This window comes from Streptomyces sp. NPDC038213 (assembly GCF_055600495.1).
Genome location: NZ_JBVJYM010000007.1, coordinates 1 through 111881, shown reverse-complemented (window position 1 = coordinate 111881; position 111881 = coordinate 1). Strand labels below are relative to the sequence as shown.

At 74.8% G+C, this 111881-nt stretch carries 102 protein-coding genes, 3 pseudogenes and 1 riboswitch (1 of these 106 running past the window's edge); of the genes and pseudogenes, 47 read left to right on the top strand and 58 right to left on the bottom strand.

The genetic code is table 11. The features are described from left to right. Positions 1-3833 carry the 5' portion of an amino acid adenylation domain-containing protein gene (locus ACZ7JZ_RS13885; RefSeq protein WP_470937769.1) on the bottom strand. 1492 nt of this gene lie to the left of the window's left edge, so the window shows 3833 of its 5325 coding nt (coding positions 1-3833); it begins with the start codon at positions 3831-3833; its stop codon lies beyond the left edge, outside the window. Between the two features lie 697 nt (positions 3834-4530). Here ACZ7JZ_RS13885 and ACZ7JZ_RS13880 point away from each other — a divergent pair. Both ACZ7JZ_RS13880 and ACZ7JZ_RS13875 read left to right on the top strand, forming a co-directional pair. After that, complete coding sequence (locus ACZ7JZ_RS13880) at positions 4531-4737, top strand: glycine zipper domain-containing protein (RefSeq protein ID WP_470937767.1); 207 nt, start codon at positions 4531-4533, stop codon at positions 4735-4737. 205 nt (positions 4738-4942) lie between these two features. Continuing rightward, the gene (locus ACZ7JZ_RS13875) at positions 4943-5479 is read left to right on the top strand and encodes a pyridoxamine 5'-phosphate oxidase family protein (RefSeq protein ID WP_470937764.1); all 537 of its coding nucleotides are present in this window, start codon (positions 4943-4945) and stop codon (positions 5477-5479) included. Between the two features lie 90 nt (positions 5480-5569). On the opposite strand, the gene ACZ7JZ_RS13870 is transcribed toward ACZ7JZ_RS13875, so the two are convergent. Continuing rightward, entirely contained in the window at positions 5570-6340 is a 771-nt protein-coding gene (locus ACZ7JZ_RS13870; protein ID WP_470937761.1) for a TetR/AcrR family transcriptional regulator, read from the bottom strand. A 182-nt stretch (positions 6341-6522) separates the two neighbouring features. Here ACZ7JZ_RS13870 and ACZ7JZ_RS13865 point away from each other — a divergent pair, with 182 nt between their 5' ends. Then, positions 6523-8265: an amidase gene (locus ACZ7JZ_RS13865; RefSeq protein WP_470937759.1), complete on the top strand. Its 1743-nt coding sequence runs from the start codon at positions 6523-6525 to the stop codon at positions 8263-8265. 41 nt (positions 8266-8306) lie between these two features. Here ACZ7JZ_RS13865 and ACZ7JZ_RS13860 read toward each other — a convergent pair whose 3' ends face one another. Both ACZ7JZ_RS13860 and ACZ7JZ_RS13855 read right to left on the bottom strand, forming a co-directional pair. Further along, complete coding sequence (locus ACZ7JZ_RS13860; protein ID WP_470937756.1) at positions 8307-8810, bottom strand: DinB family protein; 504 nt, start codon at positions 8808-8810, stop codon at positions 8307-8309. A 92-nt stretch (positions 8811-8902) separates the two neighbouring features. Then, positions 8903-9259: an STAS domain-containing protein gene (locus ACZ7JZ_RS13855; protein ID WP_470937753.1), complete on the bottom strand. Its 357-nt coding sequence runs from the start codon at positions 9257-9259 to the stop codon at positions 8903-8905. A 529-nt stretch (positions 9260-9788) separates the two neighbouring features. Between ACZ7JZ_RS13855 and ACZ7JZ_RS13850 the strand changes: the two genes are divergently transcribed. After that, positions 9789-10271 (top strand): peroxiredoxin, encoded by a 483-nt coding sequence (locus tag ACZ7JZ_RS13850; RefSeq protein ID WP_470937750.1) that lies wholly within the window; start codon positions 9789-9791, stop codon positions 10269-10271. A gap of 637 nt (positions 10272-10908) precedes the next feature. On the opposite strand, the gene ACZ7JZ_RS13845 is transcribed toward ACZ7JZ_RS13850, so the two are convergent. Beyond that, positions 10909-11838 carry a CehA/McbA family metallohydrolase gene (locus ACZ7JZ_RS13845; RefSeq protein WP_470937747.1) on the bottom strand — a complete coding sequence of 310 codons (930 nt, stop codon included), beginning with the start codon at positions 11836-11838 and terminating at the stop codon, positions 10909-10911. A 301-nt stretch (positions 11839-12139) separates the two neighbouring features. Here ACZ7JZ_RS13845 and ACZ7JZ_RS13840 point away from each other — a divergent pair, with 301 nt between their 5' ends. Next, positions 12140-13324: a CinY protein gene (locus ACZ7JZ_RS13840; RefSeq protein WP_470937744.1), complete on the top strand. Its 1185-nt coding sequence runs from the start codon at positions 12140-12142 to the stop codon at positions 13322-13324. Positions 13325-13610: 286 nt separating this feature from the next. Beyond that, a complete protein-coding gene (locus ACZ7JZ_RS13835) occupies positions 13611-13835 on the top strand; it encodes a hypothetical protein (RefSeq protein WP_470937742.1) in 225 nt (74 codons plus the stop codon). A 59-nt stretch (positions 13836-13894) separates the two neighbouring features. Here the strand turns inward: ACZ7JZ_RS13835 and ACZ7JZ_RS13830 are convergent, their stop codons facing one another. Beyond that, positions 13895-14863 carry a hypothetical protein gene (locus ACZ7JZ_RS13830; RefSeq protein ID WP_470937740.1) on the bottom strand — a complete coding sequence of 323 codons (969 nt, stop codon included), beginning with the start codon at positions 14861-14863 and terminating at the stop codon, positions 13895-13897. Between the two features lie 247 nt (positions 14864-15110). Between ACZ7JZ_RS13830 and ACZ7JZ_RS13825 the strand changes: the two genes are divergently transcribed. The 3 genes from ACZ7JZ_RS13825 to ACZ7JZ_RS13815 are packed head-to-tail and all read left to right on the top strand — an operon-like array spanning position 15111 to position 16931. After that, a complete protein-coding gene (locus tag ACZ7JZ_RS13825) occupies positions 15111-16292 on the top strand; it encodes an amidase family protein (RefSeq protein WP_470937736.1) in 1182 nt (393 codons plus the stop codon). A gap of 13 nt (positions 16293-16305) precedes the next feature. Further along, a complete protein-coding gene (locus ACZ7JZ_RS13820; RefSeq protein WP_470937733.1) occupies positions 16306-16569 on the top strand; it encodes a hypothetical protein in 264 nt (87 codons plus the stop codon). Beyond that, positions 16566-16931 (top strand): hypothetical protein, encoded by a 366-nt coding sequence (locus ACZ7JZ_RS13815; protein WP_470937730.1) that lies wholly within the window; start codon positions 16566-16568, stop codon positions 16929-16931. The genes ACZ7JZ_RS13820 and ACZ7JZ_RS13815 overlap by 4 nt, the downstream gene beginning before the upstream one ends. A 97-nt stretch (positions 16932-17028) precedes the next feature. On the opposite strand, the gene ACZ7JZ_RS13810 is transcribed toward ACZ7JZ_RS13815, so the two are convergent. Further along, a complete protein-coding gene (locus ACZ7JZ_RS13810; protein ID WP_470937727.1) occupies positions 17029-17802 on the bottom strand; it encodes a glycosyltransferase family 2 protein in 774 nt (257 codons plus the stop codon). Positions 17803-18071: 269 nt separating this feature from the next. On the opposite strand from ACZ7JZ_RS13810, the gene ACZ7JZ_RS13805 reads away from it, so the two are divergent. Next, positions 18072-18698 (top strand): hypothetical protein, encoded by a 627-nt coding sequence (locus tag ACZ7JZ_RS13805; RefSeq protein WP_470937724.1) that lies wholly within the window; start codon positions 18072-18074, stop codon positions 18696-18698. A 47-nt stretch (positions 18699-18745) separates the two neighbouring features. Here ACZ7JZ_RS13805 and ACZ7JZ_RS13800 read toward each other — a convergent pair whose 3' ends face one another. From ACZ7JZ_RS13800 to ACZ7JZ_RS13785, 4 genes are all read right to left on the bottom strand, one after another. Beyond that, the gene (locus ACZ7JZ_RS13800; RefSeq protein ID WP_470937721.1) at positions 18746-18916 is read right to left on the bottom strand and encodes a hypothetical protein; all 171 of its coding nucleotides are present in this window, start codon (positions 18914-18916) and stop codon (positions 18746-18748) included. 104 nt (positions 18917-19020) lie between these two features. Further along, entirely contained in the window at positions 19021-19356 is a 336-nt protein-coding gene (locus ACZ7JZ_RS13795) for an STAS domain-containing protein (protein WP_470937718.1), read from the bottom strand. Positions 19357-19523: 167 nt separating this feature from the next. Beyond that, positions 19524-20621: a MerR family transcriptional regulator gene (locus ACZ7JZ_RS13790; protein WP_470938089.1), complete on the bottom strand. Its 1098-nt coding sequence runs from the start codon at positions 20619-20621 to the stop codon at positions 19524-19526. Between the two features lie 610 nt (positions 20622-21231). Continuing rightward, positions 21232-21735, bottom strand: a complete 504-nt coding sequence (locus ACZ7JZ_RS13785) for a hypothetical protein (RefSeq protein WP_470937715.1) — start codon at positions 21733-21735, stop codon at positions 21232-21234. A 115-nt stretch (positions 21736-21850) separates the two neighbouring features. Between ACZ7JZ_RS13785 and ACZ7JZ_RS13780 the strand changes: the two genes are divergently transcribed. Continuing rightward, a complete protein-coding gene (locus tag ACZ7JZ_RS13780; RefSeq protein WP_470937712.1) occupies positions 21851-22438 on the top strand; it encodes a TetR/AcrR family transcriptional regulator in 588 nt (195 codons plus the stop codon). Next, the gene (locus ACZ7JZ_RS13775; RefSeq protein WP_470937709.1) at positions 22435-22809 is read left to right on the top strand and encodes a hypothetical protein; all 375 of its coding nucleotides are present in this window, start codon (positions 22435-22437) and stop codon (positions 22807-22809) included. Before ACZ7JZ_RS13780 ends, ACZ7JZ_RS13775 begins: the two co-directional genes overlap by 4 nt. Before the next feature lie 165 nt (positions 22810-22974). On the opposite strand, the gene ACZ7JZ_RS13770 is transcribed toward ACZ7JZ_RS13775, so the two are convergent. Beyond that, entirely contained in the window at positions 22975-23772 is a 798-nt protein-coding gene (locus ACZ7JZ_RS13770; RefSeq protein ID WP_470938086.1) for a VOC family protein, read from the bottom strand. Positions 23773-23951: 179 nt separating this feature from the next. Between ACZ7JZ_RS13770 and ACZ7JZ_RS13765 the strand changes: the two genes are divergently transcribed. From ACZ7JZ_RS13765 to ACZ7JZ_RS13755, 3 genes are all read left to right on the top strand, one after another. Then, a complete protein-coding gene (locus tag ACZ7JZ_RS13765; protein ID WP_470937706.1) occupies positions 23952-24278 on the top strand; it encodes a hypothetical protein in 327 nt (108 codons plus the stop codon). 48 nt (positions 24279-24326) lie between these two features. Further along, positions 24327-26111, top strand: coding sequence for an N-acetylglutaminylglutamine amidotransferase (locus ACZ7JZ_RS13760; RefSeq protein ID WP_470937703.1), 1785 nt, complete (start codon positions 24327-24329; stop codon positions 26109-26111). Between the two features lie 335 nt (positions 26112-26446). Then, positions 26447-28627: a S9 family peptidase gene (locus ACZ7JZ_RS13755; RefSeq protein WP_470937700.1), complete on the top strand. Its 2181-nt coding sequence runs from the start codon at positions 26447-26449 to the stop codon at positions 28625-28627. Between the two features lie 64 nt (positions 28628-28691). Here ACZ7JZ_RS13755 and ACZ7JZ_RS13750 read toward each other — a convergent pair whose 3' ends face one another. Then, the gene (locus ACZ7JZ_RS13750) at positions 28692-29114 is read right to left on the bottom strand and encodes a hypothetical protein (protein ID WP_470937697.1); all 423 of its coding nucleotides are present in this window, start codon (positions 29112-29114) and stop codon (positions 28692-28694) included. A gap of 199 nt (positions 29115-29313) precedes the next feature. Then, positions 29314-29550: pseudogene (locus tag ACZ7JZ_RS13745) on the bottom strand (STAS domain-containing protein); the annotation flags it as partial. A 568-nt stretch (positions 29551-30118) separates the two neighbouring features. On the opposite strand from ACZ7JZ_RS13745, the gene ACZ7JZ_RS13740 reads away from it, so the two are divergent. Then, the gene (locus ACZ7JZ_RS13740; protein ID WP_470937694.1) at positions 30119-30526 is read left to right on the top strand and encodes a hypothetical protein; all 408 of its coding nucleotides are present in this window, start codon (positions 30119-30121) and stop codon (positions 30524-30526) included. A gap of 24 nt (positions 30527-30550) precedes the next feature. On the opposite strand, the gene ACZ7JZ_RS13735 is transcribed toward ACZ7JZ_RS13740, so the two are convergent. Next, complete coding sequence (locus ACZ7JZ_RS13735; protein ID WP_470937691.1) at positions 30551-31381, bottom strand: alpha/beta fold hydrolase; 831 nt, start codon at positions 31379-31381, stop codon at positions 30551-30553. A 217-nt stretch (positions 31382-31598) separates the two neighbouring features. Here ACZ7JZ_RS13735 and ACZ7JZ_RS13730 point away from each other — a divergent pair, with 217 nt between their 5' ends. After that, positions 31599-32567, top strand: coding sequence for an aminoglycoside phosphotransferase family protein (locus ACZ7JZ_RS13730; RefSeq protein WP_470937689.1), 969 nt, complete (start codon positions 31599-31601; stop codon positions 32565-32567). 200 nt (positions 32568-32767) lie between these two features. Here ACZ7JZ_RS13730 and ACZ7JZ_RS13725 read toward each other — a convergent pair whose 3' ends face one another. Then, the gene (locus ACZ7JZ_RS13725) at positions 32768-33733 is read right to left on the bottom strand and encodes an N-acetylglucosamine kinase (protein ID WP_470937686.1); all 966 of its coding nucleotides are present in this window, start codon (positions 33731-33733) and stop codon (positions 32768-32770) included. A 748-nt stretch (positions 33734-34481) separates the two neighbouring features. Next, positions 34482-34709, top strand: a riboswitch (cobalamin riboswitch). 144 nt (positions 34710-34853) lie between these two features. Here ACZ7JZ_RS13725 and ACZ7JZ_RS13720 point away from each other — a divergent pair. The 4 genes and pseudogenes from ACZ7JZ_RS13720 to ACZ7JZ_RS13705 all read left to right on the top strand — a co-directional run. Beyond that, positions 34854-35186: pseudogene (locus ACZ7JZ_RS13720) on the top strand (acyl-CoA thioesterase); the annotation flags it as partial. A gap of 370 nt (positions 35187-35556) precedes the next feature. Beyond that, on the top strand, positions 35557-36561 hold the full coding sequence (locus tag ACZ7JZ_RS13715; protein ID WP_470937683.1) for an ABC transporter substrate-binding protein: 1005 nt from the start codon (positions 35557-35559) through the stop codon (positions 36559-36561). Then, positions 36558-37724 (top strand): FecCD family ABC transporter permease, encoded by a 1167-nt coding sequence (locus ACZ7JZ_RS13710; RefSeq protein WP_470937680.1) that lies wholly within the window; start codon positions 36558-36560, stop codon positions 37722-37724. Before ACZ7JZ_RS13715 ends, ACZ7JZ_RS13710 begins: the two co-directional genes overlap by 4 nt. Beyond that, positions 37721-38599, top strand: a complete 879-nt coding sequence (locus ACZ7JZ_RS13705) for an ABC transporter ATP-binding protein (RefSeq protein WP_470937677.1) — start codon at positions 37721-37723, stop codon at positions 38597-38599. The genes ACZ7JZ_RS13710 and ACZ7JZ_RS13705 overlap by 4 nt, the downstream gene beginning before the upstream one ends. A gap of 51 nt (positions 38600-38650) precedes the next feature. On the opposite strand, the gene ACZ7JZ_RS13700 is transcribed toward ACZ7JZ_RS13705, so the two are convergent. Further along, positions 38651-40159 carry a DUF4246 domain-containing protein gene (locus tag ACZ7JZ_RS13700; RefSeq protein ID WP_470937674.1) on the bottom strand — a complete coding sequence of 503 codons (1509 nt, stop codon included), beginning with the start codon at positions 40157-40159 and terminating at the stop codon, positions 38651-38653. 188 nt (positions 40160-40347) lie between these two features. Then, on the bottom strand, positions 40348-40635 hold the full coding sequence (locus tag ACZ7JZ_RS13695; protein ID WP_470937672.1) for a hypothetical protein: 288 nt from the start codon (positions 40633-40635) through the stop codon (positions 40348-40350). Between the two features lie 218 nt (positions 40636-40853). On the opposite strand from ACZ7JZ_RS13695, the gene ACZ7JZ_RS13690 reads away from it, so the two are divergent. Further along, complete coding sequence (locus ACZ7JZ_RS13690; protein WP_470937669.1) at positions 40854-41231, top strand: hypothetical protein; 378 nt, start codon at positions 40854-40856, stop codon at positions 41229-41231. Here the strand turns inward: ACZ7JZ_RS13690 and ACZ7JZ_RS13685 are convergent. The 4 genes from ACZ7JZ_RS13685 to ACZ7JZ_RS13670 all read right to left on the bottom strand — a co-directional run bounded on the left by ACZ7JZ_RS13685 (position 41209) and on the right by ACZ7JZ_RS13670 (position 45585). Beyond that, positions 41209-42231 (bottom strand): META domain-containing protein, encoded by a 1023-nt coding sequence (locus ACZ7JZ_RS13685; protein ID WP_470937666.1) that lies wholly within the window; start codon positions 42229-42231, stop codon positions 41209-41211. The genes ACZ7JZ_RS13690 and ACZ7JZ_RS13685 overlap by 23 nt on opposite strands. 42 nt (positions 42232-42273) lie before the next feature. Then, positions 42274-43083 carry an alpha/beta fold hydrolase gene (locus ACZ7JZ_RS13680; RefSeq protein ID WP_470937663.1) on the bottom strand — a complete coding sequence of 270 codons (810 nt, stop codon included), beginning with the start codon at positions 43081-43083 and terminating at the stop codon, positions 42274-42276. Between the two features lie 2 nt (positions 43084-43085). Next, the gene (locus ACZ7JZ_RS13675; RefSeq protein WP_470937660.1) at positions 43086-43721 is read right to left on the bottom strand and encodes a VOC family protein; all 636 of its coding nucleotides are present in this window, start codon (positions 43719-43721) and stop codon (positions 43086-43088) included. Between the two features lie 124 nt (positions 43722-43845). Beyond that, the gene (locus tag ACZ7JZ_RS13670; RefSeq protein WP_470937657.1) at positions 43846-45585 is read right to left on the bottom strand and encodes an IPT/TIG domain-containing protein; all 1740 of its coding nucleotides are present in this window, start codon (positions 45583-45585) and stop codon (positions 43846-43848) included. Between the two features lie 435 nt (positions 45586-46020). On the opposite strand from ACZ7JZ_RS13670, the gene ACZ7JZ_RS13665 reads away from it, so the two are divergent. Beyond that, on the top strand, positions 46021-46563 hold the full coding sequence (locus ACZ7JZ_RS13665; RefSeq protein WP_470937655.1) for an NUDIX domain-containing protein: 543 nt from the start codon (positions 46021-46023) through the stop codon (positions 46561-46563). Positions 46564-46625: 62 nt separating this feature from the next. Next, positions 46626-46781 (top strand): hypothetical protein, encoded by a 156-nt coding sequence (locus tag ACZ7JZ_RS13660; RefSeq protein WP_470937652.1) that lies wholly within the window; start codon positions 46626-46628, stop codon positions 46779-46781. A gap of 21 nt (positions 46782-46802) precedes the next feature. Here the strand turns inward: ACZ7JZ_RS13660 and ACZ7JZ_RS13655 are convergent, their stop codons facing one another. Beyond that, on the bottom strand, positions 46803-47396 hold the full coding sequence (locus ACZ7JZ_RS13655; protein WP_470937648.1) for a SixA phosphatase family protein: 594 nt from the start codon (positions 47394-47396) through the stop codon (positions 46803-46805). Positions 47397-47734: 338 nt separating this feature from the next. Here ACZ7JZ_RS13655 and ACZ7JZ_RS13650 point away from each other — a divergent pair, with 338 nt between their 5' ends. Continuing rightward, entirely contained in the window at positions 47735-49423 is a 1689-nt protein-coding gene (locus ACZ7JZ_RS13650) for a sensor histidine kinase (RefSeq protein ID WP_470938083.1), read from the top strand. Positions 49424-49478: 55 nt separating this feature from the next. Here ACZ7JZ_RS13650 and ACZ7JZ_RS13645 read toward each other — a convergent pair whose 3' ends face one another. Further along, positions 49479-49790 (bottom strand): STAS domain-containing protein, encoded by a 312-nt coding sequence (locus ACZ7JZ_RS13645; protein ID WP_470937645.1) that lies wholly within the window; start codon positions 49788-49790, stop codon positions 49479-49481. Positions 49791-50171: 381 nt separating this feature from the next. On the opposite strand from ACZ7JZ_RS13645, the gene ACZ7JZ_RS13640 reads away from it, so the two are divergent. Together ACZ7JZ_RS13640 and ACZ7JZ_RS13635 are read left to right on the top strand one after the other, a co-directional pair. Beyond that, positions 50172-50861 carry a response regulator gene (locus ACZ7JZ_RS13640; protein ID WP_470937642.1) on the top strand — a complete coding sequence of 230 codons (690 nt, stop codon included), beginning with the start codon at positions 50172-50174 and terminating at the stop codon, positions 50859-50861. Positions 50862-51060: 199 nt separating this feature from the next. Beyond that, a complete protein-coding gene (locus tag ACZ7JZ_RS13635) occupies positions 51061-51546 on the top strand; it encodes an iron chaperone (protein ID WP_470937639.1) in 486 nt (161 codons plus the stop codon). Here ACZ7JZ_RS13635 and ACZ7JZ_RS13630 read toward each other — a convergent pair. Beyond that, positions 51530-54463, bottom strand: coding sequence for a LuxR C-terminal-related transcriptional regulator (locus ACZ7JZ_RS13630; protein ID WP_470937636.1), 2934 nt, complete (start codon positions 54461-54463; stop codon positions 51530-51532). The two genes, ACZ7JZ_RS13635 and ACZ7JZ_RS13630, sit on opposite strands and share 17 nt — an antisense overlap. A gap of 146 nt (positions 54464-54609) precedes the next feature. On the opposite strand from ACZ7JZ_RS13630, the gene ACZ7JZ_RS13625 reads away from it, so the two are divergent. Further along, positions 54610-55536 carry a pyridoxamine 5'-phosphate oxidase family protein gene (locus ACZ7JZ_RS13625; protein ID WP_470937632.1) on the top strand — a complete coding sequence of 309 codons (927 nt, stop codon included), beginning with the start codon at positions 54610-54612 and terminating at the stop codon, positions 55534-55536. A gap of 40 nt (positions 55537-55576) precedes the next feature. Here the strand turns inward: ACZ7JZ_RS13625 and ACZ7JZ_RS13620 are convergent, their stop codons facing one another. From ACZ7JZ_RS13620 to ACZ7JZ_RS13610, 3 genes are all read right to left on the bottom strand, one after another. Continuing rightward, on the bottom strand, positions 55577-56248 hold the full coding sequence (locus ACZ7JZ_RS13620) for an SDR family NAD(P)-dependent oxidoreductase (protein ID WP_470938080.1): 672 nt from the start codon (positions 56246-56248) through the stop codon (positions 55577-55579). A gap of 17 nt (positions 56249-56265) precedes the next feature. Further along, positions 56266-56406 (bottom strand): hypothetical protein, encoded by a 141-nt coding sequence (locus tag ACZ7JZ_RS13615; protein ID WP_470938108.1) that lies wholly within the window; start codon positions 56404-56406, stop codon positions 56266-56268. A 114-nt stretch (positions 56407-56520) separates the two neighbouring features. Continuing rightward, entirely contained in the window at positions 56521-57336 is an 816-nt protein-coding gene (locus ACZ7JZ_RS13610) for a VOC family protein (protein ID WP_470937628.1), read from the bottom strand. Between the two features lie 234 nt (positions 57337-57570). Between ACZ7JZ_RS13610 and ACZ7JZ_RS13605 the strand changes: the two genes are divergently transcribed. The 3 genes from ACZ7JZ_RS13605 to ACZ7JZ_RS13595 all read left to right on the top strand — a co-directional run bounded on the left by ACZ7JZ_RS13605 (position 57571) and on the right by ACZ7JZ_RS13595 (position 59606). Then, a complete protein-coding gene (locus tag ACZ7JZ_RS13605) occupies positions 57571-58176 on the top strand; it encodes a dihydrofolate reductase family protein (RefSeq protein WP_470937625.1) in 606 nt (201 codons plus the stop codon). Between the two features lie 346 nt (positions 58177-58522). Then, positions 58523-58774, top strand: a complete 252-nt coding sequence (locus tag ACZ7JZ_RS13600) for a hypothetical protein (protein ID WP_470937623.1) — start codon at positions 58523-58525, stop codon at positions 58772-58774. A 469-nt stretch (positions 58775-59243) separates the two neighbouring features. After that, positions 59244-59606: a DUF3140 domain-containing protein gene (locus ACZ7JZ_RS13595; protein ID WP_470937620.1), complete on the top strand. Its 363-nt coding sequence runs from the start codon at positions 59244-59246 to the stop codon at positions 59604-59606. A gap of 30 nt (positions 59607-59636) precedes the next feature. Here the strand turns inward: ACZ7JZ_RS13595 and ACZ7JZ_RS13590 are convergent, their stop codons facing one another. The 6 genes from ACZ7JZ_RS13590 to ACZ7JZ_RS13565 form a co-directional block, all read right to left on the bottom strand. After that, positions 59637-60206 (bottom strand): YbaK/EbsC family protein, encoded by a 570-nt coding sequence (locus ACZ7JZ_RS13590; RefSeq protein WP_470937617.1) that lies wholly within the window; start codon positions 60204-60206, stop codon positions 59637-59639. A 62-nt stretch (positions 60207-60268) separates the two neighbouring features. Next, positions 60269-60940: a hypothetical protein gene (locus tag ACZ7JZ_RS13585; RefSeq protein WP_470937614.1), complete on the bottom strand. Its 672-nt coding sequence runs from the start codon at positions 60938-60940 to the stop codon at positions 60269-60271. Beyond that, positions 60937-61803: an alpha/beta fold hydrolase gene (locus tag ACZ7JZ_RS13580; protein ID WP_470937611.1), complete on the bottom strand. Its 867-nt coding sequence runs from the start codon at positions 61801-61803 to the stop codon at positions 60937-60939. Before ACZ7JZ_RS13580 ends, ACZ7JZ_RS13585 begins: the two co-directional genes overlap by 4 nt. A 109-nt stretch (positions 61804-61912) precedes the next feature. Further along, positions 61913-62728 (bottom strand): hypothetical protein, encoded by an 816-nt coding sequence (locus ACZ7JZ_RS13575; protein ID WP_470937608.1) that lies wholly within the window; start codon positions 62726-62728, stop codon positions 61913-61915. 215 nt (positions 62729-62943) lie between these two features. Next, positions 62944-63606, bottom strand: a complete 663-nt coding sequence (gene leuE, locus ACZ7JZ_RS13570) for a leucine efflux protein LeuE (RefSeq protein WP_470937605.1) — start codon at positions 63604-63606, stop codon at positions 62944-62946. Positions 63607-63675: 69 nt separating this feature from the next. Continuing rightward, positions 63676-65163 carry a B12-binding domain-containing radical SAM protein gene (locus ACZ7JZ_RS13565; protein WP_470937602.1) on the bottom strand — a complete coding sequence of 496 codons (1488 nt, stop codon included), beginning with the start codon at positions 65161-65163 and terminating at the stop codon, positions 63676-63678. A 282-nt stretch (positions 65164-65445) separates the two neighbouring features. Between ACZ7JZ_RS13565 and ACZ7JZ_RS13560 the strand changes: the two genes are divergently transcribed. From ACZ7JZ_RS13560 to ACZ7JZ_RS13520, 9 genes are all read left to right on the top strand, one after another. After that, complete coding sequence (locus tag ACZ7JZ_RS13560; RefSeq protein WP_470937599.1) at positions 65446-66045, top strand: hypothetical protein; 600 nt, start codon at positions 65446-65448, stop codon at positions 66043-66045. Between the two features lie 552 nt (positions 66046-66597). Continuing rightward, positions 66598-70620: a GTPase gene (locus ACZ7JZ_RS13555; RefSeq protein WP_470937596.1), complete on the top strand. Its 4023-nt coding sequence runs from the start codon at positions 66598-66600 to the stop codon at positions 70618-70620. Then, positions 70620-72794, top strand: coding sequence for a GTPase (locus tag ACZ7JZ_RS13550; RefSeq protein WP_470937593.1), 2175 nt, complete (start codon positions 70620-70622; stop codon positions 72792-72794). The genes ACZ7JZ_RS13555 and ACZ7JZ_RS13550 overlap by 1 nt, the downstream gene beginning before the upstream one ends. Continuing rightward, positions 72791-73891: a toll/interleukin-1 receptor domain-containing protein gene (locus ACZ7JZ_RS13545; protein ID WP_470937590.1), complete on the top strand. Its 1101-nt coding sequence runs from the start codon at positions 72791-72793 to the stop codon at positions 73889-73891. The genes ACZ7JZ_RS13550 and ACZ7JZ_RS13545 overlap by 4 nt, the downstream gene beginning before the upstream one ends. Positions 73892-73958: 67 nt before the next feature. Beyond that, complete coding sequence (locus tag ACZ7JZ_RS13540; protein WP_470937587.1) at positions 73959-76211, top strand: TIR domain-containing protein; 2253 nt, start codon at positions 73959-73961, stop codon at positions 76209-76211. Positions 76212-76326: 115 nt separating this feature from the next. Next, positions 76327-77340 carry an SPFH domain-containing protein gene (locus ACZ7JZ_RS13535; protein WP_470937584.1) on the top strand — a complete coding sequence of 338 codons (1014 nt, stop codon included), beginning with the start codon at positions 76327-76329 and terminating at the stop codon, positions 77338-77340. After that, positions 77337-78299, top strand: coding sequence for a hypothetical protein (locus ACZ7JZ_RS13530; RefSeq protein WP_470937582.1), 963 nt, complete (start codon positions 77337-77339; stop codon positions 78297-78299). Before ACZ7JZ_RS13535 ends, ACZ7JZ_RS13530 begins: the two co-directional genes overlap by 4 nt. A 275-nt stretch (positions 78300-78574) precedes the next feature. Beyond that, the gene (locus ACZ7JZ_RS13525; protein ID WP_470937579.1) at positions 78575-79120 is read left to right on the top strand and encodes an RICIN domain-containing protein; all 546 of its coding nucleotides are present in this window, start codon (positions 78575-78577) and stop codon (positions 79118-79120) included. Between the two features lie 177 nt (positions 79121-79297). Continuing rightward, complete coding sequence (locus ACZ7JZ_RS13520) at positions 79298-80017, top strand: amphi-Trp domain-containing protein (protein WP_470937576.1); 720 nt, start codon at positions 79298-79300, stop codon at positions 80015-80017. Positions 80018-80050: 33 nt separating this feature from the next. Here the strand turns inward: ACZ7JZ_RS13520 and ACZ7JZ_RS13515 are convergent, their stop codons facing one another. Beyond that, entirely contained in the window at positions 80051-80929 is an 879-nt protein-coding gene (locus ACZ7JZ_RS13515; RefSeq protein ID WP_470937573.1) for a polysaccharide deacetylase family protein, read from the bottom strand. Between the two features lie 169 nt (positions 80930-81098). Here ACZ7JZ_RS13515 and ACZ7JZ_RS13510 point away from each other — a divergent pair, with 169 nt between their 5' ends. Beyond that, entirely contained in the window at positions 81099-82448 is a 1350-nt protein-coding gene (locus tag ACZ7JZ_RS13510) for a sensor histidine kinase (RefSeq protein ID WP_470937570.1), read from the top strand. Next, the gene (locus ACZ7JZ_RS13505; protein WP_470937567.1) at positions 82445-83140 is read left to right on the top strand and encodes a response regulator; all 696 of its coding nucleotides are present in this window, start codon (positions 82445-82447) and stop codon (positions 83138-83140) included. Before ACZ7JZ_RS13510 ends, ACZ7JZ_RS13505 begins: the two co-directional genes overlap by 4 nt. Here the strand turns inward: ACZ7JZ_RS13505 and ACZ7JZ_RS13500 are convergent. The 14 genes from ACZ7JZ_RS13500 to ACZ7JZ_RS13435 all read right to left on the bottom strand — a co-directional run bounded on the left by ACZ7JZ_RS13500 (position 83137) and on the right by ACZ7JZ_RS13435 (position 96835). After that, complete coding sequence (locus ACZ7JZ_RS13500; RefSeq protein ID WP_470937564.1) at positions 83137-83946, bottom strand: ABC transporter ATP-binding protein; 810 nt, start codon at positions 83944-83946, stop codon at positions 83137-83139. The genes ACZ7JZ_RS13505 and ACZ7JZ_RS13500 overlap by 4 nt on opposite strands. Position 83947: 1 nt before the next feature. Further along, positions 83948-84976: a FecCD family ABC transporter permease gene (locus ACZ7JZ_RS13495; protein ID WP_470938077.1), complete on the bottom strand. Its 1029-nt coding sequence runs from the start codon at positions 84974-84976 to the stop codon at positions 83948-83950. 88 nt (positions 84977-85064) lie between these two features. Beyond that, positions 85065-86105: an ABC transporter substrate-binding protein gene (locus ACZ7JZ_RS13490; protein WP_470937561.1), complete on the bottom strand. Its 1041-nt coding sequence runs from the start codon at positions 86103-86105 to the stop codon at positions 85065-85067. A gap of 87 nt (positions 86106-86192) precedes the next feature. After that, entirely contained in the window at positions 86193-87176 is a 984-nt protein-coding gene (locus ACZ7JZ_RS13485) for a PLP-dependent cysteine synthase family protein (RefSeq protein ID WP_470937559.1), read from the bottom strand. Further along, entirely contained in the window at positions 87173-88333 is a 1161-nt protein-coding gene (gene hisC / locus ACZ7JZ_RS13480; RefSeq protein WP_470937556.1) for a histidinol-phosphate transaminase, read from the bottom strand. Before hisC ends, ACZ7JZ_RS13485 begins: the two co-directional genes overlap by 4 nt. Next, positions 88330-89826, bottom strand: coding sequence for an MATE family efflux transporter (locus tag ACZ7JZ_RS13475; RefSeq protein ID WP_470937553.1), 1497 nt, complete (start codon positions 89824-89826; stop codon positions 88330-88332). The genes hisC and ACZ7JZ_RS13475 overlap by 4 nt, the downstream gene beginning before the upstream one ends. Beyond that, positions 89823-90803: an ornithine cyclodeaminase gene (locus ACZ7JZ_RS13470; protein WP_470937550.1), complete on the bottom strand. Its 981-nt coding sequence runs from the start codon at positions 90801-90803 to the stop codon at positions 89823-89825. The genes ACZ7JZ_RS13475 and ACZ7JZ_RS13470 overlap by 4 nt, the downstream gene beginning before the upstream one ends. A gap of 56 nt (positions 90804-90859) precedes the next feature. After that, entirely contained in the window at positions 90860-92296 is a 1437-nt protein-coding gene (locus ACZ7JZ_RS13465; RefSeq protein WP_470937547.1) for an alanine racemase, read from the bottom strand. A 129-nt stretch (positions 92297-92425) separates the two neighbouring features. Further along, positions 92426-93595: a methyltransferase domain-containing protein gene (locus ACZ7JZ_RS13460; protein ID WP_470937544.1), complete on the bottom strand. Its 1170-nt coding sequence runs from the start codon at positions 93593-93595 to the stop codon at positions 92426-92428. Positions 93596-93601: 6 nt separating this feature from the next. Next, on the bottom strand, positions 93602-93742 hold the full coding sequence (locus tag ACZ7JZ_RS13455) for a hypothetical protein (RefSeq protein WP_470937541.1): 141 nt from the start codon (positions 93740-93742) through the stop codon (positions 93602-93604). 120 nt (positions 93743-93862) lie between these two features. Beyond that, positions 93863-94711, bottom strand: a complete 849-nt coding sequence (locus tag ACZ7JZ_RS13450; protein ID WP_470937538.1) for a helix-turn-helix domain-containing protein — start codon at positions 94709-94711, stop codon at positions 93863-93865. Between the two features lie 10 nt (positions 94712-94721). Next, positions 94722-95240 (bottom strand): DUF6879 family protein, encoded by a 519-nt coding sequence (locus ACZ7JZ_RS13445; RefSeq protein WP_470937535.1) that lies wholly within the window; start codon positions 95238-95240, stop codon positions 94722-94724. Next, positions 95221-95487: a hypothetical protein gene (locus ACZ7JZ_RS13440; RefSeq protein ID WP_470937533.1), complete on the bottom strand. Its 267-nt coding sequence runs from the start codon at positions 95485-95487 to the stop codon at positions 95221-95223. Before ACZ7JZ_RS13440 ends, ACZ7JZ_RS13445 begins: the two co-directional genes overlap by 20 nt. Before the next feature lie 85 nt (positions 95488-95572). Further along, a complete protein-coding gene (locus tag ACZ7JZ_RS13435) occupies positions 95573-96835 on the bottom strand; it encodes a putative peptide maturation dehydrogenase (protein WP_470937530.1) in 1263 nt (420 codons plus the stop codon). 44 nt (positions 96836-96879) lie between these two features. Between ACZ7JZ_RS13435 and ACZ7JZ_RS13430 the strand changes: the two are divergent. Together ACZ7JZ_RS13430 and ACZ7JZ_RS13425 are read left to right on the top strand one after the other, a co-directional pair. Next, a pseudogene (locus tag ACZ7JZ_RS13430) lies at positions 96880-97131 on the top strand (NHLP-related RiPP peptide); the annotation flags it as partial. 182 nt (positions 97132-97313) lie between these two features. Further along, positions 97314-97676 carry an NHLP-related RiPP peptide gene (locus ACZ7JZ_RS13425; RefSeq protein ID WP_470937527.1) on the top strand — a complete coding sequence of 121 codons (363 nt, stop codon included), beginning with the start codon at positions 97314-97316 and terminating at the stop codon, positions 97674-97676. 149 nt (positions 97677-97825) lie between these two features. On the opposite strand, the gene ACZ7JZ_RS13420 is transcribed toward ACZ7JZ_RS13425, so the two are convergent. Next, positions 97826-102166 carry a S8 family serine peptidase gene (locus ACZ7JZ_RS13420; RefSeq protein ID WP_470937524.1) on the bottom strand — a complete coding sequence of 1447 codons (4341 nt, stop codon included), beginning with the start codon at positions 102164-102166 and terminating at the stop codon, positions 97826-97828. A 91-nt stretch (positions 102167-102257) separates the two neighbouring features. On the opposite strand from ACZ7JZ_RS13420, the gene ACZ7JZ_RS13415 reads away from it, so the two are divergent. Beyond that, positions 102258-103211 (top strand): helix-turn-helix domain-containing protein, encoded by a 954-nt coding sequence (locus tag ACZ7JZ_RS13415; protein ID WP_470937521.1) that lies wholly within the window; start codon positions 102258-102260, stop codon positions 103209-103211. Between the two features lie 68 nt (positions 103212-103279). Here ACZ7JZ_RS13415 and ACZ7JZ_RS13410 read toward each other — a convergent pair whose 3' ends face one another. From ACZ7JZ_RS13410 to ACZ7JZ_RS13395, 4 genes are all read right to left on the bottom strand, one after another. Beyond that, complete coding sequence (locus ACZ7JZ_RS13410; RefSeq protein WP_470937518.1) at positions 103280-103939, bottom strand: NADPH-dependent F420 reductase; 660 nt, start codon at positions 103937-103939, stop codon at positions 103280-103282. A 47-nt stretch (positions 103940-103986) separates the two neighbouring features. Continuing rightward, positions 103987-104469 (bottom strand): Imm21 family immunity protein, encoded by a 483-nt coding sequence (locus ACZ7JZ_RS13405; protein WP_470937515.1) that lies wholly within the window; start codon positions 104467-104469, stop codon positions 103987-103989. A 363-nt stretch (positions 104470-104832) separates the two neighbouring features. Next, positions 104833-105864, bottom strand: a complete 1032-nt coding sequence (locus tag ACZ7JZ_RS13400; protein ID WP_470937512.1) for a phosphotransferase — start codon at positions 105862-105864, stop codon at positions 104833-104835. Between the two features lie 60 nt (positions 105865-105924). Further along, positions 105925-106590, bottom strand: a complete 666-nt coding sequence (locus tag ACZ7JZ_RS13395; RefSeq protein ID WP_470937510.1) for a response regulator transcription factor — start codon at positions 106588-106590, stop codon at positions 105925-105927. A 335-nt stretch (positions 106591-106925) separates the two neighbouring features. Between ACZ7JZ_RS13395 and ACZ7JZ_RS13390 the strand changes: the two genes are divergently transcribed. Continuing rightward, positions 106926-107198 (top strand): DUF3040 domain-containing protein, encoded by a 273-nt coding sequence (locus ACZ7JZ_RS13390; RefSeq protein ID WP_470937507.1) that lies wholly within the window; start codon positions 106926-106928, stop codon positions 107196-107198. A 179-nt stretch (positions 107199-107377) separates the two neighbouring features. After that, entirely contained in the window at positions 107378-108700 is a 1323-nt protein-coding gene (locus ACZ7JZ_RS13385; protein ID WP_470937504.1) for a cation:proton antiporter, read from the top strand. A 112-nt stretch (positions 108701-108812) separates the two neighbouring features. Here the strand turns inward: ACZ7JZ_RS13385 and ACZ7JZ_RS13380 are convergent, their stop codons facing one another. From ACZ7JZ_RS13380 to ACZ7JZ_RS13365, 4 genes are all read right to left on the bottom strand, one after another. Further along, on the bottom strand, positions 108813-109832 hold the full coding sequence (locus tag ACZ7JZ_RS13380; RefSeq protein WP_470937501.1) for an SPFH domain-containing protein: 1020 nt from the start codon (positions 109830-109832) through the stop codon (positions 108813-108815). Positions 109833-109834: 2 nt separating this feature from the next. Further along, positions 109835-110266, bottom strand: coding sequence for an NfeD family protein (locus ACZ7JZ_RS13375; protein WP_470937498.1), 432 nt, complete (start codon positions 110264-110266; stop codon positions 109835-109837). 284 nt (positions 110267-110550) lie between these two features. Continuing rightward, positions 110551-111432, bottom strand: a complete 882-nt coding sequence (locus ACZ7JZ_RS13370; protein ID WP_470937495.1) for a carbon-nitrogen hydrolase family protein — start codon at positions 111430-111432, stop codon at positions 110551-110553. Between the two features lie 9 nt (positions 111433-111441). Then, positions 111442-111681, bottom strand: a complete 240-nt coding sequence (locus ACZ7JZ_RS13365) for a hypothetical protein (RefSeq protein WP_470937493.1) — start codon at positions 111679-111681, stop codon at positions 111442-111444. Positions 111682-111881 lie beyond the last annotated feature (200 nt).

Sequence of the window (111881 nt, the reverse complement as noted above, 5' to 3'; positions counted from 1 at the left end):
GAGCCGGAGGTGAACAGGACGTAGGCCAGGCTCCCCGCGTCGCGGCCGCCCGGCGGCGGGGTGGCGGGCTCGCGGGCGGTGAGCGGCGCCTCCTCGTCCAGGCACAGCACCCGGTGACCGCCCTCGGGCAGGGGCGGCTGCTCCGGGCGGCGCGTCAGGACGAGGCGGGCCGCGGATCCGGACAGGGTGGCGGCGAGCCGCGCCGGGGGGTAGCCGGGGTCCAGCGGTACGTACGCGGCCCCCGCCTTGAGGACGGCCAGCACGGCCACCGGAAGGTGGAGGGAGCGCTCCAGGCAGAGCGCGACCGGTGCGCCGGGACCGGCGCCGTGGTGCCTGAGCCGGTGCGCGAGGCGGTTGGCCCGCTCGTCCAGCTCCCGGTAGGTGAGCACGGCCCCGCCGTACTCGGCGGCTGCGGCCTCCGGGGTCGCGGCCGCCTGGCGCTCGAACAGCGTGTGCAGGGACTCCGGTTCGGTGGTGGCGCCGGGTCCGCTTGTCTGCGCGGCGCCGTCCCCGGGTGCCAGGAGGGGGAGCCGCGAGACCGGGCTGCCCGGCTCCGCGGTGATCGACTCCAGCAGGGTCCCGTAGTGGTCCAGCAGGCGTTCGGCGGTCACCGCGTCGAAGAGGTCGGTGGCGTACTCGACGACGAGGGCCGGACCCGGGGGGCCGGACCCATCGGAGGATCCGAGGGGGTCAACGCCCTGGGCGGACTCTGCGGCCTCCACGTAGAAGGAGAGGTCGAACTTGGCACAGGAGTTGTCCAGTTCGCCTTCGAAGGCGATCCCCGGCCCGGCGCCCGTGGCCACGGCCGGTACGGGCTCCTGGTAGACGAAGAGGGTCTGGAACAGCGGGTTGACGGCGGCGTCCCGCTCCACGTCCACGGCGCCCACGATCCGCTCCAGCGGTACGTCGCCGTGGTCGGCGGCCGCCAGGACGGTGCGCTGCACCTGGGCGAGCAGTTCGGCGGCGGAGGGGTCCCCGGCCAGGTCCACGCGCAGCGGCAGGGTGTTGGTCATCATGCCGACGAGGGGGTGGGACGCCCGCGCCGACCGGTGGGCCAGCGGGACTCCGGTGGTGATGTCGGTCTGCCCGGTGTAGCGGTGCAGCAGGACCTGGTAGGCGGCGAAGAACACCGCGAAGGGCGTGGTGCCCGCTGCGGCGCCCAGGGCCCGGACCGCGGAGCCGAGGCGGGCGGGCAGCTGCCGCCGTACGCGGGCGCCCGGGCGGGTGGCGGGACCGGAAGCGGGGCGGGTGCCGGCGCTGCGGCGCGGGCGGTCGGCGGGCAGGGCGAGCGGAGCCGGAGGTGAGTCGAACACCTCGCGCCAGTAGCAGAGTTGGGCCTCGTGGAGCGCTTCGCGTGCGGGGGTGCGGCTCCACAGGGTGATATCGCTGTGGCGGACGGGCAGTTCCGGCAGCTCCGCTGGGCGGCCGGCGGCCAAGGCCGCGTACAGCTCGGCGAGTTCGTCCATCAGCACCCGTACGGACCAGCCGTCGAAGGCGATGTGGTGGACGGACAGCAGCAGGCGGTGGGCGGAGTCCGCAAGCCGGACCAGGGCGCAGCGCAGCAGCGGTCCGGAGCGCAGGTCGAAGGGGCGGGCCGCCTCCCGGCGGAGGGCGTCGAGGCGGGCGGCGCGCTCGGGCCCGGGGCAGTCGCGCAGGTCGGCCCGCTGGAGGGGTACCGGGTGGCGGGCGTCGCGCCGGGACTGCGGGCCGCGGGCGGTGCCTTCGAAGCGGCTGTGGAGGGGTTCGTGCCGGCGTACGACTTCGTTGACCGCCTGCTCCAGGAGCTCGGGGCGCACGGGCCCGGTGAGGGCGAACGCCATGGCCACGACGTACTGCGGGCTGTCCGGAGCCAGCTGCTCCACGAACCAGATGCGCTGCTGGGCGTCGGACAGCGGCAGCGGGTCCGCATCGGCGGCGGTGAGCCGGACGGGCGCGGCGGGGACGGGCTGTGCGCAGGGCGCCGGGTCCGTCAGGTCGAGGACCCGGGCGAGCGCGGCGACGGTCGGGTTCTCGAAGACGGTGCGGGGGGCCACGGGGACTGCGAGCGCGGATTCCAGTTCGGCGGCGATGCGCATGGCGAGCAGCGACTGCCCTCCCAGTGCGAGGAAATCGTCGTGGACTCCGAAGTCCTGCCGCCCGAAGAGGCGCCTCCAGACCTCCAGCACGTCCTTCTCCCGGCCGGTGCGCGGGGCGGCGGCAACGGAGCCGTCGCCCTGGCCGGGGCCGGATGGCAGGCGGCCCGCTGCGGGCAGCGGCAGGGCGCGGCGGTCCACCTTGCCCTGGGGGGTGAGGGGGAAGGAGGCCAGCACCACGAGCGCGCGGGGGACCATGTAGGCGGGCAGGCGGCTGCGCAGGTGCCCGGTCAGCACGGCCTCAGTCGACTCGGTCCCGGGCTCCGCGCTCCCGGACGCCACGCCCCCGGGCTCCGCGCTCCCGGGCGGGCCCTCGGACCCGCCGGCGCCCGCCCGAACCGCGACGTGGGCGACGAGCTCCCCGCTCAGCGGGCCGCTCTGCGCCACCTGCACCACGGCCGAGTCCACCAGTGGATGGCCCGCGAGGCAGGCCTCGATCTCGCCGGGCTCGATGCGGAACCCGCGGACCTTGACCTGGTGGTCCGTGCGGCCCAGGAAGACGAGTGCGCCGTCCTCGCCCCGGCGGACGCGGTCGCCCGTCCGGTAGAGGCGGGAGCCGGGCACGGGGCTGAACGGATCGGGTACGAAGCGCTCGGCCGTGAGGCCGGGCCGGCCCAGGTACCCCCTGGCCAGGCCCGGACCGCCGATCCACAGCTCACCGGCCCCGCCCTCGGGGACGGGCGCCATCTGCGCGTCGAGCACGTGCAGTTCGGCCCCGGCGACGGCGTGTCCGATCGCGGGCAGGGAGTCGGACCGGGCGCCGTCCGGCGGCTCGGCGGCCCCGTCCGGCACGGTCCCGGAGGTGGCCACGACCGTGCACTCGGAGGGGCCGTAGTTGTTGACCAGCCGGAAGGGCAGTCCGGCCGGGGGGAAGCGGTTGAGGCGGTCGCCGCCGGTGAGCAGGTACCGCAGGGCCGTGTGCGCGGGCCACTGCAGTCCGAGCAGCCCTTCGGCCATGGGGGTGGGGGCGAACGCCACCGTGACGCCGCGGCCCACGATCCAGTCGCGGAGCCGGATCAGCGAGTCGCGGGTGTCGGGGTCGGGCACCGCCAGGACGGCGCCCGCGCACAGGGCCGGCCAGATCTCCCAGATTCCGGCGTCGAAGGCGGGCGAGGCGACCAGCGGGGTGCGGTCCCCCGGGGAGAGCCCGAAGGCCCGTACGTGCCAGTCGACGAGCCCGGCCAGTCCGCGGTGGGTGATCTGGACGCCCTTGGGCTCGCCCGTGGAGCCCGAGGTGAAGACGGCGTACGCGGCCTGTTCGGGCCGGGTGTCCCCGGACAGCCCCTCCCCCTCTTCTTCGGGGAGGGCGCCCGTCGGGGCGTCGTCGATCCGGCACTCCAGCACCCCAGGATGGCCGAGGTCCGCAGGCGCCCCCGGCGCGGTCACGACGGCCACGGCCCCCGACTGCCCGATCAGCGACGTGAGCCGCTGCCTGGGCGCGGAGGCGTCCAGCACCACGAAGCAGCCCCCCGCCCGCCAGACGGCCAACTGGGCCACGACCAGGTGGGGCGAGCGCTCCAGCACCAGCGCCACCGGACTCTCCGCCCGCACTCCCGCCCGGCGCAGCCGACGCGCAAGCCGGTCCGCGGCGGCGAGCAGCGCACCGTACGTCAGCGCCCCGCCCGACCACTCGACGGCCGTGGCCCCCGGGGCCGTGTACGCCCGGCTGACGACACGACGAACGACGCCGACGGCTGCCATTCCTGCTGCCTCTCTCCCCCGTGCGCGACAGCGCTCGGCCATAAAAGGAACCACAACCGCCGATTTGCTGTTGCGGATAGGCCGCTCCCCCACGGCCTTCCCTGACACCACGGAAATCGAATCACAGCCGGGGCCGCCTGTCACCTGTTGTGGATAAACGCTGACTGTACGTCAGAAACGGATCTGATAATCAAATGCCCGTGCACCCCGCGGCCGCCAACGGAATCCCCAGCTCCGGAAATACCCGGGCCCGCCGTACCGGCACCACAAGGCCGCCACAGGCGGCCGCGGGGCGGAACTCAGCTGGCAGGCACCACCCTCCGCGGCGAGCCCGCGGGCCCGCGACCGGCACCGCAGGCACCGCAGCAGCCCCGGCCGGACGGCAATGCCGGAGCACCCCTTTGGTATGCACCTGCACTGCCCTCCGCACGAAACGGAGAACAATGCACCTGCGGCCGGGCAGCGCACCGGACGCTCTCCAAAAGCCCGCACACTGACGCCTATCGGGACACCCGCCTTCGAATATCCCGACCGCGGACAGCCCGGCGAAGCCGGGAGCCATTGCCGCCACCGGACTTCTCCCGCACTGCTCAGCACCGGAGTTCCGGTCGATCCGGACTTCGACATTCCCCTCTCGGCGCGCCCTTAAGGCCGACCCGGTGTCCGTTCAGCGATCACCCCCGCACACAATGTCCGCATGACGAACAACTCGGAGCGCAAGGCTCCCCAGCTGGGCTTCCCTGCCGGCATACCCCTCGGCCTGCTGCTGGGGCTCGTCCTCGGCCTCGCCGCCCTCGACAACCTCGCGATCGGCATCGGCGTAGGACTCCCGCTCGGCGCCGCCCTCAGCGTCATGCCCGTGCCCCGGAAGGACGCGGAAGCGGGCGGGCCGGAAGGCACCTGACCGGCCCGCGGAGCGCCCGGATCCGCCGGAAGATCACACGTGCGAACCCGGCGGTGTGAGCACCGCGGACCTGCGCGGCCCCGGCGGGTGCCCGCGCCGCCGGGCCGACCGGGTGCGCCCACCGGTGTCGGCGCCCCGGACCGCCGGGGCCGTCCGGGGCCGGAACCTACGGTGGCCGCCATGACCCGCCACCGCGTCCGGCCCGGTGGTCATCCCGACCCTGCACATGCGGGTCGGCGACCGGCTGCTGCTGCACGGCTCGGCCTTCGGCCGCTTCATCACGACCGCCGCCGCCGGGGCGCCGCTGTGCGTGACGGCGACGCTGATCGACGGGGTGCTCCTGGGCCGGGCGTCCTCCCACCACTCGGCCGCCTACCGCTCCGTCATGGTCTTCGGGAAGGCGACCGCGATCGAGGACGAGCAGGAGCGGGCCGACGCCCTGGCCGAGGTGGTGGAGAGCGTGGTGCCGGGGCGGCTGTCCGGCCCGTACGCCGCGCGCCGCCCCAGCGTCGAGGAGGCCCGGCACACCGCCTGCCTGACGATGCCCATCGAGGAGTTCCCGATGAAGGTGCGGGCCGGGTTCGCGCGCGACGAGCCGAAGGACGACGGGGTCGGGGCCTGGGCCGGGTGGATCCCGCTGACCACCGTCCCCGGCACGCCCGCGCCGGACGCGATCACCGGCGGGCGCTTCCCGGCGCCGGAGCACGACCCCTCGGTCCACCGCTTCCGCCAGGACCGCTGACCGGGGGCCGGGGCCGCTGACCAGGTCTGGTGCCTCACGCCTGGGGCCCGGGGCGTGGCCGTCGAACAGCCGCAGCCGCGCCGGACGCCGTCAGCCCCCGTCCGCCGCCGGGCGCAGTTCGCGCGTGAGGGCGGCGAGGGCGAAGGCATGCGCGGAGGCCTGCTGCCAGCGGGAGCGGCCGAACATCACGTCCTCGGAGAGCCCGCTGAGCATGGCCACGGCCCGGATGGTGAACTCGGGGACGTCGACCTCGGCGAACTGCCCGAGTTCCCGCCCCTCGCGGACGATGGCTTCGAGTCGCTCGTCCCAGCCGTCCAGCAGCCCGGTGAGGATGCGGCGGCCCGCGTCGTCGTGGCGCTGGAGCAGCACCTGCGTCCAGAGCGCGTACCGCTCGTCGCCCTGGTCGCGCGGCAGGTAGAAGCGGACGAACAGGTCCAGCTTCTCGGCGGGGGACGCGGCCTGGTCGGCGGCCTGCTGGAACCGGTCCCAGAGGTCCGCCTGGCTCCAGGCGAGGACCTCGAGCAGGAGCCGGTCCTTCTTGCCGAAGTGGTAGAGGATGTGGCCGGTGCTCATGCCGGCCCGCTCGGCGATGTCCGACATCCGCAGGGCCGCGGTGCCCTTCTCGGCGATGACGCTGATGGCGGCCCTCATCGCGCGGCCCCGGGCCTCGTCCCCGCTGGGCTGGCGCTTGCGGTCGGCCGGGGTCCGGGCCGCGGACCGCGGGGCGGCTGCGGCCCCTGCGCCTGCACCAGCACCTGCGGAGCCGCCCGCACCGGCGCCCGCACCCGCCGCCGCACCCTCCGACGGCGGGAGGGGGTCGGACGGGGAGGGCGGCCGGGGCGCGGTCTCTGACGTCGGCATGGGCTCGCTTTCGGTTCCGGAAGTCCAGGCTCCGAGTTTAGGTTCCCAGCTTCCCCAAATCTAGATTCCTAGTCTAGACTGAAAATCTAGTCAGTGCGATGGGGTGTGTGACGGCCGGTGTGCGCGGCCGCCCCGACGGCCAGCGGCCCGCCTGCCCTACTCACCACCCGGGAGCCACCCTCATGACGCGCGGATTCGATGTCGTGGAGACCTGTATCGCCGACCTGCGCGAGGCGCTGGAGAAAGGCGAGGCCACTGCGGTCGGCCTGCTCGACGCCTACCTCGCGCGGATCGAGGCGTACGACCGGCCGGGCACGGCCACCGCCCTGAACGCGATGGTGGTCATGAACCCGCACGCCCGCGCGGACGCGGAGGCCTCCGACGCCCGCCGCGCCCGCGGCGAGACCCTCGGCCCGCTGGACGGCATCCCCTACACCGCGAAGGACAGCTACCTCGCCCAGGGGCTGACGGCCGCCTCCGGGTCCCCGGCCTTCGAGCACCTCGTCGCCCAGCGCGACGCCTTCGCCATCGAGCGGCTGCGCGCGGGCGGCGCCGTCCTGATCGGCCTCACCAACATGCCGCCCATGGCGAACGGCGGGATGCAGCGCGGCCTGTACGGGCGCGCGGAGAGCCCGTACAGCGCCGACTGGCTCACCAGCGCGTACGGCTCCGGCTCCTCGAACGGCTCCGGGACGGCGACGGCGGCCTCCTTCGGGGCGTTCGGCCTAGGCGAGGAGACCTGGTCCTCAGGTCGGGCCCCCGCCTCGAACAACGCGCTGTGCGCCTACACCCCCAGCCGCGGCGTGATCTCGGTGCGCGGCAACTGGCCGCTCGTACCGACCATGGACGTCGTCGTCCCCCACACCCGCACCATGGCCGACCTGCTCGAACTGCTCGACGTCATCGTCGCCGACGACCACGAGACGCGCGGCGACCTGTGGCGCGCCCAGCCGTGGCTGCCCCTCCCCGCCGCCTCGCAGGTGCGGCCCGCCTCCTACCCGGCACTCGCCCCCGCCGACGCCCCGGCCGCGGCGCGCGCCCTCGCGGGCCGGCGCGTGGGCGTGCCCCGCATGTACATCAACGCCGACCCGGACGCCGGTACGAACCCCGACGGGGGCATCGGCGGCCAGACCGGCCAGCGCATCGACACCCGCGCCTCGGTGATCGCGCTGTGGGAGGCCGCGCGCCGCGACCTGGAGGCCGCCGGCGCCGAGGTGGTCGAGGTCGACTTCCCCGTCGTGACGAACTACGAGGCCGACCGCCCCGGCGCGCCCTCGCTGTTCACCCGTGGGCTGGTCACCCGCGACTACCTCACCTTCGAGATCGAGGACCTGTCCGCCTGGTCCTGGGACGACTTCCTGCGCGCGAACGGCGACCCGGCGCTGCCCTCGCTGGCCGAGGTCGACGGGTCCCGCATCTGGCCGAAGCAGGAGGGCGAGCTTCCCGACCGGTACGAGGGCTTCGAGGACACGATCGGCGAGTACCCCCGGATCGTGCGCGAGCGCCCGTACGCCTCCCTCGCCGACATGCCGCACCTGGAGCAGGGGCTGCGCGGGCTGGAGGAGACGCGCCGCGTCGACCTGGAGCTGTGGATGGACGGGCTGGGCCTGGACGCGGTGGTCTTCCCCGCGGTCGCGGACGTCGGCCCCGCGGACATGGACGTCTCCGAGGCCTCCGCGGACCTCGGCTGGCGCAACGGCGTCTGGGTCGCCAACGGCAACCTGGTCCCCCGCCACCTCGGCATCCCGACCGTGACCGTGCCCATGGGCACCATGGCGGACACCGGGATGCCCGTCGGCCTGACCTTCGCGGGCCGCGCCTACGACGACAACGCCCTGCTGACCCTCGCCGCGGCCTTCGAGCGCACGGGCGACGGCAGCCGCCGCACCACTCCGCCGCGCACCCCGCGACTGCCGGCGCAGTGAGCCGGGACCCGGGCCCCTTCGACCGAGGGGGCCCGGGGCGGTCACCGCCCCACTGAACCGTCGATCTGCTCGCGCAGGATGTCCGCGTGGCCGGCGTGGCGGGCGGTTTCCTCGATCATGTGGACCAGTACCCAGCGCATCGAGGGCGGCGGGGTCTCGCGCAGGGAGCGGGCGCCGGGGCGGTCGAGGTCGGGGCAGGCCAGGGCGACTTCGTTGGCCCGGGCGATGGCCCGGCGGTAGGCCTCCGCCAGGCCGGCCGCCGTGTCGTCGGCGGTCACGGCGGCCTCGTCGTCCCAGAGTTCGCGGTCGGCGCCCGCATAGGCCCAGACGAACCAGTTGAGTTCGACGGCCGCCAGGTGCTTGAGCAGGAGCAGCAGGCTGGTGCCGGAAGGGACCCCGGCCGTACGGGCAGCCGGCTCCGGGACCCCGGCCGCCTTCGCCAGGACGGACTCGCGCAGGTAGTCCAGGAAGGTCAGCAGGGTGGTCTTCTCGTCGGCGTTCACACCGGGCGGCCGAAGGTCGGGGCGGGGCTCCGTGGTCGTCATGCCGGAACCGTAGTTGATGGGTGCACACCATCCCGGGGTGGAGGGGGCGGCGGGTACGTGGTCATCCGGATGCTTCCGGTCGGGTGCGCAGCTCAGGGCAGCAGGGGGTCGGCGGGCCGGGCGCCCGCGGTGACCTCGAAGGCGGCGTCGGCGCCGGTGAGCCGGAGCAGCCGGAGCACCTGGGCGGAGGGGGCGGCCAGCCGGAACGCGATCCCGGCCGCGACGGCGCGCTGCCGGGCCTTCAGGAGCTCGTTGAGGCCGGCGGAGGCGCAGAGGTCCAGCCCCGCGCAGTCGACGGTCAGCACCCGCGGCACGGGCGGACCTTCGAGGGCCGCCGTCAGGGCTCGGGCCAGGACGGCCGCGGTGCCCAGGTCGGCCTGACCGGTCAGGACCAGCACGCAGGTGCCCGCGGGGGCCCGGCGCCGGGATGTCCTCAAGCCTTCGTCCATGAACGGCTCCTTCGGATGACTGCTCACGTCTGCTCGGGCTGCTCGGCTGTCCTGTTGTGCAACGGCTGGAATGTTCGACGCCCGGCTGCCCGGATCGGTTGCCGGCCGCCCGGCCCACGCCGATCCGCTGCACCGCTTGCCGTCCTACGACCGTCGCCCCGGACGAAGGCTGCCCGCAGCCCGTGGAACGAACTGCCGACCGGCAAACCGGCCCCGAAACGAAACCGGGCGGCACGAGCGGGCGGGATCGCGCGCAGCACGACCCCGCGGGCAGGCGTCCCGGCAGCCGCGCCGCCCCGGCCTCCCGGCCAGAGCCGCGACCGCGGCTCCACCGGCCGTTCGCGGCCGGACAGCGGCGCGGGATGAGCCATCCCGCCCTCCGGACCGGTGCGCGGCGGCGGTACGGTCGTGCCGGGCGGCGGCCCTCGCGGCGCCGGTACCGGTGCCGTACCCCCACCGCCGACCCCTGCTCCTGACCACCCTGCCCGCCCGGCCGGGCGACCGCGCCGATCGACAGACGAGGACCTCCATGGCCAGCACCCCCAAGATCGGGGACACCGTCGCAGACTTCAGCCTGCCCGGCGGACACCTGGACGGCGACACCTTCCACCGGCGCGACTACACCCTGGGCGAACAGCGCGGCAAGCCCCTCGTCCTCGCCTTCTACCCCGGCGACGACACCCCGGTGTGCACCGCGCAGCTGTGCTCGTACTCCGACGGCCTCGCCGAACTCCAGGCCGCCGGGGCCGCCGTGTGGGGCATCAGCCCCCAAGGCGTCGACAGCCACGAGCAGTTCGCCCGCGGCCGCGGGCTGCGCATGCCGCTGCTCTCCGACCAGGGGCGTACGGTGGCGAAGTCGTTCGGGATCACCGCTCCCCTGATCGGGCTGCGCCGGGCCGTGTTCATCCTCACCCCCACCGGCCGCCTGCACTGGAAGCACGTCACCGCGGTCGGCGCCACCTACCCGTCCGCCGCCACCCTGAACACACAGCTCGCCCGCATCACGGCCTGAGCGCGGGGCCGGGGCCGGTGCCCGGGCCCGTCGGGCGGCGGCGTACACCCTCCGCGGTGAGCTGTACGAGCTCACCGCGCACGGTGTCGTGGTGGGTGGGGTGGAAGCCCGGGACGGAACCGGTGCGCGCGCCCGACACGGGGTCCCAGATCTCCAGCCCCGGGCCGCCCGCCGAGAACAGCAGCCCGTCCGCGGCGAAGAACGGCCCCTCCGGCCCGCCGAACGCCGCCGTCTCCTCGGCGCCCCTGTTCGGTGGGCGCGAGGTCCAGGACCGTCCCCGCCTCGGCGGGGAAGGGCACGAGGGGACCCGCGCCGGGCACCGGGCGGGAGGCGTCGACGACCTCCGCCCGTCCGACGGAGCCGACCAGGCTCCCGTACTGACCGTCCCAGCAGTCCTCGCAGATGCGGCCGGAGTCGACCGCCCGGCCCTGCTCGGCTGCCCGGCGGCAGGAGGCGCACACACGCTGGTGGTCGAGGCCGCGCCCGGTCTAGTGGACGGAGTAGTCCCGGGCACGGGGCGCGGTCCTGAGGTGCGGGCAGAGGGGAATCCCGTACGCGGGTGTGAGGTGGCCGCAGGCCAGAGCCATGGTGGCAGGTCTCCTCGTGGTGGCTGGTGGTGGTCCCGGCGTCCGGCCCCTCAGGCCGACGCGCTGCGGACCGCGGGCGGGCCGAGGTGGATCGGGTTGCTCCAGGCCCGGCGGCCGTACGCGTCCTCGACGGTGACCCGGCAGTACCCGCCGCCGAACATGCCGACCGGCAGGGAGCACTCCGTCAGTCCGCCCCCGTCGTCCTCCACCAGCCGCACGCCCGGAGCGCCGCCGGTGACCATCACCTTGCGGGCCGGGGAGCAGCGGACGCCGAGGGTGTCTCCCTCCACGCGTACGTCGTGGACTTCGGGGCCGGTACTGGCGTAGTAGTGGCCGGCCTTGAGGGCGGCGAGGAGTGCTGCCGGGTCGGGGGAGGCGGCGCGGACCTGGACCCAGGCGGCGCAGCCGGGCGGGTCCTGGGGCTGGAAGTGCGCGTCGTCGGCAGCGTAGGCGGTGAGGCGGCGGCCCCGGTTGAGGAGTACGTCGGTCAAGTGCCAGCTGTCACCGCGGTCCTCGCGCGCCGAGAGCGCGTTGTAGACCTCGACGGCGTGGGCGGCGTCCAGGCTCTCCGCATCGGTCTCGGTGAGGAGCGAGGCGGCGGGGTGGGCCATCCCGACGAACGCCCCCGCCGCGCGGGCCCGGCGCGCGAGCTGCGGGGCGCTCTCGCCGGGAGCGGGCGGCGCGAAGCCGAGGGGCAGTCCCACGGCGATGACGTGCCACTCGGAGGAGAACTCGGTGCGCGGAGCGTGCAGTTCGGCACCGATGAGCGTGGTGAATCCGGCGGTGCGGTAGGGGCGCGTGTCCGTCAGCGGGAACCCGTACTCGTCCTTGAAGTGGTCGGTGACGGCGAGGAAGTCGTAACCGGCGTCCCGGTAGACCCGGCAGACCTCCCCGGGCGACAGCGCGCCGTCGGAACGGTCGGAGTGGGTATGGAGGTTGCCCCGCCAGAATCGGCCGGGCAGCCCGAACGGACTGGTCATACGGTCCCCCTCGTCAACTCGGCTCCCCCGGGAGCAAGTCGCCGCAACTCTAAGCAATGCGCACGGCTGCCCGACAGGAGCGGCGCGTGGTGGGGTACCGGGGGCGCGGACTGAACCTCGGGGACGACGTACACCGTGACCCGTCATAGCCAGCGGCCCCGCCCACCGCGGCTGAATCCCGCCCTTGCGGCGCCCTCATCGGCCCCCGGGCCGGATGCGGCCCGGACATTACCCGCGGGTAGCTATATTTGTCCGGCCCGCCGCCCGAGGGAGGCGCGGGTTTCAACAAGGGGAACCCATCATGACGATGACACACCGTCGGAGCAGGCCAGTGCTCTCGACGCTCACGGCCACCGCCGCGGCCGGCGCCCTGCTGCTGGGGCCGGCCGGACCTGCCGGTGCCGCCGCGCAGCCGGGTACGACCGCCAAGTCCGCCGCCGCGGCGACGGCCACGGGGAAGAAGCCGGGCCTGCAGAGGCCCGGCCTGCAGAAGCCCGGCCCGCAGAAGCCGGGGCTCGTGAAGCCCGGCGCCAGGAAGCCCGGCCCCAAGAAGCCGCCGCCGATCCAGTACTTCGGCACCATCAACGCCTTCGGGCAGAGCGCCGAGCACGAGCGGATCACCCGCGCCGCCCTCGCCTGCGCGCCGGGCACGACCCCCGGCCCGACCGGTACGTGCTTCCAGCCGGACTCCATCCGCCAGCTCGCGGGCGCGAAGGGCACGATGGGGGCCATCGGAGCCCCCGACGTGGACCAGGTGCTCACCGCCGCCGCGCACTGCGACGGCGCCGACTACCTCAACGCACCCGGCTACCCGCGCACCCGCTCCCAGGCCACCTCCGCGCTGCTCGCGTGCATCGCGCACCTGAAGGGCGAGTTCGAGCGTGGGCTGGCGGGCGCCGACGGCCTCGTGGACGGCTCCGGCTCCGTCAGCGCCGCCGCCACCGACCTCTCCTCGGACTGCACCTTCGTGCTCGGCGTGGCGGGCCGCGGCAAGTGCAACGCCATCGAGGGGTTCGGGCGGGCCCTGCACGGCACCGAGGACTTCTACTCGCACAGCAACTGGGCGGACCGGGCGGACACCGCACGGGCCGTCGGAGTGGAGAACCCGCCGGGCCTGGCCCGTAGCGGCCCCGCCCCCTTCCTGCGCATGGCGGCCGCCGCCCCCACGCCCTCCGACATCCCCGCCGAGCTGACGACAGGCTGCTTCAGCCTCAACCCGTGGGGCTGCGGCAAGCGCATCACGCACAGCGTCCTCAACAAGGACAACGGAACCATCGACGCCCTCACCGGCGAGGCCACCTCCCCCACCACCGACCGCGGCCGGATCGCCGGCAACTTCAGCGCCGCCGTCCAGGCGGCCATCGCCGACACCCGCGCCCAGTGGGAGGGCTTCCGCACCTCCCTCACCACCCGCTACGGCACCGTCCGCGGCCAGCGGATGGCGTGCGCGATGACCCAGGACGACCCGGTGCGCAACTGCCGTTAGTACCGGTGGCGGCCGACAGCAGCAGTCCCACCCGGGATACCCGGTGACGCCCCGGCCGTCGAACCACACGACGAGCCGGACGTACTCGGGACCGTGCACGTCCGCGAGGGCCCTCATGACGGCCCGGGCGGTTCCCACCTCCCGGACGAGGAGGCCGGGGTAGGCCTCGCAGTCGCCCCTGGCCCCGGCGGTGACGTCCGCCGGCAGTCCCCGCCCCTCGGCAGGGGGGGTACCCGGGCGGCCCGTCCGCCGTGCGCCCGGGGGCCGGCTCGCCGAGGGTGGGGGCATGAATGCTCCTCCCCGGCTGGTCGTCTACCCGCCCGACGAAAACGGCTGGCGCAAGGTCCGCTACGACGGGACGGTCCTCGGCACCGCGTACCGGGTCTCCGACATCACCGAGTTCCTCCGCGGGGCCGGGATGGAGGACCCGGACTCCTTCGACCTCACCGATCCCGCCCTGGTGGACTGGCGGGGGACCGGTCCCGAGAGCTGGGCGGAGTCGCCCCCGTAGCGGCGCGCACTCCCCGGCGGAGGCGCCGAGGGGGGCCGCAGGCCCGGGGGCCCCTGGTCTCAGCGCTGCCCGCGGTCGGAGCGCCGTACCGCTCGCCGGGCCCGCTCGGCCCTCCCGCGAGCTCCGCGGACCGCGGCCTCTGCGGCCACCACCCCCGCCCCCGCCACGGCAGCAGCCTCCTCCGCCGCCTGCGCTTCCCTACGGGCCGACGCCAGCTCGTCTTCCAGCCGCCGTACCCGCGCCGCCGTCTCCCCGGCTCCCGTCTGCGCAGCGCGCCGGGCCTCGCGGGCCTCCCCGAGGGCCTCCTCGCACCGGGCGAGCGCGGCACCGGCCTCCCGCGCCTCCGTACGCGCCTGCTCGGCTGCCCTCAGCCTCCGCTCCTCCTCCGCCTTGGCCTCCACCGCCTCCGCCGCCTCGGCCTCCGCGTCCGCGTCCGCCTCCTTCCGATGCAGCCCTTGCCGCTTGCGCCCGTGCTGCGGCCGGGACGGCTTGTCCTGCGCAGGCGGCGCTTCGGCCGGGGCCGGACGGGCGGGGACGGCCGTCCCGGGGGTGAGGTCGGTGAAGCCGACCGCGGCCTCGGGGGCCCTGGCCAGGCGGCCCTTCGCCCACTGTGCGGCGGCGTCCGGATGGGCGAGCACCCCGTGGAGGACCTGCTCGACCTCGTAGCGGACGGTGTCGCTGACCGGCTGGCCGGCCTCGCGGGCCAGGGCGGCGGCCGCACGGGCGAGCGCGGTGACGAGCTGGTGCTGCTGGCCGCTCGCCGCGCGCAGCTGCCCGGCATCGAGCGTCCGGTGGGCCTCCCGCAGCCGCTCCCCCAGTGCGAGGAACCGTGCGGCGTCCGCCGGCTGCCGCCGGGCCAGCAGGTTCGCGGCCCACACCGCGATCGTGGGCCGGCGCAGCGCGGCGATCGCCTTCGCCGCCGCAGGGTCCTTGGCCTTGCGCGCCTCGGCGGCGTACGCGTCCCTGGCAGCGGTGAAGGCCGCGGGCTTGAGCCCGTACAGCTCCTCGGCGATCCCGTCGACGTCCACGACCCCACTGTGCGCCGCCCGCGGCGAACGGGCCCGGCCGTGCGGCCCGCCCCTGCACCGAATGCCCGCCCAGGTCACCCGGCCGGCCCGATGCCCCCTCCCTCTCCCGCCCCCCTGCCCGCCCCGCCGACGGATCGGCCGCAGGCACCCGGCACACTCGGAGCGGGCACTCCCGAGGGGCGGTGGCGCCCGCACACTGACGCGCTGCCCTGCGCACCCCCGGCCCCGCCCGGAAGAGGAGACCCGCGTGCCCCGCTCCGACGCCCACCCCCACCTCGGGCTGTCCGCCGTCGACATCGCCGCGCTCGTGAACGGCCGGCAGGTCACGGCCCTCGCGATGGTCGAATCCGCCCTCACCCTCGGTGCCGGGCGCGATGCCGGACTGCGCGCCTTCACCGCCTGGTGGGCGGACGAGGCCCGGGCGCGGGCGGCGGAGGTCGACGCGGCCGTGGCCCGCGGGGTGCACCTGCCCCTGGCCGGGGTCCCCTTCGCCGTCAAGGGCCGGGAGGGCGCCGGCTCCGTGCAGAACCGGCGCCTGGCCGAGGCGGGGTGCGTGCCCGTGGGAGCGACGTCCGTACCGCGGGGCGGCGCCGCCTGGCAGACGTACGGAATGACGGACCGGGGACCCACGCTCAACCCGCTGGACCCGGCCTGGTCGCCCGGCGGCTCCTCGGCCGGTGCCGCGGCGGCGGTCGCGGCGGGGATCGTACCGCTGGCCACCGGCTCCGACGGGGCGGGATCGGTCCGGATCCCGGCCGCCTGGTGCGCCGTGGTCGGCTTCAAGCCCACGAACGGCCTGCTGCCCGCCCGCGACCGCGCCGGCCTCAACAGCCCCGGGGTGCTCACGCGCACCGTGTCCGACGCCGCGGCCTACCTCAGGGCCGTCGCCCCCGCCGCCCCCCTCACCTCCCCCGGCTCTCCCTCCCCATCCCCTTCCCCGCGCGTGGCCTGGACCTCCACGCTCGGCTACGCCGACACCGACCCGGCGGTCGCCGCCACCGCGCGGCGCGCCCTCGACCGCATCGCCCGCGCGGGCCTGTGCACCCTCGTCGACCACCCGCCGGCGCTCCGCGACCCGGCCCCCGCCTGGACCGCCCTGCGCGCCGGGACCGCGGACTCTGACACCGAAGCCCTGATCCGGTACAACGCCCGGTCCCTGGACGAGGCCTTCCACGCATCCGACCTCCTCGCCACCCCCACCACGCCCCACGCGCCCCACGGCCACGAGGGCCCCGGAACCCGTATGAGCGTGGCGCTGACCTGGGCGTTCAACCTCTCGGGCCACCCCGCGATCACCCTCCCGGCGGGCCGCACACCGGCCGGAGAACCCGTGGGCCTGCAACTGATCACCCGGCACGGCGCCGACGCCCCGCTGCTCGCCGCGGCGGAGACCTTCGCCCGATTGCTATGCCCTGGTACCGCCGGCTAGCTACAGTGCCGGTATGGGAAAGCAGACGAACATCCGACTGGACGAAGCCGTCAAAGCGGCCGCCGAGGAGCGGGCCAAGCGTCGCGGACTCAGCTTGCAGGGGTACGTGGCCGACCTGATCGAGGCCGATGTGAACCAGTCCCGCGCGGCGTTCATGGCCGGTGCCTCGGCCTTCCTGGCCGGGTACGCGGACGCGTTCGAGGCGGAGGTGGGCGAGGACCGGTACCCCGGCCTCCCGGACGGCCCGGCGCAGAGCGCGCCGAGGAACGCGGCGTGAACCTCCGCATCGACCTCGCCTGGATCCTGGCCGTGGCCCAGCAGATCCCGGGGGACCCCCAGGTCGTCGACTACGGGGTCCCGGTCGCGGCGGAGGCCCGCCACCGGGCGGAGATCCTCGACCACGAGGTCTACCCCGAGCCCCACCACAAGGCGGCGGCGCTGCTGTGCGAGCTGGCGAGGAACCCCGCCCTGGAGGCCAGGAACCTGCTGTTCGCCGCCACCGTCACCGCGGCCTACCTGTCCGCGTGCGGCCAGCCGGTACGCCCCGGCCTGGACACCGTCCTCCCCCTGGCCCGCGCCGCCCGCGACGGCCTTCCCGTACGGGAGGTCGCCGCCCGCCTCAGGACCTGGACGGGCTGAGCCCCTCCGGAGCGGACCGGGCCGAGTGCCGCCGCCGCTGTCCCCAACTCTCTCCGCCGGTCGGGCGGAGGCGGCGGACGCCGCTCCCGGCGGGGCGTCAGATGCGGGAGTTGCGCAGGGACTGCCACACGGCGCCGGCCAGGGCCTTCGTCGCGCGGGGGACCGAGAGGTGCTCGTGCTCGCGGTACAGGTCCCAGTTGTACTGGACGAGGGAGAGCTTGTTGGAGGAGAGGGATCCGGCCTGGTGCGCGCGGTACACCGCCAGCGGCTCCATCAGGCCGCGGGCGTCGGCGCCGTCCCGCATGATCGACAGCCACAGGGCGTAGTCCTGGCGCTTGCGCATCTCCGGCATGAGGCGGGTGCCGAGCGCGTTGCGGTCGTACATGGCGGTGAGGGCGCCGATGTAGTCGCGGACCAGCATCGCGCGGTAGTCCACGTGCTCGCGCGCCTTGATCACCCGGCCGTTGGGCACCCACTCGGTGCTCTCACCGGTGTGCTCGGCGTCCATCTTGTAGTACGAGGTGAACGTCAGGGGCGCCGTGCCGGCCGCGGCGAAGGCGAGCTGCTTCTCGGTCTTCTCCGGCAGCCACATGTCGTCGCTGTCGAGGAAGGCGACGTAGTCGCCGCGGGCCCGCTCGATGGCCAGGTTGCGGGCCCGGCCCGCGCCGCCCTGCTCGGGTGCCGTCTGCACCAGGACGCGCTCGTCCTGCGCGGCGAACTCGCGCAGCAGGTCCATCGAGGCGTCGGTCGACTGGTCGTCGGTGATGAGGAGTTCCAGGTCGGTGTGGGTCTGCGTGAGCACGGACCGGACGGCTGCGCCGAGGGTGGCTGCCGAGTTGTAGACGGGCATCACGACAGACACCAGGGGCACAGCGGTTCTCCTTGCAGAATCAGGTACGACGGTCCATTCAAGCACCGCTTGCGCCGGCCGCGCGCACCGAGGTCGTCCCGGCGGCGCGGCCTCCGGGCCGGATCGTCCGGGGAGGCCGGTTCGCAGGGGGTGGCGGGCCGCCTCTCTGGGGCGGTGCGGCGGCCTGCGCATCCGTGTACGCCTCTTCAGCCGCCCTCGGCCGGCCCCCGTGCAGTGGGCTTGTCCACAGGGCACAGGGGCCCTGCGGCGGGCGCGGCTAGCCTGTGATCATGGCCTTGCGACCTGAAGAGTTCTACGAGCACGCGCGGGCGGCCGCGGACGACGAGCTGCGGCTTCCGCTGGCGCGCATGACCGGCTGGGACGTCAGTCCCTTCGAGGCGGACGGGCTGCGCGTGTCCGTCCTCCGCCCGCCCGTGGTGCCCGAGGCGCCGCGGCACGGCGAGGACCCGGCGGACTGCGGCGAGTGCCGCGCCCGCGACGAGGGGATCTGGTGCGACGAGCGGTGGCGGCTCGCCCGGATACCGGGCGTCGGCGTGCCGCTGGTCCTGATGCTGTTCCCCCGCGACCACTACGACATGGCCGACCTGCCCGACGAGCTGGCCGGCGAGCTGGGCGTGCTGACGGCGCACATAGTGCGCCACGTGCAGGCGCTGCCCCACGTCAGCCGCGCCCACGTCTACCGGATCGGGGACGGCTCGGCGCACCTGCACGTGTGGTTCTTCGCCCGCCCGGAGGGGCAGACCCAGCTGTACGGGTCGTGGCTGCCGGTCTGGGACGACCTCCTGCCGGAGTACCCGGCGGACATAGCCGACGCGGACGCGGCCGCCGTGGCGCGGGCGCTGGCGGCCTCGTACGGGGGACGGCTCCCGCCCTCGGACGGTACCGGCGGGGCCTGAGGCCTCCGCCGGACCCGGTCCCGGTCCGGCCTCGGCCCCGCCGCGGATCAGCGGCGGCGCGAGGCCAGGCCGGAAACGGCGCCTCCCACGTGGAGGGCGAGGGCGGTCAGCCCCAGCAGCATGATGTTGGTCGAGGTGAACGTGTCGTTGGTGGCGATGTCCGCCGCGTTGATGAAGAAGGCGACGAAGAACAGCACCGCTGCAACTATGCCGAGCATGGACGGGCTCCTTTCGTTGGCTGCTTCCGCGCATGCCCCCGAATCGGCGCGGCACACACCCAACTCGGCCTGCATGCACCGCTGATGGGGTCCGGATCCGGTCCTCAGCGCCCGGGGACGGGGGCTCCGGGGAGGACGTCGAAGACGGTGTCCGTGCCCGTGATCTGGAGCAGCCGGACGACCTGGCGGGTGGGCGCGGCCAGCCGGAAGGCGATGCCGGCGTCCACCGCCCGCCGACGGGCGTACAGGAGCTCGTTCAGACCGGAGGAGGAGCAGAAGACCAGGCCGGCGCAGTCCACCACCAGCGATCCGGGCACGGGCGAGCCCGTGAGGGCCTCGTCCAGCGCGCGGGAAAGGACGGGAGCGGTGTCCAGGTCGGCGTGGCCGGCGAGGGCCAGCACGTACACGCCCGGCGGTCCCGGGCGGGGACTGGCGCTCAAGCCTGTGGCCGTCAACGGATCCTCCACAAGATCGCCCGCCGTTCGTTTCGTTCTGGTGGTACGACCGTGCCCTGCCCCACCGCTCCCCGCAGCACCGCGAACGAACGAGGAGGCGCGATACAGCCGCAGAACGAAACGAACGGCGGTCCCGCGGGCCCGCGCTCCGTTCAGGCGACGAGGAGGCGGAGGCCGAGGTCTGCCGCGGGGAGGGTGGCGAGGTGACCGTTGCGTGCGGACCAGCGGCCGGAGGCGAGGTCGGTGCGCAGGGCGCCTACCGCACGGGCTTCGGCCTGCGGGCCGGCCTTCGTCCACACCGACACCGCGCGGCGCACGCGGTCTTCGAGGTAGGCCTCGGGCCGGCGCCAGTAGGCCTCGAACAGGCCGTCGGCGCAGTCCCAGGGGACGGGGACCGGTTCGGTACGGGCGCCGAGCACCCCGGCCATCGCCGCCAGCGGGGGGAACCCTTCGAGGACGGCGGCGAACTCGGGCAGGTAGTCGCGGGTGAGCCAGAACCGGTCCTGCCAGTCCGGCTCGTCGGTGTCGAAGGTCAGGACCACCACGCGGCGGGCGACGCGGCGCAGCTCGTGCAGACCGGCGAGCGGGTCGCCCCAGTGGTGCACGGTGGAGACGGCCATCGCGGCGTCGAAGGAGCCGTCCGCGAAGGGCAGGCTCTCCGCGGCGGCCGCCACACACGGGGCCGCCCCGGCCGGCCGCCGCCCCCGCATGACCGCCGACGGCTCGACGGCGGTGACACGGCGGTCGGCCGGTTCGTAGGAGCCGGTGCCGGCCCCGACGTTCAGGACGGTCCGCGCGTCGCCGAGGGCGTTCCAGATCTGGGCGGCGAACCGCGGGTCGGTGCGCCGGGTCGCGGTGTAAACGCCGCCGATCGCGTCGTACAGGCGTGCTCCGAGTACGTCCAGCTGTTCTTCCGGTGTCACCCTCAGCCCCTTCGCCCGTGTTTCGAGTTCCCTGTCGATGGCCGCCACCATGGCGTCGGCCCGTGCGCGCCGGTCCAGGAGCAGACCGCGCAGGCGGTGCAGGTGCGCGACCGCGTCCACGGACGGGTCGCCGACCAGTTCGGCGACCTCGCCCAGTCCGAAGCCGAGCCTCCGGTAGGCGAGCACCTCGCGCAGTCGCTCCACGTCGCCGGCCGCGTAGGACCGGTAGCCGGCTTCGGTGCGCGCGGAGGGCCGTACGAGCCCGATCGCGTCGTAGTGGTGCAGCGTGCGGACGCTCACGCCGGCGAGCTCGGCGACGCGTCCCACGGTCCAGTGGTCTTCCACGGCACGACTATCGGGCCTCACGCCGCGTGAGGGTCAAGGGGGAGAGCGGGGCAGGGCGGGTTGCCCCTGCGGACGGGGTGGCGGCGTCAACGGGCGGGGCGGTGTACTCCCCCGCCGCCGTGCCCGGTGGCCGGTCGCTTCGGTCGCTCCGGTCGCTGGGGTGGGGTCAGGCGGCGGCCAGGTCGTGTGCGTACCGGGCGAGCTCGTGCTCCTGGTCCGCGGGGCAGGTGGCGGACCTCCCAGATCAGGGCGGCCGTGGCGCGGGTCTCGGAGGCGGGTGCGCGCTGGTCGGCGGGCGCGGGGAGGCCGGTGACGGCCGCCGGTACGGATGCCGGTACGCCGAGGACGGCGGCGGAGGCGCCGAGGAGTTCCGCCGGGCAGGGGGCGCCCCTGCGGCGGCGCGGCGGACCGGCCCGCCCCGACCGCACGGCACGAGGCCCCGGCGGACGGGCGCCGGAACGCGCGGCAGCGCGGAGACTTCCCTCGTGACGGGCTCCCCCGAACCCGCTGTTGCGTCAGTACACCCGGCGGAGGCCGAGCCCGAACCGGCAACCCCGGCCGCACCCCACCTGCCGGACCGGAGTCCCGCAGCTCAGCCCCCGCCGCGCCCGGCGAGGAACCGCGCCGCCACGTCCACCGCCTCCCGGTTGAGCTCCTCGACGGAGGCCCCCCGCCCCTCGTCCCACCCGTCGAGGTCGAACAGCACGCGGACGAAGGGCTCCAGCTCCGCGGGGCGGCCGAGGGCGTCGGCGATCTCCACCGCGATGAGGTGGGTGCCGGCGGCGGGGTCCATCGAGCCGTCGACGATCCGGCCGGCGACCCAGCGGGCCGCCGCCCAGTCCGCCGCCCGGGGGTCGGCGGGCGGCCGGAAGAACAGCCCCAGCTCCTCCAGCACCCGGTCGAAGAGTTCGGGCGCCTGCGGCTCCTCGCTCCGCAGGAGACCGGCCAGCTGGGCGAGGGAGGGGCTCTCGACACCGGCGAGCAGGGCGTCCAGCCCCGCGCGGATCAGCCGGTCGGACCCGGCGTCCATACCGAACGCCCGCGCGTGCGCCAGGTGGTCGAGCTGCTGGAGGGCCTCGTCGCAGGTGGGCGTCATCAGGTCTTCTCGTTCGGCGTCCGGGAACACGAGGCTCGCACACCCGGTGGCGGCATTGCCGCAGCACCCCGCCCCTTTATTCCATACGGGTCGACCCGTATGGTAAACAGGGGCCATGGATACCTCTCCTGCCGGGCGGGGCCGGCCCCGGGATGCGCGCTCCAGTGCCGCGATCGTCGCAGCCGTCACCCAGCTCCTCCTCGAAGGCGGCTACGCCGCACTGTCCATCGGAGCCGTCGCCGCACGTGCGGGGGTCGGCAAGGACACCGTCTACCGGCGGTGGTCCGGAAAGCCGGAGCTGGTCTACGAGGCGGTGTTCACCGCCTCCGACTCCGCCGCGCTCCCCGATACGGGCACCCTGCAAGGGGACTTGACCGCCCTCGTCCGCTCGCTGGTGGAGGAGTTCTCGGCGCCCGCCGCCGCGGCGGCCCTGCCCGGGCTGCTCGCCGACTTCGCCGCCGTACCCGAGCTGCGCTCCACGATCCGGGCCCGGTTCCTCGCCCCCGCCAGGGAACGGCTCGTGACCGTCTTCGACCGCGCCGCGCAGCGCGGCGAGACGGTCGCGGACGTACCCGTCGAGCTGGTGCTGGACACCCTGGCAGGAGCCGTCTTCTTCCACCTCGGCATCATGGGCGAGCAGCCGGACCCGGACCTGGCCGCCCGCATCGCGACCACGATGAGCAAGGGAATCGAGGCCCGGTGAACGGCTGGTTCCTGGCGGCCGGCGCCCTCGCCGCGGCGACGACGGCCGTCCACGCCACGGCAGGCGGCCGCAGCATCGTCCGCCCCCTGCTGGCCGGCTCCCTGCCCGACGAACCCCGCCGCACCCTCCACGTCGTCTGGCACCTGGTCACCGCCGACCTGCTGCTCAGCTCCGCCGCCCTGCTGTTCCTGGCCTGGACGCACGCGCCCAGTACGGCACTCGCCCTCTTCATCGGCGCCCAGTACCTCGCCTACACCGCGGTCTTCCTCGCCGTCACCCTCACTGCGGGCTGGCCGCGCCCGCTCCTCCAACTCCCGCAGTGGACGCTCCTGTTGCCGGTCTCCCTGTGCACCTTCGCCGGCGCTGGGTGAGGCGCCCCCGGTACGGGTGGGCGGACGCACTGCTCAGTTGCGGCCGGAGGTGGTGCCGTACGGGGCGGTCATCAACTCGATCACGACGGCGAGGTACAGGCCGCGGCCGCCGTAGAGGGTGTTGACCCCTCCGGACGGCCGGCGGCCCGCGAGGGACCGGATCCCTCAGGAGGGGTCCTCCTGCACCGTGGACGTGATGATCGAGAACGCCGCGCCCTGGGGGTCGGCCAGGACCGCCATGCGGCCCGCGACCATGTCGAAGGCGGGGGCCAGGACGGTGGCCCCGGCCCGGACGGCGGCCGCCTGGACCTCGTCCACGCTGTCCACGTGGAAGTACGGCTGCCAGTGCGGCGGGACGCCCGGCGGCATGTTGGCCATGTCCATCATCCCGCCCACCGCCCGCCCGGCGACCTGGAACTCGACGTAGTTCCCGGCGCCCTCCATCTCGGAGTGCGCCGTCGTCACCGGCAGGACGGACGAGTAGAACGCCGACGCGCCGGGCAGGTCGGGCGTGACGAGCTCGTTCCAGATCAACGCGCCGTGCTCGTTGACGATGCCCGCGCCGTCGAAGGTGCCGGGCTGCCACAGGCCGAAGACGGCGCCGGCCGGGTCGGCGACGACGGCCATCCGGCCGAGGTCCATGACGTCCATGGCGGGCACCATGACCGAACCGCCCGCGTCCGTGACGGACTTGAGGGTGGGGTCGATGGCGTCCGTCGACAGGTATGTCGTCCAGACGGTCGGCGGCAGCGGGTCCGGGACCGTGCCGTCCGGGTTCATCGCCTTCATGATCCCGGCGACCGGCCTGCCCTTGAGGGTGCAGACGGAGTACCCGCCCTGCTCCGCCGGGCCCACCTCGCCCTGCCAGCCGAACAGGTCGCAGTAGAAGTCGAGGGCCGCCTGCTGGTCGGGGACCATCAGGTCGATCCAGCAGGGGGTACCGGGCTTGTAGGGGCCGCTCATGTCGGGCACGGGTGCCTCCGGGACGCTTTCGGGAGTGGGACGGGCCGTCCCCTACCCGGGCCCGGCCCACGGAATCGGGCCGTACGGGTGACCCCTGCGACCGGTCGGCACCGCCCCGGCCCGCGCCCGCCGCGCCCGGCCCCGGTTCGCCGGGCGCCGCCGCCGGGCATACGCGGTGCGTGGAGCACCAGCAGGGGCCGCCCCTCACGCCCGACGGACGGTACGTCGTCATCAACGGCCGCCGGTGGCGGGCCACCGACCCCGCCGTCCCGGAGACCGCCGGTGCGCGGCTCCGGGCGCACCTCATGGACGCCCGGCGGGCCGTCGCCGCGGCCCGGAGGTCCGGCGACCCGGTGGCCGAGCGCGCGGCAAGGCGGCGCGTCCACGCTGCGAAGGTCGCCCTCGGCGAACGCGGCACCCCCTGGTGGGACATGAGCGCGGCGGCGCGGGAAACCCGCTGGCGGGAGGGGCTCGACGCACTCGACGGTGACACTCCGTCCGCTTGAGGAGCCCCTCGGTGGGCAGACGCCGGTCATGACCAAGGATGGTGTGACATGTGCGGCGTGAGCGGGGAGATACGTTTCGACGGGCGGCGGCCCGACCTGGCCGCCGTCGAGCGGATGACCGACCGGATGGCGGACCGCGGGCCCGACGGCAGGGGGCTGTGGTCGCAGGGCGCGGTGGCGCTGGGGCACCGCAGACTGAAGATCATCGACCTGTCGGAGAGCGGCGCCCAGCCGATGACGGACCCGCACACGGGCCTCACCTGCGTGTTCAACGGCTGCGTGTACAACTACCGGGAGCTGCGCCGCCGCCTGGAGGGCCACGGGCACCGCTTCTTCTCGGAGTCCGACACCGAGGTGTTCCTGAAGGCGTACGCGCAGTGGGGCGCGGCCTGCGTGGAGCAGCTCGCGGGGATGTTCGCGTTCGCGGTGGCGGAGCACCGTACCGGGCGCGTGGTGCTGGGCCGCGACCGGCTCGGGATCAAGCCGCTCTACCTCGCCCGCGACGGCGACCGCCTCCGCTTCGCCTCCTCGCTGCCCGCCCTGCTGGCCGGCGGCGGCATCGACACCTCGTTCGACCCGGTGGCCCTCCACCAGTACCTCAGCTGGCACGGCACGGTCGCGGCCCCCCGCACCGTCCTGGCCGGGGTCCGCAAACTGCCGCAGGCAACCGTACGGGTGGTCGAGCCCGACGGCACGGAGAGCGACCACTGCTACTGGCAGCCGACCTACGACCGCAGCCGCCCCGAGCTCGGCGAGGACCCGGTGCTGTGGCAGGAGGCCCTGGGCGACGCGCTCCGCACGGCCGTGCGCCGCCGCACGGTCGCCGACGTGCCGGTGGGCGTCCTGCTCTCCGGGGGTCTCGACTCCAGCCTCATCACCGCCCTGCTGGCCGAGGAGGGGTACGAGGGCCTCCAGACGTACGCGATGGGCTTCGACGCGGAGAGCGGCGAGGAGGGCAACGAGTTCCACTACTCCGACCTGGTGGCCCGGCGGTTCGCCACCGACCACCACCAGTTCATGATCCCCACCGACCGGCTGCCCGCCGCGCTGGAGGGGGCCATCGGCTGCATGAGCGAGCCGATGGTCAGCCACGACGCCGTCGCCTTCCACCTGCTGTCCGAGCAGGTGGCCAAGGAGGTCTCGGTGGTGCTCTGCGGGCAGGGCGCGGACGAGGTGTTCGCGGGGTACCACTGGTACCCCGGCATCGCCGAAGCGCCGCGCGCCGCGGCCCCCGAGGCGTACGCCGACGCCTACTTCGACCGCAGCCACCACGATGTCGGCACCCTCCTGCACCCCGACGTGACCCCCTCCCGCGACGCCTCCGGGGAGTTCGTGCACACCCACATGGCGGCCCCGGGCGCCCGGACCTCGCTCGACGCGGCGCTGCGCCTGGACGTCCACGCGCTGATGGCCGACGACCCGGTCAAGCGGGTCGACAACATGACGATGGCCTGGGGCCTGGAGGCGCGCGTGCCCTTCCTCGACCACGAGCTCGTCGAACTGGCCGCGGCCTGCCCGCCGGGGCTGAAACTGGCGGACGGCGGCAAGGGGGTCCTCAAGGGCATCGGCCGCCGGGTGCTCCCCCGCGAGGTGGTCGACCGGCCCAAGGGGTACTTCCCGGTACCGGCCGTCCGGCACCTGGCCGGTCCGGTGCTCGCCCGGGTGCGCGAGGCGCTCACCTCCCCGGAGGCCCGCCGCCGCGGCCTCTTCGACCAGGCGGCCGTGGCCGGACTCCTCGCGGATCCCGCAGGCCACCGCGCGAGACGCGGGGCCAGCACCCTCTGGCAGGTCGCCACACTGGAACTGTGGCTCCAGGCCCACGGCATCAGGTGAGCGGGGCGGCCGGTGCCGGCCGATGGGCCCGAGGTCCGCGCGGCCGGGGGCCGGCCCGGGTGCGGCGGTCCCGGGCGCGGTGGTCCTGGTTCCGGCGGTCCTGGTTCCGCTCGCCCGGCTCCGGCCATCCCGGCTCGGCCGCCCCAGTTCCGGCAGTCCTCATACCGGCCGCCCCAGAACCGGCCATCCCGGCTCAGGCCGCGACCGGCGGCCTGGACCGCCCGGTGAGACGGATCGACACTGGACCGGCGGGGGATCCTGCCGTCATCCGAGGGCAGGAGCCGCGAAAGACCCCTCTCCGCGCACCCCGCCCCCCACCACACTGAGAGGCCGGAATGCCCCTGGACCGCCCCGCACACCACCCGCCCGCCGCACCCGCCGAGCCCGCCCCGGCGGCGCAGCCGGGCCGCCCCGCCCGCGCCCTCCCGACCACCCCCGCCCCGGCCTCCCCGGCCCCGCTCCCGCTGCACGTGGGCGGGGCCGCGCCCCCGGACCCGCCGACGGTGCTCACCGCCCACGGCTGCTGGTACCCCTCGGCCGACCCCACCGGCGAGCGGGTCGCCTACATCTGCGACCGCGCCGGCGTTCCGCAGCTGTGGAGCGGGCCCGCAGGGGACGGCGGGGCGCACGTCCTGGACGCCGGCGCGGATCCGGTCACCGAGGTCTCCTGGTCGCCCGACGGCCGCTGGATCGCGTACACCACGGCGCCCGGCGGCGGCGAGCACACCCGGGTCCTGGCCGTCCGCCCCGACGGCACCGGCCGCCGGGTGCTCGCCGGAGCCGACCGGGGCGCCTCCGCCCACCTGGGCTGCTGGACCCGCGACGGCACCCTCCTCGCGGTCACCGTGGCGGGCCCCTCCCCCGACCCCTCCGCACACGGCGGTACGGGCCACCTGCCCCGGGCCCTGCCCGCAGGCGCCGACCGGGCCGGACCGCCCCCGACGGACCCCGGAGACGGGCAGTCCAGGCCGGGCCCGCCCGGCGCCCTGACCGCGTACCTCCTCGACCCCGACGGCACCCGGGCGCCCGTACTCCTCTACAGCGAGAACGGGGCCGCCTCCCTGCGCGTCTGCGACATCGGCGCGGAGGGCCGCTTCGCCCTGCTGCGGCGCGGCCCGCGCGGGCGCCGCGAGGCGCTCCTGCTGGACACCTCCCTGCCGGACGCCTCCCCGGACCGGATCACCTGCCGCCTGCCGGCCGCGGACGGCGACCCGTGGATCGGCCGCCTCTCACCCGACTCCCGCACCCTGTGGCTGCGCAGCGACGCGGACCGCGAGTTCGCCGCCCTCCTGCGCGCCCGCCTCGACGACCGGGGGGCCCTGGTCGGGCTGTCCACGGCCGCCGAGCGCGAGGGGAGCCCCCTCGACCTGCTGAGCCTTCCCGACCACGGCCGCTGGGCCCTGCTGGCCTGGAACACGCACGGCGCGAGCGAACTGGAGAGCCTCGACCTGCCCGGGTCCGAGGAGGAAGCCCCTCCCGACCCGCCCTCCCCTCCAGGTACGGACGTGGGCCACATCCCGCCCCACCCCCGCCCCCTCCCGCTCCCGCACGAGGTGGTCACCCGGATCTCCCCCGTCGGCCGGGGCGGACTCTTCGCCGCCCTGGCCGGCTCCCGCCGCAGGCCCGGCATCTGGGACCTGACCGGCGGCCCCGCCCCGGTCCGCACCCCGTGGTCGGCCGGCGACGCGGAGGCGGCCCCGCCCGGCCGGCCGCCGGTCCGCCCGGTGCCCCTGCGCTGCCGGGCGCGGGACGGACTGCTCCTGGGGGGCTGGTACTACGACGCCCCCGGCCGCGACCCCGGCCGCCCGGCCCCGTGCGTGATCCACCTCCACGGCGGCCCCGAGGAGCAGGAGCGGCCGGTCTTCAACCCGCTCTACCACGAGATCCTCGGGCGCGGAATCAGCGTCTTCGCCCCCGACGTGCGCGGCTCCTCCGGCTGGGGGCGCTCCTTCGTGGACGCCGACCTCGGGGCGGGCCGGTTCGCGGCCATCGACGACGTGGCCGACTGCGCCGCCCACCTGGTGGCCCGCGGGGACGCCGACCCGCTGCGGCTGGGCGTCATGGGCCGCTCGTACGGCGGCTACCTCACGATGGCCTCGCTGGTCCGGCACCCCCACCTCTTCCGCACCGGCGTCGCCGTGTGCGGCATGTCCGACCTGACCACCTTCTTCGCCGGCACCGAGCCGTGGATCGCGCAGTCGGCAGCCGCCAAGTACGGCCATCCCGAACGCGACCGGGACCTGCTGCGGGCCCTGTCCCCGATGAGCCGCATCGACCGGCTGCGGGCGCCCGTCCTGGCCGTGCACGGGGAGTACGACACGAACGTCCCGCCGACCGAGTCCGAGCAGTTCGTGCGCGCGGCCCGCGAGCGGGGCGTACCCGCCAGGCTCCTGACCCTGCGCAACGAGGGCCACGAGTTCCAGCGGGCCGACAACCGGCGGCTCTGCCGGCGGACCGCCGCCGACTGGCTCGAACGGCACCTCGGCGACGTACCGCCGGGGCCTCCCGGCTCCTGAACGGCGGGAAGGCCGCACCCTCTCCGCAGCCTGCGACCGGCCCCGCGGGCCGGAGCAGCCCCGCTCAACCGCGGAGGGCGAGGATCCGGGTGAGGGCCGCGTGCAGGAGCCGGACCGCCCGCTCGGCATCGGCCAGGTCCGCGTCCGAGGGCCGGACCGTGCCGGAGGAGAAGGGGTCGCCGGGATCGGCGGCAAGGGCCCGCCAGCGCAGTACCGGCGCCAGGGCAGTGCTGGCCCCGGCCAGGAACCAGGCCAGGTGCCCGTGTGTCCGGGCCGTCGCCAGGGCGAGGACCGCCAGGGCCTCCCGCAGGCGGGCCAGCCGCTCGATCGGCCGCAGGCCCTGCACCGACCCGGCCGGCCCGACTGCTGCGGCCAGTCCCTCCGCGGCCCGGCAGGCCAGGCGCTCGTCGTGCGGTCCCAGCCGCCACGTCGCGCGCCGCACCAGGCCCTCGTCCTGCCCGGCCAGCAGCGCCAGCTGCGCGCTCATCGCGCCGGGGCCGACGGAATCGGCCGAGGCGACGGAGGCAGCCCTGTCGACTGAGGGGCCCGTGTCGACTGAGTCGGCCGAGGCGCCCGAGTCGGCGCCCGCGCCCGCGCTCGGACGGAGTGCGGTCGCGCCCGTTCCGCCCGGCGCCCGGCGGCCCGTCCGGCGTCCGGGTGAACAGTCCCGCCGTACCGGTCAGCTCCAGCAGCCTGGCCAGCTGCCGCGGCAGCGGACCGGCCAGGAGCACCCTGTGGCGGGCGTCGAGCAGGACGTGCAGGAAAGCGGAATCGGCGAAGCCCACCTCGGACACGTCCACGACGACCCGGTGCCCGCCCGCACTGTCCAGGGCCTCCTGGAGGATGCGGGCGCAGTCGCGGTCGAAGTCGCCGTGCAGCCGCAGGACGACGGCGCCGCCCGGCCCCGGGAGCCGTTCGACCACCACGGACGGGGATCCCTGCGGGAACAGACGGATACGGGGGGTGTGGAAATCGCGGAGGGCCACGGCGCACTCCCGGCTAGGCACGGAGCCCTCCCCTTCCGCGAACGGGAAGGAAGTGCGCGGTCACTACCGGGGCCGCGCGATCGAGGAGGTCCGTACCCGAAACACCCCGCCACGCTCAGAGGGGGGATGCGACGGCGCGGGTCACACCAACGGCTGCTCGGCACCTACCCCCGATCCGGCCCTTCAGTCCTTCGGCCCCGGTATGCGAAACGGACCGCCCGCAAGGAGGCGGGGCTGCCGGCCCGCTGGCAGCCCCGCCTCGGCTGCGCCGGTGGCCAAAGGCAAAGGGGAAGCCACCGGGCGCAGCCCCACACGAAGGTCTTCAAGGTCGTTGCAGGTCTCCAAGCTCTTCGCTGCCCTGCGTCTGCCCAGCGGTACCGGGATCAGACATCGCTACCGGGATGGGACACCGGCCGCGCACCGGGCCGCACGGGGACCGGCCGCCGGGCCCGCTGCCCCGGCTCCCCGGTCGACACGCTCCCGGCCGCGGACGGAGGATGGGGGCGTGATGACCGTACTCGTGGCCGGTGTGGCGGAAGGCGAGGAGCTGGAGCGGCTGAGGTCCCGGATCCAGCGCAACACCCACTTCCAGGTGATCTCCCACGCCCACACCCCCGAACTCGCCCTGGCCCACGCCCGGGTCCTGCTCCCCGACATCACCGTCCTGACCCTGGCCGGCGGCCTCGGCGGGGACCCCGGCGCCCTCCGCGTCTTCCACGGCGTACGCGCCCTCGACCCGCCCGGCGCCGTGGTCCTGCGCGCCCGCAACCACGCGGCCCTCGACGGCCTCGGCCGCTTCGCCGTGGACGGCGCCGTCCACGTCGTCCGGGCCGACGACGCCGACACGCTCATGCGCGCCCTGCGCACCATCGGCCTGCGCCGGGCCAGCTGCGACCCCGACACCATGCCCTGACGGGGCAGTGACAGGAGCCGGACCTCAGGTGCGGGCCAGGAAGCCGAGCACCGCCTGCGCCGTGGGGCCGGGATGGGTGAGGACCCCGCCGTGTGCGGCGCCGGGCACCACGGCGAACTCGCCCCGGGGCAGCCGCCCGGCCGCCTCCCGGCCGGCGCGCGGCGGGAAGTACAGGTCGTACTCGAAGGCCAGGACCAGGGCGGGTACGCCGATCCCGGCGAGCGCGTCCATCCGGTGCGGATCCCGGATCCACGCCGCCGAGGCAGCGGACTGGCCCGCCGCCCCCTCGGGCGAGGCCCACACCTCCTCCTGCGCGGTCAGCAGCTCCCGCCACTGCCCCACCTGCTCCTCGTCCTCCAGCAGGACGGCCGGCGGCAGGCTGGTCAGCAGCGTCTGCAGCCGCATGAAGGCGCCGGGCAGTCCGCCAGTGGCGGCGATCAGCTCGCCCTCCGCGTCCAGCACCGCGTCCACGACCCCGCCCGCCGGCCCGGCCCCGCCCATCAGCACCAGGGAGCGCACCAGGTCGGGGCGGGAACGGGCCAGCGCCTCGGCGGTGAAACTCCCCAGCGAGTACCCCACCACGGCGGCCTGCGCCAGGCCCAGCGCGTCCAGCAGCCCGGCGAGGTCGCCGGCCAGCTGCTCGATCGAGTACGGGCCCGCCGGACCGTCGGAGGGAGCCACTCCGCGCGCGGCGTACGACACCGCCTCGAAGCCCGCACCCGCCACCGCGTCCCGCAGCCCGCACAGCTCCCACGCCACCGGCGGCATCCCGGTCCCGCCGACGAACACCACCGGCCTGCCGGCCCCGCTCCGCTCGTAGGCGATCCGCACGCCGCCCACCCGTACCGATTCCACCCTCAGCCCACCGTCCCCCCGCTCGACCCGGCAACCGGGCCATGGTCACCGGCCGGCGCCGCAAAGGCGAGGAGCGTGCAGAAACCCGCCGCCCGCCGCCCCGCGAGGACCGGTATCCCGTGGCGGGCCGGCGCACTGGTGGGGCAGGGTGGCCCCGGCGGATCGCGGCGGAACCCGGACAGAAACCGTAAAGCTAAGGGTGAGAGTGAGGATGGGGATGGAGGGACGAAACAGGACCCTGGAGGCGGGCGAGGTCCCGCGGCAGCTGGCGGAGTCGTACGCCTCCGGCTTCGGCGAGGCCGGGAGGGCCTGGCTCGCCGGGCTGCCCGCGCTCGCGGCGGGGATGCTGGAGCGGTGGGAGCTGGAGCGGGACGGACCGGCGCTGGCCGGGGAGGCCTCGCTCGTCCTGCCTGTGGTCCCCGCCCCCGGTGCGGCGGCGACGGCCCGTACCGGGGGCGGGGCTGCGGTGCTCAGGCTCCAGATGCCCCGGCCCGAGACCGCGGCCGCACTGATCGGCCTGCACACCTGGGACGGCCGCGGAACCGTACGCCTCCTCGACCACGACCCCGCGACCGGCACCATGCTCCTGGAGCGCCTGGACACGACCCGCACGCTGGCCTCCCTCGAAGACGACGACACGGCGATCGGCATCCTCGCCGCCCTCCACGCGCGGCTGGTCGCGGTCCCCGCTCCCGTGGGCCTGCGCAGCCTCGGCGACATCGCCGCCGAGATGCTGGACCAGGTCCCGCAGGCGGTCGCGCACCTGGCCGAACCGGCCGACCGCCGGCTGCTGCGGGGCTGGGCGGCAGCGGTGGCCGAACTGGCCCCCGAGCCCGGGGACCGGCTGCTGCACTGGGACCTGCACTACGGCAACGTGCTCGCCGCCCGGCGCGAGCCGTGGATCGCCATCGACCCGGAGCCGCTGGCCGGCGACCCCGGATTCGACCTGTGGCCCGCGCTGGACAGCAGGTGGGACGACGTGGTCGCGAAGGGCGACGCCCCGCGCATCGTGCGGCGCCGCTTCGACCTGCTCACCGAAACCCTCGGCCTGGACCGTGCCCGCGCGACCGGCTGGACCCTGGGCCGGCTGCTGCAGAACGCCCTCTGGGACGTGGAGGACGGAGAAACCCGCCTCGCCCCGGCAGCCGTAACCCTCGCGGAGGCACTGCACAGCCGCCGCCGGTGACCGGCCCACCGGGGCCCACAGGCTACGGCTACGGGCGGCGGGCTGCGACGCGTACAGGCCGGGGCGGTACGGCCCCATCCGGAGCGGTACAGCAGGCCAGGACCGTACGCCCCTGACATCGCCCTACCCGGCCCCCGCTACGCCCAGCCCGACCCGCGTCCAGTCGCAGTCACGCCGGCCCGCGCCGCACCCTCCCCTCCTCACGGCCGACTCCCCGCGCGGGCCAGGGCGACGGCGCCTCCGAGGCCGTCCGGGACCGGGTGCGGCACCAGGCCCCACGCGGCCGTGCGGGCGGCGAGGCGGGACAGCAGGGGGCCCTGCGGGCCCAGCAGTCCGCCCGCCGTCACCAGCGGTTCGCCCGCCGCGGGGCGCAGCGCGGCCGTGCTCTCGGCCAGCAGGTCCGCCGCCTCGTCCAGGATCCCGGCGGCCACCGGGTCGCCGTCCCGTGCCGCCTGCACGACCAGCGTGCAGTGCCGGGCCAGCCGGACGGGTTCGGCTTCGCCGCGGGCGCCGTCGATGAGCGCGTAGCGCACGGACGCGGTGTCGGCGGCCGGTGCCTGGAAGACCTCGGCCAGCCGACCGGTGAGCAGGGTCGCCGGGCCCCGCCCGTCCAGGGCCCGCAGGGCGCGGCGCACGCCTTCGCGGGCGATCCAGAAGCCGCTGCCGTCGTCCCCGGTGAGCCATCCGCAGCCGTCGGAGGCCGCGGCCAGGCGACGACCGCCGATCCGGGCGGCCGCAGCCCCCGTACCGGCGATCACCGCGAGCCCGTCCGCCGGCAGGCCCGGCGCGCCAGCGAACGCGATCTCGATGTCGGCGACGACGCTGACCCGGGCCCCCGCCACGCCGACCCGGGCCAGGGCGGTGTGCAGCGCCCGCCCGGCGAGCGCCCGTCCGCTGTCCCCCTGCCGCCCCGGGTTCCCGGCCCCGGCGAACCCGGCGACTACGGCGACCACGCTCCCGGCGCGCCCCGGGGCCAGTACGCCGCCGAGGACCTGCGCCAGCCTCTCCGCGAGCAGCGCCTCGGGCACCGTACGGGCGTTGCCCGCCCCGGCCGAAGCCGTGGCGAGGTACGGCCCGTCCGCGCCGGCGTCCCCCTCCGCGTCCGCGTCGGCGAGCGCCGCGCGCAGATGCGAACCGCCGCCGTCGATCCCCAGCACGAGCCCCATCGCACTCCCTCCCCGACCTGATCTGACCTGCCTGCCCTGCCTGCCCTGCCCAATGCGCGCCCGGCCGCCACCGCCTGACGGTCACCCAGATCGTAGGTGCACCGCACCGCAGTCGAGGAGGGGCACGGCGCCCGGCCCTCCGAGCCCCCGCCGCCGACCGCGCGCCATCGCCCTCCGGCCAGGCCCCCGCGTCCCCGCCCCCGGCTTCTGCCGGCCCGCGGGCGGCCGATGCGCCCGGCGGCCGGATGCCGCACCCGCACCACCGCCCGCGACCGCACCGCCGGTACCCGGCCGGAATGCCCCCCTTCCCCGGGTCCTGCTGGCGTGGGGGCCTCCGGCGCCCCGGCCGCCGCCGCGCCCGCCCCTGCCGTGCGGGTCGAAGGGGACGGGATGGTCTCGCAGGCGGCGCAGCACACCAGGGCGGTGGTGGAGGCCTACTGGACCCCGGCCCGCATGAGGTGGGCGCTGGCCCACCCCGTGGACGCGCGCCCCGCCCCCGCCGCGGCGGCGCCACCGCGCGGCGCAGCAGCGGCAGGCGGGTCTGCACCGGACGAGCGAACCGGTCGACCCCGCACGGGACTTCTTCTCCTCCGCGCACGGGACGTCGGCCAAGGTCCTCATCGGCCGGATCAACCGCTGACGGGGCGGGTGCAGACCCGGGGCGGTGCCGGGCGGGGGAGCAGGCCGGCCGCCGCGGGTGTGTCCGGGCCCTCACCACCGGGCCCTGCCGGGCCGCCGGTCCGTGCCGGTAGGCTGGGCGGGCAGCTGGTTCGCCCCGTCCGCCAGGCGGGATGCGTCGCAAGAGGGAACCCGGTGGGAATCCGGGACTGCCCCGCAGCGGTGAGTGGGAACGACCGCCGTCATACGCACTGGGACCGGACAACGGTCCTGGGAAGCGACGGCCAGTAGGAGCCCGCCGGGAGATCCGGCAGGCCCGCCCGCGAGTCCGAAGACCTGCCACTGCCTGTATGCCCAAGGCGCATACAGGGTCCGGGAGTCCACCCCCGGGCCTTTCTGCCGCGACTCGCGAAGGAGAGTTGACGTGGCCGGTACGACCGCAGGCACCGTGGGGTGCGCAGCCAAGGTCCCGGGCGATTCCCGGGTGACCCTCGCCCACATCATGAGCGAGCACGACACCAATCTGTACGGCACCATCCACGGCGGCGTCGTGATGAAGCTCATCGACGATGCGGCGGCCGCCGCGGCCGGACGGCACGCTGACGGCCCCGCCGTGACCGTGGCCGTGGACCGGATGGCGTTCCTCGCGCCGGTGCGGGCCGGTGACCTGCTCAGCGTCGACGCCGAACTGGAGCGGGCCGGGCGTACTTCGATGACCGTGGGCGTACGCGTCCGGGCGGAGCGCTGGAACGCCTCGGGTCCCGCGACCGAAGTGGCCACGGCGACGCTGGCGTTCGTCGCGATCGACGCCGAGGGCCGGCCGCGGCCCGTCCCCGCACTCGAAGCCCCCGCGCCGATTCCCGCGTAGCGGGGGACCTTTCGCGGGCGGCTGTACCGCGGGGCGAGCCCCGCTGCCGGATCGGCGAGAGCCGCACGCCCCTCCGCTCCCCCTTCTCCGACCTGCCCTCCCCTGCCCCTCCCCTGTCCCTCCGGACCTTCGCGACCGCGGGCCGACAGGGCGGTTTCTGCTGCCCGGGGCGCGGAGGGGCGCGCGCGATCCCCTGCACCCCCACGAGCCCTGCCGCCCCTCCGACCCTTGTTGCATGTTGTGTGCAACTGCCTCTAAGTTGCAGCAGCAGTCGCAGCAGGGCGCGTCGAACCGGGCGTCCAGACCATCCGATCCGACTGCGGTGAGAGGACCATCCATGCCCCGCAACCCCCTGAAATCCGTGCTGTCCGCATGCGCCCTGGCCGTGCTGGTGTCCGGCTGCGGCGGAGGCAGCACGTCCTCCCCCGCGGACTCCTCCTCGGCAGGTGCCGCCGGCGCCTCCGCCAAGGGATTCCCGGTCACGGTCGACAACTGCGGCGTGAAGACCACGTACAAGCGCCCGCCGCAGCGGGCCGTCTCGCTCAACCAGCACGCGACGGAGGCCCTGCTGGCCCTCGGCGTCGAGAAGTCGATGGTCGGCACGGGCTACCTGGACGACAAGATCCTCCCCGAGTACCAGGCCGCGTACGACAGCGTGAAGGTGATCTCCGAGGAGTACCCCTCCTTCGAGGCCCTGCTGGCCGCCGAGCCCGACTTCGTCTACGGCGGATGGTCCTCCACCTTCGACGAGAAGGAGGGCCGCAGCCGCGCGGCCCTCGCCAAGGCCGGGATCAACACCCACCTCAACACCGAGGAGTGCCCCACCGGGCCGGTGACCGTCGCCGCCATGGACGCGGAGATCCGCACGCTCGCCAAGATCTTCGGCGTGCCCGAGCGGGGCGAGGAGCGGCTGAAGGGCCTGCACGCCACCCTGGACAGGGTCGCGGGCCAGCTCAAGGGGGCCACCCCGCTCAAGCTCTTCGTCTACGACAGCGGCGACAAGACGGCGTTCACCGCGGGCGGCGCGGGCATGGGCAACGAGATGATGCGGCTCGCGGGCGGGGTGAACCTCTTCGCGGACCTCGACAAGGCCTACGGCGACGTGTCGTTCGAGCAGGTGGCGCAGCGGGCGCCCGAAGTGGTCGTCATCTACGACTACGGTGACCAGACCGTCGAGCAGAAGAAGAAGTTCCTCCTCGCACACCCGGCGCTGAAGGACGTACCCGCCATCAAGAACAAGCGGTTCGCGGTGCTGCCGCTGTCCTCGACCGTGCTCGGCGTCCGGGTGCCCGGGGCCGTCGAGTCGCTGGCCAAGCAGCTCCACCCGGACCGCGTCCGGTGACCGACGTGGAGACCCGTACGGCCGAAGGGGCGGACCCCGCCGGGAGCGGCCGCCCCGCCGGCGGCAGAGCCGCAGCCCGCACGTCCGCACAGGTGGACGGGCCCGGGCACGGAAGCGGGCCCGCCGCGCGCGGGCGCCGGCCCGGGATCCCGTACCCCGTGGTGCTGGCCGTGCTCGGACTGCTGCTGGCCGCAGCCGCCACGGCCGGGATCGCGGCGGGCTCGATCAGCGTGCCCGCCGAGCAGGTGTGGGGCATCCTGGTGCACCGCGTGCACCCGGCGCTCGCCGAGGCGACCTGGACGCCGGTGCGCGAGACGATCGTCGTCGACGTCCGCCTCCCCCGCGTACTGCTCGCCGGGGTCGTCGGCGCGGGGCTGTCCGTGGCCGGCATGGCCCTCCAGGCCCTGGTGCGCAACCCGCTCGCCGACCCGATGCTGCTGGGCGTGTCCTCGGGGGCCTCGGTCGGCGCGGTGCTGGCCCTGGTGCTGAACCTGTCGGTGTTCGGGCTGTTCACCCTGCCCCTGGCCGCGTTCTGCGGGGCCCTCGCGGCGCTCGTCGCGGTGTACTTCCTGGCCCGCTCGGGCGGCCGGATGACCACCGTGCGCCTGGTCCTGGCGGGGGTCGCGACGGCCGAGGTGCTGTCGGCGCTGGCCAGCTTCCTGATCGTCACCTCGAACGACCCGCACAAGACCCAGTCCGCGCTCCGCTGGATGCTCGGCGGGCTGGCCGGCACCACCTGGGCGACGGTCTGGATCCCGGTCGGCGCCGTACTGGCCGGCACGGCCGTGCTGCTGGGCGTCTGCCGCTCCCTCAACCTGCTGCTCGCCGGCGAGGAGGCCGCGGCGGCCCTCGGGCTGGACGTGCACCGCTTCCGCGCCGCCCTGTTCGTCCTGGTCGCCCTCATGATCGGCACCATCGTCGCCGTCAGCGGCCAGATCGGCTTCGTCGGCCTGATCATGCCGCACGTCGTCCGGCTGCTCGTGGGCGCCGACCACCGCCGCGCCCTGCCCGCCGCCGCGCTCCTGGGCGCCGCCTTCCTCATCGCCGCCGACCTGGCGGCACGGACGCTGATGACCCCGGAGGAGATCCCCGTCGGCATCCTCACCGCCCTGGTGGGCGGCCCGTTCTTCCTCTGGCTGATGCGACGGAAGGCCGCCCGATGACCCACGAGCCCCCGGCCCCCGACCCCGCCGCCGGCCCCCGCTCCGCCCCCGCGGCGCTCCGCGCCGAGGAGGTCAGCGTCGTCGTGGACGGCAGGGCCCTGGTCCACCGGGCCTCCCTGCACGCGGCCCCCGGCGAAGTGCTCGGCCTCGTCGGCCCCAACGGCGCCGGGAAGTCCACCCTGCTGCGCACCTTCTACCGGGCGCTGCGGCCCAGCTCCGGCCGGATCCTCCTCGACGGCGAGGACGTCTGGCGGATGCCCGGCCGGCGGCTCTCTCAGCGCCTGGCGGCCGTACTCCAGGAAACGGCGGGCGAGTTCGCGCTCACCGTGTACGACGTGGTCGCGATGGGCCGTACGCCGCACAAGCGGGCCTTCGCGGGCGACGACGCGGCGGACCGCGAGATCATCACGCAGTCCCTGGCGGAACTGCACGTCGCCGGTCTCGCGCACGCGCCGTTCGACCGGCTGTCGGGCGGGGAGAAGCAGCGGGTCCTGATCGCCCGCGCGCTCGCCCAGCGCACGGGGACCATGGTCCTGGACGAACCGACCAACCACCTGGACCTGCGCCACCAGCTCGACGCCCTCCGGCTGGTCCGGCGGCTCGGCGTGACCACCGTCGTCGCCCTCCACGACCTGAACCTGGCCGCGGCCTTCTGCGACCGGATCTGCGTCATGTCCGGCGGCCGCGTGGTCACCACCGGGACCCCCGGGGAGGTCCTCACGGCACCACTGCTGTCCGACGTGTACGAGGTCGAGGCCGAGGTCCTCGAACACCCCCGTACGGGCGTCCCGTTCATCAGCGTCGTACCCGACCGCGAACGGCCCCTGCCCGCCGCGTTCCCGGGGAAGGAGGAACCGGCCCCCCGGACGCCCTGAGGAACCGGGGGCAGCGCCCCGGACCCGCTGCCCCCGCCCCTCTCCTGCGGCTCAGTGCTCGCAGAGGGAGAACTCCCGCTCGTAGAGCTGCTCGTTGTGCTCGTCGACGAAGAACTTCCGCTCCTTCATGAGCTCCTCGCGGTACGTCTTCGCCTGTTCCAGCGTCATGGTCGAGGTCTCGGACCAGGGCTGCTGCGGCGGTATGTCGGAGGTCGAGACGATCCGCTGCGACGGGTCGACCAGGAAGAACGCGAGGATCTTGCGGTGGCCGGGGCGCGTGGGGTCCGCGAGGCGGAAGCCGTCCACACGGTGCTGGAGCACGTTCGGGAAGGCCAGGCAGCGGCCCTCCGGGGTCGGGACCGAGCCCAGCACCTGGTTGAGCGCGTCCTCGTCCTCGAGGCCGTAGACCTCGCGCACGCCGGTGTCGTCGTTCTGCTCGTAGTACGGGTCGTCGAGGGCGGCCCGGAAGCCCAGCCGGCTCCCGGTGGTGTTCTCGCTGTCCCAGTAGTAGATGCCGGTCGAGACGATGCGCTCGTTGAGCATGCCCTCGACGTGCCAGGAGCCGCCCGCGTACTCCGGATTGCCGGGGGTCAGGTGGATCGTGGCGAGTTTGACGATGACCTGGAGGCGGCGGCCGCGCAGGTCGACCCGGTCGGCGGCCGCGGGAAGCGCGGGCGGGGTGAAGTCCGGGGCGTCCGGGAGGATCGGGTGGCGGTTCTCCCGCCAGGCCTCGTACGCCTCCTCCCAGGCGGCGCGGGCCTCCATGTACGCGTCGTTGTCCGGGAAGGACGGCTTGTGCGGGTACTCGGGCTCCGCGTCGTACCAGCCGTAGGGGTCGGCCTCGATCCGCAGGGGCCGCGGGTGCCGCAGATCGGTGAGCACGTTCTCGAACAGCGGGCGCATGCGCGCGAACAGGTCCGGCAGGACCGCCGCCAGCTCGCGGTGGTGCTCGGGGTGGACGTTGTTCACGTACGACTGGAAGGCGACCGCGCCGTCCTCACCGACCTCCACGTCCGTGGGCAGCCACTGGAACCGCTCCGAGAACTCGTACTTCGCGTACGGGTTCGCCGGGTTCTCCCAGGCCCGCTCCGGCCCTCCGCTCGCCTCCTTCACCAGGCAGAACAGCGAGGGGTGGACGAGGTCCAGGACCTGGCCGCCGGATCCGGGGTGCCAGTCCCGCTCGGCCTCGGGCACCTCCTCCAGCACCCGGACCGCCTCGCGCAGCCGCGCCCGGAGCGACTCGTCGACGAGGGCATCGGACTGCCAGACCCCGTCGACCGCGGACACCTCTATGCCCGTGCGCGCATCGCGCAGCGCGGCGTAGTGCCCCAGCTCGGCGAGCACGAAGCGCACCTGCGCCTCGGTCATGCCCTGCGCCAGCGCCTCCTGCGTCCACCGCGCGGCGATACCGGCGTCGTTCATCTTCTCGAACCAGGCGGGCTTGGCGCGCAGGGCGGCACTGCACTGCATCATCTGCAGCTCGCGCAGCGTCCGCGCCGCCGCGAACGGCTGGGAGCGGACGGTCTGGAAGGGCAGCGGAAAGGCGGACTGGCCGGTCACAGGGGGTGCTTCCTCACGGTCGGTAGGCGGTGCCGGGAAGAATAGCCCGCCCGACTGACACCCCGACCGCGCCGCCAGTAGGTCATGGCCGCAAGATGCCACGGGGCGCCGGCGGCTGGTCGGCGCGTCGGCGGAGCTGACGACCTCGGCGGCCCGAGCTGCGTCACGCCAACAGGGCCGGGGCGGGGTCAGCTGAGAGTCGGCAGGACGATGGCGGTGGACTTGAGGATCTGGTCGCCCTTGATCCACCAGTAGCCCTCCCGGTTGTCCTCGCCCTCCTCGATCTCGACGCCGCCCATGACGAGGTACTTCAGGCTGCCGTCCGTGGTGGTGGAGACGGCTTCCGCGATGATCTGGATCTCGGTGGCGGCGGGGAACCGGAGGGTGTTCTTCACGGAGTTGAGGATCCCGGGGACGGCCAGGAGGGCCTTCTGGTCGGCGTCCGTGCAGGGGCGGTACTTGGTGCAGTCGGCCATGTCTCGTGCTCCTTCGGTACGGTGGACGGCCCGGCCGGACCGCGAGCAGACGGGCGGAAGCCGCCCGGCCCGACCGGCACACCGTGATCATGGCAGGGGGCGGCCACCCCGCACGGCATTCCCCCGAACGGCGAACGCGGGACCGGCCCCGGCTGGCGGGGAGGCCGCGGCAGCACGCTGCCGGACGCGCTGTCAGTGGGCTGCTGGATGATCGGCCCATGCTGATCCTGACCAACGAACGCGGCCATGTCGTGAGGCACGCCTCCAAGCCGGCGATCGGGACCATGCTCGCGAACCTGCGGCGCGGGAACGCACACATGGTCCTGGAACGGGTCGAGGCAGACCGGCCGGGAACCTGGTACGTCCAAGTCCTGCTGCGCGGGAACAACACCTACCAGCTCGAGTACCGGGACGGCGTGGCGGAACTGTATTACCAGACGCAGACGGTCTCGCAGGCGAAGGTCCTCGGAGCGCTGCTCGGCTGGGCAGCCGCGGGGGCCGGCTGGCGGGAGGGCTTCATGTGGAACAATATCGCCGCCGAGTTCGGAGTGGAACCGGTGCCGCCGGGTCCGGTCAGGGGCGGGGGCGGGTGGTGAACGGGTACACGAACTCGGACATGTTGGCGATTTTGTCCTGGGTGAGGACCAAGCTGTGGTGGTAACCACCGTTGCGGGCAGGGTCGGGAGAGCGGCCGGTGCTCCACCTGAACCTGTCGGGGAAGGCCGCCAGCAGTTCCTTCTGCTCCTCGGCGACCTGGGCCGGGCAGCGTCGGCGGGTGGTGGTGGTCAGCGGTCCGACGGCCACCCGGCGGCCCTCGAACACGGCGTGCCCCGTGAAGTCGTCGCAGCCCAGCTTGCCCGTCACCCGGCCGTCGGCCTCGAACTTGATCCAGATCTCGCGGCCGGCGGCGTACTCCGGGTACACGTAGCCGAGCCCGTTGTGCTTCGCGGACAGCGTGTAGCGGCGGCCGAACATGCCCTCGGGCCGGTTGTAGGTGACGGAGATGCGGTCGCCGTCCCCGTTCTCCAGTACCAGGTCGGGTGAACCGGACTTGCGGCCCGACGGGGCTGCCAGGCGGACCGTCAGCGGCCCGGTGAAGACCTGGTGGAAGCGGGTGCGGAACTCTCGCCCCCGGCTCCCGCACGCCTCATCGCCCTCCACGGACGAGCCCGCGGCGACCGTGACCCCGTCGCCTTCGCGCCCGCCCTTCCGCAGCAGCGGACGGCAGCCGTCGCTGGCGCGGACGAGCCCGTCGCGGCCGAACTCGATCCACGCCGCGTCGTGGGGAGGCGCGCCTAGGGTGGGGCGGCCGTCCCGGGCCAGCGACTGGACGGTCCAGCGCGCGCCGACGAAGTACCAGTCGAGCTTGGTGGCATCGATGGCGAGCCCTTCGGCGGGCGGGAGGGCGGCCTCGGGGCCGGGCGATCCGGCGTCCGCCTCCGCCGCGGCCGACGTACGCTCCGGGGTGGCGCGAGCGCCCCTGCTGCTCTCGCCGCCGCCGCCGTCCCCACTGCATCCGACGGCCCCGAGCGGCAGCAGTACGAAGGCCGCGGCTGCCGCGGCGGCGGTCCGGCGTGCACGTACCGATATCCCCATGCAGTGTCGGACGTACGCAACCGCCCCTCGGTTGCATCCGGCTCACACCCCGTCACAGGGAGGGTGCCGAGCGTGCGCGCGGCAGAAGGTGCGGACCGCCGCGGTGAAGGCCTCCGGGGCTTCCAGGTTGCTCATGTGGCCGGCCCCGGGGATCAGCACCAGTTCGGCGTGCGGGATCGCGTGCTGGAAGGCGTGGGCGACGGTCAGGGGGGAGCGGGCGTCGTGTTCGCCCCACAGGAGGAGGGTCGGGACCGTGATCCGGGGTAGCAGGTCCGTCGCGTCGGCCTCGGCCATCAGGGCGAGCTGTGCGGCCATGGTCTCCGGCCGTACGTCGCGTCCCATCGCGTCGAGCAGCCCCGCGAAGCGCTCCGGCGGGCCGGCGGCGAAGAGCCCGGGCACGGCCGCCGGGTCGAACTCCTCGCGGGGGACGGCGAGCATCCGCCGCGCCCCCTCGACCCGGGCCGCGACCTCCCCGGGCGGCAGGGAGCCCTTCCAGCCGGCGTACGTGTCCGCCATGAGCAGCGACCGCACCAGGTCCGGCCGCCTGCGGTACAGCTCCAGGACCACCGTGCCGCCCCAGGACTGGCCCGCGACCTGGGCGGGGCCGGCTCCCGCGTCCTCGATCACCGCGGCGAGGGCGTCGGCGAAGTCCGCGAGCCCGAAGCCCGCGGGCAGCGGGCCGGAGCGTCCGGCCCCCGGCTCGTCCCAGGCCACGACCGTGAACTCGTCCGCCAGCGCTTCGGCCTGCGGCTGCCACATCCGCCCGTCGGCCCCGGCCCCGTGGACGAGCACCACGAGCGGCCCCCGCCCGGTCCGCTCGTAGGCCACCTCGACGCCAGCGGCCTGCACCACGGCTAGATCGTGACCGGGCCGCGGGGAGTGGCGAACTCGACCGCGACCAGGCCCGGTTCCTCGTCCTCGACCCAGGTGACGTCGATGTGGTCGAGGGGGTGGTCGGCCGGTTCGCCGAGGAATTCGGCGATGGAGGCGGCGTCCCCGGCGATGGAGACGCCCTGGATGGCGGTGGAGGTGCGCGGGTCGGCGCTCGGGCGCTCGCCGAGGGGGACGCACCACTGGAGGAAGTAGGGCAGCTGCGGGTCCTCCATCAGTTCCAGCAGGCCGATCTGCTTCCACTTGAGGTCGAACCCGTCGGGGCGGACGCGGTGGCCCTCGGAGGAGGTGCGGCCGAGGCGGGCCTCGACCGGGGCCATGTCGTCGACGGAGACCACCCAGCCGAGCCAGCCGCCGCCCTCGGCGGCGCGGCGGGCGACCGCCTGGCCGAAGGGTGCGCGGTCGGCGGCGGGGTGGTCGAGGGTGGTGACGACCTCGACGTAGGTGCCGCCGCTCAGCGGGAGGATGAAGTTGCGGGTGCCGAACCGCGGGTGCACGCCCCCGTCCACGAACCCGGCTCCGAGGGCCGATCCGATCCACTGGACGGTCGACACGAAGCTGTCGCGGGCCACGGCGTAGGACACGTGATCAAGTCGCACGGCGCCATCATGGCCCCGGAGGCCCGCACCCGTGGCAGCGCCACGCCGCCCGCCGGTGCAGGTGAAGGCACACCACCCCGCCCCGGGCAGCCGGGGCGGGGTGGTGCGGAGCGGTGCGGACCGGTCAGGGGCAGGTGACCAGGACGATGGACAGGGCCGTGCAGGTGGACGTGGCCGTGTCGTTGGACGCCTGGGGGTCGGTGGGGGTGGAGGCCGTGCGGGTCGCGGTGGTCTTGACCGGGCCCAGGGTCAGGAGGTGGAGCGGGACGCGGAAGGTCTTGGGGGCGCTCGCCTGGGGGGCGAGCGTGCCGTAGGCGCAGGTGACCTTGGCGGCGGTGACGGTGCAGCCCGGGGACAGGTGGGTGGCGGTGGCGCCGGGCGGGAGGATGGCCGTCAGGGTGGCGGAAGTGACGGTTCCGGGGCCGGTGTTGCGGGCGGTGAGGGTGTACGAGAGGTAGGGCGCCAGGACGCCCAGGGTCGGCGTGGCCTTGAGGTCGACGTCGATGTCCGCGGGCACGGCCAGGTACCCGTACCTCGCGGAGGGGTTCGCCGCGCTGGTGCCGCCGGGGGTGGTGACGCGTACGTCGACCGTGCCGGGCGCGTGCGCCGGGGCGGTGACGGTGCAGGTGGTGGCGGTGCATCCGGTGAGGGCGGCGGGGGTGTCGCCGAAGGTGACGGCGGTGGCGCCGGCCAGGTTGGTGCCGGTGACGGTGACGTCGGTGCCGCCCGCAGCCGGGCCGGAGGACGGGCTGAGGGAGGTCACGGTCGGGGCGGCCGTGCCCACGCCCAGCACGTCGAGGGTCTCGCTGCCGTTCTTGACCACGTAGGCGAGGGTGCCGTCGGGGCTCACTCCGGCGGCGACGGGGCCGCCGCCGACGGGGACCTGCGCGGTGACGGCGTGGGCCGCGGTGTCGACCACCGAGAGGGTGTGGTTGCTGATGCTGGGCACGTAGGCGGTGGCGCCGTCGGGGCTGACGGCCGCGTCGCCGGGGTTGGCGCCGGTGGTGACGGTCGCGGTGACCGTGAGGGTGGCCGGGTCCACGACGGAGACGAAGTCGTCCAGGCCGTGGCTGACGTACACCGCTCCGGAGGCGGGGTTGACCGCGACGGCGAACGGCCGGGCGCTGAGGGCCACGGTGGCGCTCAGGGTCAGGGTGGCGGTGTCGATCACACCGAGGGTGTTGTTGCCCAGGTGGGTGACGTAGGCGTACGCCCCGTCGGGGCTGAAGGCGACATCGCGCGGGGACGGGCCCACCGGGACCGACGCCACGACGGTGCGGGTGGCGGTGTCGACCACGCGGACCGTGCCGTTGGCACCGGCGGTGTCGACCACGTACGCGTGGGCCCCGGAGGGGGCGACGGCCACGGCCTTCGGGTCCTGGATCCCGGTGATGGTGGCGGCGACCGTACGGGCGGCGGTGTCGACGACGCTGACGGTGGAGGAGCCGCGGTTGACCACGTACAGGTGGGCGCTGTCGGGGGTGACGGCCATGGCGCCCGGGCCGTTGCCGACGGGGATCGTGGCGCCGACGGTGTTCGTGGCGGTGTCGAGTACGGTGACGGTGTTGCCCGGAGTTCCCATGAACACACCGGAGTTGCTGACGTAGACGTGTTCGCCGTCCGGGGCCACGGCGATGTGCTCCGGGTTCGCGCCCAGCGGTACGGTGGCGATCACGCTGGGCACGGCCGCGGCCGCCGGAGCCGCGCCCAGGGCCCCCAGGCCGGCCACGACGAGGGCGAACGCGGCGGCGGCCGCGGTGCGGCTCCGCCGGTGCGGCCGGGTGGGGCGGTGCGGACGGGCCGGGCGGTGCGGGTGCTGTGCGCGGTACGGGCGCTGTGGGCGTAAGCGCGTGAACGCGGACATGTCGGTTCCCCCCTCGAAGGCCGCGGCACCGCGGCGGGGGCGGAGCCCCCGGAGACCGGCGGTGGCGCGATGGCGGCATAGCTCGTGCGGGTTGCGTGCGGTGCGTGCGGGTGCGTGCAGGTCAGTGGCGCAAGGGCGGGCAGCAGGTGCTGGGCACTGGAGCACCGGGCAGCACAGTGCCCCGCGTTGCCGACCCGGCGCGGCGGGGCGCGGTCATCGTCGCAGCGCGCGATCACCCGCCGCGCGGAAGCTTCGCACTTGTCCGATTCGTATCAGGTGGTGACCGGAATGTTCGCCGGGTGTACGGCGGGGCGCAGCGGGGGCGGGCTGCGGTCCGGTGAAAGCGTCCGCGCGGCGCAGCGGGGCGGCCTAAGGTGAGGGGAGAGGGGGCGCGAGGGTGAGGGTCCGGGCCGTTCCACCGAGAGGCAGACCGTTATGGCGGAAGCGCTGGAGCAGGGCACGGGGCGCGGGTCGGCGGAGGGCGCGGCGGTCCCGCCCGGCTGGCTGCCGCCCGGGCAGTACATCGAGACCATCGCGCGCGCCACCTCGTACGCCTGCCTGTACTTCACGGACAGCTCGGGCCGCCCCGTACAGCTCCGCTCCTCCTACGGGCCCCGGCAGTGGCAGTGGCCCGGCGGGAACATGGACCCCGGAGAGACTCCCTGGGAGTGCGCGGTCCGCGAATGCCTGGAGGAGACCGGCATCGCCTTCACAGGCGAACAGCGCCTCCTCGCCACCCACTTCATCTCCCACCGCGGAGACAGCTGGCCGGCGAACCACATCGGCTTCTGCTTCGACGGCGGGATCCTGACGGACAGCCAGATCGCCGCCATCACCCTCGACCCCCACGAGCACTCGGAGGTCCAGGTCCGCTCCCTGGCCGACTGGGCGCCCCTCATGGACCCCGACGCCTACGACCGCCTCCGCGAGGTCGACACCGCCCGCCGCACCGGCACGGCCGCGTACTTCCAGCGGTGAGCGAAGCCCAGCCCGCCGGTGCGGCGCCCCGCGCCGATCGCGAACCGGCTTTCCAGCGTGCCGTGTTGGTTCACACCCAGTACACCGGCGGGCCCGGCGGCCCCGTGCCCCATCCGGTCTCGGACCCCGCCCGCCTCGACGAGCGGCGCGCCGCGATGGGCCTGGAGACCGCTGCCGCATCGGATGAGCGGATGCGGCAGCAGGCCCGGGGCGGGTAGGCCGGGGCGGGCGGGGGTGCTTCAGGCGGGGCGGGGCGGGGACCAGACGGCTGCCACGGCGCCGCTGCCCGGCGACAGGTCCGCCCAGCCGCCGGGTAGGTCGACCACGACGACGCCCGCGGTCGGGAAGCCGGCCTTGACCTGGTCGAGCAGGTCAGGGGGGCCGCTGCCGCAGAGGGCGGCTGCCAGGGCGTGGAGGCCCGGGTTGTGGCCGACGAGGAGCAGGCAGTGCAGGTGCGCCGACCGCTCGGCCAGTACGGCGACCAGGGTGGCGGGCTCGGCGTTGTAGAGGCGCTCGTCGTACACCGAGGGCGGTGGCGCGGCCAGCGCCGGGGCCGCGAGCTGCCAGGTCTCCCGCGTGCGGCGGGAGGGGGAGCACAGGACGAGCTCGGGCTGCCGGCCGTGGTCCGCGAGCCAGCGGCCCGTGCGGGGCGCGTCCGCCCGGCCCCGGGCGCTGAGCGCGCGGTCGAAGTCCTCGGACGGCCGGCCCTTCGGTACGGCCTTCGCGTGCCGGACCAGGAGCAGGCGGCACCCGTCGCGGGCCGCAGCGCCGGCCCGGGGCCGGGACGTCGCGGGGGTGGCAGGCGGGGGTGGGGAGGCCGGGTCCGGGTGCATGGCCGTCTCCTCCTTCCGGATCGTCGTCCTGTGCCGGCGGCGTTCGGGGGCGGGCACGGGCGTTCGGGGCCCGGCGGCCCGGGGCCGGGGGCTGCGGGCTCCAGCGGGCGTGCCGCGTACGCGCGCGGGGGTGCTGTCGTACCGGCGCCTGCCCCCGGCGTACGGGCGGAAACGCCCGTACCACCGCCGCGCAGGCACCAAGGAGCCCCCGGGCGCTTCCGTACCGCGGTGTGCCCGATTGCGGGTGCGGGGGACCGGTCTGCCGATAGGCTCGGGCGGGAGAGCGAAGAGGCACGGGGCACAGGGCAGTTGGGGGACATGTGTCGCAGATTTCCCGGATGCGGCTGGACCAGTTGCTGGACGAGCTCCAGGCGCGGATCGACGCGGCCCGCGGGACGCGGGACCGGGTGCACAGCCTGCTGGAGGCCGTCGTCTCGGTGGGCCGGGAGCTGGACCTGGCGCAGGTGCTGCGCCGGATCGTGGAGGCGGCGGCGCTGCTCGTGGAGGCCGAGTACGGGGCGCTGGGCGTGATCGGGCCCGACGGCCGGACGCTCTCGCAGTTCCTGACCGTGGGCCTGGCCGGCAGCGACACCGCACGGATCGGGCCGCTGCCCGCCGGGCACGGGCTGCTCGGCGAGGTGATCCGCCACCCCGAGCCGCTGCGGCTGGCGGACCTGGGCGCGCACCCGTCCTCGCAGGGCTTCCCCGCCCACCACCCGCCGATGCGCACCTTCCTGGGCGTGCCGATCCGCGTGCGCGAGGAGGTGTTCGGGAACCTCTACCTGACGGACAAGCGCGGCGGGCAGGAGTTCGACACCGAGGACGAGTCGGTGATCGCCACCCTCTCCGTGGCCGCCGGCGTGGCCATCGACAACGCCCGCCTGTACGAGGACGCCCAGCGCCGGCAGAGCTGGCTGCGCGCCAATGCGGAGGTGACCGGCAGCCTCCTGTCCGGGACCGCCCGCACGGAGGTGCTCCAGCTGATCGCCCGGCGGGCGCAGGAGATCACGGGCTCCTGCGCCTCGGAGGTCGCAACGGCCCGCGCCGGCGGCGGGGGCCTGCTGGTCGAGGTGGCCACGGGGGCGGACGCCGCCGCCCGGGAGGGGCTGCTGCTCCCGGTACGGGACACCCTGCCGGGATCCGCGTACACCAGCGGGCTGCCGGTGACCGCGGCCAGGCCTGGCTCGGATCCGCGGTGCGCGGCCGACAGCCGGATCCCGGGTACGTGGGGGCCCTCCGTGGCCGTACCGCTGGGTTCCGAGGGCAAGGACCGGCACGGGGTGCTGTTCCTCGCGCGGGCGGCGGGCGGCCCGGTCTTCACGGACGGGGAGCTGGAGCCGCTGCTCGCCTTCGCCGGGCAGGCGGCGCTCGGGCTGGAGCTGGCCGACCGGCGCCGCGACGCCGAGCGGATCGCGCTCCTGGAGGAGCGCGACCGGATCGCGCGCGATCTCCACGACCTGGCGATCCAGCGGCTGTTCGCGACGGGGATGACCCTGCAGAGCGCGGCCCGGCTCGTGGACCACGAGGACGCGGGGCAGCGGCTGGTGCGCGCCGTGGACGACCTGGACGAGACCATCAAGATCATCCGATCGACGATCTTCGGGCTCCGTACGAAGGACCGGGACGGCGACAGCGGGCTGCGGGCGCGGGCGGCCCGGGCCGTCGGGGAGGCCGCCACCGTGCTGGGCCATCCGCCCCGCCTGAGCATGGAGGGCCTCCTCGACACCGACGTACCGCCGCAGGTGGCCGACCACGTCGTGGCGGTGCTCAACGAGCTGCTGAGCAACGCGGCCCGGCACGCCCGGGCCACCCGGGTCGCGGTCTCCCTGGAGGCGGCGGGCGGCGAGGTCGTGCTGCGCGTCTCGGACGACGGGGTCGGGATCCCGGAGCGTGGCCGCCGCAGCGGGCTGGCGAACCTGGACGAACGGGCCCGCAGCGTCGGCGGCACGTTCCGCGTCGAGGCGCCCGAGCAGGGCGGCAGCGCGCTGGAGTGGCGGGCCCCGATCCAGGCGGCGCCGGCTTCCTGACGCCTGCTGCCTGTTCGCGGAATGATGCGCAATTCGCTGCGGTGCGGGCCGCGGCTCAGCCCCAGCGGCAGCACAGTTCCCGGTCGGCCCCCACGACGCGCAGGGACTTCGCCAGCAGGGGCGGTACGCCGTCCAGGAACAGCACCGAACCCGTGCGGGCGCAGCGCCGGTTGAGGCGCAGGAACAGGTCGATGCCCGAACTGTCGCAGAAGCTCAGGCCGGACAGGTCCAGGTGGAGCAGGCCGCCTCCGTCGGCGGCGCGGGCGAGGCCCGGCTCCACGGCCCGGACGGTGTGGATGTCCAGTTCGCCGGTGACGGCCACCGCCGGTTCCCCGTCCCGGCCCACGACGGTCCTGAGGGAAATCATCGTCCTGGTCAATGGTCCTCGCCCTCTCACTCGATCCCGATCGCGATCCTGGTCCGATCCCGATCCCGATCCCGCTCCCCTGCGCGCCGCCACCCGCCCGCCCGGAGCGGGTACGTGCGGGCCGTACGGCCGAACGGGCCCAGTCCATCAGCGGTTCGGCGGCGGGGCGAAGGGACCGGACGCCCTCGGTGCAGGGCCGAAGGTCCCTCCCCCGCAATCCGGTCACCCGTACGGTCCACCGTCCCGCCGGTCGAACTCCCGTTCCTTTCCGCCCGTTTCGGCTGCGGACAGGGCCGATCGGCCCTGTTCCAGGGCCCCTTCGACCCTGGAGGATGCGGTGAGGGCGTGCCCCGTGTGCACGGTCCGGACAAGGAGCACGACATGACGACCGACGGTACTGTCAGCGCGGTCACCGTCTTCCTGCTCGACGACCACGAGGTGGTCCGGCGGGGCGTGCACGACCTGCTGGAGGCGGAGCCCGGGATCCGGGTGGTCGGGGAGGCCGCCACCGCCGAACAGGCCCTGGTCCGCATCCCGGCCCTGCGGCCCCGGGTGGCGGTGCTCGACGTACGGCTCCAGGACGGGGACGGGGTCACGGTCTGCCGCGAGCTGCGCTCGCGGATGCCGGAGCTGGCCTGCCTGATGCTGACCTCCTTCGACGACGAGGAGGCGCTGCTCGACGCGATCATGGCGGGCGCTTCCGGCTACGTGCTGAAGCAGATCAACGGCACCGACCTCGTGACGGCCGTGCGCACCGTCGCCTCGGGCAAGTCCATGCTAGACCCGGGGGCGACCGCCCGGGTCATGGCGCGGATGCGCGGAGAGGTGCCGGCGGAGGAGCGGGTACCGGGTCTGCCCGGGTTCACGGACCGGGAGAAGGAGGTGCTGCTGCTGGTGAGCGAGGGGCTCACCAACCGGGAGATCGGCCTGCGGCTGCACCTGGCCGAGAAGACCGTGAAGAACAACATCTCGCGGCTGTTCGCGAAGCTGGGCGTGGAGCGCCGGGTGCAGGCCGCGGTGATCGCCAGCCACGCCCTGGTACCGGCGAACAGGCGGCCCGGTCCGGGGTGAGGGGGCGCGCTGCGGGCGGGGACGGACGCGGGGGCGGGTGCGGACTGCGGGGCCGGTACGCACTGCCCGGTCCGTGGTGGATTCCGTGGTCGGCACGGAGGCGGCCCGCACCCCCGCGGGAGCACTCTGGGGTCACGGGATCGGCCGGGCAGCAGACGGGCCGGTCACGCCAAGCGAACCAGCGAACCGAGGAGCGATCATGGCCGGCACCGCCACCACCAGCAGCAGCACCCGCAGCTCTCGCACCGCCAGCAGCTCGTACGAGGGCTTCTCCGCGGACGAGCGGGCGGCCATGAAGGCGCACGCCGCGGAGCAGAAGAAGGCCGCGCGGCGCGGTTCGGCCGCCGAGAAGGCGGCGGAGGCGGAGCGCGACGTGCTCGCGAAGATCGCCGAGATGCAGGACGCGGACCGGGTCCTGGCCGAGCGGGTCCACGGCATCGTGACCGCGAACGCCCCGGCCCTCGCGCCGAAGCTCTGGTACGGGATGCCCTCGTACGCGCTGGACGGCAAGGTGGTCTGCTACTTCCAGAGCGCGGAGAAGTTCAAGGCCCGCTACGCGACGCTCGGGTTCAGCGACCTGGCCAAGCTGGACGAGGGGCCCATGTGGGCGGCCTGCTTCGCGCTCACCGAGATCACGCCGGAGGTCGAGCAGCGGATCGGCGAGCTGGTCAAGCGGGCGGTGTGAGACCCAGTGCGGCGAGTGCGCCCCTCCCCCGTACGGCGTGCCCGCCGCCCGCGAGGACCAGGGTCCGCGCCGACTGGTAGCGGCACCCGGCGGCGTCGAGGGCACCCGCAGCGGCGGTCAGCGACTCCGTGTCACCGGCGTGCAGGGCCGCCGCCCGCGCCACGAGGGCCTCGGCCACGGGGTTGCCGGCCACGGCCGTACGGGCCCCCGCCAGGCGGGCGGCGGCGTCGGGGGCCCCGGCGAGCACGGCCGCCTCGGCGCGGAGCGCCACGTACCAGTGCAGCCAGATCCAGGTGGTCCACTGCCGCACCCCGGCCGGTTCGGGGGCCGTGCGCTCCAGGGCCGCAGCCGGCCGGCCCTCGTGCAGCATGAGCAGCGCGTCGAGGACCGCCCCGTACCCGCGGGTGTTCCACGGCGAGGGGTCGACCCGGGCGAGCAGCGCACTCCACTCGCCTTGGGCCTCCCGGTCCCCGCGCAGCCCGTGGAGCGTCGCCATGGCCGCCGCCGGGGGTCCGAGGACCGCCCCGGCGGGTCTGCCGGCCCGCTGCCAGGCCTCGCGGAAGCGCAGGCCGGCGGTCAGCGCCTCCTCCGCATCGCCCGCGAGTACGGCGGTCACGAGCAGCCAGCCCGCGGCCCGGTGGCCGACCTCGGCCAGCTGCGGGTGCTCCGCGAGCCGCCGCGCCCACTGGCGGGCGCCCGGCAGGTCGCCCGCGCCGAGGGCGGACTCGGCGGCCTCGCCGAGCGCCTCGATCAGCTCGTGGGTCTGCGCCGGGCCGTCCGGTGCCGAGGAGATCAGCTCTGCCCGGCGCTGTGCGGTCGCCGCCGCGGCGAAGGCGTCACCGGCCCAGCTCAGCGCCCCGGCGAGGGTGTCGAGCGCGGCGGACTCGGCGAGCGGGTCCCCGGTGAGGTGCGCGAGCGCGACCGCGCGTTCGGCGGCCGCGACCGCCTCCGGGACGGCGGCGCCGTACGCGCCTTCGTCCGGGCCGGGGGCGGCTTCGGAGCCCGGGGCCGGGTCCGGGCCCTCGTCGGCGCCCCCGTCCGCCGTGCTCGGGGCCGCTGCGATCGCGCGGGTCAGGGTGCGCCCGGCCTCGGCCAGGGCTACGGCGGCCCGGGCGGAGGGGTCGTCTGCGGCCAGTTCGTGCGCCTCCCCGATGAGGCCACCGGCCTCCTCCGGCGAGAGCTGCCGTACGAACTTGCTGGCGAAGCGGTACGCGTCGCTGGCCGCCGCCGCGAGGTCTCGGGCGGCGGCTGCGGTGTCCCCCGCCCTGCGGGCCACGTCCGCGGCGGCCAGGTGCAGGCGGTGCATATCGTCGCCGTGCAGGCGGCAGCCGGCCACGGCAGCCGCGTGCCGCAGCATCGACGCCTCGTCGGCCGGGTCCGCGGCCAGGGCGGCGGCCTGCTCGTACCGCTGCTGGGATTCGCCGATCAGGTGCCGGGTGAAGGCCAGTTCGGCCATGGCGCGGGCGAGGCGGTGGGCGTCCGGGCGGCGCTCCGGACGGTCCTCGGCCCAGGCCAGGGCGGCGCGCAGCTCGTCGGCGGCCCGGTCGAACCGGGCCCGCCAGTCGGCCCGTACGGCCGCCAGGTCGGCGCTGCGGGCCAGGCACCAGTCGAGGTGCCGGCCCCGGACGGCGTCCAGCTCGCCGGCCTCGGCGAGGCGGTCGGTGCCGTACTGGCGCAGGGTCTCCAGCGCCCGGTAGCGGGTGCCGTCCGGGGCGAACGCGACGGTGAGCAGGCTCTGTTCGGCGAGCCGGGCCAGTCCGTCGGCCGCGGCCGGCACGTCGGTCCCGGCCACCTCCGCCGCGGCGGAGGCCGTGAACGGGGTCACGAACACCGAGATCCGGCGCAGGAGTTGCCGGTCGGCGGGGTCCAGCAGCTGGTGGCTCCAGTCCAGCGCCGCCCGTACGGAGCGGTGCCGGTCCTCGGCGCGGGAGCCGCCGGTGAGCATCCGCAGCGGATGGGCGAGGGCGGCGGTGATGCCGTCGAGGCCGAGGGCGGGGTAGCGGGCGGCGGCCAGTTCGATGGCGAGGGCCATGCCGTCCAGCCGGGCGCAGATCTCGGCGACCCGGTCGTGGAGGGAGGGGTCCAGCGGCAGGCCCACCGCCGTCGCCCGGTCCGTGAACAGCGCGACCGCGTCGCAGGCACCGCTGATCCCGGCGGCTGCCGGTCCCGTGCCGCCGCCTGCGGCCCCGCTTCCGCCCAGGGCCAGCGGCGGGACCGCGTACACCCGCTCGAAGGGGACCATCAGCCGGGACCGGCTGGTCACCAGGACCCGTACCCGCGGGCAGGCGGCGAGCAGCCGCTCCAGGAACAGGGCCGCGCCGTCCACGACCTGCTCGCAGTTGTCGAGCACCAGCAGGACGTGCCGGTCGGCCAGGGCGGCGGCCACCGACTGGGTCATATCGCGGCCCAGTTGCTCACCGAGGCCGAGTGCCTCGGCGACGGCGGTCGCGACCATGGCGGGGTCGGTGACCGGGACCAGGTCCGCGAACCAGACCCCGTCGGCGAACTCTCCGGCCGTGTCCGAGGCCACGGCCAGCGCCAGCCGGGTCTTGCCGACCCCGCCGGGGCCGACGGCGGTCACCTGCCGGTGCCCCCTGAGCAGCGCGGCCAGCTCGGCCCGCTCGGCCGCCCGGCCGACGAACGAGGTCAGGCGGGTCGGCAGCGCGGGGGCGGGAGCGGGGGCCGGGCCGGAGGGGCCGGCGCTGCGGGTACGGGCGGCGCCTGCCGCGCGCCGGGCCAGGGCCCGCCGGTCCGGCACGTCCAACTTCCGCAGCAGCGAGGAGACATGGGTCTCCACCGTGCGCACGGAGATGTACAGGCGGGCGCCGATCTCGGCGTTGCTGAGATGCTCCCCGACGAGCTCCAGCACCTCGGACTCGCGAGGTGAGACGTCCGCCGCTGCCGCTGCTTCTCCCATGGGGCCCATTCTGTCCCACGCCCGTCCGCGGCCCCGCTCCGCGGGGGTCCCCTCCGGTCGGCTGCGCCGCAGGGCCGCCTCCTGCCCCGCGGCCGGATGCGCCCTCTCCGTGGCCGGCTCCGTGGCGGACTCCGTGGTCGGCACGGATGCCGGCGGGCCGGAGCGGGCGGGAGGCTGTGACGGCACACGGAACGGCCCGCCAGGGCCCGCGACTCCAAGGAGCTTCCATGACCGGCCCGTCGACCTCCGCCACTCCCTCCCCCGCTGCTTCCCCCGCCTCCGCCACCTCGGGGGTCAGGACCGTCCTCCACCCGGTCTCCGACCTGGACAAGGCCAAGGCCGTGTACACGGCGCTGCTGGGGGTACCGCCGCGCAACGACTCCCCGTACTACGTGGGCTACGAGGCCGCAGGCCAGCACATCGGGCTGGTGCCGGGCGGCGGGCCGCAGGCCCTGGCCTCGCCGGTGGCCTACTGGCACGTGAAGGACGTCGGGGCGACCGTGTCCGCGGCGGTGGCGGCGGGCGCGACGGTGACGGAGTCCCCCCACGAGGTCGGCGGGGGCCGCCTGGTGGCCACGGTCGCCGACCCCGACGGCAACGTCCTCGGCGTCATCCAGGACGGGCCCGCGGCCGCCCGCACCCGCGCCGATCGCCGCGCCGACACCGAGCACCGGCTGGCCCGCGACGTGGACGTCTGGGTGGCCACCGCCTCCGGGGACGGGGCCCCGTACCTCGTACCGCTGTCCTTCGACTGGGACGGGCGCATCCTGCGGGTGGCCACCCCGGCGAACAGCCCGACCGGCCGGAACCTGGCCGCCTCCGGCACCGCGCGCCTCGCGCTCGGCCCCACCCGCGACGTGGTCGTGATCGACGGCACGGTGGAGGTGCTCGCCGTCGACGCCCTCCCGCAGGAGCCGGGGGACCGCTTCGCCGCCCGCACGGGCTTCGACCCGCGCACGCTCACGACGGCGTACCGGTGGTTCCACATCACCCCGCGGCGCATCCAGGCCTGGCGCGAGGAGAACGAGCTGTCCGACCGCGACCTGATGCGGGACGGCCACTGGCTCGCCTGACCCCGCTCCGCCCCGGCGGCCCCCGGCGGCCCTCCCCCGCTCAGCCGTCGCGCAGGATCCGGTAGCCGAGGGACGGGGCGGTGCGCATGAGTGCGGGAAGGAGCCGCGCCCGGCCGACGTACACCTCGGACCGGTCGCGGCGGATGCCCTCGATGACGGCGGCGGCCGTCCGGTCCGCGCCCGGCTTTTCGCGGCCGCGCCCCCGGGTCATGTCGGTGTCGACGAGCGGCAGGACCGCGTCGATCACCCGCACGTGCGGGGCGGAGTCCTCGCACTGGTACCTCAGGGCGCGGCTGAAGGTCCGTACGGCCGCCTCGGTGGCGCAGTACACGGGGGCCGCGGACTCGGGGGCGAGGGCCAGGCCGCTGGTGATGTTGACGAGGGCGGCGCGCGGGCGGGAGCGGAGGTGCGGGAGGAGGGCCGTGGAGAGGGTGACGACGGCGTCCAGGTTGACGGCCGGCGCGCGGCGCAGGGCCGGGCGCGTGGTGCGCGGATCGTCCCGGAGGAGGTCGGTGAGCGTCTGCACGCCGGCGTTGTCGACCACGACGGAGAGCCCGGGGTAGCGGTGGGGCAGCCCGTCGGCGAAGGCCGCGCAGGCCTGCGGGTCGGCCAGGTCGACGGTGTGGACGCGGACGCGGCCGCCGGGGTGCTCGGCGGCGCAGTCCGCGAGCCGGTCGGGGTCGCGCCCGACGGCGACGACGCGGGCGCCCAGCCCGACGAGCAGGCGGGTCAGCTCCCGGCCGACGCCCCGGGCAGTTCCAGGCCGACCCTGAGCAGGGGCAGCAGCCCGTGCTCCCGCGCGACACCGGCCAGGAAGCGGCGCTTCGCCCCGAAGGGCAGGAGGGCGCCCCGGGCCCGCGGGGCCGCCACGGTGATGCCGTCCCGGGCCAGGACCGCTGCACCGCGGCGACCAGCGCCGCACTCGCGAAATCATCGCGCCACGCCCGCGCCCGGCTGCCCGTACCCGTCCCGGGTCCGCGCTCCTCACCGCCGCCCGGTGAGCGGCCAGGGGGCGGTGCGCGACCGGTCGAGGGTGAAGAGGGCCCCGTCCGGATCCCGGGCGGTCACCTGCCCCTCGGCTGCGGGCCACGGCCCGCCGGGGAGCACTTCGCCCCCGTGTTCGAGGACCGCCGCTGCGGCCTCGTCGAGGTCGCGGACCCTGAAGTGGACCCGCCAGCGGGGCCGCAGCTGGGGCTGCTCCGAGGCCTCCTCGACGGGACCGCTGTTGAGGCGTGCCGCCGCCTCCCCCTCGTAGCGCAGGACCACCTGATCGTGCTCGTACGAGATCCGGCAGCAGCCGGGCCCCTCCTCCGCGGCCCACTGGAGGACCTCCCCGTAGAAGAGGGCGGCGGCGAAGGCGTCACGGGTGTGCAGTTCCAGCCAGGCCGGCGCGACCCCGATACCGACCCTCCAGTCGGCGAGCACCCGCCCCTCCCAGATGCCGAACGCCGCGCCCTCGCGATCGGTGGCGAGGGCGGCCCGGCCGCGGGGCGGGTAGGCCACCGGGCCCACGCCGACCGTGCCGCCGCGCTCCTTGATCCGGGCCACCGCCGCGTCGGCGTCCTCCACGGCGAAGTACGGAGTCCAGGCCACCGGCACGGCGAGCGCGCCCGCCACCCCGGCGATCCCGGCCACCGGTACGCCGTCCGCTTCCGCGACGGAGAAGGCCCGGCCCAGCGACCCCGTCCGGAAGCGCCACCCGAGCACGGCCCCGTAGAACCGCTCCGAGGCGCCCACGTCACGCGCCGTGAGGCTGATCCAACAGGGAGCTCCCGCGAAGCCCGCCTCCACCAGAACCATGCCGCCCGCCTCCGTCCACCAAGCCGCCAGGCCCCCGCGCGGCATCTGCCCCGGCGCCGCACCGGCCACTCCCCCGGCTACGGCAGTGCCGCCTCCGACCTGGGGGGCATCCGCAGGCTCCGGCAGGCCGGCCGGCGGCGGTCTCGCGGGTAATTCACGTTTTTCCCGCCGGGGCCGATGAGTTTCGGGTTCCCTGGCGGTCAAAGCTCATGACACTCCACGAAAGGACACGCCATGTCGGAGCTCATCGTCGATTTCATCACCTCCCTCGACGGCTACGCAGCGGGAGAGGGCTGGCCCGGGTTCTGGGGCATGGAGGGCCCGGAGTACCTCGCGTGGGTCGGCGAGCAGCCCCCGGCCACCTTCCTCATGGGAGCCAACACCTACCGCGTCATGTCGGGCTTCGCCGCAGGCGAGGTGCCGCCCGGGGCGGACGAGTTCAGGCCCGAGGAGGAAGCCTCCGTCGACGAGCTCACCCAGGCGCCCAAGGTGGTGTTCTCCTCCTCGCTCAAGGAACCGCTGACGTGGGCCAACACCACGCTGATCCGCGAGGACGCCGTAGAGACGGTCCGCGCCATGAAGGCGAACGGCACGGGGCTGCTCAGCACGCTCGGCAGCCTCAGCCTGTCCCGGTCCCTGCTGCGGGCCGGGCTCGTCGACCGCTTCCGGGTCGGGATCTTCCCGGTGATCACCGGCGTCACGGGCGCGGAGCGCATCTACGACGGCTACCCGGACGTCGCCCTCGAGATGACCGACCACCGCACCTTCGACGGCGGCATCCAGGTGGTCGAGTACAAGCCCCGCCTCCTCGATGGCCCGCCGGCCGTCGCCTCCGCGTGACGCCGCTGCACTCCTTGATTGCACCTCTGCCGATGTGACTTCTCTCCATGCCCCTCTGGCGTGACGCCGCTCCGTCCGCCGGTCTGGACAGCTGCCAGACCGGCGCCGGACGGGTACGACTGTCGGACGGGCGGGCGTCCCGTGGTCCGCATCCTGAGATGCGCTTCCAGTAAGCGGTCGGATCCTGCAAGCATGGCCGTCATGCAGCAGCAGCTGATTATCGGCGGCAGCGTGCCGGCACCGGGGCGTACGGGCTCATAGCCCCCCGACGACCCGCCGCCCGCACGCAGACCTCTCGCATCCGCGAGGGGTCTTTTCGTTTTCCGGACCCGTCAAGGAACACACCATGGAACACGCCCGGTTCACCGTCACCCTCCGGCCCGGCCACGGCACGCTCGCACGGCTCACCGCCGTCCTGAACGCGCAGCACGTCCTCGAACTGACCTACACCGCGACGGAGGACACCGCCACGGCCGTGGTCCGCGTACCGCTGGCCCAGGCACCGCGGGCGCAGCACAAGGTGGGGCGGATGATCGAGACCATCGCCGTGACCGCGGACCCCCTGCCGGCGGGAGTTCCGGGCCAGGCACGGGGGTGAGGCGCGGCGGCCGCACCGCATGAACCGCCGCAGGCGGGGAAAACGCCCGGTCACACTGCCGAGGACCGGCCCGGAAGGGGACGGCGAGGGGTGAGCATGGCCTGGAAGCAAGGAAGCACGGACAGAAGCGGCAGCGGCAGCCCCGGCGGTGCCGGGCGGCCGCGCGAGCGCGACGGAGACGGTACGTCGCCTGCGCCGCGTACGTCGGCTACTGCGCCGTGGGACGACTTCGCGGACGTCCTGGACCGGATGGTCGGACTGCTGCACGCGGCGGACCGGGACCGGGGCGCCGTCACGGGGACCGCCCCGCGGCCCGGCCGGGCGGCTTGACCCCCGGGGCCCGCGCCGCCCGGTGACCGGCCGTCGTCAGGGCGGTGGGGACGGGAGCCGGGCGGAGGGAGGAGACGGACATGGGCAAGGAGAATCTCGGCAGGCTCTCCGCCCTGCGCAAGAAGGGCGGGTCCTCCTGATGACGGCCGGGAAGCACGACGACGACGGCGACCGTGACACCCGGGAGGTACGGGAGGCCTTCGGCGAAGCGGTCAACATGACCGCGGGCGAGCTCGAAGGCTGGCTGGGCACCGAGGAGTCGAAGGCCGTCGGAGACAGCAGCGGTAACGGCGGCGGGGAGAGCGTGGGGCACGCCTCCGGGCGCCGCATCGTCAGGATCCTGCGCAAGAAGAAGGCGGACCTCACCGCCGAGGACCTCCGCCACATGCGCAAGGTCGTCGGCTACGTCCACCGCCACCTCGCGCAGCGACCCGGCGGGGACGTCACCGACACCCCCTGGCGGTACTCGCCCAAGAACTGGGGCCACGACCCGCTCGCATAGCCCGGCCGCGCCGGGTGCGGGGTTCAGCCGTCAGGGCGCGGCAAGGGCGAGGTCCTGGAGGACCTCGGCGGACGGGATCTGGGGGAACGCGGCGCCCGGCACGATGAGTTTGCCGCGGCGGCGGCCGCTGCCGACCAGGACGTACGGCATCTCGGCGACCGCCGCGTCCACGAGCAGGGGCCAGTGCGCGGGCAGGCCGAGGGCGGTGATGCCGCCGTACTCCATGCCGGTGGCCTCCACCGCCGTGTCCATCGGTGCGAACGAGGCCTTGCGGGCGCCCAGATGGCGGCGTACGGCGCCGTTCACGTCCACCCGGCCGTACGAGGGCACCAGGCAGGCGGCGAGGGTGGTCTCCCCGGCCCGCTTCGCGGCCACCACCACGCAGTTCGCCGACGCCCCGAGCAGCTCCTGCCCGTAGTGGGCGACGAACGCGGCGGTGTCGGCGATCGCCGGGTCGGTGTCCACGTACAGGAACTCCCCGGCCGGGACCCCGCCCGACCAGCCGCCGACCGCCTCGGCCACGGGCCGGACGAGCTCCCCGAGGCAGTCGGGGGCCGGTACGGCGTTGTCGAACCTGTCGAAGATCCCGGGTGCACGCATCCGCGCACGCTAACACCCCGTACCCGGCGGGCGCCGGGGGCGGGAGGCCGGCCGCCTGCCGGCTACGGGGTGTCCGGCCCGCCCGCGGCGGTACGGGGCTGCTGCGGCCTCAGGATCACCTCGCTGCCGACCGGGGTGAAGCCGCAGGCCAGGAAGGCGCGCAGGGAGCGGGCGTTGCCGGGGGACACGGCGGCGAAGACCGGTTCGCCTTCGGGGAGGAGGGCGAGGGCGTCGGTGAGGAGGGCCCGGCCGTGGCCCCGGCCGTCCTGGTGGCCGGGGTGGAGTTCGATGCTCAGCTCGCGGCGCCCGGCGAGGCCTGCGGCCAGGGTGACGAGGCCCCGTTCGTCCCCGTGGACCTCGACTCCGGTGCGCAGTTCGCGGGCGTGCAGGACGCGGGGGTGGTCTTCGAGCGCGCCGGTCTGCCGGGCCAGGCGTACGGGGCCGCCGGTGCCGCGGGCCACGAGGGTGGCGTCGGTGACGCCGATCCAGCCGGCCGGTCCGGCGAGGCGGCGCAGGAAGTCGGGCGCCAGCGAGCCGCCGAAGCCGTCGGGCGCGCCGGCCGCCACCTCGGCCTCGGTGAGGGCGGTGGCGACGAAGGCGTGACCGGTGAAGGCCACCGAGCACGCGAGGCCGCCGGGGAGCGGCGGCAGCACCGTCACGCCTCCGTCGCAGGGCGGGAAGCGGCCGTGGGCGGCGTCGGTGAAGCGGGCGAGGAGGGGGTGCGGGCCGGTCATCGGGGGGCGCGGGGAGTCGTCGCGGCGGGGCTCGGTGTGGCGGGTGCGGGGGTCGCGGGGGACGGCACGTGCGCGTCGAGGAAGTCCAGCAGTGCGGTGTTGAAGGCGGCGGGCTGCTCCGCTCCGGGGAGGTGTCCGGCGCCTTCGACGACGGTCAGGACGGCGTGGGGGACGAGGCGGTGGATGGCCTCGGCGTCCGCGACGGGGGTGTAGGCGTCGTCCGCTCCGACGAGGATCAGGACCGGTTCGCGGACGGCGGGGAGCGTGTCGCGGTAGTCGCGGCGCTCGGCCCGTCCGCGCAGCGCGGCGGCGGCGCCGCGGGGGTCGGTGGCGCGCATCATGGCGAGCACGCGGGCGGCGGTCTGCGGCATCGCGGTCACGTTGTACGCGGCGAGCATCTTGTCGATCACCTCGCCCGCGTACCCGTCCATCCCCTCCGCGAGGAGCCGGTCGGCGAGGCCGTTGCGCAGGGCCCGGCCCGCTGCGGTCTCGGCGGGGGCGGAGGTGTCGGACAGGACGAGGGCGTGGACGCGGTGCGGGTGGCGGTGGTGGAACTCCATCGTGATCTGGCCGCCCATGGAGACTCCCCCGACCACGGCCCGCCCGATGCCGAGGTGGTCGAGCAGCGCGGCGAGGTCGTCGGCGTGGTCGGAGAGGAGCACCTTCCCCGGGGTCACGGCACTGCTGCCGTAGCCGCGCAGGTCGGGGGTGACGACCCGGTATCCGGCCGCGGTCAGCACGGTGACCTGGGGCGCCCACAGGCTGCGGTTGAAGGGGTGCCCGTGCACCAGCAGCACCGGCAGTCCGGCGGCCGGGCCGACGTCGTCGTAGCGGAGGGAGCCGTTGCGGTCGAGAGTATGCATGGCGGGCACCCTAGCCATGCGGTCACCGGGCGGCACCGGTATTTCGGATGCCGGGCGGGGGATGCCAGGGGCAGGCGGACGGACCCGACGGCCGCGCGGGCTACGGGCGTCAGCCGGAGAGCTCGCGCTTGCGGGCCGTGCGCCGCTCCACGGCGTGCATCCGGGCTCCCAGGGCCTTGATCTTCGAGAAGTTCCGGCCGAGTTCGGACAGGGAGTCCCGGGTGAGGAGCGCGGGGTTCTCGTGGAGGATCGCCCGCACGTTGTCGCCGATCTGCTGCGGTGTCAGCCGCTCCAGTTCCGCGGAGGCCGGGGCCGTCGGGCCGACCGCGTCTCCCCTGCCGTCCCCACCGCTGCTGCCGTCCCTGATCCAGGCCCTGCTCAGGATGCGCATCTGCTCCTCGCTGAACAGCCTGGCGAGCAGGGCGGCGGCGAACCGCTCGGACGCCTCGTCGCCGTCCATCACCACCACGGGCTCCTCGACCAGGTCGGCGCCCTGCTCCTGCTGTCGTCCCTGACCCTGATCCAGATCCTGTTCCCGCTCCTCCTCGCGGCGCCGTTTCGGGCGCGGGCGGGCGAGCCGGCTGCGGGTCGACTGCACGAACGGGCGGGCCTGGTTGATCCACCACTTCTTGAGCCGCGGCGCACTCCACTCTGCGAACGTGACGAGGATGACGAGGAGTTCGATCAGCTCTTCGACGTTCACCCGCTCCTGCTCGTGCGCAGCGCAGTGGCAGGTGCACCCGTCCGCGCCCGAGGCGTGCGCCCCGTGGCCCTGGCCCGCGTACCAGGCTCCACCGCCGTAGAACTCGTCCTCCTCGTCGTCGTCCTGGTCCGCGTCGGGGATGAACTTCGCGTGGCCGCTGAGCCGGCCGTCCTCGTACAGGTTCTGGTGGAGTCCGCCGTCCTTCGCCTGGCCGGGGGTCATCCCTTCGGGATACTCGTAACTGCCCCGCACGCGAACCATCTGACGCACCCCCGCCTCGTGAAACGCCGCCCGTCGGGGAGCCCAGCGGCGGTCCCCCGGCGATGCGGCAACTATAGGTGTGTGCACGCGCGTTGGGTGCTGGTTCTTCAGGCGCGGGGGCCTGGAGCGGGAACGGTGTTCCCGCGGAGGACAGGCCTGCGACGGACCCGGCCGGTTCAGTTGCCCGTGGCGGCGAGTTTGGCTGCGAAGCCGAGGAAGAGGGCGCCCGCTCCCGTCGTGAGGCCCGCCGAGAGTTTCCGGCGGCGGCGGAACTGGGCGGCGAGACAGGTGCCGCCGAGGATCAGCGCGGTCACGTAGGCCACGCTGATCAGCTGGTAGACGAGGGCGAGCAGGGCGAAGGACAGGGCCGGGTAGCCGTAGTCCGGGTCGACGAACTGCACGAAGAACGAGATGAAGAAGAGGATCGCCTTCGGATTGAGGACGGTGATCAGCAGCGAGCGGCGGAAGAGGCGGCCGGACGGGGCCGGTGCCGCGACCGGCGCCGGATCCTGTCCGCCGCCGGTCGGGGCCTCGCGGCGCCGCCACATGGTCCGGGCCGCCCTGATCATGCCCACGGCGATCCAGGTCAGGTAGCCGGCCCCGGCGTACTTCACGATGGCGAACAGCAGGTCGTTGCCCAGGAGCAGCGAGGCGAGTCCGGCCGCGGTCGCCAGCATGAGGAGGCTCTCGCCCAGGAACACGCCGGCTGCCGCGCGGTAGCCGGCCCTGACGCCCAGGCGGGCCGCCACGGAGAGGGTGAACAGGGAGCTCGGCCCCGGCAGCAGGATGATCAGCAGCGCACCCGCGGTGTAGGTGAGCAGGTTCTCCACTCCCAGCATTCCCGCACCCTCCTCCCGGTCTCCCGGCCGTCCGCCGGGCAGCGGTTGTCCGCCATTCCGCCGGTTCGCCTATCCGACGTTGTTTCCCGTGCGCACGTCGTGCGCCGTCACCATCTCGTCCACTTCTGCGATGCGCTCCAGCGCGTACTCCTCGCTGATGTGTGTGAAGTTGTCGGCCCAGAAGGCCCCGAGTTCGTCGATGTCGAGGAGGTCCCGGTTCCCGAATCTGGCGGACATCTCCTTGCGGTCACCGGGGGTGACGGTGAGGCCGAGGGCGGCCAGGTATCCGTCGATCTCGGCGCTGTCCTTGAAGAAGTTGGGCCTTTCGTAGTCGACCAGGAGATCCCATGCGGGGCTGTTGGGCAGCGGGATGAAGCGCGAGAACTCCACGGAGGAGAGCTCCACCTCGCCCAGCATCCGGCGGATTCCGGAAATGGTCCGGTCCAGGGTCTCCTGCCGCTCCCCGGGGGCGCCGGCGATGTAGGAGGCGTGCACGGAGATGCCGGCCTTGTTGAGCATCCGGATGGCTTCGAGGTTGGTCTCGCCCGTGGTCTTGTTCTTGCGCTGGGCTTCGAGCATTTCGGGGTCGGCGGCGTCCAGTCCGATGTTGGCGCGCGTGACGCCCAGGCGGCGGAGCTTGTCGACGTTGTTCCGCTTGGTGAGTCCGAGGGCGCGGGCGTAGACCATGATCTGGATGTCGCCGTCGTCGATCAGGCGCTTCAGGTGCGGCGGGGTGGCCTCGATGAGCGCGTCGACGTAGCGGGGGCTGGCCGTGAAGCTGTCGTACACCTCGAAGAAGAGGTTGATGCCGTGCCCGCGGTGGTACTGGTCGAGCATCTTCCAGAAGCCGCGCGGGTCGCCGGTGTTGACGGTGAGGTCGGCGATCGAGCAGTAGGTGCAGCGCTTGTGGCCGTTCTCGCAGCCGCGCGCGTTGTTCACCGTGACGGGCCGGACGCGGTGGCCGTGGAGGTGGCCGAACTGTGCGGAGTAGTTCTCCGCGTACACGTCGAGCACGTCGTCGATGAAGGAGAGGTCCGGAATCGTATTGCGCAGGGAGAGCGCGTATTTCGGTGCCGGGTTGAGCCGGATGCGGCCTTCGTGCCGGTGGGCGAGGGAAGAGACGCCGGAGAGGGGACTTCCCTCGATCAGTGCGCGGACGAGCTGGACGAACGGTATCTCGCCGCCGTCATTGGCTATCACGTAGTCGATCTGGGGCCTGTTGCGGAGGATCATCTCGGGGAAGAAGATCGCGTGGTCGTCGCCGAGGACGACTTTCGCCCCGCCCGCCTTGGCGGTCTCGGCGATCCGCAGCGCCTCGGAGTAGGTCGGGGTCAGCGCGCTGATTCCGACGAGGTCGGGAGCGAATGCGCGGATGGCCTGCTGCACGGTCCCGGTGTTTCCGATCCCGCCGTCCACCACCCGGATCTGTACGCGGTCCCCCAAGGCGTCCCGGATTCCCGTGGCGAGCTGGACCACGCCGATGTGGGGATAGCAGGCGTAGTTCGATGCGTTCCTGTTCGCCGTGGGGTTGGGGGCGTTGGCGAGCAGTACCTTCAACGTCTTTCCACCACCTGGTTCACGGAGCGAAGCGGAGGCGCCGACGGCAGCCCCTCCGCACTGACGGATCATGAACGATTGCACACGAGAAGTGCGTGCAGCAGTCAGCAATCGGCCAGGGGTGGGGTCGGATCCGGATGACCTGACATTGTCCGGTCCCGGGAGGGTGTTCCTCTGCACGCGCCGGACGCTCTGGACCGTCCGGGTGATACGAGACTGTGGGCCGCCTCGGTGACGGCGGGGTGCAACGGGGCCGGGCGGGAGGGGTGTTAGGGGTGGGGCATGAGGATGCTCACCACTGCCCTGCTGGCCTCGGTCTCCCTGGCCTCGTTCGCCCTCCCCGCCGCGCCGGCCGCCGGCCACGACCGGGTGGCGCGGTCCACCGACCTCGGTACCGGTGTGTACGGGCTGTGCTGGGACGGCGCCGGCAGCTGGTCCTGCACGGTGGCGGCCGACCTCGGCGGGAGCCGGTCCTTCCACGGGCCGTCCAGGCTCGTCGGGGACACCTTCGTCAACTGCACGCGCGAGACCGTGCGCCAGGAGCGCCCCGTGACGGTGGAGCGCGACGGGACGGCCGAGTTCACCGGCGGCTCCACCCCGCGGGGGCTGCGCCGCCCGGCCCGGTTCACCTGGTCCGAGGACGCCTACCGCAGTGTGACCGAGACCGTCGGTCCGCGGGAGGTCTCCTGGGTGGAGGTGCAGCCCGCGCGGGCTTCGGGCAGCGGCTCGTTCACGGTGACCGACGGGGACGGCCGCGCGCAGGTGCTGACGGGTTCCTTCGAGGGCCCGTCCCCGACCCTGTCGGACCGCTTCTACCAGCGGACGGGCCCGATGACGGAGACCGAGCAGGAGAGCTGCAGGTCGCCGCGGCCCACGGGGTGAGGCGGGGCCCACGGAGTGGGGCGGGGGACCTGCCGGGTGGGGCCGGGGCGGTGCACCGGGCGGGGAACTCCTCGGTGAGCGGACCGTGCGGGTGCGCATCAGGCCTGCGCACCGCGCGGCTGCCGGCCTCCTCCGCGCCCTCACGTCGCGGCGCCCGCCCGTACGCGGTCGCACAGCTGCAGACGATGGCCGCCTGACACCGGCGCCCATGCGGAGTCCCAGCTCCCGAGTCCCGGCTCCCCGCCGCGTGCGCGGAATGCGGTACGGCCGTGCCCACGAGCCGGGCGTAGGAGGGCACCCGCGACACCGGTTCGGCTCCGCCGACCGGCCCTTCGGGGAACCCGTCGACCAGGACAGGCGGACTCGGGCGGGTGCGGGAGGCTTCGGGGGGCCGGGGCGGGGGGAGGATGCGGGGGCGCGCCGCGAGACGCGGCGGCGGGGGATGTCAAGAGCGCCCGCCCGGACACGGCGATGCGGGCGGGGTGGGGCGGGGCACAGGGCGGCGCAGCACACGGCACGGCACGGTGAGGGCGGGACATTCGGAGGGGGCCTATGGAAGAGACCCGGCTGGCTGAGGCCGCCGCGCGGGCGGTGGCCGACTGCGCGCCGATGGTGGGTGAACTCCGATTGCTCACAGAGGAGTTGGCCGGGCAGTTGGCTCCGCAGGAGCGCGCGGGCGAAGACCTGTCGGGGCTGCTGGACGAGGAGCGCGCGGTGCGGGAGCGCGCGGTGGCCGCCGTGCGTGAACTCGCGGCGTCCCGGCTGGAGGCCATGGACACGTTCAACATCGTCCTGTTCGGGCGCACCAACTGCGGCAAGAGCACCCTCGTGGAGGCGCTCACGGGGGGCAGCGGCGCCCGGATCTCCACCGGGGACATCGACTACACGACCACCGTGGACACCGCCGCCTGGCGGGGACTGCGGGTCATGGACACCCCGGGCACCAACGGCTGGCGTGCCGGGGGCGCGAACCAGCACCTGGAGGAGGAGGCCCGGCGCGCCGTCCTCGCCGCCGACGTGGTCCTGCTCTGCTTCGACACGCTGCACCAGCTCGCGGGCGAGTTCGACAAGGTGGCCGAGTGGGTGCTGGCGTACGGGAAGCCGGCCGTCGCCGTGCTGAACGTGCGCAACCGCTACTGGCGGGACCCCTCGCAGGTCTCCGTGGGCGATCTGCGCTCCCAGCTGTCGGCCATGGTGGCCGAGCACGCCGCCAACATCCGCGAGCACCTGGGCGTCCGCGGGCTCGCCCGGGTCCCCCTGGTCGCGATCAGCGCCCAGCGCGCCGCGGCCGCGCGGGCGGCGGACGACTACCGGGGGCCCGACCTGGAGACGGTGGAGTTCCTGCGCGGGCTGGCCGACCGGCTGGTGCGGACCGGCGGCTCCGACCTGCCGTACCGCAGCGGCCGCGAGCTGCTCCTGAGCTGGTCGAACCTGCCCGCGCTGGAGAGCCTGCTCGTGGAGGCGGTGGCCGAGGGGGCGCAGGACCTGCGGCTCGGCGCCCTCACCGGCCGGCTGAGGGGGGCGTTCACCGAGGTCGCCGGGGAGCTGTCGCGCGTCCTGACCGACCCGGTCCTCTCCTACGCCGCACAGCACGAGGCCGGCATCGGGGAGCTGCTCGTCACGCTCGGCCGCCCTGCCCCGCCCCGGCAGGGGGCGGCGGGCGCCGGGGCCGCCCCCGATGACGCGGACGCGGCGGCGGAGGCGGCGCTGTGCACGGCGCTCGGCGAGCTGGAGCGGCTGCGCGGCGGCCGGTTCGAGGCGGACTCCACGGGCGAGGTCCGCCGGTTCCTGGCGCACCGGCTGGGCGCCGTGACGGCCCCGCTGCGTGCGGGCGCCGAGATCCGGGCGGAGGAGCTGGTCGAGACCGGCTTCCGGGAGCGCCGGGAGATATCGGAGGAGGAGTTCACCAGGACGGTGCTGCCGGCCGCGCCGCTGACCGCCGCCGTGGACGGCGTGCTCGCGGAGTTCGAGGCCCATCTGACGGGCCGGCTCGCGCTGGCGGCCGACGAGGCCCGAGCCAACCTGGAGGCGGTGGCCGCCCCGCAGCTCCGGGTGGCCGGGGCCACGGGCGGCGGTCTGCGCCGGATGGGCTTCTGGACGGGCGGCATCAGCGCCGTCGGCGGGATCCTCGGCCCCGCGGTGGGCGCCGTCGCGATGACGAACCTGTGGAACCCGGTCGGCTGGGTCATCGTCGGCGCGGCGGTCGGCGGATCCCTGGCGTACGTGGGCGGGCGGCTGCTGAGCCGATTCGGCCTGGGCAAGGCGGCCCGGCTGCGCGAGAGCGCCCGGATCGAGAGCCGGCAGGAGGTGCGGCGCGCGGTCCGCGCGTACTTCGCCGAGACCGACACGAAGGTGCTGGCGCTCGGGGACCGGCTCGTGCGCGCCGCGCTGCTGGGCGCGGCGTCCCCCCTCGTCGCGGAAGGGCTGTCGCTGCGGCGGATCGCGGCCGACGCGGACCGGGACTCGGCGCGGCTGCGGCAGGCGGCCGCGGCCCTGCCGGAGCGGGTCGAGCCCGCCGACGTGCTGTACGGGGCCGTCGTACGGACGGAACGGGCGCAGGGCGCGGCGGGGGCGCCGGACGGGTACTGGCTGGGGGCCTCGTGGTGCGGCGACCCGTACAACCTGGCCGAGCCGGCCGCGGACGGGGCGGGCGGCGGCCGGTCCCGGTCCACTCCGCGCTTCACCGAGGGCATCTTCATGCGGCTGCGCTCGGCCTTCTCGGCCCGTACCGCGCTGCCGTCCCCCGGGAGCGGACTGCAGTGGCTGGGGCTGCTGCACCAGGACCTCGACGGGACGGCCGAGGCGGCCGGGCTCCTCCGGGAGCTGGACGCCCTGGCCGCGGACCCGCGGCCCCGGGTCGTCGTCGCGGGCGCGACGAACGCCGGGAAGTCCACGTTCGTCCGGCGGCTGCTGGTCGAGTCCGGACTGCCCGTACCCGACGGCCTGCGCATCGCCGCGGGCCCCGTCACCGCTGTGGCGTCCGCGTACGAATGGGAGGGTGTCCTGCTCGTCGACACGCCCGGGTTCCAGAGCGGTGCCGAACCGCACACGGCCGCGGCGGTCGCCGCGCTCGCCGACGCAGCGGCCGTGTTCTACGTGGTCGGGCCGGACCTGGTGACGGGCGACCGGGCCGATCTGTCGCTGCTGCTGCGCGGCAGTCCGCAGGAGGGCCGGGTGGCCAAGGCCGACCGCGTCGTCTTCGTCATCAACAAGATCGACCAGCTGGCTCCGGACCCGCGCCTCGCGCACGTGTTCCGCACGAGGGTCCAGGAGCGCGAGGCGGCCCTGCGCCTGTACCTCGGGCGGTTCGACGCGGACCGGGCGGCAGCGGACGGCGCGGGCCGGGACGCCGCCGCAACCGCCGCAGCCGGTGACGGGCCCGCGGCGGGCTCCGGCGCCGACCGCCGGATCTGCTCCATGGCCGCCGCCCCCGGCGAACTGCGCTACGACACCGCGCGCGACTACGACGCCTCCCGCGACTGGGACGGCTTCCGCGACTTCGCCGCGCAGGTCCGCGCCCTGCGCTCGGGGCTGCGGCGCAACGCAGTCGACGTCGCCGTGCTGCACGGCGGACTCGCCCGGCTCACGGCACTGGCGGAGGCGGAGCGGCAGCGGGCCGCCGTCCTCGAGCAGCGCACGGCCCGGCTCGGCGAGCTGGCCGAGGATGCCGCCGCGGGTGCGCGCGAGGGCCGGGACCTCGTTGCGGCGGCGGTGCAGGACGCCCGGCGGACCGCCCGCGCCTTCACCGCCCGCATCGTGGACGAGACCATGGCCCCCGGCCTGGAGCCCTCCGTCCGCAAGGAGCGCGGCGCCCGCCTGGACCACTGGGCCGCCGACCCGGAGTTCCGGACCGACTGGCAGCCGGTCCGCGACGGGGCGGTCACCGGGGCCGAGCAGTGGCTCGCCGGGGTCCGCGCCGCCCTGCAGCGCCGGCTGACGTCGAAGCGCTTCCTCCTCACCCTGCCCGACGGACCGCCGGAGGACGACACGGACATCCTCGACCTGCTGACGCTGCCCGCCACGGACAGCGGTTCCGCACTCGCGCGCGACACCCTGACGGCCGCCGGGGGCCTGGCCCGGCTGCGGACGGACGACCTCGTCGACTTCGCGGGCCATCTCGGCGTGCTCCTCGAACACGGCCAGGCGGCCGCGCTGCTGGACGACCTGGCGTGGGGCAGCGGCTTCCTGAAGATCCTGAACTCCATCAGCATGATCGCCAAGCTCACGACGGAGACCTCGCGGGAGAAGAAGGTCGAGGCCGCCCGCAAGGCGCTGCTGACGGCCGTCGGCCGCTCCGCCGACACCTGGGCGACGGGGGTGCGCGGCGGGCTGGCCCCGGTCGAGGAGGTCTGCGGGCGCCTCGACACCCTCGCGATCCGCTACACCGACCGGCAGAACAGGGCGCTGGACGAACTCGCCGGCGTACAGCAGCGCCTGAAGCGGTACGAGGGGGCGGCCGCGGGTGCCGCCGCCCGGCTCGGCATCCCCGCCCTGCCCGCCCAGCGGCAGGGCCCCGGAGCCGCCGGCCGCGCGCCGTCCCCGAACCCGTCCTCCTCTCGAACGAAGGGACCGTGATGACCGGTTCGTACACCCCGCCGGGACCCCGGCCCGAGGGCACGGCCCCCGGCGGCCCGCAGCACGGCACCGCGGGCCCGTACGGCACCGCGGCCGCGGGCCGGGCGGCCGGCCCTGCAGGCGGCGGCGCGGACTGGACCGCCCGGATCCGCGCGGCGTACCGGGCGGCCGCCGGCGGCCCCGCGGCCGACCTCGCGGAGGCCGGCTGGCAGGAGGCCGCGGACCGGCCCGGCCCCACCGTGGTGCTGTTCGGCACGCAGAACGCCGGCAAGACCACCCTGCTGCGCCGCCTCCTGGTCGAGGACGGCGCCGACGTGCCCGGCTGGGCCGTGGTGAGCGCCCGCAAGGAGACGTACCGGAACGCGGAGGCCTGGTCGCAGGAGCTGCGGTACGTGGACACGCCGGGCCTCGGTGCGGGGGACGCCGAGCACGCCGACCGGGCCGCCCTGGCGCTGCTGACGGCCGACGCGGTCCTGCTGGTCCTCGACCAGGAGCCCGCGGGCACCGCCGAGGGCGAGGTGCTCGCCCTGGCCAAGGGCAGTTTCGTGGACCCCGAACGCCCCCGGCCGCTGCCCCCGGGGGCCCTGCTGCTCGCGCTGACGAAGAGCGACGACCGCGGCCGCATCCCGGGCACCGCGGGCTTCGGCGAACTGGCCGCGACACTGCGCGAGTCGATACGGGCCAAGTTCCGCGCGGTGAAGGTCGTCGAGCCCCTGCCGCCGGTGCACTTCGTCACGGCGGACCCGGGCGGCATGACGGCCGGGCTGCGCACCGACCAGCTCAGGAGGACCCACTACGCGGTGTGCCGCGACTGGGACGGTATCGAAGCGCTCCGCGCGGACCTGGCGGCGCTCGTACCGCGCACCGCGGAACTCCGCGCGGCCGCCGGGGTCCGGTACTGGTGCGCCCACGCCCGCCGGGCCGTCGACCTGGCGGGGAGCGAGATCGCCGGTCTCGGCGGGGTGATCGAGGGCGGTGAGCTGCGCAGGAAGCGCTTCCTCCTGCTGGAGGCCGAGTTGGCGGCGCTGAAGGACAACGCCTCCGCCCAGCTGCGCCGGCAGATGCACGAGCGGCTGCGCACCCTGGACGCCGCCCTCCTCCAGGACGCGACCGACACGGCCCTGGCCGAAGCGGCGCTGCAGCTGGTCGCGGAGACCGCACGGGCCTGGGACAGCAAGTGGACCACGCAGCTGCGCCTCCTCGCGCGGCAGGCCGACCAGGCCCAGGAGGAGGCGCGCTCGCAGCCGGGGATCCAGCCCTTCCTCGCCTACGCCGACCAGGTCGCGGAGATCGTCGAACGCGCGAAGGGACTCGGCACCCCGGCACCGGCCGGTGCCTCCGCACGCATCGACCAGGCCCTCTGGCTGAACATCACCTCGATCGACGCGGTCGTGCAGCGGCTGGCCGCCCGGAAGATGGAGCGGTCCCACGAGGAGGCCCTGCGCACGGTCCGCCGGGAGCTGGCGGACTTCCTGGACGCCCACGTCGGCAAGCACCCCGGCACCCGCGCGGCCCGGCCCGCGGCCCTCCCCGACCAGGGCGGCCCGCCGTCGCACCGCGGTCCCGCCGCGGGCCCGGCAGACCCCGTACGGGTCCCGGATTCCGCGGACTCCCCTCCGGACCCTGCGGATTCTCCGGACCCTGCTGCGGATCCGTACGGCGCCCGGGGCCCGGACCCGGACGGCAGCCCCCGTACGGAGGACCCGTCGGCCCCGTGGGCCGGGGCGCCGGGCGGGGGCCCGGCGGGCGCGGGCCTGGAGGACGGCGGCGCACCGGGCGACGGGGTCGACGCCTTCCGGGCGGCGGGTCCCGCGCCGGCCGACCCGCTCGTGCTGCCGGCCGCCGGACACGACCACCCCGCCTTCTCCCTGGCGGTGCCCGTGGCGCAGGGCCTCGCCCAGGCGTTCCAGCTGTGGCGGGTCCACCGGGGCGAGCAGGAGGAGAAGGACCGCTCCGCCCGGGAGGCGAAGCAGCGGCAGCGCATCGGCGAGCTCACCGAGGCGCTCGCCGCCGTCGCCGAGCGCGAGTGGGTCCAGGAGGCCGAGCGGGTCGGCGGGGTCCTGCGGGCCCGGCAGACCCCGGACTCCCTCCTCGCACCGGCGCTGGCCCGGCGCGAGGAGCTGACCGGGGCCGTCGCCGTCCTGAAGGAACTCCTCGAAGGGGCGCCGAGATGACCCCGGACCACCAGCAGCCCCCGACCGGGGAGGCGGGCACGGCGGGCCGAGGTACGGCGCCACCCGACCCGCCCCGGGCCTTCCTCTGCCATGCCACGGCCGACCAGGAGTTCACCAGGGCCCTGGCGCACGGCCTGGCCGACAACGGGGTGAGGACCTGGGCGGATTTCTGGGAGGTCAGGTACGGCGACAGCGTCGCCCGCAAGTTCTACTCCGAGGCGATCGCCGAGTCCGACGCGATCGTGCTCGTGCATTCCCGGCACTGGGCCAACAACCCGGCTCTGGCAGACCAGTTGGACAGCATGACGTTCCGCCGCATCGAGGACGGCTGCCGGATCGTACCCGTCCTGCTCGACGGGGCTCCCGCACCGGCTCCCCTCGCCCACCTGCACCCGCTCCCGACCGGGCGCTCCGCAGCGGAGGTCTCGCAGATCGCTGAGGAGATCGCCCGGGTGCTGTACGGCGTGGACGACCGGCCCGAGGTCGTCACCCCGTCCTGGCTCCGAGAGGCGAGAGCAGCGGGCCGAGTCGCGGGCGCGGGGCAGCCCGACCCGGCCACCTCCTCCACCCCAGCCGTCCCGTACACCGCGCCCGCCCCCGTCGGCCCCCCGCTGCCCCCGCCGTTCCCCGGTCTGCCCGGGGACCACCTGGCCCTGCTGCGCCGCCTGCTCCGCCTCGCCCTGGAGGCCGGCGAGCTCGGCCCGTTGGACTGGTCGGCGGTGGATCACCCGGAGCCTGCGGAACGGGAACGGGCCCTGGCCGGGCTGGAGGCGGAGGGCCTGGTGTCCGCGACCCGGCTCGGCGGCCGGATCCTGTGGTGCCAGGTGACCCCGCAGGGCTTCCACCGGGCGGCCCCCTCGGTCGTACCGGAGCTCAACGCCCTGCGCCACCGGGTGATCGCCCGGCTGGCCGGGCACCGGGAGACGGACCCGCCCCTGCCGGACACGGACCTGGCCGCGGCGGCCGATGCCCCGCTCCTGGTGGTCCGCCAGCAGCTGGAGGAACTCGCCGCGGACGAGCGCGTGGTCCTGCTGCGGCCCCGCGGGGCCCTGCTGCTGACGGCGGTGTCCCCGGCCCTGCGGGCCTGGGCGGCGTGAACCGCCGTCCGGACCGCGGGCTGCGCAGTAGGGTGGCCGCAGGGGCCGGGGGGAGAGGCGGAACTTCGTGCACGTAGTGGTCAACCACGTGGGCCGGGACCGGAGTTGGGCCGAATGGATCGCGTGGGAGCTGCAGCGGGCCGGGCACCGGGTGGTGTCCGATCCGTGGGTGTGGTCCGCCCGGCTGGCCACGGACCGGCTGGACGCCGATGCGGGGGCGGACACCGTGGTGCTCCTTCTCGTCTCCCGCGCCTACCTCGACGGCTCGTGGACGGCCGGGCAGTGGTCCGACGCGGTCGGCCGCACCGGCCGCCTGGTGGCGGTGCTCGTGGAGCCGGTCCCCGGCCACCTGCTGCCGCCCGCGCTCGCGGCGCTGCAGCCCCTCCCGCTGTACGCCGTGGGGCAGGAGGACGCCGCCCGCTCCCTCCTCGACGCGGTCGCCGGGGCCGCGGGCCGGACGGAGGACGACGGGGAGCCAGCGGCCCGGGACACCCCAGGGGCACAGGAACCCGTACAGGTGGCCCCCGCCCCGGCGGGTCCGCCGCCCGCACCGCCGCGCCACCCCGCCACCGCCTCCCCCGCCCTGTCGAACCTCCCCCCGGCCGCCGACACGGATGAGGATCCGGGCGGCGCGGGCTTCGGGCGGGAGACGCTCGTCCAGGTGCTGCGGGAGAAGCTGCTCGCCCAGGGCGGCGCCGCGGTGGACGTCTCGCCCGCGGCCGACGGCACCGGCGCCGAGGAGGTGGCCGCCGAGTACGCCCGCCGTTTCGCCTCCCAGTACGACATGGTGTGGCGGGTCCCGGCAGCCGACCGGGCCGAGCTGTCCGCCGCGTACGCGGAACTCGCCGACCGGCTGGACCTTCCCCCCGTGGAGCCCGGTGACCGGGCCGCGGACCTCCTCGCGCACCTGGACCGGAACGGGCGCTGGCTCGTCATCCTGGCGGGGGCCGCCGCGCCCGCCGTCCTCGGCCCGCTGCTGCCGCCCCCGGCGGGGCACACGCTGGCCCTGTCGGGCGACCCGAGCTGGACGGCGTTCTACGCGCACGGGTACGAGCCGCTCCCGGTCCCCGAACAGCCCGCCCCGTGGCGGATCCTGGCCGTGGCGACCGAGTGGTTCTCCCGGAAGGGCGGCCTGAGCACCTTCAACCGCCGCCTGTGCCGCGGGCTCGTGGAGGCCGGGGCGACGGTGTACTGCCTGGTGCCCTCGGCCGACGACGAGGAGCGTTTCGACGCACGCCGCTCGGGGGTGACCCTGCTGGAGGCGGCGACGCGTGAGCGGGGGGCCGCCTGGGCGGAGGAGTGGTCGCTGTTCCGCAAGCCCCCGGAGGAACTGCTGCCGGACCCGCCGGACCTGGTCATCGGCCACGGACGGATCACCGGGCGGGCCGCGCAGATCCTCGCCGAGGACCACTACCCGGGCGCGCTCCGCGCGCACGTCCTGCACATGGACCCCGACGACCTGGAATGGCTCAAGGACCACCGCGCGGGCCAGGCGGCCCTGCTCGCCGCCGAGCGCAGCAAGGTGGAGGAGGCCCTGGGGATCAGTGCGGACCAGGCCTTCGCGGTGGGCGGGGTCCTGCAGGAGCGGTACGCGGCCAGCTTCCCCGGGCGCCCCCTGGAACTGCTCGTGCCCGGGTTCGACGGGCCCTGCGCAGCGGAGCGGGCCACGTCGTCCGAAGGCGGACCCGGGGCCCGTACGCCGCCGCCGGGGAGCCCCCGCGTCCTGGTGCTCGGGCGCACGGAGGACGTCAAGGTCAAGGGCCTGGACACGGCGGCGGACGCGGTCTCCCTGCTCGTCGGGCGGAACGCGGCCCTGGCGGGCACCCGGCTCTTCGTCCGGGGGGCCCCGGCGGAGGGCGACGGCGCGGACCGGCTGCGGTCGCTGCTCGTACCCGAGGGCTCGTCGGGCAGGCACCTGGTCATCCGGCCGTTCAGCGCGGACGCCGCCGACAGGACGGCAGACCTGGGCACGGCGAGCCTGCTGGTGCTGCCCTCGCGAGCCGAGGCCTTCGGGCTGTCGGCCACCGAGGCCATCGCCGCCGCCACGCCCACCCTGGTCAGCAGTACGAGCGGGATCGCCCAGCTGCTGACCAGCGTGCTGGGCGTCCGGGAGGCGAAGAAGTACGTCGTGCCCACCCGTGACGACGGCGAGGACGCAGCGCGGTGGAGCGATGCCATCGAGGAGGTGCTGACCGACCTGCCGGCGGCGTTCAAGGACGTCGCGAAGCTGAGGGAGACGCTCCAGCAGGCCCACTCCTGGCGCAAGACCGCCGACGACCTCCTGTGGGCACTGCCCCGGCGTACCCGCCCCACCGCGTAGCGGCGCGCCCGTGGCCGAGGGGTGTAGCCGTGCTCCCCCGCAACCCTTTCTCGTCCCCTTGACGATATACAGCCCCGCCATTATCGTCGCAGTGACGAAATCAAGGGGGTTCGCCATGGCCGACATCACCCGGCGCTTCGGTTGGCGCCATCTGCGCTCCGCGCCCACCGCGCACATCCGCCACCACAAGCGCGGGCGGCTCGTCCACGACGGGCGCGGTCTCAGTTTCTGGTACCGGTCGCTCTCGGCGGCGCTGTCCGAGGTGCCGGTGGACGACCGGGAGTTGGCCATGGCCTTCCGTGCCCGTACGTCCGACTTCCAGGACGTCTCCGTCCAGGCCACCGTCACCTACCGGATCAGCGATCCGGCCGGGGCCGCGGACCGCATCGACTTCTCCGTCGACCCCGACACCGGGAGCTGGCGCGCCGCGCCGCTGGAGCAGATCGCCACCCTGCTCACCGAGACAGCCCAGCAGCACACGCTGGACGTGCTGGCCCGCACCCCGCTGGCCGCCGCCCTGGTCGACGGGGTGGCCGCCGTACGGGAGCGGGTCGCCGCCGGGCTGGCCGCCGAGCCGCGGTTCTCGGCCACCGGCATCGACGTGGTCGCCGTACGCGTCGTGGCCATCCGCCCCGACGCCGAGGTGGAGCGCGCCCTGCGGACCCCGGCCCGCGAGCAGATCCAGCAGGAGGCGGACCGGGCCACGTACGAGCGGCGGGCCGTGGCCGTGGAGCGGGAGCGCGCCATCGCCGAGAACGAGCTGGCCAGCCAGATCGAACTGGCCCGGCGCGAGGAGCAGTTGGTCGAGCAGCGCGGTATCAACGCCCGCCGCGAGGCCGAGGAGAACGCGGCTGCGGACGCCGTCCGGGCGGAGGCCGAGGCGGCACGGAAGGTGCGCCTGGCCCGCGCGGAGGCGGAGGCGGAGCGCGCGGCGGGCGCGGCCCGCTCGGAGGCCCAGGCGGCCTGGCTGCGCGTCCACGACGAGGCCGGCCAGGGCACCCTGCACGCCCTGGCGGCGACCCGGCTGGCGGAGAACCTGCCGCGGATCGAGAGCATCACGCTCTCGCCCGACGTCCTCACCGGGCTGCTCACGAAGCTCGGCCGCCCGGAAGGCGGCACGGGCGCGTGAGCCTCGCCCCGCGGGCGGTGCTCGTCCACCGCAGGACCGAGTACGAGGAACTGCTCGCCCGTCACGGCACGCACGGGCAGGCCGCGTTCTTCCTGTCCAGCCGGGGCCGCTCCATCGAGGAGGTGGCGCGCCGCCACGACCGGGCGCGGCACGCGCTCCAGGAGGTCGCGGCGGCGGTGCCGCTCACCTGGCGCCGGGCCCGGGTGGAGCGGGCCGACCTGGACCGGTTCCTGTTCGCGCCGGAGGACGTGGTGGTCGTGGTCGGCCAGGACGGCCTGGTGGCCAATACGGCCAAGTACCTGAGCGGGCAGCCCGTGGTGGGCATCGACGGCGATCCGGGGCGCAACCCCGGGGTCTTGGTGCGGCACCGCTGCACCGGTGCGGCGGCCCTGCTGCGCGCGGCGGCGGCCGGGGGCGGGGCCGAGGAGCTGACGATGGTCGAGGCGGTCGCCGACGACACGCAGCGGCTGCTGGCGCTCAACGAGGTCTACCTCGGCTCGCCCGGCCACCAGACCGCCCGCTACCGGCTCGGGGCGGGGGCGGGGTCGGGGTCGGGCAGGGGTACGGACGCGGGCTCCGGCTCCAGCTCCGGCTCCGGCTCCGGCGGGGAAGGGGGCCAAAGCGAGGCGCAGGCCTCCTCCGGGGTGCTGGTGGGCACGGGTACGGGCGCCACCGGCTGGCTGCGCTCCCTGTGGCTGGAGCGCGGCAGCCCCGTACCGCTGCCGGCGCCGCGGGACCCGCGGCTGCTGTGGTTCGTGCGCGAGGCCTGGCCCTCCCCCGCCACCGGTACCTCGATGGTCGCGGGCGAACTGGGCCGGGGGCAGTGCCTGGAACTGACCGTGGAGTCCGACCGGATGGTCGTCTTCGGAGACGGGATGGAGGGCGACGCCATGGAGCTGACCTGGGGCCAGAGCGTACGGGTGGGCATCGCGGAGGCCTCGCTGCGCCTGATGGCGTAGACCGTGCGCAGACCCGGGCGGTCGGGGGGCCGCAGGTGGCGTCGACGGGTCCGGTTGCGGGCGGTTCCCGCCCCGCCGATAGTGGGATGGGCCCACCGGCGGGCCGCGCCGCCGTACGGGCGGCAGCCGCCGGCAGGCCGCACCGAGCGGCGGCCCCCGCGGGCCCCGGGCCGTACGGGGCTCCCGTCCCCGGCCGCGCAGGCCCCGGGCTCTACGGGCCCCGGCCGCGCAGGCCCTTCCCGTCTCCCTCGCAGCATGCGGAGAGGAGCAGACCCATGCGCAGGAACCCCAGGGCGCGCCGCCTCGTGACGGCCGCCGCCGCGTGCGCCGCCGGAGGCGTCATGCTGATGCCCCCACCGGCCACGGCCCTCCCCCGGACCGACACCTTCCAGCTCGTCAACCTGCAGAGCGGCAAGTGCGGGACGGTCGCGGGCGGCCGGTCCACCGAGAACAACGTCGAGCTGGTGCAGTTCAACTGCGACCGCGACCCCTCGCGCCGCTGGCGGCTGGCCGACAGCGACGGCGGCTCGTACCAGATCGTCAACGTGCAGACGAACAAGTGCATGACCGTAGCGGGCGGCAGGTCCACCGAGAACAACGTCCCCCTCGTCCAGTTCGACTGCGACGACGACCCCTCGCGGCGGTGGGAGGTCACCGGCTGGGACAGCGCGAAGAGTTCGTACGAGCTCGTCAACGCACAGACCCGCAAGTGCGCGACCTTCGACGGCGGCACCCTGTCCGCCAACAACCTCCGGCTGCTGCAGTTCGACTGCGACAACCACCCCTCGCGCCGCTGGAGCCTGCGGCTGGCCGGCCCCTGACCGCGGCGGCGGGCGGCGCGGCGGCCGCCGCGGACCGGCCGGCGTGAGGGAGCGTCACTCTCCGGGCCCTGCGGGCGGTGCGCGATGCGGGTACGGAGCCGAGGATGGCAGGTGTAGGCCGGCCCGGTCCCGGGCCGGTTCCGCCGGCAGTCCGCCGCCCTCGTTTTGGAGTGACCCGTGAAGGACCTCAAGTTCGAGCAGAAGCGCTCGCTGTCCCGTACCGAGGCGGCCGCCCGGCTGGAGGCCCTGGCCCGGGCCCTGCGCGAGGGCAGGGCCGAGCTGGACCTGGGCGGCGGGGTGCTGAGCGTGCGGGTTCCGGAGGAACTGCACAGCGAGGTGGAGGTGGAGGTCTCCGGCGGCGAGATCGAGCTCGAGATCGAGCTGAAGTGGACCACCGAGGGGACCGGCAAGGGCGCGGACGGGTCGAAGGCGGCCGGGACGAAGGCCGTGGGTAGGAAGGCGGCCACGTCGAAGGCGGCTGCGGCTAAGTCCGGAACCAAGGCCGCGCCTTCCGCGAAGCGGGCCGCTCCTGCCAAGAAGTCAGCCCCCGCCAAGAAGTCCACCCCTGCCAAGACCTCCGCTCCCGCCAAGCCCGCGGCGCCCGCCAAGGCGGCCAAGACGGCCAAGACGGCCAAGTCCGCCACCCCTGCCAAGCGGGCGTCCTCCGCGAAGCCGGCTGCCGCCGCCAAGGCGGGCTCCACCGCCGAGAAGTCCACGGCGAAGAAGTCCACGGCCAAGACCGCGAAGGCACCCGCCAAGTCGGCGAAGCGCGCGGCCAAGACCACCGGGCCCGCGGCCGGGAACACGGCGGCGGCCGCCTCGAAGGCGCCTGCGAAGGCCGTCCGGAGCCGGAAGCCTGCGGCCACGGCGAAGGCCCCGGCGGGCGGGCGCCCGTAACGGCGGGGGCGCGGCGGGTTCGGCGGGTCCGCCCTACGGGCGGTAGACGCGTCCCGGCTCGGGGCGGGCCGGGGCGAGGAGCTGGGAGACCGTGACGAAGGTGTAGCCGCGGTCGCGCAGTTCCCCGATGGCCTGTTCCGCGGCCGGGATGGAGCCGGCGTAGCGCTCGTGGAGGAGGATGATGCCGTCGCGCCGGGTGCCGTCGAGGATGCGCTTCTTGATGAGGGCGGTGTCGGTGGTCTGGTAGTCCTTCGCGGTGACGCTCCACAGGACCTGCGCCAGGCCCAGGTCCGCCATGACCTCCGAGACCCGGTCGTCGGTCGAGCCGCCCGGCGGGCGCATGAGGGTGGGGGTGCGGCCGGTGATCCGCCGGACGTCCTCCTGTACGGGTTCCATCTCGGCGCGTATCTCCTGCGCTGTGAGTTCCGTGAGGTCCGGGTGCGACCAGGTGTGGTTGCCGATCTCGTGGCCGTCCTCCGCCATGCGGCGCAGGATGCCGGGGTAGGTGTCCGTGTGCCCCTTGCCCTGGACGAAGAAGGTGGCCGGCACCTTCTCCCGCTCCAGGATGTCCAGGAGCCTTGCGGTGGGGGCGCTGGGGCCGCCGTCGAAGGTCAGGGCCACGCAGGCGGTGGTGCGGCAGTCCACGGCGGGCGGCTGCACAGCGTCCCCCGCCCCGGCCTTCGCGTCCGCGGCGGCCGCCGCGGGGGCGGCTCCGGTATCTGCCGCGGCCCGGGCCTCGGCCGGGGAGACGACCCCCGTCAGGCTGCTGCACGCCGTGAGGGCGGCGAGGAGGAGGCCCGCGGCGGAGGCCGTCAGGGCGGCCCTCCGGGTGGTGCTCCGCCCGCGGGCGGGCCCGGTGCGGGGCGGTCGCGGCAGGCGTGCGGCGGAGGGACGGGACGGGTTGTCGATCATGTCCGCCACGCTAGGAACGGGCCGCGGTGCCGCACATCGGGGAAAGGTCGGGCCCGTCCCCTGCCCGGGTAGGTGGTCCGGCCGGGCCGGGTGACGAAAGGAGGAGGGAGCTCCGCCGAAGGAACGAGTGAGCGAATTGCCCGTTCTGCGGGTTCTAGAGTGGTCGGTTATGCGCCGTATCCCGCCCTCCCGCTGGACCGACCTGGTCGTCATCGCGGCCGCCCTGGCGGCGGCGACCGCGCTGCGGCTGGTCGGCGAGCTCCTGCTGTTCCCGAGCTACAACGCGCGCGGACTGGTACACCCCTACTTCCTCGACTGGCTGGACTCCGTGACCCCGCTGCCCTGGGCCCCGGATCCGCTGCCGTGCCCCGTCGAGGTGCCGGTCCATGCGGAGATCCGGTGCGTCGAGGGTTCCGTGGCCCGCCTGGGCACGGTCCCCATCCTGCTGTCGGCGGTCGCGGCGGGGGCGCTGTGGTGGCGGCGCAGCCATCCCCTCGCCGTGGCCGCCTTCCTGGCGCTGCTCGGCTTCGTCACGCCGATGGCGACCGCGGCGGCGGTCGTGGCCCTGTTCACGCTGGCCTCCCTGCGACGGCCGCGCACCACCGCCTGCGCGGCCGTCGCCATGGCCGTGCCGATGACCGTCTACCTGCTGCTCCCCTCGACCAGCTCCTCCGGTCCGCAGATCGCGGCCGGGCTGCTGGTCATGGGCACGATCCTGGGCGCCACCGTGGGCTGGGGCATGTTCCACCGCTCGCGGCGGCTGCTCATCGACTCGCTGACCGAGCGGACCCGGCGCGCCGAGGAGGACGCCGCCCGGCAGGCGGCGCAGGCGCAGTTGCGGGCGCGCGAGGACATCGCCCGCGAGATGCACGACGTACTCGCCCACCGGCTGTCCCTCCTCAGCCTGCACGCGGGGGCCCTCGAACTCCACCAGCGGACCAGCCCCGAGCAGGCCGCCCGCGCGGCCGGGGTGATCCGGGAGGCCTCGCACCAGGCGCTGGAGGACCTGCGCACGGTCATCGGAGTGCTGCGCACACCCGGTCTGGCCGTGGGCGCCCGGCCCGCCGCCCCCTCGGACCCGGCATCCCCCGCGGGCGGCGCCGAGCCCCCGCAGCCGGTGCTGACCGACCTCGCCCGCCTCGCGGTCGAGTCCCGGGAGGCGGGGATGGAGCTGCGCTTCGACCTGGCGATCGAGCGGCCGGACCGGGTCTCCGACGCGGTCGGCCGGACCGTGTACCGCGTGGTGCAGGAGGCCCTCACCAACGCGCGCAAGCACGCGCCCGACGCGGCGGTGCACGCCGAGGTCAGCGGGGAGCCCGGGGAGGGCATCGACATCGTGGTCCGCAACGCCCTGCCCGCCGGGCAGGGGGGACCGAGCGAGCCGGGCGGCTCCGCGCGCGGACCGGGGTTCGGGCTGATCGGGCTCAGCGAGCGCACGGCCCTCGTCGGCGGCGAGCTGCACCACGGCGCGAGCGCCGGGGACTGGGTGCTGCGGGCCTGGATACCGTGGTCCGCATGATCCGCGTCCTCCTGGTCGACGACGACCCCCTCGTCCGCATGGGCCTGCGCATGGTCCTCGAAGGGGCCGGCGGCATCCTGATCGCCGCGGAGGCCGCCGACGGGTCCGAGGGCGTCGCCCTCGCGGCCGAGCACTCCCCCGACGTGGTCCTCCTCGACATCCGGATGCCGGTGATGGACGGCCTGGCCGCCACCACCGCCCTCCGGGCCCTGCCCCGGCCGCCGCGGACGGTGATCCTGACCACCTTCAACCCCGACGAGTACGTGGTGCAGGCCCTGCGCGAGGGCGCGGCCGGGTTCCTCCTGAAGGACACCCCGCCCGCGGACATCATCGCGGCGGTCCGCCGCGTCGCCGCGGGCGAGCCGGTGCTGTCCCCGGCCGTCACCCACCAGCTCATCTCCCGGGCCACCGCGCCCGCCCCCGCTCCCGACGGCGCCGGCACCGGACGCGGGGAGGCCCGGGAAGAGGCCCGCGTACGCCTCCGGGCCCTGGCCCCGCGCGAGCACGAGGTCGCCCTCGCCGTGGCCCAGGGCCGTACGAACGCCGAGATCGCGGAGGCGCTGTACCTGAGCGTGCCCACCGTGAAGTCGCACGTGTCCGCGATCATGTCGAAGCTGGGCCTGACCAACCGCGTCCGGATCGCCATCCTCATCCACCAGGCCGGGCTCGACACCGAGCCCTTCGACGGCTAGGCCGTCCGGCCGTTCGCCACCGCACCGTTCGGCGCCCGCGCGGCCGAGAGGTACGTGATGCGGAGGGTGCCGGTGGCGGGTTCGCGGTCGACCAGGGTCTCCACCCCGTACACGGACTTGATCAGGGCGGGGGTCAGGACGGTCTGCGGGGTGCCCGCGGCTGCGACCCGGCCGGCGGTGAGGACGACGACGCGGTCGCAGTAGCGGGCGGCGAGGTTGAGGTCGTGGAGGGCGACGACGCAGGTGACGTCCAGGGAGGCCAGCAGGTCGAGGAGTTCGAGCTGGTGGCGGATGTCGAGGTGGTTGGTGGGTTCGTCGAGGAGGATCTCCCGGGGTTCCTGGGCGAGGGCGCGGGCGATCTGGGTGCGCTGCCGCTCGCCGCCGGAGAGGGTGTGCCAGCTGCGGTGCTGGCGGCCGGTGAGGTCGGTGCGCTCCAGTGCGGCGTCGACGATGCGGCGGTCGTGCCCGTCGAGGGGGTCGAAGCGGCCGCGGAAGGGGGTGCGGCCGAGTTCCACGACCTGGCGGACGGTGACGCGGTGGTGGGCGGCGGCGTCCTGTTCGACGACGGCGAGCCGCCGGGCGAGCGTACGGCGGCCCAGTGCGGGCAGCGGGGTGCCGTCGTAGCGGACGGTCCCGGCGTCGGGGCGGCGCAGTCCGGCCATCAGGCGCAGCAGGCTGGACTTGCCGGAGCCGTTGGGTCCCAGGAGGCCGACGGTCTCGCCTTCGTGGGCCGCCGCGTCGACCTCGTCCAGCAGCAGCTGGCCCTGGACCGACCAGGACAGGCCGGTGGTGGTGATCCGTCCCATGTCAGGACTCCAGACGCTTGAGGAGCAGCGCGAAGGCGGGTGCGCCGAGGAGGGCGGTGATGACGCCGGCGGGCAGCTCGTGCGGGGTGAACGCCGTACGGGCGAAGGCGTCGACCCAGATCAGGAAGACGGCTCCGGTCAGGGCGGACAGGGGCAGCAGGGTGCGGTGCGCGGGGCCGGCGAGGATCCGGACGGCGTGCGGCACGAGCAGTCCGATGAAGCCGATCGCGCCCGAGGCCGCCACGGCCGCGGCCGTGATGACGGAGGTCAGGACCATCAGCCGGATGCGGGCCGCGGTGACGTTGACGCCCAGGGAGGCGGCCGAGTCCCATCCGAAGGTGAAGGCGTCGAGGGCGGGCGCCGAGAACTGTACGGCGGCCACGCCCGCCAGGATCACGAGGACGGTGACCGTGACGCCCTCCCAGCGGGCGCCCCCGAGGGTGCCGAGCAGCCAGTAGGTGAAGCCCCGGGTGGAGTTCGCGTCCCCGCTGACCATGAGGACGACGGAGGTGACGGCGGCGAAGAACTGGGAGACGAGTACGCCGGTCAGCACCACCCGGGAGGGGCTGGCGACGCGGCCCCCGCCGAGGAGCAGCAGGAGCAGTCCGAAGGACAGCAGGCCGCCGGCGAAGGCCCCGGTGGACAGGGAGACGCTGCCGCCGATGCCCAGCAGGAGCACGGCGACCGCGCCGGTGGAGGCCCCGGAGGAGACTCCGAGCAGGTAGGGGTCGGCCAGGGGGTTGCGGGTGACGGCCTGGAGGACGGCGCCGGAGACCGCGAGGGCGGCGCCGACGGCGGCGGCCAGCAGGACGCGCGGGAAGCGGGACTCCCAGACGAGGGCGTCCAGCAGGCCCGGCAGGGGCGGGGCGGGGGCGAGGGCGCCGAGGCCGGTGTGGCGCAGGATCGTGGAGACGACGTCCACGGCGCGGAGGTCGGCGCTGCCGAAGAGCGAGGCGGCGACGACCGATCCGAGCAGTGCGGTCGCGGCGGCGGCGAGGAGCGCCCAGGCCGGGGTGCGGCGCCGGCGCACCGGGGCGGGTCCGCGGCGGATGCAGGCGGTCCCGTTCCCGGTGGGCGCGGCGGTCGTGTGCGGGGTCGTGGTCATGGCGGCGGGGAGGTCACCCGAGCCGGTTCAGGCCGTCGACCAGCGCCGGTACCACGGAGGCGCTGCCGTAGCCCGGGTCCATGTGCGAGCCGGGGAGGGAGATGAACCGGCCGGCCTTCACCGCGCCGAGCCCGGCGGTGAGGGGGTCCTTCTTCAGCAGGTCGATCTTCTCCCGTGCGGTGTCGTTGGGCTCGCCGCGGGTCAGGTCGGCCAGGATGATGACGTCGGGGTTGCGGGCGGCGACCTCGTCCCAGCTCACCTCCGCCCACTTGGTCTTGGCGTCGGCGAAGACGTTCTCGACCCCGACGAGGTCCGAGATGTGCTGGGGCAGCCCGCCGGGGCCCGCGGCCCAGGGGGTGCCCTCGTACGTGGAGTAGAACCACATCACCTTCAGCGGAACCGCCCGCTTCTTGACGGCGCGCAGCGCCTTGTCGACCACGGCCTGCTGCCCGGCGGCCAGCTCCTCCCCCGCCTCGGGCACGTTCATGATCTTCCCCAGGCGGCGGTACTCCTCGAAGAGCATCGCGAAGTCCGCGCCCGCCACGCTCTCGTGGAACGAGCAGTCGAACTCGGTGAGGTACGTCGGCACGCCCAGCCCGTGCAGCTGCTTGCGGTCGCCGGACTGCTCGGCGGTGAACATGCTCGCGAAGGAGCCGTACACGAAGTCCGGCTGCGCTTCGAGGAGCTTCTCGTGCTTGATCTCGTGGCCGGGCGCGGACAGTTGCGGGATCTTCCCGTACTGCTCGGCGATCGCGGGCGGCGGCTTCTCGATCTGGTAGCCGGATCCGGCGATCCGGTCGCCCACGCCGAGGTGGATGAGGATCTCGGCGGCGCTCTGGTTGAGGGTGACGACCTTCTGCGGCGGGGCGGTGTACGTCACGTCGGTACCGCAGTTGCGCAGGGTCAGGGGGTACGCGGTCGTCCGGGCGCCCTTCGCGGCGGTGCGGCCCCCGGCCGCGTCCCGGGCACCGGCGGCGGGGGCGCCCCCGCCCGCGCAGCCCGCGGTGGCGAGCAGGGCGAGGGCCGTGAAGGCGGCGAGGGTTATGGGAATCATTTTCGTTTTCATGGCAGGGGTGTACCTCGCTGAGAAGGAGTAAGGGAGGGAAGGGGGGGTGGAGAGGGGCTTCGGCGGGCGGTCCGGCTAGCGCAGCATCGCGGAGAGCCGGCGGACGACCTGTTCGTCGAAGAGGCCGTGGGCGGCCATCCAGTCGTCGTTGAACACCGTGTCGAGGTACTTGTCCCCGCCGTCGCAGACCAGGACGACGATCGTGGCCCCCGGCCCGGCGGCGCGGGCCCGCTCCAGGGCCTTGTAGACCACCCCGCCGGCCGAACCGCCGATCAGGATGCCGAAGTTCCGCGCCAGGAAGCGGCAGGTCTCGAAGGCCTCGGAGTCGCTGGCCTTGAGCCCCTCGTCGAACACGCCGTAGTCCACGACCGCGCCGATCTCCGACCCTTCGGGGGTGCCGGTGCCGGACTGGTGGTAGGGCGCGGCCGGGCCGCCGAAGACGACGGAGCCGACCGGCTCGACGCCGACGACCTTCAGGCCGGGAATGCGTTCCCGCAGGAAGCGGCCGGTCCCGCAGAGGGAGCCGCCGGTGCCGACGGCCCCGTACAGGTAGTCGATGCCGTCGCCCAGATCGTCGTGGAGTTCGCGGGCGAGCGGGCGGTAGCCGTTGGGGTTGCCCTCGTTGCGGTGCTGGGCGGTCCAGTACGCGCCGTGCTCGGCGGCCAGGCGCTCGGCCGTGGTGTCGCGCTCGGCCGTGGCGAGGCCGCCCTCGTCCCCGGCCACGTTGAGGATCTCGGCGCCGAAGGCGCGCATCCCGCGCAGCTTGTCCGCACTGGAGTGGTTGTCCACCACCGCGGTGAACTTGTAGCCGCGTTCGGCGGCGATGAGCGCCAGGCCGAGGCCCGTGTTGCCCGAGGTGGACTCGACCAGCCAGCCGCCCGGGGCGAGCAGTCCGGCGGCCTCCGCCTCGTCCACCATGTTCCGGGCCATCCGGATCTTGGCGGTTCCGGTCGGGTTGAACTGCTCCATCTTCAGCAGGACGGTGGCCGATCCGTCCGCGACCGGCAGGTCGAGCAGGGGCGTGCGTCCGATGAGCTCGGACATCCTGGTCTTGATCACGGCGTGTCCTTCGCGCAGATCTCCGTCAGGCACCGCACGAAGACGTCGTTGTCTCCGGGGGTCGACAGGGAGGCTCGGATGTAGGTCTCGTACCCCGGCTCGCGCCACGCCTTCACGATGATTCCGGCGCGGTGCAGTTCCCGGGCGACGCGGTCGGAGGGCCGGCCGGTGTCGATGAAGAGGAAGTTCGTGGCGGACGGGACCACCCGCAGGCCCGCGGCCCGCAGCCGGCCGGCGACCCGGGTGCCCTCCAGGCGGGTCCGGCGGACCGTGTCCGCCAGGTGGGGCCCGTCGGCCAGGGCTGCGACGGCGGCGTCCTGGGCCGGCTGGTTGACGTTGTACGGCGTGCGGACCCGGTCCAGCGCCTGGACCAGCGCGTCGTCCGAGGCGATGCCGTACCCCACCCGCAGACCCGCCAGACCGTAGGCCTTGGAGAAGGTGCGCAGCACGATCCAGGGCCGGTCCCGGCCGCGCAGGGCCTCCAGCGCGTCGGGGTACGCGGGGTCGGCGCGGGCGAACTCGCCGTACGCCTCGTCGAGCACCAGCAGGGCCGAGGGCGGGGTGGCGGCGACGACCTGGTCCAGTTCGGCGGCGGTGAGGGCCGTGCCGGTGGGGTTGCAGGGGTTGGCGAGGAAGACGAGCTTGGGGCCCGCCGACAGGGCCTCGCGCCAGGCGTCCGCGTCGAAGCCGAAATCGGCGGTGAACGGGACCTTCCGGACCCGGGCTCCCATGACCCGGGGGAAGATCTCGTGCAGGCTGAAGCCGGGTGCCTGGGTGACGACCAGGTCGCCGGGGTCGAGGACCGCCCGGCACAGCAGCTCCAGGACGTCCTCCGAGCCGTTGCCGAGCACGATGCGCCCGGCGGGCACGTCCAGACGGCTGCCGAGGGCCGCGGTGAGCCGCTTGCCGGTGGGGTCGGGATAGCGGGCGAAGCCCGCTGCCGCACCGAGGCGTACGGCTTCGGCGGCCGCGCGGGACACCCCGTACGGGCTCTCGCTGTTGGAGAGCTTGATGACGCGGCCGGTCGCGCTGAGGGCGGCCACCTCGTCCGTGTCGGCGCCGGGGTCGTAGCGCGGCAGACCGGCCACCTCGCTGCGGATCAGGCGGGAGGAGGGGGCGGGGGCGGGGGCGGCGGTGGATGCGCGGGAGTGGTTCACGAGGGCTCCGGTTCGGGGGCGGGGGCGGGGGTGCCCGCCCGGTGCAGCCGGTCGACGCGGCGCAGGAAGGCGGCCAGGAGGAGGGCGGCGGTGGCCGCGAGGCCGATGGTCTGGCCGGTCCAGACGCCCTCGACGCCCTGGCCGGCGGTCACCCCGAGCAGGTAGCCCGCGGGCAGTCCGACCAGCCAGTACCCGACGAGGGAGATCCGGAACGGCCCGGCGGTGTCACCGAGGCCGCGCAGGATGCCGTTGCCGATGTTCTGCACGGCGTCGAAGACCTGCAGGGCGGCGGCGATCAGCAGCCCGGTGGCGGCGAGCGCGACGAGGTCGGTGTCGCCGGCCCGGCCGGCCGGGAGGAACAGGGACACGATCCGGTCGGGGACCGCCAGGTAGACGGCGGCGACCGCGAGGGTCGCGACCACGCCCCAGGCCGTACCGAGGAGTCCCGTACGGCGGGCCGTCGCGTAGTCGCCGCTGCCGGCGGCCTCGCTGATGTGGATCGACGCCGCGTGCGAGAGCCCGGCGGAGACCATGAACACGATGTAGACGATCTGGTTCAGCACCGTCTGCGCGGCCAGGGCGTCGACCCCGAGGGTCCCGATGACCAGCGTGAGCACACTGAAGAACCCGGCCTCGGAGGCGTACGTGCCCGCGATCGGCAGACCGAGGCGCCATACGGAGCGCACCGCCCCGCCGTCCCAGCGCCGCGCCCGGGGCGAGACGAGGTACGGGCGCAGGGCGCGGTCGCGCAGGACGACCGCGAGGAAGGCCAGGAAGGACAGCAGGAACACCGTCACGGTGGCGATCGCGACTCCGGTGAACCTGAAGGCGGGCAGGCCCAGTTCACCGTAGATCAGTACGTAGTTGAGGCCGATGGTGGCGCCGATGGAGGCCAGGGTGATGGCCAGCAGGGGGCCGGGGCGCTTGAGGCCGGTGGTGAAGTGGCGCAGGGTCTGGAACCACAGGCAGGGCAGCATCCCCGGCGCCAGCACCGCCAGGAACTCGCCCGCCTTGTCGACCACTTCCGGGTCCTGGCCGAGGAGGACGAGCAGCGGGCCGACCAGCAGGAGGGCCGCGCAGAAGACGGCTCCGCAGACGGTGGCCCAGAAGAACCCGGCGAACAGCAGCGCGCCGATGCGCTGCCGGTCGCCCTGCACCCGGGCCTCCGCGACGAGGTTGCCGACGCCGGTGACCAGGCCGGTGCCGGTGGTGCGCAGCTGGTTGAACAGGGCGATGGCGAGGCCCGCAGCCGCGATCTCGACCGCGCCGAGGCGGCCGAGCATGACGATGTCGACGGTGGTCAGGGCGACGTAGGCGAAGTTGGTCAGGATCAGCGGGAGCGCGAGCCCGAGGAGCGCGCGCGAGTGGGCGGCCCACCAGGCGGCGCCCGCCTTGGCGGGGGCGGGGGGTGTGTCGGGGGCGGCGGATGTGTCCGCCGGAGGTGCTCCGGTGCCGGTGGCGGTGCCGGGGGTGGGGGTCGTGTCCGTGCTCACCAGAAGTCGACCTTCTCCCCGCGCCCGGCCACCCGCGCGAGGTCGGCTATGTAGCGGCCGAGTGCGGCGTCGGTGACCGCCATCCCGCTGTTGTAGGCGAAGACCACGTCGTCCGGGTGGCGGCGGGCGGGGGCCCGGCCGAGCAGGACGTCCGGCAGTTCGGCGTCGACCGACGGCAGGCTGCCGTCCTCGGCGCGCAGGTCGTCGCAGGTGGCGTGCATCTGGGCGGTGTCGGTGGCGATACGGTAGTCCGCGCCGCGGCACACGTCGGCGTGGACGCCGTACCCGAGGAGCACGGCGACCGATCCCGGCTTCATCCAGCTCCGCCGGACCTCCTCCGTGGCGGTCAGCCCGGAGGCCCCGATCACGATGTCGGCCCCTCCCGCCGCCTCCCGCAGGTCCTCCACGACCTCGACCTCACGGCCGCCGGCGCTCTCCCGGACGGCGCGCAGACCGTCGCGGTAGGTGCCGAAGACCTGGAGCCGCTCCAGGTCCGGCAGGGCCGCGAGCAGCATCGGCAGGGCCGCCTGGGCCTGTACGCCGGTGCCGACGACCAGCGCGCTGCGCGCCCCGGGGCAGGCCGCGCGGGCGAACAGCGCGGAGGTGGCCGAGGACCGCAGCGGGCCCAGCTTGACCACGTCCATCAGCGCGATGGGCTCCCCGGTGGTGTCGTCCACGAGGAAGACGAACGAGTGGAACCGGTAGGCGTCGCGGGAGCGGCGCGGATCGAACTCGTACACCGCCTTGAAGCAGACGGTGCCGCTGCCGGCGTCCCTGGCCACCATCGAGTAGCTCAGCGAGCGGTGCCCCGGTCCGTCCACGATCGTCTTGACCGGGTTGTCCGAGCCGCTGTCGCGCAGCGCGCGGTAGGCCTGCTCGACGACGGCGATCACCTGCCGGCGGTCGAGGTCGAGCCCCTCCTGCTGGGACTGGGGCAGCAGCCACAGCTGCCCCGGGGGCGCGTAGCCCTGTGTCATACCGAATCTCTCCTTCATCTACGGTCGTGCGCAAGCAATCTGATGTTTCGTCACCCTCAACTCCCCTCCAGCCGCCAGCGCGGCGGACCGCTCCCGTCCCCCACCCGGAGAACGACCTTCCGCGGCAGGGCCGCGTCGTGGAACGGGGACTCGTTGGAGTCCATCTGGTATCCGGCGGTGTTGAGGTAGGCCAGGTGGTCGCCGCGGCGGACGGGCCGCGGGAAGCCGATCTTGCGCCAGGTCAGCAGGTCGCCCTCCAGGCACGTGGACCCGGCGACACAGGCGGGGAACACCTCTCCGGACACGCCGCCCCCGCTGCCCTCGCCGTCCCCGCCGTCCCCGCCGGGCAGCAGCACCGGATCAGGCGCGTACTCGCTGTTGAACCACTGCTCGGAGAGGCTGAAACTGCTTCCGGCGACGGTGACGACCGCGTACCCGTCACCCTCCCGCCGGTCGTCCACCTGCTGGACGCGGTACAGCGTGAAACCGGCCTGGTCCAGCAGCGCCCGGCCCGGCTCGACGAGGAAGCGGACGCCGCTGCGCCCCGCCTTCGCCGCCAGGCTCCCGCCGCCGCCGACCGGGTGCGCCATGATCGCCCGTACCGTCTGCGCGGCGGTCGGACCGCCGTACGGGTAGAAGCGGCCCGCGAAGTCCTTGGCCTGGTGGTAGTGGGCCGGCTCGTCCTGCCGCAGGAACGCCTCCCACAGCGGCGGTTCGACGTAGCGGACCGGCAGCCCGCCGCCGATGTCCACCAGCTCCGCAGAGGGCGAGCCGCGCCGCCGGGCGGCGAGGCAGTGCCCGATCATCTCGTCGGCGGCGAGGGCGCGTTCGGCCGCGTCGTAGCCGTTGAGGTGGAAGGAGAACCCGCGCAGGCGCACGTGCGGGGCGAGTTCGGCGCAGAGCCCGACGGCGGCGTCGAGCCCGGCGGCCGGCAGCCCGAACCGGCTGGCCGCCTGTCCGGCCGTCCGGGCCCGCAGCAGCACGTCGACCGGCCGCCGGACCAGCCGCGCGGCCGCAGCCAGCCGGCGGAGCTCGCCGGCCGAGTCGACGGCGACGAGGCAGCCGTGCTGCACGGCGAGCGCGTGCAGGGCGTCGTCCTTCTCGGGCCCGGAGATCCCGATCCGGTGCCCGGGCACCCCGCCGGCCAGCGCCTTGACGAGCTCGGGCGCACTGGCCACGTCGACCCCGATCCCGAGGCCCGCCGCCGAGGCGACGAAGCAGTCGGCCTTGTTCGCCTTCTTGGCGAACAGGATCCCGGCATCGGCCCCCGCCCCGGCAAAGGCCTCGCGGAGCGCGGCGACGTTCTCCTCGAACACCTCGGGCAGCACGAAGTGCACCGGAGCCCCCGACCCGCCCAGCCCGTCGAGCAGTTCGACGAGCAGGGCGCGGTGCTCCGCCAGGAGCAGGGAGACGGAGGGATGCCGGATCGCGGCAAGCGGAAAGGGCCGGACCCCGGCCGTCGGGGGGTCCAGCAGCTGTCGTGAGATGAGCACACGGCATTCTTATACGAAGATGACACTCATTTTCAATAGAGGGCGGGAAGCGGCCCTTCCCTACCAGGACAAATAGGCAGGAAGAGCCGCTACCTGCTGGCCGGCGGCCAGATCAGGCCATCGGGACGGTCATCCCACAGCAGGAACAGGGCGGCGAGGTGAATCGAGCCAGGCGCGCTCCCCCTCGCCGTCCACGGTCAGGCCGAACCGCTTGAATCCGGGGCGGCCGTGCGCGTCCCACCAGGTGAACGCCGCCTCGGTCTCGTCCCAGAGCCGCCGGGGCCCGGCCTGTACCACCTCGAAGGTGCCGACTCCCGGTGCGTAGTCGGCAGAGGCCCAGGACCGGCCGTCGCCGCCGTACGTCCACAGCGTGTACGCACCGTCCTCATACCGTTCCACGGTCCAGAACGCCGACGCCATCTGGACCCCGATGGCGAATTGCGCCAGCCACCCCCCGACATCAGCGGGCGACAGGGCCGTCCTGCTCCTGTCACCGTCGGCCGGCCACGCCTGCCCCTTCAGATAGGAGCCGTGCGGAGGTCGGCTGGGGCGCTGCTGCCGGAGGCGCATGAACGCACTGGAGCGCGTGAACCGCCCCCTCGCGGAGTCACCGTCCACGGTGAGCCGCACGACGGCTTCCCCTCCGTAGGGCGTCCCCCACGGGGCTACGATCAGCCCACCCGTCCGCGTCTGTTCGATCCAGGCTCGGGGGACCTCCCCGATGGAGCAGGTGGCCTCCACCCGGTCGTACGGCGCCCCCTGCGCGTAGCCGAGCCGCCCGTCCCCGACGACGACCAGCGGCGACAGGCCTGCTTCCCGGTGGTTCTCCCGCGCCCCTTTCGCAACCTCCGCGTCGCACTCGATGGAGACAACGTTCTCCGCACCCAGGCGGTGAGCGAGGAGGGCGGAGTTCCACCCGGTTCCCGTGCCGATCTCAAGGACCCTGTGCCCGTCCTCCACGTCGAGGTCGGCCAGCATCGAGAACACCATGTGGGGCTGCGAACTGGAACTGGAGGGCATCGTGCCCAGGTCGTCCCCGGCGTGACTCCCGTCGTCCCACTGCGTGGTGAGCGGGATGTCCGAGTACACCGCAGTGAACCACGCGTCCGGATCCTGGGCGCGGTCCACCACGGGGTGCTGCCGGGTGCCGTCCGCGACGCCGGGCCAGATGCGTCCGGGGACGAACAGGTGCCTGGGGACGGCCCCGAAGGCCGGCAGCCAGTCGGCGTTCAGCGCGCCCGAGAGGGCGAGCGCGGAGGCGAGCCCCGAGGGGCCCGCCTCCTCCCTGCGCGTAGTCATCCGACCCTACTTCGCGGGGCCGGAGCCGTCGGAGGAGTTGCCGCCGCTCGTTTCAGAGCCGCCGCCCCCGTGCCCGCGCCCGCTGCTCCCGTCGTCCTGCTGACTGCCGCCCTGACCGCTGCCGGTACCGCCGCCGTGCTTGGGCATCCGGTGCTCCTTCACTGGTGATGGTGCGGATTTCTGCAGGGTGCCGACGCGCCCCGCAGCCACCACGTTAGACAGAGCAGCAGGCAGGGCCCGAGGCGATTGCACGAGATTGCACACCAGTCACCGGAGGGCCTCCATCGCCGATGTGATCAGCGCACGGGCAGCAGCCCCGTACACCGCCAGGGCCGCCAGTTCCGCGAACGCCTCGGCGTACATCGCCACCTCGCCGGGCTGCGTCAGCGTGAGGTATCCGGAGATCAACTCGACGTTGACCTGGGTGTTGTCGTAGATCCAGAACCCCTCCGCCGGCCACCGCTCCCGGTCCGGCCCCATGGGCACGACTCCCAAGCTGATGTTGGGGAGTGTGGAGACGGTGATCAGGTGGCCGAGCTGCCCGGACATGACCCCGGCACCGCCGACCCCCGTGCGCAGCACCGACTCCTCGACCAGGAACGCAAACCGCCGGCCGCGCTCGCCGAGCACCTGCTGACGCTCCATGCGGGCGGCAACCGCTTCGGCCACGTCGTCCACGAGCCCGCGCCGTCGCTGGATCGCGCGCAGGGCCGCGGTCGTATAGGGCTGCGTCTGGATCATGCCGGGCACGAGCCATGAGGAGTACGAACGGAAACGGCGGGTCCGCTGGTAGAGCGGAAGGCGGGCCTCCTGCGCCTGTTTGAGCCCTGCCCGCTCCATGCGCCGCCAGCCGATCCACATCCCCTCGGCCGTCCGGAGCATGGCGATCAGGTCCTCGGTCTGCCCTTCAGCACCACATGCAGCGCACCATGCCCGGATGTCCTCGGCGGACGGGGGCGTGCGACCGTTCATGATCCGGGACGACTTCGACCGGCTCCATGCGCACCGCTCGGCGAGGTCGGCTCCGGTCAGCCCGGCATCCCGGCAGAGCTCCGCAAGCCTATCCGCGAGAGCCTGCCGGGCCTGCCGGGCACTTGACGATGGAGAGACGGCCATGGGTTCGGTTTCAGCCGGGCCGGTACTCCGCGTGGGGAACGGCCCGCTCCCACGCGGCCTCGTACGCACGGGCGTACTGCGCGGCCAGCGCCGTGTCGTGAACCACTTCCATACGCCGGCCGGTCCACTGGCCGTCACCGCTGAAGTGGTGCAGGATCACGGTCTCCTCGTCCATGACCCACCCGTCCAGAGCGGGGAGCAGCAGGCCGCGCGCCTGCGCGCGAGGGAGCCACCGCACCTCCTCGCCTGCCGCGACGTTGGTGAACGTGCCGTCGTACTCGTAGCGGACGTAATCGCTCAGAGGCTCCGAGACGACGCGCAGCCGACGCATGACCACACCGCGTCCCACCGTCTCGGCCACCACGTCCAGCCACGTGCGCCACCAGGATTCCCGATCGGCCGGGTCGTACCGGTGCCCTTCCTGCCAGCGGATGAACTCGGGATCGTCCCGCATGTAGCTGTCCCGCATCTCCAGGTGCATCGCCGAGCGCTGCACCTTCGCGAGGCATTCACGTACCGCTGTCACCACCGCTGTCCTCACTGTCCGGCCGGGGGATGAACTGGACCATGTTGGCAGGCAATCGGATCACGGTCTCGTGAGCCGGTACCTCCGTGGAGTGCCCAGGCACCGAGCCGACCTCCTGAGCCCGCCGAACCGTCTCCTCGTCCGCCTTCCACGACTGGATGATCAGGTCTCCGGTCTCCTCCTCCAGCCAGATGGTGGGAGAGCCGTCGTCGGGAGTGTTGGGCCAAATGCCCAGAAACCTCAAGGCCATCGGGCGCTCCTGTACGGAGTCGGTTGCACGGACTTACACGAGCGTCATGCTTCCGGGCCATAGGCACAAGAGCACCGGCTTCCGCTCAGGCGGAGTTCCCGCCTTCGGGACCGGCGGGGGTGCGGAGCCAGACCGATTCGGCGGGGTCGAACTCCGTGGTGGTCATGGTGGGGGCGCGGTAGCCGAAGCCGCAGATGGCCAGGGGGCCTTCGGACAGGGGGTCCAGGCCGAAGGCGCGTTCGGTGTCGACCTCGTTGATCGCCGAGGTCACGAAGGCGCCGAGGCCCAGTTCGGTGGCGCTGAGGTAGAGGGTCTGGGAGAGGTGGCCGCTGTCGAGGACCAGGGCGCGGTAGGCCTTGGCGTGGTGGCGGTACTTCCAGAAGCTGCGGGCGTAGCGCGGGACGAGGACCGCCAGGACGGGGGCGTTGGAGAACCAGTGCTGGCCGGCCAGGGTGCGGCGGGCGAGCTGTTCGAGGGGTTCGTCCGGGGCGGGCAGGGGCTCCAGGGCGTGGTCGACCGCGTGGTAGTGGTACAGGCCGGGGGCGAGGCCGTCGACGTTCTGGACGATGAGGTAGGCCTCGGTGGGGTGGAGGCCGCCTCCGGAGGGCGTGTTCTTCTTCAGGAAGACGGTGTCCTCGTCGATCCGCACCTGGGACTGGGCGGCGAAGACGCGCTGGAGCACGTGGGCGCACAGGGCCAGCGGGAGGGGCCGCCCGCCGTCGAAGTTGCGGCAGGTCGCGCGCCGCGCCAGCATCGCGTCGAACGCGTTGCCGTCGGTGCGGGGCAGCGGCACCCGGTCCGGGGCGCTGCGGAGCCCGGGGGCGTGCGGGGGCGGCGGTCCGAGGGTGCGCCGCAGGTCGGCCGCGGTGGCCATCTCGTTGGCCTCCATGCTGGCGACGCTGTCCAGGCCCTCCCAGCGGGCCAGCCGGTGCATCATCGCCGCGGGCGGCCACCAGTACCCGGCGCGCAGCGCCTCGTCGCGTTCGCGGTGGGCCCGGTGGCCCTCGTCCCCGCCGTCGGCGAGGACCAGGCCGGCGCCGAGGAGGCCGGGCAGCAGGGCCGCGTCCCCGGGCGGCAGGGAGTCGGCCGACTGCCATGCGGTGGGGCTGAGACGCCCGAGCAACTCACGCTGCTGCGGCTGCACTTCGACCTCGGCGTCGAGGTGCGCGGCCAGGGCCAGCCAGCGGCGCGTGCGGCTCAGGCCGGCGCCTCCGGCCAGGAGGGAGGACAGGTCGAACTCCACGTCCTCGCGGGGCTCCAGGAACAGCACGGCACAGCGGCGGATGCGCATCGGGGTCCGTTCGGCGGAGGCGGATCCGGAGTCGGGATCCGGTGTCGACGGCGCCACGGAGAGGTTCCCGTGCCACCCGGCGGTCGGCTAAGGTTTTTATCATGCAGACTCGGTTAGCGGGGCAAGAAGTACTGCGAGAACCGCGCATTCCGGCCCACGCCGTCGACCGGCTGCTCGCACTGCTGAGCACGGACGACCGCTTCCGCCGACTGTTCACCGAGAACCGCCACGCGGCCCTGGCCGAGGCCGGCTGCGGGCTGTCCGAGGAACAGCTGCGCGCACAGACGCCGTTGACCTGCCTGGCCGTCGAGCGGCTGGCGGGCAAGGAGGAGATCGCCGCCGCCCGCGCCGAGCTGCGCACACACCTGCTGGCCGAGGCGGCGTACAGCAATCCGCACGCCTTCGAGGCCGGGGCCATGCACGCCGTACTGCGCCGGGGCACAGGCAACATAGGCAGGCAGCACAGGCCGCACAGGCCGCACGGCACTGCTGACACACACGTCGCTCTTCGCCACTCTTCGTCCGGGGGGACACCATGCAGGAACACACTCTTCAGGCAGAGGCCGTGCCGCCCGTCGGGCAGGAGGGCGCGAAGCTGCGGATTCCGGCGCCGGTCGTCGACCGGCTGCTCGATCTGCTCGCCACCGACGACGGGTTCCGCGAGCTGTTCACGGCCGACCGCCACGCGGCGCTGGTACGGGCCGGCTACGAGATGTCCGCGGACGAGCTGCGCGCCGGATCGCCGTTCTTCTGCCTGGTCGTCGACCAGTTGGCGGGGAAGGCGGAGATCGCCGCGGCCCGCGACCAGCTGCGCGGCTACCTGCTGGCCCACGGGACGCACACGGTCGTGTTCGCCCTGGGCACGGACTCGCTGCCGGCGGTGCTGCGCGCCGGCTGACCGGCTGCCGGGGGGGGCTCAGCCGCGTACTCGGGCACACGCCCGACCGGGCCCGGGTACGCGGCTGAGCCTGGCCCACCCGCAGCCGCTGGCCGGCACCGGGGTTCCGGTGCCGGCCAGCGGGCGTACGGGCGGGCGCTGCGCCGGGGTCAGCGGCGCAGTTTCAGGGCGTGTACGCCTCCGTCGACCGTGCCCGCGTAGAGGGTGCGGCCGTCGGGGGCGGCGGCGAGCTGCGTGGTGTCGGTGTTCTGGAGGCCGCTGGACACGTTGTGCCACGTGCGGCCGTCGTCCGTGCTGCGCAGGACTCCGCGGCCGCCCTGGACGAGCCCGGAGGCCCGGGATCCGGTGGTGGCGGCGTAGAGCGAGCGGCCGACCCGCAGCAGGTCGGAGACGTGCAGGGCGAGCGGCCCGGTGTCGGCGGTGCGGAAGGTCCGGCCGCCGTCGGTGCTGATGCGGACGGACGAGCCGCCGACGATCAGGCGCCGGCCGTCCAGCTCGATCGCGGTGGCGGGGCCGTCCGCGACCCTGGTCTTGGTGACTCCGCCGTCGTCCGAGCGGTAGAGGCCGGAGGAGTTGCCGAGCCAGACGCGCTTCGGGTTGCGCGGGTCGCCGGCCATGGCGTCGAAGGACCGCTGGTGGTAGAGGTTCTTCCAGGTCCTCCCGCCGTCGGTGGTGGCGAAGATCCCGTCGCCGAGGATGCTCCGGAAGCTCACGGAGACCCGGTTCGGGTCCGCCGGGTGGACGAGGATCGAGGTCGGTACCTCCGCCGAGGTGCCCTTCACCTTCCAGGTGCGGCCGGAGTCGGCGCTGCGGGAGATCTCGAAGAGGCCGGTCGCGGTGCGCCGGATCTGCCAGACGACCCTGCTGTCGTGCGGCGAGACGGCGATGTGCGAGGTGAAGCGGCCGGTCATGCCCTCCCCGCCGGACTGGCCCCATTCGGGGCGGGCGACGGGGATCGCGGTGCGGTAGGTGCCGCTGACCGTTCCGGCGAGGAGCTGGCCGCCGCTGGCGGCGAGGGCGTAGGCGGTCAGGCCCTGGACGCCGATCCTGCGGTAGCCGGTGCCGTCGGCCGCGCCGCGGTAGAGGCCGTCCTGCTCGCTGGACACGGTCACCGAACCGTCGGCCCAGCGGTCGTAGTCCATCGCGACGGCGGCCTTCGAGGGGGCGGGCACGGGCTTCCAGGTGCGGCCGTGGTCGCGGCTGACCTGTGCGGCGCCGAACAGCGCGCGCAGGTACAGGTCGCCGCCGGAGGCGGTCAGTCCGTTCCCGCCCGTGGGCAGGTCGAGCAGGGTGGTCCAGGTGCGGCCCTTGTCGTACGAGCCGCGGATGCCCGTACCGGGGACGTAGGCGACGACGACGGTGGAGTCGGCCGCCATCCCGCGGACGGTGTCGACCGGCTCGTCGAGGACGAGGTGCGCCGGGCCGGGGTCGCGCTTGCCGACCCCGTCCATCCGCCAGACCTGGTCGAAGGTGGCGAGGTACAGGGTGCCGCCGACGAGGGAGGCCTCCCGGATCGCACCGCTCACGCCGGTGGGGTACGTCGTCCAGTGCTCCCCCGCGTCCGTGCTGACCAGCAGGCTGCCGCCGGTGAGCACGGCGAGGGTGCGGGTCTGCTCGTCCGCGGTGAACGCCGCGATGTGCGCGTCGGGCACGCCGAGCTTGCGCCAGGTGCGGCCGTTGTCGTCGGTCCGCAGGACGGTGCCGCGGCGGGTGGGGTCGCCCGCGGTGTTCACGGCGTACCACCAGCGGTCGGCGCGGCGGGCGTCGACGACGACCGCCCCGGTGCCGTTGCCGTCGGCGACGGGCAGCCGGCCGACCTGGCGCCAGGTGGCGCCGCCGTCGGTGGTCAGCCAGGGGGCGGCCTTGCGGAACTGCGTCACGACGGCCTGCTTCGGCCGGGCGGGCGTCAGCGCGAGGTGGCCGGCCTCGCTGTGGGGGCCGACGGGCTGCCAGCGGTCGCCGCGGGTGCCGACGGGGGTGACCTCGAAGGCGCCGCTGCCGGTGAGCGTCCGGCCGTCGGTGGTGGTGGCCCGGACGGCGAGGCGGTAGGCGCCGGCGGCCCTGCCGGTGACGTCGGCCTGGTAGTAGCCGGCGCCGTTCATGGTGGTGGGCAGGGTGAAGGGCTTGCCGTGCGGGGGTGTGACCTCGACCTTCGGGGGCGCGTTCAGCGCGGCCGGGGCGGCGACGTGCACGGTGGAGCGGCCGTCGCTCGGGTCGGGCGAGGCCTGGACGGCCAGGTGCCGGACGGCGAGCAGGTACGGGATGCGCAGGGCCGGGCCGCGGTCGGGGGTGGCCGTGATGCGGCCGCTGATCTCGGTGTCGGCGGCCGGGCGGGCGGCGCGCAGGGTGACGGTCGCGGTGGCGGAGCCGCCTGCGGGGACGGTGATCCGGCGCGGGGACACGGTGGTGGGGCCGCTGGTGGTGAGGGTGGTGGTCAGCGGCTTCCGGCCGGGGTTGGCCAGCCGTACCTTCGCGGTGGCGCCGACGGTCCTGTGCGCCAGGTCGGCGAGGCCGAAGGACACGGTCGACGGGGAGGCGGCGAGGGTGGCCGAAGCTGCGGCGGCCGCGTCGAGCCGGCCGCTGCCCTGGACCGCCGGGCCGGTGCCGGGGAGCGGCTTGGCCGTGCCGACGAGTGCGGAGCGGATCGCGTCGGGGCGCTGGTCCGGGCGCAGTTGGCGCAGCAGGGCGGCGGCTCCGGCCACGTGCGGGCTGGCCATCGAGGTGCCGGACATGCGGTAGACGCCGGGGGCGTACATCGAGGTGGGGATCGCGGAGAGGATCTCCACACCGGGTGCGACCAGGTCGGGCTTGAGGCCGTGGCGGGTGCCGGGGCCGCGCGAGGAGAAGGAGGCGATCTCGTCGGTGGAGTCGGTGCCGCGCAGGGTCACGGACACCTTGCCGGCGGCGAGTTCGCGGCTGAGCTGGGCGTACTGGGTGGTGTCGATGCCCATGACGACCAGGCGGTCCATGCGCAGGGAGTCGCCGGAGGCGGAGCCGCGGGTGAAGTCGGGTCGGGCCGGGGTCGGTTGGGCCTGGACGGTGCCGGGGGTGCCCGCGGATCCCGGTTGGGGGGCCGTACCGCCGTCGGGGGCCGTACGCGCCGTGGCGGGGCCGGTGCCCCGGGTGCCCGCGAGGACGGGGCCGGAGTGGGCGGGGAGGCCGCCGAGCACGGCGAGCGCGCCGCGCCTCTCGGCCTCGCGGGCCCAGTCGAGGTCGTACTGGCTGAGGACGTCCGCGGTGGGCGGGACGAGCAGGTCGGCCCGCAGGATCTTGCCGCGTACGTCGCCCACGCGCGCCCAGTCCTCGGGGGTGCCCGCGCCGACGTCGACGAGCGGGGCGGTGACGGGCTTGCGGGGCGGGTTCGCGGAGAGGATGCCGCGGTAGGTCTGGATCAGCTCGGGCTCGCGGCCCGCCAGGTACGCGCTGGGGACCCGCAGTCCGCTGGTGGAGGCGCCGACCGCGATGACCCCCTCGGCCGAGGCCGGGGTGCTGATGGTGCCGGCGCCGGGGCCGTCGTTGCCGGCGGCGGCCACGACGACCACTCCGGCGCGTACGGCGGCGGTGGCGGCGCGGCCCAGCGGGTCGGTGCCGTCGCCGGGTCCGCCGAGGCTCATGTTGACGACGTCGGCGGGGTGCGGGTTGGCCGGGTCGGCCGCCGCCTCGATGCCGGCGATGATGTCGGAGGTGTAGCCGCTGCCGTCGGCGCCGGTGACCTTGTAGGCGAGCAGGCGGGCGTCGGGGGCCATGCCGGTGACCCCGCCCTTCGCGGCCGCCTTCCCCGCGATGATGCCGGCGACGTGGGTGCCGTGGCCGTTGTCGTCCATCGGGTCGCCGTCGCCGTTGGCGAAGTCGAAGCCGCCGACGACCTTGTGCCCCTTGCCGAAACCGCCGCCGAGGTCGGGGTGGCCGTAGTCCACGCCGCTGTCCAGGACGGCGACGACCGTGCCGCGGCCGGTGGCCCCCGCCCCGGACGGGTCCTTGCGCTTCCAGACCTCGGGCGCGCCGGTCAGGGGGACGCTGGTGGCCGTGCGCACCTGGATGCGGGTGTCGGGCCGGACCGCGGCGACCCCCGGCAGCGCGGCCAGGCGCGCCGTCTCGGAGGCGGGCACGGTCAGGGCCACGGCGTTGAGGAGCAGGCCCAGCCTGCGGGGTGCGGAGGGGTGCAGTCCGGCGCTGCGCGCCGAGGCGAGGAAGGTGTTCTGACGGGCCGTCAGAGTGCGTCGGGCCTCGCCGACGGCGGAGGCGGTGGCGGCGGCCGAGGCGCTGCCGGGGGCGGTGCGGGAGGCGGTGAGCGAGCCGCCGGGGGCGGCCGCGACGGCGGCGGCGCCGGAGAGTTCGACGATGACCCGCTGGTCGGGGTCGGCGGACGCGGCGCCGGCCGTGGCGGTCGCGGTGGCGTTGCCGGGCAGCGCGGTGAGCGTCCCGGCGAGCGCGACGGTGGTGACCGTGACTGCCGCCAGGCGCCGGGTACTTCGTGGGTTCTTGGCCATGGGGAAAAGTCCTAGCGCCGGAGTCACTCTCCGTACAAGCGATCTTGGCGGCCTCTTGCTGCCGCTGGCACAAGTGGGCCAGTATCCGCATATGACGCACGAACTCACCGCGGCAGGCATCGATCCGTTCGACGAGAGCGTGTACCGGGCGGTGCTGACGCGGCGTTCGGCGGCGCCGGGGGAGCTCGCGGCCGACCTGGGCTGCTCCCCGCACCGCGCCGCCCGCGCGCTGGACCGGCTGCACGACCACGGACTCGTGGGGCGGCTGGCGGGGGTCCGCCGCCGGTACGCGGCGATCGAGCCGGGGGCCGCGGTCGAGTCCCTCGTACGGCACCGGTCCGCGGAGCTGGACCGGGTGCGGTCGGCCGCGGGCGAGCTGGCCCGGCTCTTCGCGGCGGCCCAGTCCGGGACCGGCGGGGAGGCGGAGGTGGAGATCGCCACCGGCCGCGAGGCGCTCGGCCGGTGGTTCGTCCGGCTCCAGCAGGAGGCGCGCGAGGAGGTCATGACCCTGGACCGGCCGCCGTACGCGCTGACCACCGCGAACCCGGTCGAGAGCACGGCGCTGGGGCGGGGCGTGCGCTACCGGGCGGTGTACGCGCCCGAGGCGCTGGAGTGGCCGGGGGTGCTGGAGGACATCCGGGGGCTCGTGCGCCACGGCGAGCAGGCGCGGGTGATGCCGGGGCTGCGCATCAAACTGGCCATCGCGGACCGGCGGTTGGCGCTGATGCCGCTGTCCCTGGACCTGGACGGCGTACGCGCCGCGGTCATCCGCCCGTCCTGCCTGCTGGACGCCCTCACCGACTACTGGGAACTGTGCTGGAAGCAGGCCCTGCCGCTCGACGCCCCCGCCGGGGACCCGCTCGGCGAGGAGGACCGCATGGTGCTCACCCTGCTGGTCAGCGGCCTCAAGGACGAGGCGATAGCCCGCCAGCTCGGCTGGTCGGTCCGCACGATGCGCCGCCGCATGAGCCGCCTGAACGACCTCCTGGGCGCGGTGAACCGCTTCCAGGCGGGGGTGATCGCGGCACGGCGGGGGTGGATCTGACCCGGCGGCCGGGGACGGCGGAAGGCGGACGGTCGGCGGGCTGCGGGCTGGGGCGGCGGGCTGCCCCGTCAGCGGACGATCTTGAAGCCGAAGAGCGGGGTGCCCAGGGCGCGGCGGGCGTCGATCCACATGCGGAGCATCATCTCGGTGGCGCGGGCCGTGCGGATCCCGCCGAGGTCGAGGACGTCCTCCCAGCCGAGCGAGCGCAGCAGGGCGCCGACCCTGGCCTTGGCCTCGGCGTCGTCGCCGCTCAGGAACACCGTGTGGTCCGGGCCCGCGGCCCCGGGGTCGGTCATCACCGGTGCGGCAAGGGTGTTGAGGGTCTTCACCACGAGGGCGCCGGGCAGGGCGCGCTGGAGCGCCTCACCGAGGCTGTCCGTGTTGGCGGGGTCGAGGACGCCGCCCGGCTGCGACCAGTCGTACGGGCTGGACACGTCCATCAGCACCTGCCCGGCCAGCCCCTCCGCGAACGGCGCGAGCGCCGCCACGCAGACCGGCCCCGAGAGCGCGTTGACGACGAGACCGGACGCCTCGGCCCCGGCGACGGCCTCCCCGAAGGAGACCAGCCGCACCTGCGGATACCGCCCGGCCAGCTCCCGGTACCCGGAGTTGCCCGCAAGGGTCGCCTCCGGATCCCGCGTCCCGACGAGCACCTCGTGCCCCCGTGCGAGGAGGGCCGGGGCGAGGTACTGGCAGACCTCACCGGTACCGAGGATGACGATCTTCATGGGGCGGGTCCCGCTTTCGGTCGTGGAGGGGCGGTGGGGTGGCCGGGTCAGGCCGGGTGTACGAAACGGTGGACGCTGAAGGACGTGCGGCTGTCGGGCTCGATGCGCGCCGAGTCGATCCGGTAGGTCCCGGCGGGGAGTGCGAGCGCAGTTCCGTCCGTGAGCACGCCGACCCCGGTGCCGGGGTACGCGGCATCGAACATGACGAGCTCGCCCGTGGTGCTCAGTACGGGCCCCTCCTCCCACACGGCGGCCGCAAGCCCGGCCCGGATGAGGTCGGCAACGCCGTCCTCGCTCTCCGCGTAGCCCCAACGCACGAGGGCCAGACAGTCGGGAAGGTAGGCCGTGGCGAGGGGTTCGTCTCCGAGGACGAGCGCCTGGGACCCGTCGGACAGGGTGAGGACGCCGACGGGGTCCGCCACCTCGCAGGCGCGGTCGTAGTCGGCCGCCGTGCCCGACCAGTGCGGCAGCGAGGCACGCGCCACCACGGCGAACGGGCCGCCTCCGGACTCCAGCCACACCAGCGCCATACAACCCCCTCCAAGATCACGACGTGTCCTCGGCAGCGTACGCGGCCGGTCGGACACGCCCCTCTCGGCGGAGGCGGGGCACCGTGCCGTGCACGAGGCACGCCAGTCAGCGCGAGCACGGCCCCGACCAGGGAGTTTCCACTCCGGAGCCGGTACTGCCGCACTCGGCCGCCGCGCTCCGCGGCCCGAGGTCCTGGTCCCGAAGTCGGAGCGGAAACGGGCCCGTGGACCGAGCAGGCGGACCGGGCTGCGCTACCGGGCCGGCCTCGGCGCGAAGGCCCGCGTCGGGGCAGCGCCGCTGCTCCGGCCGTGCCTTCCCGAGCTGGCTGCCGCCGGGCTCATCCCGGCGGCAGCAGCCGCCGGCTAACGGGCCGCGTAGGCGGCCTGCACCTCGTCGGCGCGATCGGTCCACCAGTTCAGCAGTGCCTCGTCCGTCAGGAACATCTCGCCGAAGGCGGGGTCCTGGCGGTCGAGGTAGAACTCCAGCTGCCAGAAGTCGGTCAGCCGCTTCCACCACAGCCGCTTCACCGCGTCGGCGAGGTCGCCCTCGGGCAGGTCGATCACGGACCGGTACCCGGAGCAGAACGCCGCGACACGGTCGAGGTCGAAGACACCACCGACCCCGAACTGCACCTGCGCGGTCCGCGCGACCTCCTCCCCGTACGGACGGACACCGAGCCGGTCCCAGTCCAGTACCGCCACCACCCGGCCGTCGCGGCGCAGCAGGTTGCGGTACTGGAAGTCGCCGTGCGTCCACCCGTACGGCCCGGCCGGCACCTCGCCCTCCGGTCGGGCATCGGCGTACCGGGCGAGGAGGCCTCGGCGGCCGTGCAGGGCCTCGCCGGCGGCCTTGTCCAAGTCGGTGACCGGATCGGCCGGAAGGCGGCTCGCGAGAGCGGCGGCGGCCCGGTCGGCCTCGGCCGCATCACGGACCTTCGCAACCGGTACCTGCTCCGGGACCGGGCCGGGCCCATGCCGTCGCAGGCCCTCGTGCAGGCGGCCCAGGAGAGCACCGAGATCGCGGACCTGGCCGAGCGGGAGGTCCGTCCCCTGAACGTGCTCACCGTCCACCCACGGCAGGACGCAGTAGCCGTGACCACCGACCTCCACCACCAGGTCGCCACCGGCGTCGAAAAGCGGTGCCGGCACGGGAATGCCCTCCCGGGCCAGGTCCACGAGGACCGCGAGGTTTCTGCGGGCCTTCGGCAGCGGCACGTCGGTGATGTCCTTGAGCGCGTACACCCCCGTAGCCGTCACGAGCCGCCAGTTCCGGTTCATCAGGCCATGAGGAAGAAACCTCTGATCACTCACCGAGCCCAGCCCGAACGCTGCCGAGAGGGCGGGCAGTGCTTCCGACAGAGCATCTTCTCGATTCGTATCCGTCACCCCCGGCACGGTACGCCGACACCGAATCCCGCACTCGGATTCGTCACCCGCATTCCCACGCAAGGGCGTTCAGGGTTCGATGAGGCCGGATCGGATCGCGTAGCGGGTGAGTTCGAGGCGGTCCTTCAGGCCCAGTTTGTGGAGGAGGTTGGCGCGGTGGCGTTCCACCGTCTTGGCGCTGATGACCAGGACGTCGGCGATCTCCTTCGACGTGTGGCCCTCCGCGACGAGTTTGAGGACCTCCTCCTCGCGGTCGGTGATCGTGCGGGTGCCGCCGCGGTCGGCCCCGTGGTCGAGGAAGTTGCGGATGAGGGCGTTGACGGCGCCCGGGTAGAGGAAGGGTTCGTCGCGCATGGCGGCGCGGCAGGCCTCGACCAGGTCCCGGTCGGCGACCGACTTCAGGACGTAGCCGGCCGCCCCGGCCTTGAGGGCCTCGAAGAAGTACTGCTCGTTGTCGTACATCGTCAGGAAGAGGATCCGCAGGTCCGGGCGGAGCCGGGAGAGCTCGCGGGCCGCCTGGAGTCCGGTGAGGCGGGGCATGGCGATGTCGAGGACGACGAGGTCGGGCTCCTCGGCCAGCGCCGTGCCGACCGCCTCGGCGCCGTCGCCCGCCTCGGCGACGACCGTCAGGCCGGGCTCGCCGTCGAGGATGAGCCGGACGCCGCGGCGGACGAGGGCGTGGTCGTCGGCGAGCAGGATCCGGGCGGGGGTGGGGGTGGGGGTGGGGGTGGGCATGGGGGGACGGCCTCCTCGGGTGCGGGCCGGCCGCCGTGCGGGGGTCTCGGCTGCTGTACGGGTGGGCCGGCCGGCCGCGTACGGGGGGCGGCCGCAGTGCGGCGCGGGTGGGCGCATCGGATCCTGACCGTCGCCGGTGCGCCGTACGTCAAGGGTGGGGGCGGGGGTACGGGCGTGTCCATCGGGGTCGGCACCCATTTCGGGCCCGCCGGGCCGCCTACACGTCGTACCGCCCCGGATATGGGTGCCGGTGCCGATGGCAGCCCCGGCGGGCGGCATGTGACGGTGGCAGCCAAGCCTGACCGCCCACCGCCCGCACCCCGGCAGGAGGCGCCATGGCCGCGACCGACGACAGGACGCTGCGCGAACTCGCGGCGGGGACGGCCCGGACCGACCCCCGGTACGTACGCGGTCTGAGCCGGGGACGCCCCCGGCGGCCGCGGGAGTACCGGCGCGGCAGGGCCTGGGCCCTGCTGGCCGCCGCCCTCGCGGTGCTCGCCGCGGGGCTGGTACTGCCGCACGGGCTGCTGCTCGCGGCGGGGCTGGTGATGGCGGGCGAGGCGGCCGTCCTGCTCGATCCGCACCCCCGCCGCGGGGAGCGCGGCTGACGGCGCCCGGGACGGGAGGGCCACAGCGACAACAGGCAGCTGCAAGCGAAGAGTTCGAGCGACGAAGCGACCACCGGTGTCCGTGCGGATCCCCCGCGGACCCCCGTACGAAGGAGGACCCATCCGCCCGCGTCCGCGCAGACGACCCGCCCCCGGCCCGCCGACGAGAGTGGTGCTCCATGGGACACGCTGACACCCTGCTCGCCATGGGCGGCGCCTTCCTGGCCGCCGCGTTCCTCGCCCGCCTCGGCAGGCGGATCGGCCTGCCGACCATCCCGCTGTTCATGCTGGCCGGGATCCTGCTCGGGCCGCACACCCCGGGGCCGGTGGTGGTGCAGGACGCGCACGACTTCGAGATGCTCTCCGCACTCGGGCTGGTGCTGCTCCTGTTCTGCCTGGGCCTGGAGTTCCACCTCGACGACCTCCGCAGCGGCGGCAGGCGCCTGCTGACGGCCGGCGGGGTATACCTGCTGCTGAACGTGGGCGCGGGCCTGGCCTTCGGCTTCGCGCTGGGCTGGGGGGCGCGCGAGGCACTGGTGCTCGCCGGTGTCATGGGGATCTCCTCCTCCGCGATCGTCACCAAGATCCTCATCGACCTCGGCCGGATCTCGCACCCGCAGACGCGGCTGATCCTCGGCGTGATCGTGGTCGAGGACATCTTCCTGGCCCTCTACCTGGCCGCGCTCCATCCGGTGATCAGCGGGGCCGAGGGCGCCGGCGAGATGGTCCTGCAGGCGGCGAAGGCGTTCGCGTTCCTGCTGGCACTGGCCGCGGCCGCGCGCTACGGCACCCGGCTGACGGGCCGTCTGATCGCGGTCCGAGAGAACGAGTTGCTGGTGATCAGCTTCCTCGGCGCCGCCGTCTTCGTGGCGGGCGTGTCCGAACTCCTCGGCGTCGCCGACGCGATCGGGGCGTTCATGGTCGGCCTGATCTTCGCGGGCACCCCGTCGGGACCGCGGATCCGCGCACTGGTGCACCCGCTGCGCGACGCCTTCGCGGCGATCTTCTTCTTCGCGTTCGGGCTGTCCATCGACCCGGGCAACATCGCGTCCGTGGCCGTACCGGTCGCGGTCGCCGCGGCCCTGACGATCGGGATGAACATCGGCGCGGGTCTGCTCGTCGCCCGCCTGTACGGGTACGGTCCCGGGCCCGCCGCCGATATCGCCACCACCCTGCTGGCCCGCGGGGAGTTCGCCCTGATCCTGGCCGCGATGGCCGCGGGCGCCGGGCTCGACGGCCGGCTCACCCCCTTCATCGCCGGGTACGTGCTGGTCCTCGCCGTCCTGGGTCCCGTGGTCGCCGGCCGCGCCCACCTCCTGGCCCGCGCCCTGGCCGCCGCCCGCGGCGCCTTCCCCGGCCGCACCGGCGGAGAGGCCCGTACGCCACCACAGGACGGCGACCGCTCCGACGCAGCCGCGGACACCGCCCCGGAACCGTCCGCACCGGCCCTCGCACGGGGCTCCGCGGGACGCGCCGGGCACGGACCGGGGACCCGGGGTTAGGGCTGGCTGAAGCTGCGGCTCGTACCAGGGCAGGAGCGGCGAGGCCCGGGGGCCGCCCCGGGCCCGCCCCGCCCGTCCTGCGCGTCCCGCCCGTCCGGTCGGCGGCCCCCGGCTACGCAGGACGGCGGGGCTCGGCCGCCGGGACGGCCCTGGCCGCCTCCGCGAGCGCGCCGGCCGCGGCCTCGGCGGCCTCCGCCGCGTCGTCGGCGGCCCGGGTCTCGGGGTCGTCCCCGGCGCGGGCCCGGGTCGCCGGGGAGCGGGGCTGCGGCTCGGTGAAGGCCCGGGCCACGCCCTGCAGGGCGGCCGTGAGCTCGGCGGGGACCACCCACATCGTGCTGCCTTCGCTCTGGGCGATCCGGGGCAGCGCCTGGAGGTACTGGTAGGCGAGGAGACCCGGGTCGGGGTCGTTGCGGTGCACCGCCTGGAAGACCTCGTCGATGGCCCGCGACTGCCCTTCGGCGCGCAGGATCTCCGCCGTCCGGTCGCCTTCCGCACGGAGCACCGCGGCCTGCTTGTCGCCCTCGGCGGTGAGGATCTGCGACTGCCGCTGCCCCTCGGCCGAGAGGATCGCGGCCCGCTTGTCGCGCTCGGCCCGCATCTGCTTCTGCATCGCTTCCTTGATCGTCTGCGGCGGGTCGATGGCCTTGATCTCCACGCGGTTCACGCGCAGGCCCCATTTGCCCGTGGCCTCGTCCAGGACCCCGCGCAGCTGGCTGTTGATGGTGTCGCGCGAGGTGAGGGTGCGCTCCAGGTCCATGGAGCCGACCACGTTGCGCAGGGTGGTCACGGTGAGCTGCTCGACGGCCTGGAGGAAGCTCGCGATCTCGTACGAGGCCGCCCGGGGGTCGGTGACCTGGAAGTAGAGGACGCTGTCGATCTCCACGACGAGGTTGTCCTCGGTGATGACCGGCTGCGGTTTGAAGGAGACGACCTGCTCACGGAGGTCGATCTCCGGGTACACGCGGTCGACGTACGGGATGACGAGGTTGAGGCCCGGGTTGAGGGTGCGGTGGTAGCGGCCCAGCCTCTCGACGTTCCGGGCCCGGGACTGGGGCACGATGCGCACGGCGCGGACCACCGTGAAGACGGCGAGGAACGCGACGACCAGGGCGGCGACGAGCAGGGCGTCCATGCTCACTCCCGTGGGTAGACGACGGCGGTGCTGCCCCTGATCTCCATGACGTCCACGGCCGTGCCCGGCGGGATGACCAGCGTCTCGTCGTACGGGCGCGCGGTCCACTCCTCGCCGCCGAGACGGACCAGTCCGGCCGTCGCCGACACCTCCGACAGGACGTACGCGCCCTGTCCGACGAGGGCGTCGACTCCGAAGCGGGCCCGCGCAGGGGCAGCGAGGTGGCGGCGGACGAGGGGTCTGGCGAACACGAGGCCGAGGGCGGCCAGGACGGCGAACACCAGGCACTGCACGGGGGCGGGCAGACCCGCCGCCGCGGGAACCGCGGTCAGCGCGGCGGCCAGCCCCAGGAGCCCCAGGGCCGCGGTCAGCGTCAGGAGCTCGGCCACCCCGAGGGCTGCGGCCGCGATCAGCCAGATGTGCCAGGCCTCCACTCGTCCCTCCTGCGGCGCTCGGGACGGCACCTCCGGGCGATAGGCGCCTTTGCTAGGTTTTGCCCCCTTCTGGGGCCCCGCAACCGGTGGAGGTGCCGGGAGCAGGCCGTGGCCGAGGTGGCTGCGGCCCGGACGGGTCCCGCCCCCGTCGCGGAGCCGCTGCGGCCCGCTCCCGCATACTCCCCGCGCCCTCCGGTGCCGCGCACCCGCACGCGGCCGGTCGCGGCAGCTCGGCGGCTCCGCGCGGGCGGGGCAGCGACGGCGGGGGTATGGCGGGCCGGGGCCTACCGCACCTCCTCCTCCAGCCAGTCCGGAGTGCGGAAGCCTCCGCCGCCGTACATGGGGAGGGCCACCGACTCTCCGTAGCGGGCGAGCTGGGCCCAGGGGCGGTTGAGGCCCGCGGAGCCGTAGCGCCGTACGCGGGTGACGGTGTCCAGGTCGAGGACGTCGACGAGGACCTCCTCGCCGGGGCCGGCCTGCTGGCGGACCGTGCCCTCGGGGTCGACCACGGTGCTCTGACCGACCCCGGCCGGGTCGGCCGCGTTGACGTTGACGACGTAGACCTGGTTGGTCCAGGCGTTGGCGCGGGCGCAGACCAGTTCCATCTCGCGGTCGCGGGTGGGGGTGAGGGTGGGCTGGATGATGATCTCGGCTCCCAGCCAGGCCAGTTGGCGGGCCGTCTCCGGGAAGGAGCCGTCGTAGCAGACGGCCAGGCCCACCCGGCCGGCGCCGGGGACGTCGAAGACGGTGAACTCGCTGCCGGGGGCCGTCTTCTCGTACGGCTGCCAGGGGAAGACCTTGCGGTAGCGGGCCGCGATGACGCCCTCCGGGGAGACCGCGAGGGCCGTGTTGTGGATCCGTCCGTCGGCGGCCCGCTCGTACACGCTGCCCGGGACCAGCCACAGGCCGGTCTCGACGGCCAGGGCGCAGAGCCGGTCGGTGAGCGGGCCCGGGATGGTGACGGCGGTCCGCTCCATCCAGTCTTCGGGGGCGGGCTGGAGGAGGGGGCCTTCGGCGGCGAGGAGCAGTTCGGGTACGGCGACGAGCTGGACGTGGGGGAAGAGGGCCCGGGTGGTGCGGACCTGGTCGGCGAAGCGCTGCCACGTCGCTTCGGGGTCGTGGGGTACGGGGGCGGTCTGGACGGCGGCGATGGCGAGCGTGCGCATGGGCGGGCTTCAGTCCTCGATGGGGGTGGGGGTGGTGGGGGCAGGGAGGAGGCCGGCCGTGGTCCGGCGGCCGGTGGCGGTGCGGAAGAAGGGGTGGTAGCGGGTGCGGGCGGCGGTCAGGGCCAGGGCTCCGGCGGCGAGGGAGCCGGCGCCGAGCAGGAAGACCCCGCCGATGCCGTGGAAGGAGGTGCTGCCGTAGTCCGGGGCGTACATGTCGTGGGCGCTGCGGGCGAAGGCGGCGAGCATCATGAGCCCGCCGAGCAGGGGCAGGACCCCGCGCAGCAGGAGGTCGCGGGGCGAGTGGCGCAGCCGGGCGCGGAAGTACCAGACGCAGGCCAGGGCCGTGGAGCCGTATTGACTTCCGCTCCCCGCCCTAAAGGACGGGGATTCCTACCACGGTCGTCTGACCGTCTCGGTGGGTTCCTGTTTCTCCGCGCTGCGCCGGGATG

Bases quoted from the DNA above. Each gene is read 5' to 3' on its own strand.
- ACZ7JZ_RS13880 (WP_470937767.1), top strand. From the start codon at position 4,531: ATGACGAACAACTCGGAGCGCAAGGCTCCCCAGCTGGGCTTCCCTGCC.
- ACZ7JZ_RS13870 (WP_470937761.1), bottom strand. From the start codon at position 6,340: ATGCCGACGTCAGAGACCGCGCCCCGGCCGCCCTCCCCGTCCGACCCC.
- ACZ7JZ_RS13865 (WP_470937759.1), top strand. From the start codon at position 6,523: ATGACGCGCGGATTCGATGTCGTGGAGACCTGTATCGCCGACCTGCGC.
- ACZ7JZ_RS13860 (WP_470937756.1), bottom strand. From the start codon at position 8,810: ATGACGACCACGGAGCCCCGCCCCGACCTTCGGCCGCCCGGTGTGAAC.
- ACZ7JZ_RS13855 (WP_470937753.1), bottom strand. From the start codon at position 9,259: ATGGACGAAGGCTTGAGGACATCCCGGCGCCGGGCCCCCGCGGGCACC.
- ACZ7JZ_RS13850 (WP_470937750.1), top strand. From the start codon at position 9,789: ATGGCCAGCACCCCCAAGATCGGGGACACCGTCGCAGACTTCAGCCTG.
- ACZ7JZ_RS13845 (WP_470937747.1), bottom strand. From the start codon at position 11,838: ATGACCAGTCCGTTCGGGCTGCCCGGCCGATTCTGGCGGGGCAACCTC.
- ACZ7JZ_RS13840 (WP_470937744.1), top strand. From the start codon at position 12,140: ATGACGATGACACACCGTCGGAGCAGGCCAGTGCTCTCGACGCTCACG.
- ACZ7JZ_RS13835 (WP_470937742.1), top strand. From the start codon at position 13,611: ATGAATGCTCCTCCCCGGCTGGTCGTCTACCCGCCCGACGAAAACGGC.
- ACZ7JZ_RS13820 (WP_470937733.1), top strand. From the start codon at position 16,306: ATGGGAAAGCAGACGAACATCCGACTGGACGAAGCCGTCAAAGCGGCC.
- ACZ7JZ_RS13805 (WP_470937724.1), top strand. From the start codon at position 18,072: ATGGCCTTGCGACCTGAAGAGTTCTACGAGCACGCGCGGGCGGCCGCG.
- ACZ7JZ_RS13800 (WP_470937721.1), bottom strand. From the start codon at position 18,916: ATGCTCGGCATAGTTGCAGCGGTGCTGTTCTTCGTCGCCTTCTTCATC.
- ACZ7JZ_RS13785 (WP_470937715.1), bottom strand. From the start codon at position 21,735: ATGACGCCCACCTGCGACGAGGCCCTCCAGCAGCTCGACCACCTGGCG.
- ACZ7JZ_RS13780 (WP_470937712.1), top strand. From the start codon at position 21,851: ATGGATACCTCTCCTGCCGGGCGGGGCCGGCCCCGGGATGCGCGCTCC.
- ACZ7JZ_RS13770 (WP_470938086.1), bottom strand. From the start codon at position 23,772: ATGAGCGGCCCCTACAAGCCCGGTACCCCCTGCTGGATCGACCTGATG.
- ACZ7JZ_RS13760 (WP_470937703.1), top strand. From the start codon at position 24,327: ATGTGCGGCGTGAGCGGGGAGATACGTTTCGACGGGCGGCGGCCCGAC.
- ACZ7JZ_RS13755 (WP_470937700.1), top strand. From the start codon at position 26,447: ATGCCCCTGGACCGCCCCGCACACCACCCGCCCGCCGCACCCGCCGAG.
- ACZ7JZ_RS13750 (WP_470937697.1), bottom strand. From the start codon at position 29,114: ATGAGCGCGCAGCTGGCGCTGCTGGCCGGGCAGGACGAGGGCCTGGTG.
- ACZ7JZ_RS13730 (WP_470937689.1), top strand. From the start codon at position 31,599: ATGGAGGGACGAAACAGGACCCTGGAGGCGGGCGAGGTCCCGCGGCAG.
- ACZ7JZ_RS13725 (WP_470937686.1), bottom strand. From the start codon at position 33,733: ATGGGGCTCGTGCTGGGGATCGACGGCGGCGGTTCGCATCTGCGCGCG.
- ACZ7JZ_RS13715 (WP_470937683.1), top strand. From the start codon at position 35,557: ATGCCCCGCAACCCCCTGAAATCCGTGCTGTCCGCATGCGCCCTGGCC.
- ACZ7JZ_RS13705 (WP_470937677.1), top strand. From the start codon at position 37,721: ATGACCCACGAGCCCCCGGCCCCCGACCCCGCCGCCGGCCCCCGCTCC.
- ACZ7JZ_RS13695 (WP_470937672.1), bottom strand. From the start codon at position 40,635: ATGGCCGACTGCACCAAGTACCGCCCCTGCACGGACGCCGACCAGAAG.
- ACZ7JZ_RS13690 (WP_470937669.1), top strand. From the start codon at position 40,854: ATGCTGATCCTGACCAACGAACGCGGCCATGTCGTGAGGCACGCCTCC.
- ACZ7JZ_RS13685 (WP_470937666.1), bottom strand. From the start codon at position 42,231: ATGGGGATATCGGTACGTGCACGCCGGACCGCCGCCGCGGCAGCCGCG.
- ACZ7JZ_RS13670 (WP_470937657.1), bottom strand. From the start codon at position 45,585: ATGTCCGCGTTCACGCGCTTACGCCCACAGCGCCCGTACCGCGCACAG.
- ACZ7JZ_RS13665 (WP_470937655.1), top strand. From the start codon at position 46,021: ATGGCGGAAGCGCTGGAGCAGGGCACGGGGCGCGGGTCGGCGGAGGGC.
- ACZ7JZ_RS13655 (WP_470937648.1), bottom strand. From the start codon at position 47,396: ATGCACCCGGACCCGGCCTCCCCACCCCCGCCTGCCACCCCCGCGACG.
- ACZ7JZ_RS13650 (WP_470938083.1), top strand. From the start codon at position 47,735: ATGCGGCTGGACCAGTTGCTGGACGAGCTCCAGGCGCGGATCGACGCG.
- ACZ7JZ_RS13645 (WP_470937645.1), bottom strand. From the start codon at position 49,790: ATGATTTCCCTCAGGACCGTCGTGGGCCGGGACGGGGAACCGGCGGTG.
- ACZ7JZ_RS13640 (WP_470937642.1), top strand. From the start codon at position 50,172: ATGACGACCGACGGTACTGTCAGCGCGGTCACCGTCTTCCTGCTCGAC.
- ACZ7JZ_RS13635 (WP_470937639.1), top strand. From the start codon at position 51,061: ATGGCCGGCACCGCCACCACCAGCAGCAGCACCCGCAGCTCTCGCACC.
- ACZ7JZ_RS13630 (WP_470937636.1), bottom strand. From the start codon at position 54,463: ATGGGAGAAGCAGCGGCAGCGGCGGACGTCTCACCTCGCGAGTCCGAG.
- ACZ7JZ_RS13625 (WP_470937632.1), top strand. From the start codon at position 54,610: ATGCCGGCGGGCCGGAGCGGGCGGGAGGCTGTGACGGCACACGGAACG.
- ACZ7JZ_RS13610 (WP_470937628.1), bottom strand. From the start codon at position 57,336: ATGGTTCTGGTGGAGGCGGGCTTCGCGGGAGCTCCCTGTTGGATCAGC.
- ACZ7JZ_RS13605 (WP_470937625.1), top strand. From the start codon at position 57,571: ATGTCGGAGCTCATCGTCGATTTCATCACCTCCCTCGACGGCTACGCA.
- ACZ7JZ_RS13600 (WP_470937623.1), top strand. From the start codon at position 58,523: ATGGAACACGCCCGGTTCACCGTCACCCTCCGGCCCGGCCACGGCACG.
- ACZ7JZ_RS13595 (WP_470937620.1), top strand. From the start codon at position 59,244: ATGACGGCCGGGAAGCACGACGACGACGGCGACCGTGACACCCGGGAG.
- ACZ7JZ_RS13590 (WP_470937617.1), bottom strand. From the start codon at position 60,206: ATGCGTGCACCCGGGATCTTCGACAGGTTCGACAACGCCGTACCGGCC.
- ACZ7JZ_RS13585 (WP_470937614.1), bottom strand. From the start codon at position 60,940: ATGACCGGCCCGCACCCCCTCCTCGCCCGCTTCACCGACGCCGCCCAC.
- ACZ7JZ_RS13580 (WP_470937611.1), bottom strand. From the start codon at position 61,803: ATGCATACTCTCGACCGCAACGGCTCCCTCCGCTACGACGACGTCGGC.
- ACZ7JZ_RS13575 (WP_470937608.1), bottom strand. From the start codon at position 62,728: ATGACCCCCGGCCAGGCGAAGGACGGCGGACTCCACCAGAACCTGTAC.
- leuE (WP_470937605.1), bottom strand. From the start codon at position 63,606: ATGCTGGGAGTGGAGAACCTGCTCACCTACACCGCGGGTGCGCTGCTG.
- ACZ7JZ_RS13560 (WP_470937599.1), top strand. From the start codon at position 65,446: ATGAGGATGCTCACCACTGCCCTGCTGGCCTCGGTCTCCCTGGCCTCG.
- ACZ7JZ_RS13555 (WP_470937596.1), top strand. From the start codon at position 66,598: ATGGAAGAGACCCGGCTGGCTGAGGCCGCCGCGCGGGCGGTGGCCGAC.
- ACZ7JZ_RS13550 (WP_470937593.1), top strand. From the start codon at position 70,620: ATGACCGGTTCGTACACCCCGCCGGGACCCCGGCCCGAGGGCACGGCC.
- ACZ7JZ_RS13545 (WP_470937590.1), top strand. From the start codon at position 72,791: ATGACCCCGGACCACCAGCAGCCCCCGACCGGGGAGGCGGGCACGGCG.
- ACZ7JZ_RS13535 (WP_470937584.1), top strand. From the start codon at position 76,327: ATGGCCGACATCACCCGGCGCTTCGGTTGGCGCCATCTGCGCTCCGCG.
- ACZ7JZ_RS13525 (WP_470937579.1), top strand. From the start codon at position 78,575: ATGCGCAGGAACCCCAGGGCGCGCCGCCTCGTGACGGCCGCCGCCGCG.
- ACZ7JZ_RS13515 (WP_470937573.1), bottom strand. From the start codon at position 80,929: ATGATCGACAACCCGTCCCGTCCCTCCGCCGCACGCCTGCCGCGACCG.
- ACZ7JZ_RS13510 (WP_470937570.1), top strand. From the start codon at position 81,099: ATGCGCCGTATCCCGCCCTCCCGCTGGACCGACCTGGTCGTCATCGCG.
- ACZ7JZ_RS13505 (WP_470937567.1), top strand. From the start codon at position 82,445: ATGATCCGCGTCCTCCTGGTCGACGACGACCCCCTCGTCCGCATGGGC.
- ACZ7JZ_RS13500 (WP_470937564.1), bottom strand. From the start codon at position 83,946: ATGGGACGGATCACCACCACCGGCCTGTCCTGGTCGGTCCAGGGCCAG.
- ACZ7JZ_RS13490 (WP_470937561.1), bottom strand. From the start codon at position 86,105: ATGATTCCCATAACCCTCGCCGCCTTCACGGCCCTCGCCCTGCTCGCC.
- ACZ7JZ_RS13470 (WP_470937550.1), bottom strand. From the start codon at position 90,803: ATGACACAGGGCTACGCGCCCCCGGGGCAGCTGTGGCTGCTGCCCCAG.
- ACZ7JZ_RS13460 (WP_470937544.1), bottom strand. From the start codon at position 93,595: ATGACTACGCGCAGGGAGGAGGCGGGCCCCTCGGGGCTCGCCTCCGCG.
- ACZ7JZ_RS13455 (WP_470937541.1), bottom strand. From the start codon at position 93,742: ATGCCCAAGCACGGCGGCGGTACCGGCAGCGGTCAGGGCGGCAGTCAG.
- ACZ7JZ_RS13450 (WP_470937538.1), bottom strand. From the start codon at position 94,711: ATGGCCGTCTCTCCATCGTCAAGTGCCCGGCAGGCCCGGCAGGCTCTC.
- ACZ7JZ_RS13440 (WP_470937533.1), bottom strand. From the start codon at position 95,487: ATGGCCTTGAGGTTTCTGGGCATTTGGCCCAACACTCCCGACGACGGC.
- ACZ7JZ_RS13425 (WP_470937527.1), top strand. From the start codon at position 97,314: ATGCAGGAACACACTCTTCAGGCAGAGGCCGTGCCGCCCGTCGGGCAG.
- ACZ7JZ_RS13420 (WP_470937524.1), bottom strand. From the start codon at position 102,166: ATGGCCAAGAACCCACGAAGTACCCGGCGCCTGGCGGCAGTCACGGTC.
- ACZ7JZ_RS13415 (WP_470937521.1), top strand. From the start codon at position 102,258: ATGACGCACGAACTCACCGCGGCAGGCATCGATCCGTTCGACGAGAGC.
- ACZ7JZ_RS13410 (WP_470937518.1), bottom strand. From the start codon at position 103,939: ATGAAGATCGTCATCCTCGGTACCGGTGAGGTCTGCCAGTACCTCGCC.
- ACZ7JZ_RS13405 (WP_470937515.1), bottom strand. From the start codon at position 104,469: ATGGCGCTGGTGTGGCTGGAGTCCGGAGGCGGCCCGTTCGCCGTGGTG.
- ACZ7JZ_RS13395 (WP_470937510.1), bottom strand. From the start codon at position 106,590: ATGCCCACCCCCACCCCCACCCCCACCCCCGCCCGGATCCTGCTCGCC.
- ACZ7JZ_RS13390 (WP_470937507.1), top strand. From the start codon at position 106,926: ATGGCCGCGACCGACGACAGGACGCTGCGCGAACTCGCGGCGGGGACG.
- ACZ7JZ_RS13385 (WP_470937504.1), top strand. From the start codon at position 107,378: ATGGGACACGCTGACACCCTGCTCGCCATGGGCGGCGCCTTCCTGGCC.
- ACZ7JZ_RS13380 (WP_470937501.1), bottom strand. From the start codon at position 109,832: ATGGACGCCCTGCTCGTCGCCGCCCTGGTCGTCGCGTTCCTCGCCGTC.
- ACZ7JZ_RS13370 (WP_470937495.1), bottom strand. From the start codon at position 111,432: ATGCGCACGCTCGCCATCGCCGCCGTCCAGACCGCCCCCGTACCCCAC.
- ACZ7JZ_RS13365 (WP_470937493.1), bottom strand. From the start codon at position 111,681: ATGATGCTCGCCGCCTTCGCCCGCAGCGCCCACGACATGTACGCCCCG.